We start from the raw sequence: 115,343 nt of genomic DNA, 5'->3' as shown, positions 1-115,343 counted from the left end.
CTTTTTGTTGCGGCGGTGCTGTGGCTTGCACTGTTCCTTGCCTACCGATCGCGTCCGGTGTTCGTGCCGACAGCCGGTCCCGGTGATCCGATCGCGCGGTATCGCACGACGGTCATGACCCGGATGCGCGCCTTCGGGCTCGGTATTCCGATCGGCATCGGCGTGTTGTCCGGCCTCATCGCCCAGTCGAGCTGGGTGACGGTCCAGATGTTCTTCAACGGGGGATCGTTCGGCACCACCGACCCCCAGTTCGGCTTGGACGTCGGGTTCTACGCGTTCGACCTGCCGTTCTTCCGTTTCGTCCTCAACTGGTTGTTCGTCGCGATCATCCTGTCGTTCTTCGCGAGTCTGGTCACCCACTACATCTTCGGCGGAATCCGCCTCGCGGGGCGGGGCGGTAGTGGTGGCCACATCTCCAATGCAGCTCGGATTCAGCTGGCAGTCCTTGCAGGCCTGTTCGTCGCTTTCAAAGCGGTGGCCTACTGGTTGGACCGGTACGAACTGCTGTGGAGCGGCCGGAAGGAACCCACGTTCAGCGGCGCAGGTTTCACCGACATCAATGCAGTTCTGCCCGGCAAGCTGATCCTGATGGCGATCGCCATCATCTGTGCGATCGCGTTCTTCGCGGCGATCGTGTTCCGCGATCTGCGGATCCCCGCTCTTGCAACGGCGCTTCTGGTGCTGTCGTCGATTCTCGTCGGCGCGATCTACCCGCTCATGGTCGAGCAGTTCTCCGTCCGGCCGAACGCCGCCGACAAGGAACGCGAGTACATCGAACGGAACATCGCGGCCACGCGTGAGGCATACGGGATCACCGACGACAAGGTCACGTATGAGGACTATCCCGGGGTAGGCACCGTCTCTCCCGAAGAGGTTCCCGCCGACATCACGACGATCGCGAACACCCGACTACTCGACCCGAATGTGCTCCCACGTACGTTTACTCAGCAGACTCAGCTCAAGAACTTCTACGGCTACCCCGAGTCTCTCGATATCGACCGTTACGAGGTCGACGGTCGTGTCGAGGACTACATCGTCGCCGCACGTGAGTTGTCTCCGACAAGCCTGACCGGGAACCAGACCGACTGGATCAACCGCCACACCGTGTACACCCACGGCAACGGTCTGGTCGCCGCTCCTGCGAATCGGGTCAACGCCGCCGCCAGTACCTCGGCGGAAGAAGCTGCGAACAGCAACAGCGGCTACCCGGTCTATATGATCAGCGACCTCGCCTCGCAGGCGGCAGGCAACCAGGTCATCCCCGTCGAACAGCCGCGCATCTACTTCGGTGAGGTGATCGCCGAGGCCGATCCCGATTACGCGATCGTCGGTGGTAGTGAGGGCGCAGCACCGCGCGAGTACGACACCGACACCGAGACCTACACCTACACCGGTGAGGGCGGCGTCGATATCGGCAACTGGATCAACCGGTTCGCATTCGCCGCGACATATGCCGAGCGCAATATCCTCTTCTCCAGCGCGATCGGTGGCGACTCGAAGATTCTGTACAACCGCGACCCCCGCGACCGCGTAACCAAGGTTGCGCCGTGGCTCACCGCCGACGGCGACGCCTACCCGGCAGCAGTGGATGGCCGCATCGTGTGGATCGTCGACGCGTACACCACGCTCGACAACTATCCGTATGCCCAGCGCAGCTCGCTCGAAGGTCTCCTCGAGGACAGCATCGATCAGAACACCGGACGTCTGCTGCCTCGCAAGGAAGTCTCGTACATTCGCAATTCGGTGAAAGCGACCGTCGACGCGTACGACGGCACGGTCACGCTCTACCAGGTCGACGAGCAGGATCCCGTTCTCAATGCCTGGATGGGGGTCTTCCCGGATGCAGTGACTGCGCAGGATCAGATCTCCGACGAGCTCCGCTCGCACTTCCGCTACCCGGAGGATCTGTTCAAGGTTCAGCGGGAGATGCTCGCCAAGTACCACGTCGACGAGCCGCTCGAGTTCTTCACCAACAACGCGTTCTGGTCGGTCCCGGCAGACCCGACGGTGGACACCACCGCCAATCAGCCGCCGTACTACCTGTTGATGGGTGATGAGGAGACCGCCGACGCCAGATTCCGGTTGACGTCCGCGATGGTGGGCTACAACCGTCAGTTCCTGTCTGCGTACATCTCGGTGGAGGCAGATCCGGAGAACTACGGGCAGTTCACGATCCTGCAACTACCGACCGATACGCAGACCTTCGGTCCGGAGCAGACACAGAACGCGATGATCTCCGACACTCGTGTCGCCTCCGAGCGGACGCTGCTCGAAAGATCCAACCGGATCCAGTACGGCAACCTGCTCACGTTGCCGATTGCCGAGGGCGGCATCCTGTACGTCCAGCCGATGTACACCGAGCGCAACCCGACAGCGGGCAGTACATCGACGTTCCCGCAGCTCTCGCGTGTGCTGGTCAGCTACCGTGAGCCGGGTTCGGGCGGCGGCGTGCGGATCGGTTACGCACCGACCCTGGCTGCGGCCTTGGATCAGGTGTTCGGTCCAGGTGTAGGCGACGTCGCGACGGCTCCCGGTGGGTCAGCGGTGTCGAGCGCTGAGGTCGAGGACGATACTCGCTCCGAGACGGTCGAGGGTGCGGTGCCCGACGAAGGTCAGCAACCGGAACCGGGATCGCCCCCGGTGGCGGTGCCACCGGCAAGCCGTGAGGCTGCGGTGACCGAACTGGATTCGGCGCTCGATGAGCTCGCGAACGCGCAGCGCAGTGGCGACTTCGACGCCTACGGCAATGCCCTCGCGCGGGTGCAGCGTGCGGTCGAGAGCTACCAGTCGAGTGGCGGCTGATCACCGGCTCTGACGCACCGTGGCGCAAGGCCACATGCCTCGACGAGGTCCCGCCCATGGGCGGGACCTCGTCGTTGATCGGGCAGTGTCGTCGATCGGCAGTGTCAGAGTCCGGCGATGCTGACGAGCTGTGAGAACTGTGCGTCGAAGCCCTGCTGCGCGGCGAGATCGCCCGCAGCGTCGATGGCCTGCTGGACCTCGACCGGGAGAGCCGGCACCTCGGCGATGGGGGCATCGGGTAGGACCGGGGCGCCAGGCGCCTCCGGTGCGGGTGCCGCCGGTGCGCTCTCAGTGGTCAGGTACTGGCCGCAGGTGGGCCACGCACCTGGGCCCTGGGTCTGCAGCGTGTTCTCGGCGACCCGGATCTGCTCCGCCTTCGAGGCGTGGGCCGCGTTCCCGGTACCGCCGTTGGCCTCCCAGGTGCTCTGTGAGAACTGCAGGCCGCCGTAGTACCCGTTTCCGGTGTTGATCGCCCAGTTGCCACCGCTTTCGCACTGCGCGACACCGTCCCAGTTGTGGGGTGCAGCAGACGCCGTCCCGGCGGCGAGGCCGAGCGGAACGGCGGCGAGTGCGCCGGTCACGACGACGGTACGAAGGGCGCGCTTGGTCAACGGTGTGGTCATGCTGTGGGTCCTCTCCCGCTCGCGGCACCAGCACTTCCTCGACACTTCGTGTCGTGATGGGGTGTGCGGTGCTTCTACCCCTCCGAAGATCTTCGTAGGCACCGGTTCCCGCGGGGCAGACTCAGCGGCGGCGGTCCGGTGGTGGTTCGGTGGATTCGAACCGGGACCGACCGTACAAGGGGAGCGGGGGAGGCGTCATCCGGCAGATTTCCTCGACTCATGTCCAGAATGTGAGATAGTCCGGCGTGTTCCCGCAGGTCATGAGCAAAAATTACACTCTCGTCACAAAGATGTTATTCATCCGTTATGTGTTGGGGATCATGAGCAAAAAGTGACCGGGGTCACCAGATTGGACTTCAAAACCTCGGTGGCTCAGGCGATTTGCCTTTCGTTTCCCCGCTCGTGTAACTTTGTTCTTGCAACGCGGGGTGGAGCAGCTCGGTAGCTCGCTGGGCTCATAACCCAGAGGTCGCAGGTTCAAATCCTGTCCCCGCTACCACGAAGATCGAGGTCGGACATTGTCCGGCCTCGATCTTTTTTGGCTGTTGACCCCCGGCGATTGGGTCAGCGATAGAAGAGCTCGAGGATTGGGGTCGTGCGCGACTACGGCAGAGCCCGAGTGTCGACTCCAGCTGCCGACGCCACTCCTGCAGCTCGAACCATGCCTGACGCGACGACCCGATGAAGATGAAGACGGAGCCGACGAGCAGCCAGACGACGGGATTCATGGTGTGATCAGCCTATTGTGAGCGCGCGTCCATTTCTTCGAGTACTCGACGGAGGAGCTTGCCGGTCGCATTGCGGGGGAGTCGGTCGACGAACACCACGTCGCGCGGCACTTTGTAGCGGGCGAGATTGGACCTGACGAATGTCTTGATCTCGTCGGCGGTGGGCTGGGAATCGGGGTCCGGCACCACGAAGGCCCGCAGCCGGTGACCGAAATCGGGATCGGGAACACCGACGACAGCCACATCGAGTACATCCTCGCGTTCGGCCAGCACGTTCTCCACCTCGAGCGGGTACACGTTCTCTCCGCCGGAGACGATCATGTCGTCGTCGCGGCCGTCGACGAACAGATAGCCCTGCTCGTCCCAGTGCCCGACGTCGCCGGTGGAGAGCAGGCCGCCGATGCGTTCCTTGTCGCGGCCGTCGGTGTAGCCCGCGAAGCTCAGTCCGCTCTTGACGAAGATCCTGCCGACCTCGCCCGGTGCGGTGATGCGGCCACCGTCGTCGTCGAACAGTTCGACGTGGCAGGTCACCGGTGCACGACCCGCGGTCCCCGGTGCGCGACGAAGGTCCTCGGGCGTTGCGACGGTCACGACCGCGCATTCGGTCGAGCCGTACAGGTTGTGGAGGACGTCGCCGAACGACTCTCGGGTGCGGCGACAGATGTCGGGAGACAGTGCCGCGCCGGCCGAAAAGATGATGCGCAGGCTCGACGTGTCGAACTCGGCGATCGTCGCCGCGCCCAGCGCAAGTATGCGCTGGAGCATGGTGGGTACGACGACCAGGACGTTCCCGCGGTGGGCCTCGATCGCGCGCAGGGTATCGATCGGGGAGAATCGGCGCACCATCACGACCGTCTGCCCGAGTGCCAGCGCGAGCGCCAGCTGCGAGACACCGGTTCCGTGGAAGGCCGGTGCCGCCATCACCATCGTCTGTCCTTCACGCAACGGGACACGGTCGACGAACTGCGCAGAGGCCAGTGGTGACGTGCGGGCGCGGGGGGCGCCCTTGGGCGTACCGGTGGTGCCGCTCGTGAGCAGGACGAAGCCGCCGAAGCTCTCGGGCGGAGGAACGGCGGAGCGGTCGAAACCCGCGGCGGCGGAGTCGAGCGTGGGAATCCCCTGAACGGGATTGTCCTGCCACGAGAGATATCTTCGGACATCGGCGGGAAGCGCTGCGGCGACGGCCGCGAACTCCGAATCGAACACGAAGGCCGACACCTTCTCTCGGACCGCGACCTCGACGAGTTGCCGCGGCGCGAACCCGGTGTTCATCATCACAAGTCGCGCGCCCAGTTTTGCGGCAGCGACCATCGTCAGCACCAGACCCCGGTGGTTGCGGGCCATCACGCCCACAATGGATCCGGGTGTCAACCCGTCGGACTTCCATGCGCGGACCAGCGCGTTCGAAGCCGCGTCGAGTTCTATGTACGTGACATCGCCGCGTTCGTCGGAGATCGCCGTGGCGTCGAGGCCTCGGCTGGCGTGTGAATGTACCGCGCCGGCGAAGGGGCCGTACTTCCTGGCGGCGGCCATTGTCGCGAGGCTTCGGTCGATGCGCGGGAAATGCAACAGGCCGCTGCGTCGCATGACCGCGAGAGCGCCGAGACTGTCGGTGATCTGCCGCATGCTCGTGCGACCCCCGGTGAGTCGTTCCAGAACGTCCTGCTCGGACAAGGGGCCCCCTCCGCTGCGGTGAATTTCACCACACGGTAGCGGCGCCGGGGTCCCTCGTGAGGGGAAATGTCGGGATCTCGAGAGCCCCGACAAGGCGAAACCCTCGCCTCACTCGAGTGCGGCGAGGGTCTCCCTGCCTCCCCTGAAGAGAACTCCGAGCAGCTGTAGCAGGGTCTACGGCAGCGCGGTCACTTCAGCTCGGAAGACGACTTTCCGAGCACACGACGGGCCACGATCAGCTGCTGGATCTGCTGCGTGCCTTCGAAGATGTCGAGGATCTTGCTGTCGCGGGCCCACTTCTCGAGCAGCGGGCGCTGCGAGTACCCGTAGGTGCCGGCGAGTTCGACGGCCTTGAGCGAGACCGCGGTACCCGTACGACCGGCCTTCGCCTTCGAAATCGACGCCTCGAGCGAGTTGGGCTTCTTGTTGTCGGCCATCCACGTCGCCCGCAGGGCGAGCAGATACGCGGCTTCCCAGTCGGCTTCGAGTGCGAGGAACTCGGCGGCAGCGGCGTGCTGATTGTTCGCCGGAGTGTCGTAACTGACCTCCACCCCGGCCTCCGACAGAATGCTCCTCAGTTCCTCGAGTGCTGCGCGACCGAGACCGATCGCCATGCCTGCGACGATCGGGCGGGTGTTGTCGAAGGTCTGCATGACCCCGGCGAAGCCCTGCTCGACGTTGACCTCGGGCGAACCGAGGATGTTGTCCTTGGGAATGCGGCAGTCCTGCAGCAGTAGTACCGCAGTATCGGAGGCCTTGATGCCGAGCTTGTGCTCGAGCCGCGCGACGCTCAATCCGGGCGCATCGCGGGGCACGACGAACGACTTGATCGCCGCCCGGCCCTTCGACTTGTCCACCGATGCCCAGACGACGACGTGTGAAGAGCGCTCGCCGGAAGTGACGAAGATCTTCTCGCCGTTGAGGACCCACTCGTCGCCGTCGAGAACGGCAGTGGTGGTGACCGCGGCCGAGTCGGATCCGAAGCTGGGTTCGGTGATCGCCATCGAGGCCCACACCTTGCCGAATCGTTCGAGTTGCTCGTCGGTCGCCACCGCGGCGATAGCCGAGTTGCCGAGGCCCTGGTAGGGGATGGACAACGTCAATCCAACGTCGCCCCAACAGGTTTCGATGACATTGAGAAGGCCGGCCATGTTTCCGCCGTTGGCGTTGTCGTCATCGGACTCCTTCGCCTTGCCTTCGCGGCCGAGCGTCGCGCCCGCTGCGCCCTGGCCGGAATCGTTGAGTGCCTCGACCATTGCCGCCATAGTGTCGAGCTCGACGGGATACTCGTGTTCCGCGAGGTCGTACTTGCGAGAGACGGGTCGGAAGATCTGGGCGGCGACCTGGTGGGCCTGATTCGCGGAAGCCTTGAGCTTCTTGGGAAGTTCGAGATTGATCATCACAGGTTCCTTGTGTATGTCAGGGCCGCTCAGACGAGGACGATGCCCTCGGCGACGCCGATGGCGCGCAGGTCGCGGTACCAACGCTCGACGGGATGTTCCTTGGTGAAGCCGTGGCCGCCGAGTAGCTGGACGCCGTCGAGACCGATCTGCATTCCCTTGTCCGTCGCCAGCTTGCGGGCGAGCGCTGCCTCACGAGCGAACGACAGACCCTGCTCGGCGCGGGCTGCGCCGCGGAGGGTGACGAGACGGAGGCCGTCGAGTTCGATCTTGATGTTCGCGACCATGAACGCGACCGCCTGGCGGTGGCTGATCGGCTCACCGAATGCCTCGCGCTCGTTGACGTACGGCACCACGTAGTCGAGTACGGCCTGCCCGGTGCCGATGGCGAGCGACGCCCAGCCGAGGCGCGACAACCGGACCGCGTCGGCGTACTGCTCCGCACGAACGTCCGGGTTCTCGTCGCCGAGTAGCGCGGACTGCGGCACGGCGACATCCTCGAGCAGGAGGCGGCCGAGGCCGGCGGCGCGCAGGCCCATGCTGGGATCGGCCTCGATGACGACACCCTTGCTTTTGGCCTCGACAATGAAGAACGAGGGCTTGCCGTCGAGTTCCGCTGCCACGATGAACAGTTCAGCGCTACCGGCCGCCGGGACGAGGGCCTTGACCCCGTTGAGCCGGTACCCGCTCGGGGATCGCGTGGCCTTCGTGTGCAGCGCGAACGGATCGAACAGTGCGCGGGGCTCTGCGATGACGACGGATGCCTGCGGAACGTCCTCGCCGGCGAATGCGGGCAGGTAGGTCTTCTGCTGGTCGTCGGTGCCCCACTCGGTCAGTGCTACGGCGACGCCGCTCGGCGCGAGGATCGGCAGCGCCAGGCCCATATCGCCATGGGCGAGGGCTTCGGCGACGAGGCTGTTGGTGACCACTCCACGCTCGGCGGCGGCGCCGTCGAACGCTTCGGGCACGTTGACGAGCGTGATGCCGAGCTCGGCGGCGCGGGCGAGCAGGTCGGCGGGTGCGGCTGCAGCTTCGTCGGCGTCGTGCGCCGCCGGACGCAGAATCTCGGCGGCGAAGTCGCGCACAGTTTCCGAGATCATCTGTTGATCGTCGGTAGGGGTGAGGTCGAAGTAGTCGGCGTTCTTCGCGGCGGCGAGACGCTCGGGGCCGTTGCCGCCGGACACCTTCTTGAACGTGCGGGTCGCGGCGCCGAGGGTCTTGAATCCGGTCTTGGTGGACTCGTACGTGACCCGGTCGATCGTCTGCCGGAAGTTGTAGCGGTCGGCGAGTTCGGACCCGGTGATCCGCGTGAGCACGCGCATCGCTGCTCCCATGGCGTCCCGCTTGATCGGGTTGAGGCCGACTGCGGACGTGTCTCGGGGGGTGTTCCGGGCCACACTGTCTTGCTTGCTCATGATCACCAGAAGTTTCTTGTATCGGAGCGGACAGAGATCAATCTTACTCCTGAGTAAGGTATGTGTCTACTCTCGAGTAAGTTCCCGGCTGTCCGGGCAGGACGACACTGCCCGCGCCGCAGGTGAAATGCAGCGCGGGCAGTGTCGGGTGGGCATCAGGACTTCAGTCGGCTCAGGACCTCGTCGTGGAGTGCACCGTTCGTCGCGATCGCACTTCCCCCGTGTGGTCCTGCCCTGCCGTCGAGATTCGTGAACACCCCGCCCGCTTCGCGGACGAGCACATCGAGCGCTGCCAGATCCCAGAGCGACACCTCGGGTTCGAGCGCGATCTCGAGCGCGCCCTCCGCCAAGAGGCAGTAGGAGAAGAAGTCGCCGTAGGCGCGCACGCGCCACACCTCGTCCGTCAGATCGACGAACCGCTCACGAATGTTGCGGTCGTTCCAGCCGGAGAGGCTCGAAAAGCTCAGCGACGCCGACGCGAGCGATCCGACCTCGGACACCGCGATGGCACGTGGTTCACCGCCGTCGTGCGAGGACCACGCGCCGGCCCCCGAACAGGCCCACCACCGGCGGTGCAGTGCCGGAGCGCTGACCACGCCGACAACCGGGACACCGTCGACGATCAGGGAGATGAGGCTCGCCCACACCGGCACACCCCGCACGAAGTTCTTGGTGCCGTCGATCGGATCGATCACCCATTGGCGGCCTTCGAAGACCGGATCGCCACCGAATTCCTCCCCGAGAATCGCGTCGCCGGGCCGCTCGGAGGAGAGTGTCTCCCGCACCAGGCGTTCCACCGCGAGATCGGCGTCGGAGACCGGTGTCAGGTCGGGTTTGTCGTCGACTTTCAGGTCCAGCGCGCGGAAACGGTCGCGGGTGAGGGCGTCTGCGGCGTCGGCGAGACGTAGTGCGAGTTCGAGATCGGCGGTGTAGTCGGTGGCCATGCGTCAGACGCTAGCCCCTAGCCGGTAGCCTAGAGAATCGTGCATCCCGATGTTTCCGCAGACCTGGCCGAGCTCGCGACGACCCTCCGGACGGTGGAGTCGGTTCTCGATGTGGAAGAGCTGCGCCGCCGTATCGACGAGCTCGAACATCAGGCGGCCGATCCCGACCTGTGGAACGACCAGGAGCATGCCCAGCAGGTCACCAGTCAGCTTTCCCATGCGCAGAGCGAACTGCGCCGCGTCGAAGAGCTACGCCAGCGACTGGAGGACCTCCCCGTGCTCTATGAGCTCGCCGAGGACGAAGAAGGCGAAGCGCAGGCAGCTGCGCTGGCCGACGCCGACTCCGAGCGCGAGACCCTGCGCGCCGACATCGAGGCGATGGAAGTGCGGACATTGCTGTCGGGCGAGTACGACCAACGTGATGCCCTCGTCAACATCCGTTCCGGTGCCGGCGGCGTCGACGCCGCGGACTGGGCCGAGATGCTCATGCGCATGTACATCCGGTGGGCCGACAAGCACGGCTACGGCGTCGAAGTGTACGACACCTCCTACGCCGAAGAAGCAGGCATCAAGTCGGCGACCTTCGCGATCAAGGCCCCTTACACCTACGGCACTCTGTCCGTCGAGATGGGCACGCACCGCCTCGTTCGAATCAGTCCGTTCGACAACCAGGGCCGACGCCAGACCTCGTTCGCCGAGGTCGAGGTGCTGCCGGTGGTCGAGACCACCGACCACATCGATATCGATGAGAACGACGTCCGCGTCGACGTCTACCGGTCGTCCGGCCCCGGCGGACAGTCGGTCAACACCACCGACTCCGCAGTCCGCCTCACACACGTGCCTACCGGCATCGTCGTCACCTGTCAGAACGAGAAGTCGCAGCTGCAGAACAAGGTGTCTGCGATGCGCGTCCTCCAGGCCAAACTCCTCGAGCGGAAGCGTCAGGAAGAGCGCGCCGAGATGGATGCCCTCAAGGGCGACGGCGGCAGCTCGTGGGGAAACCAGATGCGCTCCTATGTGCTGCACCCGTACCAGATGGTCAAGGACCTGCGCACCGAGTACGAAGTCAACAACCCGTCCTCGGTTCTCGATGGCGACATCGACGGCTTCCTCGAAGCCGGCATCCGCTGGCGGATGGGCGAGGAACAGAACGCGTGAGCCGGTAGGTCCGTGGCGGGCAGGATCCCGGCCCGGGTCCCTCTTCGAAGGAAAGAACGCTGTTTCCCACCGATGTCCTGCTGAACTGGGTCACCACCCGCGGACTGCTGATCGCTCTGACGATCCTCGGTGCCGTCATCATCGCCCGGTTCGTTTCGTGGACCGGCAGCCGGGTGACCCGGCGGATCGACGATCGCTACCGGCAGTCCGACGACCTCGTGCGCTCGGAGGCGACCAAGCATCGCCATTCGGTGGCACAGGTCGTGACGTGGATGGTGATCGCGTTCGTCTACATCGTTGCCGCGCTCAAGATTTTCGACTATCTCAGCCTGCCGATCGGTTCGCTCGTGGCACCGGCAACCGTTGTGGGTGCTGCTGTCGGTTTCGGCGCGCAGCGCATCGTGCAGGACATTCTCGCCGGCTTCTTCATCATCACCGAACGTCAGTACGGATTCGGTGACACCGTGCAGATCTCGGTCACAGGGTCGTCGGAGGACGCTGTAGGCACCGTGGAGGACGTCACCCTCAGGGTGACTCGGGTCCGCAGCGCTGCCGGCGAAGTGATCACAGTGCCGAACGGCCAGATCAACAAGGCCATCAACCTGTCGAAGGACTGGGCGCGCGCCGTAATCGACGTCCCGATTCCGGTCAGTGCCGATATCGGTGCGGTCAGTGACATCCTCCGTGATGTGGGCGTCGCCGCGTACAAGGAGCCGCGCGTGCGAGAACTCCTGCTCGACGAGCCGAGCGTGATGGGCGTCGAGAGCCTCGAGGTCGACCAGGTCAGCATGCGGATCGTCGCCCGAACTCTGCCGGGGAAGCAGTTCCAGGTTGGTCGTCTGCTCCGCGCCCGTATCGCCGGTGCCCTTCGTGCCAAGGGAATCACAGTGAGTCCGCAACTCGACACTGCAAGCGTCGTCGAACGATCGGGGGAACCGTGACCGACGACCAGCGATCGCACCGCATCCGGATCCCGGCTCATCTGCTCCACGGGCGCGTACGCACCAGCACCCTCGCGCTGTGCATTGTGTGGCTCGTCCTGTGGGCGGCATATCTGACTCTCAATCAGGACAAGAGCCAGGCCGACGGAACGGGAACTCCGCCCACCGGAGCAGTCATCATCTCCGAGACACCTTTCGTGCCGTACGTTCCACCCGCGTCGAGCACTGAACAGGCGCCTCCGACCACCACCACCGACGTTGCGCCCTCGTCCGAACCGACGACTGCCACGACGGCACCGGGCGACACGCCCGCCCCGACAACCGGTACGCGGCCACCCGAGACCACTACGACCGATGCGAATCCCTTCCGATTGCCGCAGATCCCGGGACTCCCAGGATTCGACGGGGAGTCGGGCACAGAACCGACCGGCGAGCCGGGGCAATAGGTCACCATCCGGTAACGGCTAGCATGGCGTCGTGATCCGCCTGGAAAATGTGTCCAAGTCCTACAAGACGTCGACCAGACCCGCATTGGACGGCGTGTCCGTCGAGGTGGACAAAGGCGAGTTCGTCTTCCTCATCGGCCCGTCCGGCTCCGGAAAGTCGACCTTCATGCGCCTCCTGCTGCGCGAGGACACGCCCACGAGTGGTGAGATCCATGTAGCGGATTTCCACGTCAACAAGTTGTCGGCGCGGCGGGTCCCGAAACTGCGCCAGAATCTCGGCTGCGTCTTCCAGGACTTCCGTCTGTTGCAGCGCAAGACCGTGGCGGAGAACATCTCGTTTGCGCTCGAGGTCATCGGCAAGCCCCGTTCCGTGATCGAACGGACCGTGCCCGAAGTCCTCGACCTCGTCGGATTGTCCGGCAAGGCGGGGCGCCTTCCCACCGAACTGTCCGGTGGTGAGCAGCAGCGTGTCGCGATCGCGCGCGCGTTCGTGAACCGGCCGCTGGTTCTGCTGGCGGACGAGCCCACCGGCAATCTCGATCCCGAGACCAGCCAGGACATCATGCTTCTGCTCGAACGGATCAATCGCACCGGCACCACGGTGCTCATGGCCACCCACGATCACCACATCGTGGACGCAATGCGTCGCCGCGTCGTCGAACTCGACCTGGGCCGGGTGGTCCGCGACGAAGCACGTGGTGTGTACGGCGTGGGTCGCTGACCCGGTCGCCCGTTCCGAGACCAGTCCATCCGGCAACCGAAGGACCTTGACTCCCATGCGCGTCAGCTTCCTGTTCAGCGAGGTCACCACCGGCCTGCGCCGCAACCTCACCATGACCGTTGCGATGATTCTCACCACCGCCATCTCGCTTGCGCTGTTCGGTGCGGGTCTGCTCGTCGTCCAGATGGCCGACAAGACGCAGAAGATCTTCCTCGACCGAGTAGAGATCCAAGTGTTCCTCACCGAGGACATTTCGTCGCTCGACCCGGAATGTGAACAGGAACTCTGCAGCACCCTGCGCACCGACCTCGAGAACACCGACGACGTGGTGTCCGTCCAGTACCTCAGTCGCGACGATGCGGTGGCAGACGCCACCGAGCGTGTCTTCGCGGACCAACCCGAATTGGCCGAGCTCGTCAGTCCCGAGAGTTTTCCCGCATCGTTCAAGGTGAAGATGTCGGATCCGTCGAGCTTCGCGATCATTCAGACCGATTTCGCGGAGCGGCCGGGTGTGGACAGCATCCTCAACCAGCAAGACCTGGTCGAGCGGTTGTTCGGTGTGCTCGGAGGCATCCGTAACGCGGCCTTCGCGATCGCGACCATCCAGGCCGTCGCGGCGATCCTGCTCATCGCCAACACCGTGCAGATTGCCGCTTTCACTCGCCGCACCGAGGTCGGCATCATGCGCCTGGTCGGTGCAACCCGCTGGTACACCCAGCTGCCGTTCCTCCTCGAAGCCGTCGTGGCCGCGATCGTCGGTGCAGCCCTTGCCATCGGCGGATTGTTCGCTGCCAAGTCGCTGTTCGTCGACGACATGCTCGCCGAGGTCTACGGCGCGAACATCGTTGCGAGAATCACCGACAGCGACATCCTGCTCGTCGCTCCCTTCCTCGTACTCGTCGGCGTGGGCATGGCGGCGATCACCGCGTACGCGACGTTGCGCTTGTACGTGCGTGAATAACGATTTGTGCGGGTTCCTATGCTGGACTGTGTTCCACTTCGCCCGATTTGAACCTGAAAGGCCTGCACGTGAAGGAAAAGGGCCGGAAGGTCATCGCCACGAACCGTAAGGCGCGGCACAACTACGCCATCCTCGATACGTACGAGGCGGGCATCGCGCTTGTCGGTACCGAGGTGAAGGCCCTACGGGAAGGGAAGGCGTCTCTCGTCGACGCGTTCGCGACGGTCGACGACGGGGAGGTATGGCTGCGCGGGTTGCACATCCCGGAGTACGGGCACGGCACCTGGACCAACCATGCTCCGCGTCGCACCCGCAAGCTGCTGCTGCACCGGCGGGAGATCGACGCGCTGGTCGGCAAGACCCGTGAGGGCAACCAGACGTTGGTTCCGCTCTCGATGTACTTCTCGGACGGCAAGGTCAAGGTCGAGTTGGCACTCGCCAAGGGCAAGCAGGACTACGACAAGCGGCAGGATCTTGCCCGTCGTACCGCCGAACGCGAGGTGACCCGCGAACTCGGCAGGCGGGTGAAAGGTATGCGCTGACCGCGGTCCTGTTGGCTCTCGTGGCCGCGGTCGGCTACGGAGTCAGCGATTTTCTCGGTGGTGTCGCTTCTCGGCGGGCCACCGCACTGTCGTTCGTCGTTGCCTCGTATCCGCTGTCGCTGGTGATCGTCCTTGTGATCGCACCGTTCGCGGGCGGTGACGTGACGGCGGAATCTCTGGTCTGGGGTGCCGCGTCGGGCCTGTTCGGTGGCTTCGCGGTGTGGTGGTTCTACCGTGCCCTCGCATCCGGCCCGATGTCGGTGGTATCGCCGGTGACTGCGCTGCTCGTAGCTGGAATCCCCGTTCTCGCGGGCCTCGTCACAGGGGAGCGTCCCGGGCCGCTCGCGGGGATCGGAATCGTCGTCGCGCTCGTGGCGGTCGTGCTCGTCAGCAGGGAGTCGCACGAGACCGTCGGTGGCGACAACCATCCGGCCTTCACCATTCGTGTCGCGGGACTCACCGCAGCGGGTGGTGTGGCGTTCGCACTCACGTTCATCTCGCTCGACCAGGTCCCCGATGGAACCGGTCTGTGGCCGCTGGTGTTCCAACGTCTCTCCGCGACCGCCGTCGTGTGGGCTGTTGCCGTGGCCGTGCGGCAGTTCACCGGTCCGCCACGGATGTTGTACCCGCATGTCGTCGCCGTCGCACTGCTCGACGTGGTGTCGAACGCCGCGATGATGTTCGCATTCCAGGGTGGGATGCTCTCGCTGGTGAGTGTCGTCGGAGCTCTGTATCCCGCGGCCACGGTGCTGCTGGCGCTCGTCGTGTTGGGAGAGCGACTCGGTCGCGGCCAGTACACAGGCATGGCGCTCGCGTGTGTGTCGGTCGCGATGATCACCTCCGCGACTTGAGCGCTCGACTCGGTCATCAGGGGTTGTGAGCGGCGTCATCCGGACAATCCTGGAAAAGGGAATGACATCGGGTGCGGGTGACGTTAATGTAGGTAGTCCTGCGAACGTCGCAGGCGCGTACGGGGCTGAACGGTTTCGACTACGTACGTTGAGTCAAGGGAAGCGTGTCGGTGCAGGCAAGAGACCACCGTAAGCGTCGCTGCAACCAATTAAGCGCCGATTCCAATCAGCGCGACTACGCTCTCGCTGCCTAAGTAGCGAAGCGTGTCTGTCAGTCCGATCTCGCCCTCGGGTCGGGTACTGGCATCAGCTAGAGGGCTCTACCTACCGGCTCGGTCACGGAGTCGGATGGGACATCAAACAGTGACTGGGATCGTCATCACGGCTTGTTCGCGAGACCGGGAGATCCAAGTAGAGGCATAGCGGACTGCACACGGAGAAGCCTTGGCAAGGCGGCGGAGGACCCGGGTTCGATTCCCGGCAGCTCCACCAACACGCACGAAGGCCCCGGACCGAATCACAGATTCGGTCCGGGGCCTTCGTCGTGTTCGCGGTCGGGTGCCGCCCGTCGCGGGCAAGATGGTCACCACACGCGTTCGACGAGGAGGACCCATGGCGCATGAACGAGCGGGGCGACCGGCAGCACCCGAGGATCTGGTCGACCTCGCGCATCTGGTGACTGCCTATTACACGGTCCGTCCGGACCCCGAGAACCCACTTCAGCAGGTGGCGTTCGGCACTTCAGGGCACCGTGGGTCGAGCCTCGACGCCGCCTTCAACGAGCAGCACATCCTCGCCACCACCCAGGCCATCGTCGAGTACCGCGCAGCACAGGGAACGACCGGGCCGCTGTTCCTCGGCCGCGACACGCACGCGTTGTCCGAGCCCGCGTGGACCACCGCGCTCGAGGTTCTGATCGCCAATGACGTCGACGTCGTGATCGATTCGCGTGATCGGTACACACCGACCCCGGCGGTCAGCCACGCGATCCTGCGCCACAACTCCGGCGCCGGTGTAGCTGCGGACGGAATCGTCGTGACCCCGTCACACAATCCGCCCCGCGACGGGGGTTTCAAATACAACCCGCCGCATGGCGGACCAGCCGACTCCGAGGCCACCTCTGCCGTCGCAGCCCGCGCCAACGAACTCCTCGCGGCGGGCCTCGCGGGCGTCAAGCGCGTACCGGCGGTCGCCGCACTTGCGGCGGCCGGCCGCTACGACTTCCTCGCCACCTACATCGACGATCTCCCGAACATCGTGGATCTCGACGCGATCCGGGGTGCGGGGGTGCGCATCGGAGCAGATCCGCTCGGTGGTGCGTCCGTCGACTACTGGGGCGAAATCGCCGACCGGCACCGCCTCGACCTCACCGTCGTCAACCCCCTCGTCGACGCCACATGGCGATTCATGACACTCGACACCGACGGCAAGATCCGGATGGACTGCTCGTCACCGAACGCGATGGCGTCGCTCATCGGTGCACGCCACAAATACGACCTTGCCACCGGCAACGACGCGGATGCGGACCGCCACGGCATCGTCACCCCCGACGGTGGTCTGCTCAACCCCAACCACTATCTGGCGGTGGCCATCGACTATCTCTTCCGGAACAGGCCGGGCTGGTCGGATGCAAGCAAGGTCGGCAAGACGCTCGTGAGCTCGTCGATGATCGATCGCGTCGCGGCCGGGCTGGGACGTGAGCTGCTCGAAGTGCCAGTGGGCTTCAAATGGTTCGTGCCGGGTCTGCTCGACGGGAGCCTCGGATTCGGGGGAGAAGAAAGCGCGGGTGCCTCCTTCCTGCGTCGCGACGGGTCGGTGTGGTCCACCGACAAGGACGGCATCGTGCTCGCGTTGCTGGCCGCCGAGATCACCGCGGTGACCGGTGCGACGCCCTCGCAGCGTTACACCCAGCTCGCCGGCCGGTACGGAGATCCGGCCTACGCGCGGGTCGACGCGCCGGCGACGCGAGAGCAGAAGGCGATCCTCGCGAAGCTGTCGTCCGAGCAGGTAAGCGCCACCGAGCTTGCGGGCGAGACGATCACCGCGACGCTCACCGAGGCACCAGGCAACGGCGCGGCGATAGGTGGGCTGAAGGTGACCACCGAGAACGCGTGGTTCGCGGCGCGTCCATCGGGCACCGAGGACGTGTACAAGATCTACGCCGAATCGTTCAACGGCCCCGAACATCTCGCTCAGGTCCAGGACGCGGCACGCGAACTGGTGTCGTCGGTATTGGGCTGACACACGGCGCACGTCGGGCTCGCACCGAGCACGGTCGTGCGCATCGCTAACATTGCCGCATCATGCGTACACGTGACGTGGCTCTGCCGCGGGAAATCTGGGTACTCGTCGCGGCGAGCTTCGTCATCGCCCTCGGCTTCGGTCTCGTCGCTCCCGCGTTGCCGCAATTCGCACGGAGCTTCGACGTCGGAATCACTGCGGCGACGGTGGTCATCTCGGCGTTCGCGTTCATGCGACTCGCATTTGCTCCGGCCAGCGGATTGCTCGTCCAGAAGCTCGGCGAGCGGCCGATCTACATCACCGGTGTTCTCATCGTCGCGGTCTCCACGGGCGCGGTCGCTTTCGCCCAGACCTATTGGCAGCTCCTGGTCTTCCGGGGGCTCGGCGGTATCGGCTCGACGATGTTCACCGTGGCTGCGCTGGGGCTGCTCGTGCGCATCGCTCCGCCCGATGCGCGTGGACGCGTGTCCGCGCTGTACGCGACGAGCTTTCTGCTCGGCAACATTGCAGGGCCGCTGCTCGGCGGGGCTCTCGTCGGCCTCGGCCTGCGAGCGCCTTTCCTCATCTACGCGGTCGCGCTGCTCGTGGCGGCCTCAGTGGTCTGGATCAGTCTTCGCAAGTCTCACCTCGCGCAACCGGCCTCGGCTGATGGCGCTCCCGTGATGAGGCTGCGCACCGCGCTCCTGTCGTCGACCTATCGCGCGGCGCTCACCTCGAACTTCGCCAACGGATGGGTGGTGTTCGGTGTCCGGGTGGCCATGGTCCCGCTGTTCGTCGTCGAAGCCCTGAACCAGAGCGAAGGCATCGCGGGCGTCGCACTGACCGCGTTCGCGGTGGGTAACGCGCTCGTGCTGGTCAAGTCCGGTGCATGGTCCGATAGATACGGACGGCGTCCGTTCGTGCTCACCGGGCTCGTCGTCTGCGGTGTGAGCACCGTCGTGATGGGCTTGTCCTCAGACCTCACGGTGTTCCTGATCACGTCTGCCGTGGCCGGCGTGGGATCCGGCCTGATCAACCCGTCGCAGCAGGCTGCGATCGCCGATGTGGTGGGCAGTAAAGCGCGCGGGGGACCAGTGCTCGCCACGTTCCAGATGACCTCGGACATCGGGGCAGTGGTCGGCCCGATCGCTGCAGGCATGATCGCTGAGCGCTGGTCCTATTCGGTGGCGTTCGGTGTGACGGGGGCGATCATGCTGGCGGCGGTGATTCCGTGGGCCTTTGCGCGGGCACCGCGTCAGGATGCGCCGGCGACCGAACCGGTCGTACAGAAGCCTGTGACCGGCGATACGGATCGCTGACCGGTGGGTCTGTAGTGTCGTGCCCGTGTGGATTCGTATCGTCTCCGCAGCGGCACGGCTCGGCCTCGCCGCGGTGTGGCTGATCTCCGGGTGGATCAAATTCGCCGATCCGACGCAGACCGTTGTCGCGGTGCGCGCATATCAACTTCTTCCTACCGACCTGGTGAGACCTGCGGCCGCGGCGCTTCCGATGGTCGAACTCGTCCTCGGGCTCCTGTTGCTGGTAGGGCTCGCGGTGCGGCCGGCGGCGGTGCTGTCCGGGGTGACGCTGGTTGTGCTCATCGGTGCGATCGTGTCGGCCTGGAGCCGAGGTCTGTCGATCGACTGCGGATGCTTCGGAGGTGGCGGCGTGGTGGAAGGGATCGACAGCGGAGACTATGCCCGCGAGATCGCCCGCGATGTCGGCTTCCTCGCGTTGTCGGTGTGGCTGGCCGTCTTTCCGCGCACGCCCCTTGCGCTCGGTCCGCATTCCAGGGTGGCTCTCAGGATGAACTCAGACCCCGGTGGCAAAGTGGAGCCGGACAATTCACCGATGAACGAAGGACAGCATTCGTGAGTGCGAAGAAGGTCAAGCCGGTCAAGTATTCGCCGGAGCCTACATCGAACACATCCACCTACATCCTCGGTGGTATCGCGGTCGTGATCATTGCGGTCCTCGTTATCGGAGGAGTGCTGTGGCAGTCGGGAAGCACCGACTCCCGCAATGACGGGTACGGCGCTGTCAGCAACGCTGCGGTCGACGTCACCCTCGACGACGACGGCACGATCCTGCTCGGCGTGCCGGACGCTGCTACCACCATCGACATCTTCGAAGACCCGATGTGCCCGTACTGCGCCGAACTCGAGCACAAGCACGGACAGGAACTGGCACAGGCGATCGACGAAGGCACTGTCGCGGTGCGGTACCACATCCTCGCGTTCCTCGACCGGCTGTCGAGCAGTGGCGATTACTCGACCCGAGCGGTCGCTGCGAACCAGTGTGTCGCGGAGACCGGTGACGCGATCGCATTCTCGGCCTTCCATGCCGCCCTGTTCTCTCCCGACAATCAGCCCGGGGAAGGCGGCGACAGCGATCACAGCAACGAGCAGCTCGCGCAGATGGCACGAGACGCCGGAGCCTCGGACGACGCAGTGTCCTGCATCGCGGACGGAGCCCGCGTCGAGCAGGCAACGGTGTCTGCGGAGGCCGGTCGGCAGCTTCTTGCCACCACAGGTGCAGCAGGAACCCCTGCCGTAATCCGCAGCGGAACCGTCATCGATGCGCTCGGCAACGACAATTGGGTGTCCGAACTCGCAGGCTGAAGGCGTCGGGCGGCGACGAGCGCTCGTGCTTGTCGCCGCCCTGACCAGGCGATTTGTTGGCTCAGAGAGCGATGGTGTAGTTTTTCTTTCAGCGCAAGGGGTCACCCCGGTGCGAAAAAGAATATGGGGCTATGGCGCAGCTGGTAGCGCACCACACTGGCAGTGTGGGGGTCAGGGGTTCGAGTCCCCTTAGCTCCACCGAGTGAATCCCCTCCGACATCATCGGAGGGGATTTCGCGCGCTCCGGGAACTACGAGGTCGCTGCGGCGGGCGTCATGATTCGGTACCGCACGGCTTCAGAGAAGGGCAACAACCCGTTTGGCGGTTGCTTTGGCCGATCCGGGGTTCTGCCCGGTCACAAGGTTGCCGTCGATGGCGGTGTAGGAGACGAAGGGCAGCTTGGCCTTCTCGTAGAGCGCGCCGCGTTCTTTGGCTCGTTCCTCGGCGTTGTAAGGGACAAGCTTGTCGACGCGAGCGAGGACTTCTTCGATCCAGGCGAAGCCGGTCATCTTCTTGCCTGCGATGAGGTAGGACCCGTCGGTGAGCCGGATGTTGAGCAGTCCGCAGTAGCCGTGGCAGACGGAGGAGACGATGCCGTCGCGCTCGTAGATCCCGCGGGCGATGCGTTGCAGTCCTTCGCTGTCGGGGAAGTCGTACATGACGGCGTGGCCACCGGTGAAGTAGATGGCGTCGTAGTCGGCGGAATCGACCTGGTCGGGGCGGAGTGTCTTCTCGAGCAGCGCCATTTTGGAGGGGGCGTTGCGCCAGGCCTTTGCGGTCTTGTCGTAGTTGGGGAACTTCAGGGAGCGCGGTTCGAGCGGTACGGCCCCACCGGCCGGGCTGACCAGGGTCTGCTCGAACCCTGCTTCGTCGAAGACGTGCCAGGCGTGGGTGAGCTCGGAGAGCCACAGTCCGGTCGGATGGTCGGCGTCGTCGTAGTGGCCTACGTTGGTGACGACGTTGAGGATGCGCTTGGGCATGGGCTGGTCCTTCGGGCGGAGGTGATGTCCGCTGGCTCTGGGTGATGCCAGGGCCGGAGGGCTTGTTCGGTGCGGGTGCTACTGCAGGGCCGTCTCGAGTGCGTCGATCGCTAGGTGCCGGGCGACGTTGGCGGCCTTGGTGTCGCGCAGACTGTCGAGGAGCAGGAAGTCGTGGACCATGCCTTGCACCCGCACCGAGGTGACGTCGACACCGGCCGCGCGCAGCTTGTTGGCGTACGACTCGCCCTCGTCGCGCAGCACGTCGGCCTCGTCGGTGATCACCAGCGTGGTCGGCAGGCCCTTCAAGTCCTCGAGCGTCGCCTGCAGCGGGGCGGCGTACTTCTCGGCCCGCTGAGCGGGGTCGGTGGTGTAGGCGTCCCAGAACCACTTCATCCCGTCGCGGGTGAGGTAGTAGCCCTCGGCGAACTGCAGGTAGGAGGGCGTATCGAAGTCGGCGTTGGTGACCGGGTAGAGGAGGACCTGGGCTTTGAGATCGATGCCGCCGCGGTCCTTGTTCATGAGGGCGAAGACCGTCGACATGCAGCCCCCGACCGACTCGCCGGTGACGGCGATGCGGGAGGAGTCCAGGCCGTGGTCGGCTCCGTGCGCAAGGACCCACAGGCCGACGGCGTAGTTCTGCTCGACCGGGGTGGGGTAGCCCTTCTCGGGTGCGCGATCGTAGACCGGGAACACTCCCGCTGCGCCGGCGCCGACGGCGAGTTCGCGAAATAGTCGATCGTGGGTGTACTCGTCGCCGAAAACCCAACCGGCGCCGTGGATGTAGAAGACCACCGGCAGCGATGCCACCACCGCAGCCGTCGAGGGCAGTGACATCGCCTACCTGACCGTCGGCCTGCCGATCGACTCCGAGCTGTGGGAGCAGCAATTCCCGGCGATGATGGCCAACACCATCGCCGCCTGCCGGAAGCACGGCACCAAGCTGGTGTTCTTCGACAACACCTACATGTACCCGCGCACCCACACGCCGCAGATCGAGGACACCGCATTTCAGCCGATCGGCCGCAAGGCGACCGTGCGGGCCAGGATCGCGAACATGCTTCTCGACGAGATGCGCGCCGGCACCATCGAGGCCGTCATCTGCCGCGCGCCGGAGTTCTACGGACCGGGCAAGACCAAGAGCCTCACCAACACGGCCATCTTCGAGCGGATCAAGCAGGGCAAGCGGCCCGTTGTCCCGATCAACGCCCACGCCCGGCGGAGCATCATCTGGACCCCGGACGCCAGCCGCGGGATGGGCCTGATCGGTAATACTCCCGACGCCTACGGCCAGACCTGGCACCTCCCGATCGACCCCGACCGCCTCACCTATTCGGAGATGATCGAGATCGCGTCCGACGTGATCGGCAGGAATATCCCCTACCACACCGTCCCGGAGGCGGCCTTCAAAGTTCTCGGCCTGTTCAACGCCTCGGTCAAGGAGGCGAACGAGCTGATGCCTCGCTATCGCCAGGACAACCTCTTCGACTCCTCGAAATTCGCAGCCCGTTTTCCCGGCTTCGACGTCACGACCTACCGCGATGGGATCGCCCGGATCCTCAACGGATAGCAGTTCGAGCCGGAGCTGCCTGACTACCTCGCCTCGGCTGCGCCCGCTACGCGCTCTCCCCGGTACATGATTGACCCCGCGTTGAGAGCCAGTAGGTCGAGGGGAGTGTTGCTGAGGTGTTCCCGGGGCAGGTCGGCGAAGGTGCGGACAGAATTGAGGCACGCCAGATCAACCGGAATGAAGTCCGGCGACACCGTACGCGCACCGACGAGCAGATCCATGCCCGCCTGGCAGGCCAGCTGTGCGGCGACTTCTCCGAATCCTGAACTGCCGACGGTCATCACGATGGTGTTCATGAGGTTCCTCCCGTTCGATCGGTCGTAGTGTCGTGTCCAGTCAACGACGCTGCCGAGAGTGATCCATCCTTGCGACTCTCGTACAGATGGGGCGCGCGTACACCGAACCGGCGAACTCACCGATCTAAGCTGGTCACATCGACCTTCTGACCGATCTTCTCGATGGGGTCCGATCCCGCGGTGCGGTGCTCGATCGGGCCGGGATGGCCCGTGGCTGGTCGATTCGTATCGCTGATGGCGCACCGTTGATGCTCGTCATGGTTATCGACGGTCACACGTGGGTGCTCCCCGACGAGGCCGAGTCGGTCCGGGCCGGGCAGGGTGACGTCCTGATCGTCAGCGGGCAGTCGCCGTACACGGTGGCCGATCAGTCGGGAATCGCGCCTCAACTCGTCACTCGGACCGCTGGTGTCCAGCCCTCGGACTACCGAAACGCGTATCGGACCTACCAGAGCACCGAGTCATGAGCCGAACGCGTGTCGCAGATGGGTGAGCAGGGCTCCCAGCGCAGGACTTGCCGGGGCCGACCAGATCAGCGACAACGTCGCTGAGACGTCGATGTCGTCGATGACGGTGATCGAAAGCCCTGCCCGCTGCGACACCATCGATTCGCTCAGGATCGCAACGCCGAGGCCTCGCACGGCGAGATCGATCACCGCGTCGGGCGCACTCGCCTGCATTGCCATGGCCGGTTCGATACCGCGAGTACGGCATGCAATGTCGAGGACCGATCGGATGCCGGTACCGGTGGGCAGGCACACCAGCGGGTGGGACGTGACCTCGGCGAGCCCGACTCGAGGCCGCCGCGCCAGCGGATGTTCGTCGGGTGCCACCGCGACGAGCCGGTCGCGGATCAGGAGGATCGACTCCACACCGTCGGGAGGGCCGTACGCCGTGCCGACGAGCGCAACATCCATCTCACGTGACCGTACTCGCTCGACCAGGCGATCGGACGCGTCCTCCAGCAGTGCGATCTCGACGCCGGGATGAGCGTGATGGAACAGCGACAATGCGTCGAACAGGGGAGTTACCGTGCACGCGGTGACCATTCCGACAGTCAGCTCGCCTCGGATCACCGCCCCGACCTCATCGACCGCGATTCGCATCGCCCTGGCGGAATCCAGTGCTGCCCTGGCGTGTTCGAGGGCGGCTTTGCCTGCGGTAGTGAGTCCGGCGGTACGCGACGAACGCTCGAACAGCCGGGCGCCGAGTTCGCGTTCGAGCTGCCGGATCTGCGCGCTCACACCCGACTGACTGATGTGCACGCGCTCGGCGGCACGAGTGAAATTGCGTTCCTCGGCGACCGCTACGAAGTACTCGAGTTGCCTCAGTTCCATAACCAGAGATTCTAGTTCTGGCAAGAACAATCTGTTGGACTTCTCAACCGAGGTACTCGACGCTGGAGGCATGACACACGAGATGCAGTACGAGAAGGCCTACCGCCCAGAGGACCTCACAAGGATGTTCGTCGAACGGTCCAACGCGGGCGATGCGGACGGTGTGGCAGCACTCTACGAGGAGAGCGCGGTGATGGCGTACCCGCCGGGGCAGACAACCGTCGGACGGGCTGCGATCCGGGAACTGTGGGCTGCGGTCCTCGCCACCCGGCCACGATTCGAGCTGGAAGCGCCGCTGCCGACATTGGTCAGCGGCGACATAGCGCTGACGAGCACGCCTCCCGGTGACGGTGCCGGGGCGCGAGTGCAGGTCGTGCGCCGGCAGTCGGACGGCAGCTGGCTACGCCTGCTCGATCAACCGGAATTCCGGAGCTGACCATGCTCGTACAGGCCGGAAGCGACTGCCGCGTATCGTGCGAGCACCCGGTCGCGGATCGGTCTACCGGCCTCGTTCCGGTCGTGCGTGTCCAACGGTGTGCGGATCACCGCGAACCGGCGGACCTTCTCCCAACGGTTCAGGGTTGCATTCAACCGGTCGAGGGCGGCATCGACCGCCGGATCGGGGAGTGCGGTGAACACGAGTCCCACACAGTATGGGCGTAATTCGCCGTCGACGACGAGTTCGGCACCTGGCAGCACTGCACGAAACCGTTCGGAGATCGCCTCTGGGCATACGTACTTACCGGTGCTGGTCTTGAAGACTTCCTTCTTGCGTCCGGTGACCGTGACGAACCCGTCAGCATCGATTCGAGCGAGATCGCCCGTGTGGAACCAGTATTCTGAGTCGAGCGCTGCGGCTGTCTCCGCTGGGTCGTGGTCGTATCCCGTCATCACCCCGGGGCTGCGGATGAGGAGTTCACCGGAGGTGCTGATGCGAATCCGTGTGCCGGGCAAGGGAACACCGACCGTACCTATGCGCCGCATCCCGGGAAGGTTCGCGCATGCGGGTCCGGCAGTCTCGGTGATCCCGTAGCACTCTAGGACGGGTACTCCGCGACGCTCGAAGCGCTCGAGCACCTCGGTGCTCAACCGTGCAGAACCCGAGATCGTGAAACGCAATCGACCACCGAGATCCCCACTGTCGAGGTTGCAGACCTTCGTGAGCACGTGCGGAACCGATCCGAGAAACGTCGGCCGGGTGGCCCGCAGGTTGTCTGCTACGCGGTCTGCGCGACCGTCCACTGCGGTGGGGAAGCCGACCTGTATCCCCATCAGCAGCAATGTACGACCGAACACGTGCGCGAGGGGAAGCCACAGCAGCTGACGGTCTGCTGGGGAGACGATGCCGGTCTGTGCCACCGCGCCGGCGCCGTAGGTCGCGGCGCGCTGGGTCAGGCACGCGCCTTTGGTCCGGCCGTCGTCGCACGCCGTATAGATGAGCCACGCCGGATCGTCCGCGGTCAGTGCCGCGATCCGGCGGGGCACCGCTTCGGGGTCGGAGGACAGCAGCGCGCGGCCTTCCGCGGCGAGATCGTCGAGCCGATCGAGTCGTTGAACGGGACTGCTGAGAACCGGCCGGTCGGCGAAGGTGAGCACAGCGCGGGCCCGATGGATCTGCGTACGGGTTTCGTCGTCCCGCGTAGCCGGATAGATCGGGACCGTGACGGCGCCGGCACACGCGATGGCGAGATCGGCGAGGATCGCGGAGAAGCTCGTGGCGGCGCATATCGCGACCCTCGTACCGGCGACGACCCCGCGGGCGATCAACCCCGCTGCCAGCGGCACGACCGCGGCATGCACATCTGCCCATGTGGCGGAGCGCCAGTCGTCACCGTCCGGGTACGTGTAGGCCTCCGCGTCGGGGGTGCGGCGTACCCGGTCGAGGAGCAGGTGCGGCACGGTGCCGGGCCTGTTGTCGGTGCTCGGAGTGATCCCAGCGCCCATACCCGAACACCTCCTACCCGCGACATGGGATGAATCGGATGATACCGGCCGATATCGTGGGTCCGTGAGTACTGCACCGCCTCGTCCCGACATCCTGATCACCGACATGAGGGACGTACTGGTGGGCCCGCTGACAGAGATCGGCCAGCGCTTCTCGGTGTTGATCGATACCCTCGTTCCGCACAGCGCACTCGTGGTGTTCACACGTGAATGCACCGGACGGCCGCGCAAGGTCGCGGGCGATCCCACAATCGTCGAGCGGGTCACGATTGCGGAGCTCGACCGCATCCGTACCGAATTGACGGCGGGGGAGATCCGCCGCAGTCCGGCGCGCGTTGCGGGGCGAGACCGGGACGTGTGCGTGATACTGGATCGCACCGAGACCCTTCTCGTCCTGGTACCACGCGGAGCGCGGACCTCCGCTGCTTCTCTCGAGCTCGTGCGGTCGCTGTTCACGATCGTCGCGACCGGGATCCAGCTACAGGTACACAGCGCGAGCCCCGCCTATCTCGCGGAATCGAGGGCAGCGTCGGCAGAGCGTGCGCGTACCGTCGCCGAACTCACGGAAGCGCACGCGGTCACCCTGGAAACGATCCTGGCGACCCTGCGTTCGAAGGATCTCGACGACAGCCGTGCCCGCACCACGGCACGCGAAACCGCGACGGGAGCATTGATCGCACTGCGCTCGGCCGTCGACGCGCACCGCGAGCTGGCCGAAGAGGCGGTAACGACAGCGTTCGCCCGGATGCACGGTGAATTGCGCTCTCTCGTCCGTCACCGCGACCTCGAATTGGAAATGGTGAGTCCACCCGTCCACGGACGAGCGCTGCCCGGAGAGGTCGCGCACGCTGCCCGCGCGTTGGCTCGCGGAGCGGTCCTCGCCATGTCGGCGCAGAGCGAGGTCAGGCGTATCAGGGTTGCGTGGAGCTGCGACGGCGCGCAACTCGGCATCGATATCCGTGACGACGGGCGAGGCGAGGTCGACGCGGCCGAACTCGAACGTCAGCTACGCGACCGGGTCGAAACCATGGGCGGCACGATCGAATCCGAGTCGACCGACGGGTGGGGCTGTCGCGTGAGTGCGACGTTGCCCCTGGACCTTCCGATACCGACACCCGGTGGAGCCGCGACCGATGCTCTGGCAGGACTCGGCGCTCGCGAGATCGAGGTTCTCGAGCACCTCGTCGCGGGCCGACGCAACCGGGTGATCGCAGAGCGGTTGGGAGTCAGCGAGTCCACGGTCAAGTTCCACGTCGCGAGCCTCATGAGAAAACTCGACGTCAGTACCCGCGGTGAGGCAGCGGCACTCGGTGCGGAAGCCGGTGTCAAAGCCGCGGGCTGACGTCGAGTTCGTGACTCGGACTCTGATTCCCGGGTCGTAGGTCAGGCTGCTGCGGGTTCCCGCACCGACGTGGTGGTGGTGGTCGGCTGCGGTGCCTTCGTTGTTGCAGTGGATCCCGAGACCTGCTGCTCGGGTGAGGTCACGCTGCCGTCACCCGCAGGCGGTGCGGGTGTGGCCGCTGTGGGTGACGGGGTCAGCCCGGGTGCCGGGATGTCGAGCCCCCCGGCCGGTGGGGTCGCGCCGGGAGCGGGTACGGCGAGCGGATCCACCGGTGCGGTGCCGCCGGCAGGCGCGGTGCCCTGGACCGGTGCGGGGACCACTGCCCCCGGCGCCGGCGCGGTGCCGTCGGTCGGGACGGTGCCGTCGGTCGGGACGGTGCTGTCGGTTGCAGGAACCGCGGTCGACGATGTGGTGGGCGTGGTCGAGGTGGCCTCGACCGCAAGAACCTCATCGCTCGCGATACCGAGCTTCGCGGTGTTCGGGTCGACATCTGTCTTCACCGACTCGCCGTTCTTCGCCTGCTCGGCGAGGTGGGTCAGCCATGCAGCCGCGTACTCGGCGGAGGTCATCGGCTTGCCTTCGCCGTTGTCGCGCCAGTAGTCGAAGTGGTGCCCGGTGCCGGGGCCGAGGGTCTGCTGGTACGGATCGCTCAGCGCCACCTGGAGAGTGTTCTGGTTGTCCTCGATGAAACCGACGACCTCCTTGAACAGTTTCTCCGGGAGGTACGCAAGGTTCGCGAGACGGTCGGCCGGGATCGGCCCCTCGGTACCATCGGCGCCGCTGGCCGAAACATTCTTCACCGCAGGATCGTTCGGAACATAGGCCGGGTCCGACACCTTGATCAGCACATCGAGGAAGGTCTCGTCCGATTGCATCCACTCGTCGTTCGCAGAAATGTCGGCGAGGGCAGCCAGTGCCACGCCGCTGAGAACCTGGGCGACGTTCATACCAGTTTCCGGAGTGAGCCCGTCACGCTGCAACGCATCGATGTTGAGCTGCCTGCCGACGTTGATCGCGAGCTGCAGGAGCGCGATGTTCTCGGGCGCCGAGCACGTCAGGTCGCCTTCGGAGCAGAACGACGCGACCTTGCCGTCGAGCGCACCGAATCCGCCGCCGGTATCCGGCAGTGCGCCGCTTCCGGAGGCGCTGTGCTGCCCGTCCTGGTACTTGCGGTCGAATCCGTCGGGATTACTGTACTCGTTCTCCGCCCCCGGGAACGGCCCCTCACCTGCGCCGCGCCCGGCATCGGCGAGGATCACCACGCCGACGACCGAATCGGGATCGATGATGTCGTACGACCCGTCCTCGTTCGGCTTCTGGTTGCCGATCTCCTGGGCGGCCCGACGCGCGACATCAGCGCCCTGGCTGTACCCGACGATCGCGAACTTCGTGTCGGGGCACGAAACCTGGATGGCCTGGATGATCGTCTTCGTGTTCTCCACGCCGCCGTTGACGGCCTCCTCATATGAGTCCATATGAGCCGGGTAGTCGACATAGACGGCTGCGTAGGACTCGTCGCCCACCGTGTTCCGCGGTGCGTTGACGACCGGGTCCACCCAATGGCTGTGGTAATCGTCCGACAGCGCTGCGGGCAGCGTGGTCCCGTCCGGCGTGACCAGCATCTTGCTCTGGTCACGCGGCGCGTCGCCTCTGCCGCCGAGCGAGATGGTCACCATGTCGTAGCAGTCCTGTGTCGACACGACGAGTGCCGGGTCTGCGGTGGTGGGCACGTTCGGCTGTGCCACTGCGATCGCGACGATGGCCGCGACGCCGAGCGTGACAGGAGCCATGACGCCGGCGAGAATCCGGCGTCGGGACGACGAGTTATGAGTTGCCATGGGCAATTACCATTCCGATCTCACCATTCGGAAGAATCCGGGCGGGAATTACGAGCGGGTCACCACACACGTCGCGGAAACTTACTGCCGCGTTACATATCGACGAATCTTCGCCGATAGCAGCGGCTGGTCGTTCGGACAGGTGGGTCCCGTCCTTCGATCAGGTTCGGAGAGCCGGGTGGGTCGATAGGGTCGTGGCGGAGGCCGATCAGGCTCCGTACACCGTCACGAAGGAGACACCACCATGTCGCAGACAGTCCGGGGAGTTGTTGCACGTGCGAAGGGTGCGCCCGTCGAGGTCGTGCCCATCGTCATTCCGGATCCGGGACCGGGTGAGGTTGTTGTCGCGATCGCCGCGTGCGGCGTGTGCCACACCGACCTGCACTACCGTGAAGGCGGCATCAACGACGAGTTCCCGTTCCTGCTCGGTCACGAGGCGGCGGGTGTCGTCGAATCGGTCGGTGACGGCGTCGACTCGGTGGAGGTGGGCGATTTTGTCGTACTGAACTGGCGCGCCGTGTGCGGTCGGTGTCGCGCGTGCAAACGAGGCCAACCCCAGTACTGCTTCGATACCTTCAACGCCACTCAGAAGATGACCCTCGAAGACGGAACCGAACTGAGCCCCGCCCTCGGTATCGGCGCGTTCGCCGACAAGACCTTGGTACACGCAGGCCAGTGCACCAAGGTCGACCCGACTGCCGATCCCGCCGTCGTCGGGCTGCTCGGCTGTGGCGTGATGGCGGGCTTGGGTGCTGCCGTCAACACCGGCGGCGTCACCCGAGGCCAGTCCGTCGCCGTCATCGGCTGCGGCGGTGTCGGCGACGCCGCAATCATGGGGGCACGTCTCGCAGGCGCAGGCACGATCATCGCCGTCGATCGCGACGACAAGAAGCTCGAGTGGGCCACCGACCTCGGCGCCACCCACGTGATCAACTCGACGAACGTCGACGCGGTCGAACGCATCCAGGAGATCACCGGAGGATTCGGCGCCGATGTGGTCATCGACGCGGTCGGCCGTCCCGAGACATACAAACAGGCGTTCTACGCCCGCGACCTGGCAGGCACGGTCGTCCTGGTCGGTGTACCGACCCCCGACATGACCCTCGAGATGCCGCTGATCGACTTCTTCTCGCACGGCGGGTCGCTCAAGAGCTCGTGGTACGGCGACTGCCTGCCCGAGCGCGACTTCCCGACCTACGTCGACCTCTACCAGCAGGGGCGGCTTCCGCTCGAGAAGTTCGTCACCGAGCGCATCGGCATCGACGACGTCGAAAAGGCGTTCGACACGATGCACCGCGGTGAAGTCCTGCGTTCGGTGGTGGTGTTGTGAGCGCGACGAGCCCCATCAGAATCGACCGGGTCGTCACATCGGGTGTGTTCGCGCTCGACGGCGGTGAATGGGAGGTCGACAACAACATCTGGCTCGTCGGCAACGACGACGAGGTGGTGGTGATCGATGCTGCGCACAGCGCACAGCCCATCATCGACGCCGTCGATGGTCGCAAGGTCGTGGCGATCGTGTGCACGCACGCGCACAACGACCACATCACCGTTGCGCCGGAACTCTCGGAGCGCCTCGACGCGCCGATCCTGCTGAACCCGGCCGACAACATGCTGTGGGAGATGTCCCATCCGGGGGTCGCGCACGGGACGCTCGAGGACGGCCAGCGGATCGCTGTTGCGGGTACCGATATCCAGGCGATCGCGACGCCGGGCCATTCACCGGGCTCGACCTGCCTGTACGTGCCGGAGGCCGGGGAACTGTTCACCGGCGACACCCTGTTCTCGGGTGGCCCCGGCGCGACCGGACGCTCCTTCTCGGACTTCCCGACGATCATCGGCTCGATCCGCGACAAGCTGTTCGCTCTGCCTGCCGAGACGACAGTGCACACCGGGCACGGCGACGGCACCACCATCGGTACCGAATCGCCGCATCTCGAGGAGTGGATCAAGCGAGGCAGCTGACACCACCCGTGCACGGTTCCGGTAGCGCCTGCTACCGGAACCGCGCACGGCACGTCGAGGGTGGGTGACTCGGCCGACGGCGGCACGTCCTAGCATGGGTTGCCCGGGCGAACGACGGTCGAGGAGGAACACATGGCGAAACGGAAGATTCCGGTCGTCGTTGTCGCCGGTTTCCTCGGGTCGGGTAAGACCACATTGCTCAACCATCTGCTGCGCAATACGCGGGGCGCCCGAATCGGGGTGATAGTCAACGACTTCGGTTCGGTCAACATCGACTCGATGATGGTTGCCGGTCAGGTCGACTCGATGGTGTCGCTCAGCAACGGATGTCTGTGTTGCGCGGTCGATGTCAGCGACATGGACGCGATGCTCGACAAACTTGCGCACCCGAAATCCGATCTCGACGTCATCGTCGTCGAGGCGAGTGGGCTGGCGGAACCGCGCAATATGATCCGGCTCATCGTGAGCTCGGAGAACGAGCACATCACCTACGGGGGACTGGTGCTCGTCGTCGACGCATACGAGTTCGACACCACGCGGGAGCGGCATCCCGAACTAGACCAGCACGTTGCGATGGCCGACCTGATTCTGCTCAACAAGACCGATCGCGTCGACACCGACACCCACGACGATCTGCTCGGTCGCCTGTGTGGACTCAATGCACGCGCGGCGGTGGTCTCGACCGAGCGCGGTCGGATCGACCCGGGTCTGCTGTTCGATTTCTCCGAACGCGCCGAACCGCGAGCCGGCGAACAGCTCACCCTCGACGACCTTCTGCGCGAACACGATGAGCACGACCATCGGCACCTGCACGACGGATACGATTCCATCACCTTCGAAAGCGACGCGCCCTTGCATCCGCGCGCACTCGTAGATCTCCTGGAGAATCAGCCCGCCGGAGTATTCCGGATCAAGGGGTACGTGACGGTCACCGCGGGACTGCGCTCGACCCGATATCTGTTGCAGACGGTCGGCGACCATATCCGATTCGAGCCACCCGGTCGCGGCGACGACGCCCGGGGAGCCACCCGGCTCGTCGTCATCGGGGCCGATCTGGATGCTGACGCCGTTCGCGAGCAGCTGGATCGATGTGTGGCGGGCGAACCGGTGTCGGCGGACGCGATGTACGCCGTCCACCGGTTCACGCCACGCTGAAGCACCTTCCCGCGAGGGTCTTTCATCGTGCAGCTGCGCTGCGGTGCCTAACGTGCAGCTGCGCTGCGGCGTGGTGCCCGACGCTGGCCGCTCCCTGCGCCGCCACCCTGACCGGCCGCTGTACGACGGCCACCCGTGCTGCCCTGGCGTGCAGCGGAGCCAGTGCGTGCACCCGAGCCCTGCCGGCCCGAACCGCCCTGGCGTGCCCCACCTTCGCGTACACCGGCGCCCTGCCGGGACCCGCCGGCGCGGCGTGCACCGCCGGATCGCGCCGGTCGGTTGGAACCGGACGTCGCGGCCTGCTTCGGAGCCGGCGGCACGTGCGGCGCGATCTCGCCGACAAGCGCGAGGACGTGCTCGGAACTGGCGGTGGACTTCACCGGAGTGACGTTGATCGACGCCTTGCGCATGATGGTCGCGAGGTCCTTGCGCTGATCCGGTAGCACGAGGGTCACCACATCGCCTGCGCTGCCTGCACGCGCGGTCCGTCCGGACCGGTGCAGGTAGGCCTTGTGCTCGGCAGGGGGATCCACGTGCACGACCAGTTGTACGTCGTCGACGTGCACGCCGCGCGCCGCGACGTCCGTTGCGACCAGGACACGCGCCTCACCCGACGAGAATGCAGCCAGGTTGCGGTCGCGCGCGTTCTGCGACAGGTTGCCGTGCAGGTCCACCGCGGGGATACCGGAGTCGGTGAGCTGCTTGGCGAGCTTGCGAGCCTGATGTTTGGTGCGCATGAACAGGATTCGGCGTCCCGTCCCCGACGCGAGGGTGCGCACGAGGTCCTTCTTCGCATCGACGCCTGCGACGTCGAACACATGGTGGGTCATCGCGGCGACGGGAGAGTTGGCCTCGTCGACGGAATGGAGGATCGGGTTGCTCAGGAACTTCTTGACGAGCTTGTCGACACCATTGTCCAGCGTCGCCGAGAACAGCAGTCGCTGTCCGTCTTTTGCGGTGGCGTTCAGGATACGGGTGACGCCGGGCAGGAATCCGAGGTCGGCCATGTGATCCGCCTCGTCGAGGACGGTGAGCTCGACCGCATCGAGGCTCACGAAGCCCTGACGCATCAGGTCCTCGAGGCGGCCCGGGCAGGCGATGACGATGTCGACGCCGCGTCGGAGGGCTTCGACCTGACGGTTCTGGGACACGCCACCGAAGATCGTGGTGACCCGCAGGCCGGCGGTGTGGGCGAGAGGCTCGACCACAGCGGCGATCTGGGTTGCGAGTTCGCGGGTGGGGGCGAGCACCAGGCCGCGGGGGCGTCCGGCAGCGCGCGTCGAACCTCCGGAGAGGCGAGCAGTCAGTGGGATGGAGAAGGCGAGGGTCTTGCCGCTGCCCGTGCGGCCGCGGCCGAGGACGTCGCGACCCGCGAGCGAATCGGGAAGGGTATCCGCCTGGATAGGGAACGGACTGGTGATGCCCGAGTCGCTCAGTGCGGCGACGAGAGGACGGGGAACCCCGAGATCGGAAAAGGATGTGGTCATAGAACAGCGCTGCCTTTCACTGCGGCGTGTGTGCACGCATACGGGACCGGTCCCGAGATGGTGCGGTGTGATCGCCGCGAGGAAGGCCGATGAAGTGCGCTTGCGGGCCGGGCACGATCCCGGGCCGCCGGTATCCCACGACGGTGGATGTCGTCGTGACACCCGAACTGGGTCAGCCTACCCCACCGGTTGCCGAGCCACGTCCGCGCAGTGGAGCGGACGGTGTCTTTGCTCGACTCGGGAGGGCGGAGGTGCCGTTCGCGCGGGGAGAGGAGGCGGTCAGCAGACGCCGACCCACTCGGATACTCCGTCGGCGAATTGCTGCCTTTTCCAAATGGGCACTTGATGTTTGATGCGTTCGACGAGTTCGGCGCACGTTGCGAAAGCCTCCTTGCGGTGTGGCGAAGCCACTGCCGCGACGAGCGCGAGATCGCCGATGGTGAGTTCGCCCACTCGATGGACCGCAGCTACCGGAAGACCGGACTCCGCCGCCATCTCGTCGCAGACCCGGCGCAGGAATGCCTCGGCATCGGGGTGCGACATGTACTCGAGGGCCGCCACTGCCTGGCCACCGTCGTGGTTGCGCACCACACCGGTGAACACCACCACCGCGCCGTACTCGGGTCCGGCGACTGCGGCCTCCACCGCAGCGGGATCCAACGGCTCCGAGGAAATTCGTGCCAACATCTCACTCATGGGCTCCGCCTCCGGATACTTGCGCCAACAGATGATCGAGGATCGGGTCGAGTGCGGCGAGCCCGTCCTTCACTCCGCCCGGCGAGCCGGGCAGATTCACCACGACCGTGTGTCCGGCAAGCCCGGCGACGCCGCGGGAGAGGACCGCGTGCGGAGTGACGTCGAGCCCGCGGCGACGGATCGAATCGGCGACACCGGGCAGCTCGCGGTCGAGTACCGCGAGGGTCGCCTCGGGTGTCCTGTCGGTGGGGGATGCTCCGGTGCCGCCGGTGGTGATGACCAGCGCGGGACTGCCGGTGAGGGCGTCGGCGAGGCCCGAGGAGATCTGCGCGTCGGCGTAGATCAGTGGTCCTCGTACGGAGAACCCGCGTGCGGTGAGCCACTGTTCGATGGTCGGACCGGTCTTGTCGTCGCGCGTGCCCGCGGCGACACCGGTCGAGGACACTACGACGACAGCGGAACGCGCTGATGCCGATTCGGTCGCGGGCACTGATGCGTCGTTCTGGTCAGGAGCATCGTCACGAACCCATCGTCCACGCTTGCCGCCCTCCTTCGACACCAGACGTACCCCGTTGAGTACCGCTGCGGGGTCGACCGCTTTGACCATGTCGTGCAGGGTTAGTCCGGCGACGGCCACAGCGGTGAGTGCCTCCATTTCGACCCCGGTCGGGCCGGTGGTCTTTGCGACCGCCTCGATCGTGATTGTCGTGTCGGTGAAACCGAACGTCACTTTCACCGTCGACAGGGCAAGCTGGTGGCACAGGGGAATCAGTTCCCACGTGCGCTTGGCGGCGCCGATGCCTGCGAGGCGGGCGGTGGCCAGTACGTCTGCCTTCGGCATGTCGTCGGCGCGGACGAGCGCGATCACCTCGGCGGTGGTCGCCAACTCGCCTGCAGCGACGGCGACTCGATGCGTATCGCTCTTCGTCGAGACGTCGACCATGCGCGCGCGGCCTTGATCGTCGAGGTGGCTCAATTCGCTCACAGGGGAAGCACTTTCACGAGATCTCCGGATACGAGGGTGGTGGTGTCGGGGTCGATGTCGATGAGCGCATCGGCGCTGGCCAGTCCGGCAACCAGGTGAGAACCGTGTCCGGGTAGCGGCACCACATTGTCGCCATCGAGACGGGCGCGCAGGAACTGACGACGGCCCGGGATGGACTCGAGTCCGCTCACGAGCGGCCGTGTGCCGGACGCGATTGCAGGCAGCCCCGCGATGTCGCGCAGGAGCGGACGGGCGAAGATCTCGAACGAGACCAGTGCGCTCACAGGGTTACCGGGGAACGTCAGGATCGGTACGCCATCGACGACGGCGGTGCCCTGCGGTCCGCCGGGTTGCATTGCCACCGACACGAAGGTGCCGCCGCGAGGCTCGAGGGTGTCCTTGACGACCTCGAAATCGCCCTTCGAGACGCCGCCGGAGGTGAAGACGACATCGGCGACGGCCACTGCGTGGGCGATCATGGCAGCGAACTCCTCGGGATCGTCCTCGCAGTGCGCGATCGAGGCGACCTCGGCGCCGTTCGCGGCGGCGCTCGCCGCGAGAGCGGGACCGTTCGAGTTGTAGATCTTCCCGGGCCCGAGTGCTTCGCCAGGGGTGACGAGCTCACTGCCGGTGGAGATCACCGCGACACGGGGACGGCCCCGAACAGGCACGTCGGTCAGGCCGACTGCGGCGAGGACCGAGATGTGCCGGGCCGCGAGAACCGTGCCTGCGGGGAGCAGAAGCTCCCCGGCGTGCACATCGCTGCCGGTCTCGCGCACGTACGTGCCGGGGGCGGCAGTGCGATGCACGGTGACGGTACCCGCCGCGTCGTCCGTCTCGGTGTCCTCGACCGGAACGACCGCATCGGCACACTCGGGGATCGGAGCACCGGTCATGATCTTGAGTGCGGCGCCTCCGGCCAGGGTGGAGACCGCGTCTCCGGCGGCGACGACGGCCTGCACGGTCAGAGTGACGGGCACGGAGGCGACCGACGCCGCGTCGACGGCGTAACCATCCATCTGAGAGTTCCGGAACGGAGGAAGCGAGATCGGTGCATGGACCGGTTCGGCCAGTGTCCGGCCCAGCGACCGTGCAAGGGGCACCTGGACAGAAGGTATCGACCGGAGCGGTTCGAGAAGCTCCGCTACGTGCTGTGCATGTTCCTCCACGGACCGCCTGCCGCCTGCCATGGCGACTACCGTACCGGTGCCGTTCGTGGCATTCATTCCGCCGGGCGCGTTCGATAGGCATACTGGCGGCATGAGGCCGGTGATTCTGTGACAGCAGTGGATGTGGGAATGCCGTCCGTGCGCGCCGCGACGGACCACGTATCCGATCGCCCCGACGTACCCGAACTCCTCGACCGCTTCGGGCGTGTCGCACGAGACCTCCGTGTCTCCCTCACCGAAAAATGTTCCCTGCGCTGCACCTACTGCATGCCCGAAGAAGGCCTTCCCCCGATCCCCCGTGAGCAACTGCTCACCGCCGACGAAATCGTGCGCCTCGTCGACATCGCCACCGGCCACCTCGGCGTACGCGAAGTACGGTTCACCGGCGGCGAACCCCTCATGCGCCGCGACCTCGAAGACATCATCGCCGGCTGCCGCCGCGTCGCCCCCCACGTACCACTGGCCCTGACCAGCAACGCCGTCGGACTCGCCCACCGCGCCCGAGGCCTGCGCGACGCCGGACTGTCCCGCATCAACATCTCCCTCGACACCATCGACCGCGATCACTTCGCCCGGCTGACCCGACGCGACCGCCTCGATTCGGTCCTCGCGGGCATCCGCGCGGCCGCGCAGGTGGGTTTGGCCAGGGTCAAGGTCAACGCGGTCCTGATGCCCGAGACCCTCGACGGCGCCGCCGACCTGCTGCGCTGGTGCCTCGACGAGGGCGTCGAACTGCGGTTCATCGAGGAGATGCCCCTCGACGCCGACCACGAATGGGCGCGGACGAACATGATCACCGCTGCGCGTCTGCTCGAGGTACTCGGTGCCCGGTTCACCCTCACCGAGACTGCGCGAGAGGACCCGTCGGCTCCCGCGGAACGCTGGTTCGTCGACGGTGGACCGGCGACGGTGGGGATCATCGCGTCGGTCACCCGGTCGTTCTGTTCGGACTGCGACCGCACCCGTCTGACGGCCGAGGGCACCGTCCGGTCGTGTCTGTTCAGCGATCGGGAGACCGATCTGCGGGCGGCGATCCGTGGTGGTGCGACCGACGACGAGCTTGCCGCGTTGTGGCGCGGCGCGATGTGGAACAAGTGGGCCGGACACGGCATCGACGCGGCGGGTTTCGTTCCGCCGGAACGCAGTATGGGAGCTATCGGTGGCTGATCAGACGACCGGGATCGAGGTGCGGTACTTCGCGGCAGCAGCGGACGCTGCGGGACGGGAGAAGGAGACGGTCGACCTCGCCGTCGGGTCCGACCTGGCGGCGCTGCGTGCGGCACTGATCGCACGCCACGGCGCCGACATGGAACGGGTCCTGTCGGTTGCTGCCTACCTGGTCGAGCCGGAAGCAGGTGGTGGCGAACTCACCCGCGATCTGAGCTTCCCCGCGGGAGCGAAGGTGGACGTGCTGCCACCCTTCGCCGGCGGGTAGCGCTCAGCGCCACCAGGTGTCGAGCGGAGCGACCGGTACGGTGCGCTTGTGCCTCGTCGCAAGGAACACACGCTCGACTTTCTCCGCTAGTTCCGCCGTGACGTCCTTGCCTTCGAGGTAGTCGTCGATCTCGGCGTAGGTCATACCGAGCGCGACCTCGTCGGGTAGGGCGGGCTTGTCGTCTTCGAGATCCGCGGTCGGAACCTTCTGCCACGTGCTGTCCGGCGCTCCGAGCTCACGCAGGAGCGCCGCGCCCTGCCTCTTCGTCAGGCCCGTGAGCGGTGTGACGTCCGCACCGCCGTCCCCGAACTTCGTGAAGAAACCGGTGACGGCTTCCGCCGCGTGGTCGGTACCGATCACCAGGTGCCCGAGCTCGCCCGCGATAGCGTACTGCAGAATCATTCGCTCGCGGGCCTTGATATTGCCGCGGACGAAGTCGCGGAGGGTGGCGGTGTCTCCGAGGAGTTCGCGAATGCCCTGTGCTGCTTCTGCGGCACTCGCGTCCGCTCCGGGTTTGACGTTGATGCGGAAATCGCGGTCGGGCTCGATGAAATCGAGCGCGATCCGCGCATCGTGTTCGTCGGCCTGCTCACCGTAGGGGAGGCGAACTGCGACGAACTCGGCTTCGTGCCCGTCTGCACGCAATGCCTCGACTGCGAGCTGCGCAAGGCGGCCCGCCAACGTGCTGTCCTGCCCTCCGCTGACTCCGAGCACAAGGCCTCTCGCCGGAGTGCTGCGCAGATAGTCTGCGAGAAACCGCACACGCGTGTCGATTTCGGCCTTCGGGTCGATGGTGGGCCGGACTCCGAGTTCATCGATAATGCGATCGCGAAGATTCTCCATGCGGGAACTCTAGCGGGCATGTCGCCGCCGTGCGATGCGCCGCGATACGGTGCGGCAAACTGGTTGTTGCTGCACCGGGTGGTGCGCGCGCAACGGATCGGACCGGGAAGGGCAGCGTATGAAGGGGATTCTCGTCGTGTCCGCGACGAAGGCCGAAGCGGCGCATGTGGCCGACCGATACGACGTCCTCATCACCGGCATCGGGAAGGTCACCGCGGCAGTTGCGGTCACTGCGGCGCTTGCGCGCTACCCCGAAGGCGCACGGCCACTCGTCGTCAACATCGGCACGGCGGGTGCACTGCACGGTCATCACGGCGGACTCTACGTGCCGTCGACAGTGATCAATCACGACATCAGCAGCAAGGTACTGCGCAGTCTCGGGCATCCGGTCGCGGATGCCCTCTCGGTCGATGAGGGTGACGGTACCGTCCTCGCGACGGGCGACACTTTCGTCTCCGACGCAGAGGTTCGTGACGCGTTGGCAGCGCGTGCTGATCTCGTCGACATGGAAGGGTTCGCGGTCGCGTCCGCTGCGTGCCATATGGGGGCGCGAGCGCGGTTGGTGAAGTACGTCAGCGACCACGCCGACGACTCGGCAATGGACTGGCCGAACCAGATCGACGTCGCCGGACGGGCCCTCGCGCAGTGGCTCGAGGAGCGGTTCTGACGACTCGGCGGCCTAGCGGGCGCGGTAGCCCAGCCCATCGACACCATTCGACGCGGTGAGCGTCATCTCCGCCCCGTCGATCACATAGGTCGTTTCACCCGAGAGGACCGCGAGGACGTGGTTCTCGATCTCGGTGAGCGCCGCGTCGGTGCAGGCGGCGCGAGTGGTCGCCAGCGGACCGAACACGAGGGTGCCATCGCCGACTTCGGCGGTTCCGGTGAAGCGGTTGCATCCGGTGCTGCCCGAGACCTGTCCGTCCTCGGTGACCACCAGTTCGGGGGCGGTCTCATCCAGCGCCGCCGACGACATGACCGCGTCGGAGGTGCGCATGGTTGTGACGAACCATTCGGTTCCGCTGATCGGCCGGTCGGGGTCGACGACCTTCTTGTCGGTGAGAAAGACCGTCGTCCCGTCGCCGGTGAGGGTGAGCGCATCGCCGTCGAGGCTCCACCGCGGAGACGCGGCGACGAGGGAACTCAGCCATCCGTCGGCTCCGTCGCGAGGGGGCGGGCACGCCATCATCGTGCTCGCAAGATCAGGCGCACGCAGGGTGCTGTCCGCGAGATCGGCCGCACCGGCGAAGCGGTTGCACCCTGCGGTCGCGGCGAGTCGGCCGGGTTCCGGGAATTCCACGACGAGTGGCCCACCGCCGGGAATCGGGCTGCCGTTCACCTCGGTCGAGATGAACGTGCGACCGGTGAGATCGTCGGCAGAACCGGATCCGGAGGGATCGGATGCGCCGGTGCTGCAGGCGGAGACAGCGACTGCCACGGAACAGAGTGTGAGGACGCCGAGGACTCGATTCATCCCCTCACGCTACTCATTTCCCCACGCTGCAGGGACCGCGTCCAGCTGGAGCGGCGGAAACCATCCGAACCCGATGGCGCTCATCCGGGGAGCTCTGTACCCGCAATGCCGTCGCCGGTGACGACCCTGTGCGCGAGGTCGGCCCAGTTGTCGGCGAGCTGTCCCAGTGGATAGCCGAGTTCGTGCCACTGGTACAGGATCAGGCCGGGGTCCAGTGCTGCCAGCAGTGAGTGGGCGAGCAAGCGGGAGCGGCTGCCCATCCCGATCGTGCGCAGCAGCATCTCGATGTGGATGAGCGAAACCTGCCGGGGGGCGTTGCCGTGACGGGTCTCGGTCGAACTCTCCGCTGCGCGGAGCAGTTCTCCCTGGACTTCGACGAGTTCGATGCGTGCTCGCCCGAATGCGATCAGTCGCGCAATCGGCTCGGCGTCGGGCCCGAGTGGGGGAGGACCGTGCATGCAGGCGTGCTGGAATGCGGATTCGCTGTGGTCGAGGAGTGCGGCCATGAGGCCCGCGCGTGAGCCGAACCGACGGAACACCGTGCCCTTGCCGACGCCGGCGCGAGCTGCAACAGCATCCATGGTCACCGCGTCGGGTCCACGCTCGGCGACGAGCAGCGCTGCGGCGTCGAGGAGCCGTTGCCGGTTGCGCGCGGCGTCACATCGCTCGATGCTCTCGTCGGCGAGAGGGACCGGAATGTTCACAAGGTCACACTTTAGCGGATGGGGAAGATAAGTGGACCGCGGTCCGTTTATGCTCGTGTAGTTGCCTCGCCCCGGACGTCCGTCCCAGAACCCAAGGATTTCGAACATGGCCCAGACCCGAGTTCTCGCCCTCGTCGGCAGCCTGCGTACCGCAGCTGTCACCCGCCAGCTTGCGGAGACCGCCGTCGCAGTTTCCCCCGACGAAGTCGAGGTCACCGTGTACGAGGGCCTCGCAGACGTCCCCTTCTACAACGAAGATCTCGACGGTGACACCGTTCCGGCTGCTGCTGTTGCGCTGCGCGATGCTGCCGCGGACGCGGACGCGTTCCTGCTCGTCACGCCCGAGTACAACGGCACCATCTCCGCCGTTCTCAAGAACGCCATCGATTGGCTCTCCCGGCCGTACGGTGTGGGTGCGATGACAGGTAAGCCGGTCGCGGTTGTGAGCCAGTCACCGAGCCAGAATGCAGGCAAATGGGCTCTCGAAGACACGACGAAGGCTGCCGGCATCGCCGGTGGCAAGGTCATCGAGGGTGGATCGCTCACGATCGGAGAGACGTTCGGTAAGTTCGGCGAGGCGCATGCCAAGGAGCACGCCCAGACCGCCGATCAGATTTCTGCCGTGGTGGTCGCACTCGCCGATGCGAAGGCAGCTCTCGCCAGCGCCTGATCACGACTGTCGCATGGGCACGGGCCGGAAACCTCAGAGGTTTCCGGCCCGTTTCCATGTCGATATCGGAGCGCGTCGACGCCGGGGTGCTCACAGTCAGCCGAGCGCGTCGACGATGCGATCGATGACGTTGGTGGCGCTGTAGTAGTCGAGGCGGAAGCTGTCGTAGCCGAGGGCGTGCACCGAGTCGTTCCGGACCGACTTCGTCTCGGCCAGAGTGGGATCGGCCTTCAAGCGATCGGCGTCCTCCGGTAGGGCGTTGATGATGAACGTGTTCCCTCCGGTCAGCGCCAGCGACAGGTTCTCGGTCGCCACGGCGATGATGTCCGAGCGTCCCGCAGCGGCTGCTCCTGCCGTCTCGGGAACGGACGCGATCTCGAAACCCAGCCGGGTGGCGAGGCGGCCCTGAGCGGACTCGCCGGTGAAGACCCGGGAATCCTCTGGGGAGTTGTAGGTGAGGATGCTCACCGTGTTCTCTTCGGCGATTGCGGGTGCGATCGCGGTCTTCGCTTCGTCGACCTTGGTGTCGAACTCGTCAAGAAGCTCGTCAGCCCGCTCCTCTGCGCCGACGGCCTCGGCCATCTGCATGGTCAGGTCCTGCCACGACTTGTCCGAGTAGTCGTAGACGAGAGTCGGTGCAATCCGGGAGAGAAGTTCGACCTGATCGAGTGTGGAATCGGCACCGCTGGACGAGACGACGATGAGATCCGGTGCCGCTGCGGTGATCGCCTCGATATTGGGCTCGCCCTGGTAGAGGGTCTCGACGTCGCGGTCGGCTGCGATATCGGCCCATTGTGTGAACAGGCCGTTCTCGTCGGTCACTGTGCTCGGCGGCTGCGCGGCGGTGCCGTACAGCGGTGCATCGAGGGCGAGCAGGGTGCCGGTCAGGGTCACGCTCGTCGACACGATCCGCTCGGGTTGGGTGTCGAGGGTGACGGGACCCTCGGCGGTCTCCACGGTGCGCGGCCATTCCCCGCTCGATTGGGTGGCAGGCGTCGAAGCGTCCTCATTCGACTCGGGAGCGGACGAGCACGCCGTCATGGTGACTCCGAGAGCCAGGGCGCCGGCGGCTGCCACCAGACGGGCGCCGCGACTACTGCGGCGGTGCAATGTTGTGGACAAGATCTTCCTCCTGCGTGCTGATGCCGAGACCGGCATTGCAATCCTACGGTTAGGGCAGCGTTACCTAAGTCGAGGGGTTGCCATGGCTCGATATCCACGATTCCGCCAGCGAACGATTGGATCGAGTCGCCGACGGGAATGCCCAGTGCACAGCCCACGGTTCGGAAGGTTCGCTCATGGCAACGGAAAACGTATCGGCCTCTGCCTCGAACGGTTACGAGCGCGACATAACGCTCCACGTCGACGGCGCAGAACGGCTCGTCAGGGTCGATGTACGTACCACTGTTCTCGACGCGCTTCGCGATCGCCTCGACGTCATCTCTGCGAAGAAAGGGTGCGATCACGGTCAGTGCGGGTCGTGCACTGTACTGCTCGACGGCCGCCGTGCCGTGACATGTCTCGCGCTCGCGGTCTCCCACGAGGGGGCGCATATCGTCACCGCCTCCGGACTGTCCTCTGACGGCGAGTTGCATCCACTTCAGCAGCGGTTCATCGACGACGATGCGTTCCAGTGCGGGTACTGCACGCCCGGCCAGATCTGTTCTGCAGTCGGGATGCTCGACGAGGCTGCGCACGGAGATCCCAGCTACATCACCGAGGATCTCGCCTCGACTGTCGCTCTCGACGGCAACGAGATCCGCGAGCGAATGAGCGGAAACCTGTGCCGGTGCGGGGCGTATCCGAACATCGTTGCTGCGATCGCCGAAGTCGCGGGCGAAAGACCGGGCGTATCGACCGGAGGGCGCGAGTGATGAAGCTGCTGCGCTACGAACGGGCTGCGGACCCCGCCGGTGCGGTCGCGCTCGTCCACGACAACCCCGATGCCACATTTCTTGCAGGAGGGACCAATCTCGTCGACAACCTGAAACTCGGAGTCGAGACACCCGGCCTACTGGTCGATATCTCGCGACTGCCGCTCGACGACATCGTCGAGGCTGCGGATGGTGGTGTCCGCATCGGCGCCAACGTGCGGAACAGCGATCTCGCCGCGCATCCGGTGGTGCGGCAGCGCTATCCGATGCTGGCCCGTGCGTTGCTCTCGGGCGCTTCGCCGCAGCTGAGGAATTCGGCGACCACGGGAGGCAACCTTCTGCAGCGCACCCGGTGTGTGTACTTCCGCGACCTGTCGACGCCGTGTAACAAGCGCGAACCCGGCAGCGGATGTTCGGCCCTCGGCGGCTACACGCGGTATCACGCGCTGTTCGGGGCGTCCGATCGATGCGTCGCGACCCACCCGTCCGACATGGCGGTGGCGATGCTCGCTCTCGACGCCGAAGCCGTCGTCCTCGGTCCGGAAGGTGAACGGGCCGTCCCGATCGAAGAGTTGTACCGACTGCCCGGGGACGCACCCGAACTGGACACCACTCTCGCCCGCGACGACCTCGTCGTGGGCGTCCATATTCCCGCACCGCAGGGTAGCGCCTCTGCCTACCGCAAAGTGCGAGATCGCGCAGCGTTTGCGTTCGCCCTGGTGTCGGTCGCGGCCGAACTGACCGTGAGCGACGGTGCGATCAGTGGCTGCCGACTCGCGTTCGGTGGAGTGTCGCACAGGCCATGGCGTGCACACCGTGCCGAGGAGACGCTGCTCGGGCAGTCCCCCAGTGACGAGGCGTTCACCGCGGCAGCAGACGCCGAACTCGCCGCCGCCCGGCCGGTCGACGGGAACGCCTTCAAGGTGACGTTGCTGCGGCGCACCGTTGTCGCTGTCCTGCGCGACCTCGCCCACCGCATCTCTGGGGAGGAGTCCGCATGAGTCGCCTCGAAAACCGTGCCATCGGCACGTCGACTGCACGGGTGGACGGATCGAGAAAGGTGACGGGAACCGCGCCGTACGCATACGAGCATCACGTTTCCGATCCCGCGTATCTCGTACCTGCGACCGCGACGATCGCCCGCGGCCGTGTGCGGAGCATCGACACGGCAGCGGCACGGGCGGTTCCCGGGGTGCTGGCCGTGCTCACTCCTTTCGATGCCCCGCGTCTGACAGCCGAAGCAGAAGGCGAGTACGTCGTCCTTCAGAGCCCGGATGTCCTGTATCGGGGGCAGATGGTTGCGGCTGTGATCGCGGAGACACCCGAAGTGGCCAGGCAGGCGTGCGATCTGTTGAGCATCGACTACGCGCCGCAGCCGCATGACGTGGGATTCCGGCACGATCATCCCGCGATGTATGCGCCGGAGAAAGCCAATGGCGGTTATCCCGCAGACAGCGAACGCGGCGACGTCGGCGCTGCGTTCGGTGCTGCCGACATCGTTGTCGACCAGTGGTATTCGACCCCCGAGGAACACAACAATCCGCTCGAACCACACACGGTGGTGGCGTTGTGGGAACACGACGAATTGACGCTCTACGATTCGACTCAGCACCCGCATGGAGTGGTGGACGCACTCGCGCCCGTTCTGGGAATCGACCCCGCGAAGATCCGCGTGATCTGCCCGTACATCGGTGGGGGATTCGGATCGAAGGGCGCGCCCCATGCGCACGACGTGCTCGCTGCCATGGCCGCACGCGCGCTGCCGGGACGCGCGGTGAAGTTCGCGGTCTCACGGCAGGACATGTTCGGCTACGTCGGCTATCGAGCCCCGACGTCGTCACATGTGCGTATCGCGGCCGATCGCGACGGCAGGATCGAGGGAATGGTCCACGAGGCATACACGCAGTCGTCGCACGTCGCGGAGTTCGTCGAGCAGGCCGCGGTGTCGGCCAGGAGCCTGTACCGGGTACCGAACCTGAGGACCACCCACCGGGCGGTGGCGTTGGACGTGCCCGCGCCGTTCTGGATGCGGGCTCCCGGTGAGGCGCCCGGTATGTACGCCGGGGAAGTTGCGATGGACGAACTCGCGACCGCGTGCGGAATCGACCCGATCGACCTGCGGATTCGCAACGAACCCGAGGTGGACCCGGAGACCGGGAAGCCGTGGTCGTCGCGGAGGCTGGTCGAGTGCCTCCAGGAGGGTGCACGACGGTTCGGATGGGATCCGGACGATCGCGAACCGGGGCTTCGGCGTCACGGGCCGTGGCTCACCGGCACGGGTGTCGCGGTCGCCACATATCCGCACATGGTGAATCCCGGCTCGGAAGCAACGATCCATCACGAAGGCGACGACCGGTTCGTTGTGCGGATCGCTGCAGCGGACCTGGGGACAGGTGCGTGGACGGCCTTGACCCTCATTGCCGCGGACGCGCTCGGCTGCGACGTGGAGAACGTGCGCGTCGAGATCGGCGACAGCGCGTTGCCCAACGCGACCGTCGCCGGAGGTTCGTCGGGTACCTCGTCGTGGGGCACCGCGATCGTCACGGCTGCCGAGGAATTCCGGAAACGATTCGGAGACCGACCTGAAGCCGGCGCCGAAGTGACAGCGACCGCAGGCGAGAATCGAGAACTCGAGCATCACCGAGCTCAGTCGTTCGGCGCACATTTCGTGGAGGTCCACGTCGATTCCGACACCGGTGAGATCAGGGTGCCGAGAATGCTGGGAATGTTCTCCGTGGGGCGGGTGATCAATCCACGTACGGCCCGCTCGCAGTTCATCGGGGGAATGTGCTTCGGCATCTCGATGGCGCTTTTCGAGGAAAGCGTTCGTGACGATCGTTTCGGGCACGTCGTGAATCATGATCTGGCGGAGTATCACGTGCCCACGCACGCCGACATCGGCAACATCGACGCCGGGTGGCTCGATGAGGACGATATGCGAGCCACACCAACGGGGTCGCGAGGTGTCGGGGAGATCGGCATCGTCGGGAGTGCAGCTGCTGTCGTCAACGCGTTGTGGCACGCGACGGGAGTTCGGGTGAGAGATCTGCCCGCACGTCTCGAGGACGTGTTCGAGGCGCTGCCCTGATCGCAATGGTGACGCGACCCACCGCACTTGTCGGTGGGTCGCGTCACACTGTGCGGAAACGCCCGTGAAAGGCGGGTGCCGACACGCCGCCCGAGCACCTGATCCGGAGGCGAGAAAGTCAGGCGACCTGCGAATATCAAGAATGTAACTCACAACATCCTGGGTTCTATGTATCCGTCGGGCACAAGGTGTAGTGTCTAGACCGTTGGAGGCCCACAACGTGATCGATCTCTCGGGGAAGTGGGATCGAGTCGGTTCGATGGGCGTTCCTCCGTCGCGCAGCAGTCAGTCGTCCGGCCGGTCAGGGCCGTGTGAAAGAGGGGTTTTCATGAGCATCACCGTCTACACCAAGCCTGCTTGCGTCCAGTGCAATGCCACCTATCGCGCCCTCGACAAGGCCGGTATCGACTACTCGGTCGTCGACATCTCCGAGGACCCCGAAGCCCGCGATTATGTGATGGCGCTGGGCTACCTCCAGGCGCCTGTCGTGGTGGCCGGCGAGGATCACTGGTCCGGGTTCCGTCCGGATCGCATCAAGGCTCTCGCGGTCGCAGCCTGATTCCACTCGGATCGCTGCAGCAGTGCGGCATCGTATGCCGAGCCGGACTTCGTAATCGACCGAAAAGTTGGTGAGTACCGATGACCTCGCAGGGGTCTACCCCGCGGACGTCTCTGGTGTACTTCTCGAGCGCATCCGAGAACACCCACAGGTTCGTGCAGAAACTCGGGATTCCGGCCGTCCGGATCCCGCTGCATGACCGTGAAGGCACGTTCGAGGTCCGAGATCCGTACGTGTTGATCCTGCCCACTTACGGAGGCGGCACCACCGTCACCGGCCGCGACACGAATTTCGTGCCGAAACAGGTGATCCGCTTCTTGAACCACGAGCACAACCGGAGTCTTATTCGCGGTGTGATCGCGGCGGGGAACACCAACTTCGGCGAATCATTCTGTTTCGCGGGCGACATCGTTTCGCGAAAGTGCAAGGTGCCGTATCTGTATCGGTTCGAACTGATGGGCACAGCCGACGACGTGGAGCGTGTCCGTGATGGTCTCGCGCAATTCTGGGGTCAGAGCCTTCAGACCGCATAACGCTACAGGCGGGTCTCGACCCGCAGTTCTCGAGGACCGCGCGCCCGCCGGCGGCGCGGCTGATTTTCATACCTTCCGATATGTAGGGGCAGCACTGTGACCATTACCGATCCCGCTCGGACCACGAGCTCCGCGGCAGACGAGTCGCTCGACTACCACGCACTCAACGCGATGTTGAACCTGTACGGTCCGAACGGCGAGATCCAGTTCGACAAGGACGTGGCCGCTGCGCGCCAGTACTTCCTGCAGCACGTCAATCAGAACACCGTGTTCTTCCACAACATCGACGAGAAGCTCGACTATCTCGTCGAGGAGAAGTACTACGAGCCGGAGGTTCTGGACAAGTACTCGCGCGACTTCGTCAAATCACTGTTCCAGCAGGCATACTCGAAGAAGTTCCGTTTCCCGACGTTCCTCGGTGCGTTCAAGTACTACACCTCGTACACGCTCAAGACCTTCGACGGCAAGCGCTACCTCGAGCGGTTCGAGGACCGCGTCTGCATGGTTGCGCTGACCCTCGCCGACGGCGACGAGATCCTTGCCCGTCACCTCGTCGACGAGATCATCTCCGGTCGATTCCAGCCGGCGACCCCCACGTTCCTCAACTCCGGAAAGAAGCAGCGCGGCGAGCCGGTGAGTTGCTTCCTCCTTCGTATCGAGGACAACATGGAGTCGATCGGTCGCTCGATCAACTCGGCACTGCAGCTGTCGAAGCGCGGTGGTGGAGTTGCATTGCTGCTCACCAATATTCGTGAGCACGGCGCGCCGATCAAGAAGATCGAGAACCAGTCCTCGGGCGTCATCCCGATCATGAAGCTGCTCGAGGATTCGTTCTCGTACGCCAATCAGCTCGGCGCACGTCAGGGTGCCGGTGCGGTGTATCTGCACGCCCATCACCCCGACATCTACCGCTTCCTCGACACCAAGCGTGAGAACGCCGACGAGAAGATCCGCATCAAGACGCTGTCGCTCGGCGTCGTGATCCCCGACATCACCTTCGAACTGGCGAAGCGGAACGAGGACATGTACCTGTTCTCGCCGTACGACGTCGAGCGGGTCTACGGCAAGCCGTTCGCCGATATCGACGTAACTGAGAAGTACTACGAGATGGTCGACGACAAGCGCATCCGCAAGTCGAAGATCAAGGCCCGCGAGTTCTTCCAGACGGTCGCAGAACTGCAGTTCGAATCCGGCTACCCGTATGTGATGTTCGAGGACACCGTCAACCGGGCGAATCCCATCGCGGGCAAGATCACCCACTCGAATCTGTGCTCCGAGATCCTTCAGGTCTCGACGCCGTCGGAGTTCAACGACGACCTGTCCTACAGCCATGTGGGCAAGGACATCTCTTGCAACCTCGGCTCGCTCAACATCGCGAAGACCATGGACTCGCCCGACTTCTCGCAGACCATCGAGGTCGCGATCCGCGGCCTGACGGCGGTCTCCGATCAGACGAGCATCGCGTCGGTGCCGTCGATCGAGAAGGGCAACAACGAGTCCCACGCCATCGGCCTCGGCCAGATGAACCTGCACGGCTACCTGGCGCGCGAGCGCATCTACTACGGTTCGGCCGAGGGTATCGACTTCACGAACATCTACTTCTATACGGTGCTGTTCCACGCGCTGCGCGCATCGAACCGGATCGCCATCGAACGCGGCACCCATTTCAAGGGGTTCCCGGAGTCGAAGTACGCGTCGGGTGAGTTCTTCGACAAGTACACCGAGCAGGCCTGGGAGCCGGAGACGGATCGCGTGCGCGCCCTGTTCGCCGACGCAGGCGTGACCATCCCCACCCAGAGCGACTGGCGCGAGCTGAAGGCGTCGGTACAGGAGCACGGCATCTACAACCAGAATCTGCAGGCCGTCCCGCCGACCGGATCGATCTCGTACATCAACAACTCCACCAGCTCTATCCACCCGGTGGCGTCGAAGGTCGAGATCCGCAAGGAAGGCAAGATCGGTCGCGTCTACTATCCCGCGCCGTACCTGACCAACGACAACCTGGACTACTACCAGGACGCGTACGAGATCGGGTACGAGAAGATCATCGACACCTACGCGGCGGCCACACAGCACGTCGATCAAGGTCTGTCGCTGACACTGTTCTTCAAGGACACCGTCACCACACGAGACGTGAACAAGGCTCAGATCTACGCGTGGCGCAAGGGAATCAAGACGTTGTACTACATCCGGCTTCGTCAGATGGCGCTCGAAGGGACCGAGGTGGAGAACTGCGTGTCCTGCATGTTGTGACCTCTGTCGAGACAGTCCTTGCACCAGCACACAATTCAGGTAGGTAACCGATGACTACAGCAGCGCACACGCCGGCCGACGGCACACGCGTCAAGCTGATCGATCGCGTCTCCGCGATCAACTGGAACCGCGTCCCCGACGAGAAGGACTCCGAGGTGTGGGATCGCCTCACCGGCAACTTCTGGCTGCCCGAGAAGGTGCCGGTGTCCAACGACATTCCGTCGTGGGGCACGCTCACCGAATACGAGCAGCAGCTCACCATGCGGGTGTTCACCGGCCTGACCCTGCTCGACACGATCCAGGGCACCGTCGGTGCCGTGTCGCTGATCCCCGACGCGGTCACGCCGCATGAGGAGGCGGTGCTGACCAACATCGCTTTCATGGAGTCCGTGCACGCCAAGAGCTACTCGCAGATCTTCTCCACGCTGTGCTCGACCCGTCAAATCGATGATGCGTTCCGGTGGTCGGAGGAGAACGAGCACCTGCAGCGCAAGGCCCAGATCATCCTCGATTACTACCAGGGGGACGATCCGCTCAAGCGGAAGGCGGCCTCGACGCTGCTCGAGTCGTTCCTGTTCTACTCGGGTTTCTATCTTCCGATGTACTGGTCATCGCGCGCGAAGCTCACCAACACCGCCGACGTGATCCGTCTGATCATCCGCGATGAGGCCGTGCACGGCTACTACATCGGTTACAAGTACCAGAAGGGCCTCGAACAGGTTTCGCAGGCCGAGCGTGACGAACTCAAGGACTGGGTCTTCGACCTGTTGCTCGAGCTGTACGACAACGAGACCCACTACACCTCGGATCTGTACGACGAGGTCGGTCTCACCGAGGACGTCAAGAAGTTCCTGCGCTACAACGCCAACAAGGCGCTGATGAACCTCGGCTACGAGGCGTTGTTCCCGAAGGACGAGGCCGACGTCAACCCGGCGATTCTGTCGGCACTGTCCCCGAACGCCGACGAGAACCACGACTTCTTCTCGGGGTCGGGAAGCTCGTATGTGATCGGCAAGGCCGTCGTCACGGAGGACGACGACTGGGACTTCTGATCCGGCTGCCACATCCGGTTCGACCGTATGACTGCGGCCGAATGTCGTTCTTTTCGGACGGCGTTCGGCCGCAGCGATGTTCGGGGCGGGTCAGGGGCTCCGGAACCAGGCCTCGGGACGGCCGGCGAGCGCCCTCTCCAACCGTAGCGCCGACGTGGTCGTGAGCGGTGTGGGCAGCTCGTCGGGTGCGAACCACGCCACCTCGAGATTCTCGTCGTCGGCGACCCGGGCCGCTCCGCCGGTCGCGCGCATCACGAACGACACGTCCAGATATTGCGCGACGTCCCCGTTGGGATAGGTGATCGGCTCGGTGACGTCGACGCTCGTGAGCCGGAGCACCTCGGCGTCGACCCCCGTTTCCTCCGCCACTTCGCGGACTGCCGCCGCGGCCGGTTCCTCACCGGGCTCGAGGGTGCCCGACACCACCGCCCACTTGCCGTTGTCGGCGCGGCGGGTGAGCAGGACACGGCCGTCGTCGCCGAGCACAATTGCGCTCACCCCGGACAACCACAGCGGATCATGGCCGACGTGAGTGCGGAGGGCAGCGACGAAATCAGGGATGGGCATGAGTCCGTCCCAGCACGTCAGAAGTGGAACGACACAGGGGACGCGGTCTGCCCCGAGTAGGGCAGCAGGACGGTCGGCTGCAGGGGCACCGTGAACCGGGCGGGCACATTGCTCCACTGGGTGCGTCCGCCCTCGGCGGGTGTATCGAGGCGGGCCAGTGTGATGCGGCTCATCGAGTCGCTGCCGACCTGATCGCCGGTCGATGATTCCGCGGTCAGGTAGGTGCCGTCGGCAGTGAACTCGATCCAAGGATTCGCGAGGGCGATCTCGAGCAGATGGAAGCGCGTGAACGACACGACCGTGCCGCGGTACTCGATGCGTCCGAGGCCGGTGTTCTTGTCCATCCGCGCCTCGGAGAGCTCGAAGGTCATCGTTCCGTCGTCTCGAACCGAGGCGCCGTCGCGGCCCACGACCGAGCCCTGGGTGGTTCCCGTGACGAGATCGTTGTAGCCGGGGGCGAATCCCCACACGAGGTCCTGGGATGGCGCAACCGGAGCGTTCGGGCCGGGGGAGGGGTCGAAGTTCACCGGGACCGACAACTCCTGCTCGGCGTTGACCGCATCGGCCGCGCCGAAGGTGTAGATGCCGTACCGGGCATCGTCGGGAACGGTCTCGGGCGCGTCGATGGTGATCGTGGCCGTGAACGATCCGTCGTCGGCGAGCGGAACCCACTGCTGCCGCACCGTGCGGCGCATGTCGAACGGTCGATCCGGAACCTGGTTCAATGCACGTTCCGACAACACCCACGCGTTGGTGGAGCGCACCGTGGCGCGACTCTCGGTGGGGGCGTCCTCGGACGGGCGCCAGTGCTCGGAGAAACCGCCGAACGAGACGAAGGTGCCGTGCGGAACACCGGGCGGCACCGGTAGCGGCAGCCCGCCGGTGCGGTTGGCCTCGGGGTCGAACCCGGTACCGCGGACGACCACCGTGTCGCCTTCGTGGACGGGAGCGTCGCCGAGAGGAGTCGTACCGTCGGCGGCGAATACCTCGATGTCCGGCCGGTCGGCAGGCTGGGCGGCTACCGGCGCGACAGCCAGTGTGCCCAGTGTGAGTGCGCCCGCGAGAGTGATGCCGATCCGGCGGACACCTGCAGTGTTGTCAGTTCGAATAGCCATTGAGTGTGTGCCTCAGATCTGTCAGTACTGCGTGGGCCGCGACCGGGCCGGGCGTGGACCACACCTCGTCCGAGACGGAGAACAGCCGGTTGTCGGTGACGGCACCGAGATCGAGCCACTCGTCCCGCTTCATGTACTCCGTACCCCGATCGAGGCCGTTCTGTCCGGCGAATCGGACGAAAATCACATCTCCGTCAGCGGGCGATGGGTCCTCTGTGTCGAGTTGTCGGAAGGCGCGGCCGTCCTCGACCCCGAACCGCTGCGGTGCAGGCCTCTCTGCCCCGAGGTCGGCGAGGACCTGACCGGCGAACGACGCGGTGCCGTCGATGGTGGGTTCGTCGCCGGTGAAGCGCACGAGAGACGCTTGTGTCTGCGACGAGGTGAGTTCGCGTCCGAGTTCGGTCGCTGCGACGGAGTACTCCTCGAGCACCCTGCGTGCCGCTTCGGAACGGCCCAGCGACTCGCCGACGCGCTCGAACTGCTGCCGCCAGAACACCTGGTCGGATCCGACGACGACGGTCGGTGCGACGGACGACAACGAGTCGTAGAGTCCCGTGTCGGCCGCTGCGCCGATGATGAGATCCGGTCGGGCCTGCTCGATCGCAGCGAGATCGGGGGAGCCGGCCGAACCGATCGCGGGAATCTCCGAGACACCCGTGCCGAGGTATTCGGGACGTTCGTCCGCGGCGATGCTCACACCGACGACGCGTTCCCACAGTCCCAGTGCACACACGGCGTCGAGTGACGCTGTGTCGAGGACCACGATCCGCTGCGGATCGTTCGGGACCTCGGATACGCCGGCGGTGTGGATGACTCCGTGCGTGCCGCCGGCGGGTAGGCCCGGGTCGGTGGGGCTCGGCAGCGCGCACGCCGTCGTCGTGTCGCGTTCGATACCCACCACGGCGGCGCCGGCGATGCGGGTGGTGGTGCGCACGATCTCGGAGGCCGGGTCGTCGGCCGGAGCCGAACAGCCGACGACCGTGAGCGCGGCCGTGGCGGCGGCGAGAGCGACGATGCGGACACGGTGCGCGGGCAATTCCACCACTTCCTCTAGAGGGGACGAATCAGGTTATCGCTTGTGCAGATCGGCCCCGGCGATCCTGCCACAGTGGGCCGCGTCGAGAACGGTGCTCTACGCGGGCGCTTCTCCGCTAAGTGATGTGCGTCACTCGGGGTGTGTGACGTGCTGGACGCGGCGATTCGCTCGTGTGCGAATCGCGGGTTCAGCGGTAGTGTGGCGGCCGAGTACGACAGCGAGTAGGACCCGGTTAACGAGTGGTGCGCGCACGGTCTACGATTCGATGAGCGCAAGCCAGAGAGACCGTTCGCCTCCAGCCCGAGTCGAGCGCGCATTCAGGAGGATTAGTGACTGCCGTAGCGCCCCAGCCAGTCCCAGAGATAGCTGCAGCAAGGCCATACCCGCCGCGGCAGGGACCAAAGGGTTCGTTCATCTACAAGATGATCACCACCACAGATCCCAAGGATCTGGGGATCATGTACTTGATCACCTCGGTTTCGTTCTTCCTCATCGGTGGCCTCATGGCCCTCCTGATGCGCACCGAACTCGCGGTTCCGGGCCTGCAGTTCCTGTCGAACGAGCAGTTCAACCAGCTGTTCACCATGCACGGCACGATCATGCTGCTCATGTACGCGACGCCGGTCGTGTTCGCGTTCGCGAACTACATCCTGCCGCTGCAGATCGGTGCGCCCGACGTGGCGTTCCCGCGTCTGAACGCGTTCAGCTACTGGCTGTACCTGTTCGGCGCGACGATCGTGATGCTCGGTTTCGTGACCCCCGGCGGCGCTGCCGACTTCGGCTGGACGGCATACACGCCGCTCACCAGTGAGCTGCACTCCCCGGGTGTCGGCGCGGACTTCTGGATCCTCGGCCTCGGTGTCATGGGCCTGGGCACCATCCTCGGTGGCGTCAACTTCATCACCACCGTCGTGTGCCTCCGTGCTCCCGGTATGACGATGTTCCGGATGCCGATCTTCACCTGGAACATCCTGATCACCAGCATCCTGATCCTGCTGGTCTTCCCGCTGCTGACCGCCGCTTTCATGGGCCTGTTCGTCGACCGTCACCTCGGTGGTCACATCTACGACCCGGCCACCGGTGGTGTCCTCTTGTGGCAGCACCTGTTCTGGTTCTTCGGCCACCCCGAGGTCTACGTCATCGCGCTGCCGTTCTTCGGCATCGTCTCCGAGATCTTCCCGGTCTTCAGCCGCAAGCCGATCTTCGGTTACACCGGCCTCGTCTACGCGACGATCGGCATCGCTGCGCTCTCCATCGCCGTGTGGGCTCACCACATGTACGCAACCGGCGCGGTGCTGCTCCCGTACTTCTCGTTCATGACGTTCCTGATCGCTGTGCCGACGGGCGTGAAGTTCTTCAACTGGATCGGCACCATGTGGCGAGGTCAGATGACGTTCGAGACACCGATGTTGTTCTCGGTCGGCTTCCTGATCACCTTCCTCTTCGGCGGTCTGTCCGGCGTCATCCTCGCGAGCCCTCCGCTGGACTTCCACCTGCACGACACCTACTTCGTCGTCGCGCACTTCCACTACGTCGTGTTCGGTACCGTCGTGTTCGCCACCTACGCAGGCATCTACTTCTGGTTCCCGAAGATGACCGGCCGGATGATGGACGAGCGTCTCGGAAAGTGGCATTTCTGGCTTACCTTCGTCGGCTTCCACCTGACATTCCTGGTGCAGCACTGGCTCGGCAACGAGGGCATGCCCCGTCGCTACGCGGACTACCTCCCGACCGACGGTTTCACCAATCTGAACATCGTGTCGACGATCGGTGCCTTCGTCCTCGGTGCCTCGACACTGCCGTTCATGTGGAACGTCTTCAAGAGCTACCGCTACGGCCAGGTCGTCACGGTCGACGATCCGTGGGGCTACGGCAACTCGCTCGAGTGGGCCACCACCTGCCCGCCGCCGCGCCACAACTTCACGGAGCTGCCGCGCATTCGCTCGGAGCGTCCCGCATTCGAACTGCACTACCCGCACATGGTGGAGCGGATGCGCGCCGAAGCGCATGTCGGACCGGGTAGCCACAAGCACAACGTGAACGTGCTCGAGGGTGCGGACCGCACTCCCGGCGACCACCCGCGTGCCGGCGAAGACTAGACGCGCCATCCCTGAAAGAGCTTTGACGAAGACCCCGCCCCCCACGGGCGGGGTCTTCGCCTTCTGTGGCCCGAGGCGATTCGCAGGGGCCCAACCCCCGCACGTCAGGGACACACGCGACTGCAACAATGGACGCGCACGTGTTTCGGCCGTGCACGATTCGACTGACGAAGATCGGAGACGTAGTGGCGTCTGAGACCACTGTGCTCGTGACGGTGACGGGCCCGGACCATCCCGGTGTGACCTCGGTGCTGTTCGCCGCGTTGAGCCGCCACGACGTGGACCTGCTCGATGTCGAGCAGGTTGTCATCAAGGGGCGGCTCACGCTCGGCGTCGTAGTGGTGTGCCCCGGTGATCCCGAGGCCCTGCAGGACGAGGTCGAGGCCGCCATGGCCACCATCGGTATGAACGCCGATGTCGAGGTCGGCGCCCGGCCGGTGAACGGCCGCGCTGTCTCCACCCATGCGGTTGTCGTGCTCGGTAGCCCCGTCAGCGCCCGCGCCATGCGCTCCGTCGGTCGTACGCTCGCCTCCCTCGGAGCGAACATCGACTCGATCCGCGGCATCGCCGATTACCCGCTCACCGGCCTCGAGTTGATGGTCACCGCCACCGACCAGGGCGCCGTCGCCGACGAAGCCCTGCGCAAGGCACTGGCGGAACTCGCGGCGGGTCTGGACGTCGATATCGCCGTGGAGCGTGGTGGGCTCGCCCGCCGATCGAAGCGCCTGATCGTGTTCGATGTCGATTCGACGCTCGTCCAAGGTGAGGTCATCGAGATGCTCGCCGCACATGCCGGTGTCGAGGACAAGGTCCGTGCCGTCACCGAGGCCGCGATGCGTGGGGAACTCGATTTCACCGAATCGCTCGAGCAGCGAGTGGCCACCCTCGCGGGCTTGCCCGCCAGCGTGATCGACGAGGTGGCCGAGCAGATCGAACTGACGCCCGGTGCACGCACTACCATCCGGACGCTGCGTCGTCTCGGATTCCGCTGCGGAGTCGTCTCGGGTGGCTTCCGTCAGGTCATCGAAGGCCTCGCGCACGACCTCGAACTCGACTTCGTGCGGGCCAACACACTGGAGATCGTCGACGGAAAGCTCACCGGCAGGGTCATCGGCGACGTCGTGGACCGGGCGGCGAAAGCACGCGCGCTCCGGGAGTTCGCCGACGACGCCGGCGTCCCGATCGAGCAGACCGTGGCGGTGGGCGACGGCGCGAACGACATCGACATGCTCAGCGCAGCCGGTCTCGGTATCGCCTTCAACGCGAAGCCCGCGCTGCGTGAGGTCGCCGACACCGCGCTGTCCTACCCGTATCTCGACGCGGTCCTGTTCGTCCTCGGCGTGACGCGGGAGGAGATCGAGGCAGCAGACCGCGGCGACGGAACGCTCCGGCGCGTCCCACTCGAGCACGGTGCCTGAGCCGCACCCGGTTTTCGCCGATCCCGGATTCCGATCCAGGCACGGGGTACTCGCGGGCGGCTACGGACACCGCGACGACCCGGACGATCCGTCTGCAGTGCTCGCGATGCCCCTCGTCCTGCACATCCCGAAAGCCGAGCCTCCTGCCCGCAGCGCATTGCTCGAGGCCGCGGCCGTCGCGACAGTGGCGCTGTGCCTGGACCCTCGGGTCGGCGCCGGAGAAGACGGTGGACCGGGCGAGTGGCAGGAGGCGTTCCTTTCGTGGAACGATGCCCGGATTCGCAAGGTGAGCCGTCGCGCCCGCGGAGTGCACTGGCGTGCCGTGCAGGAGATCGATGGGGTGACCGTCGACCGTGGTGGAGCGCAGGCCCGCGCGCTCGTCCCCGGCCCGGTGGGCGACCTCGATCCTCGTATCGCGCGACTGCAGATCGGTGGTACGGATCTGCCTCACGACGATCCCGTCGATGCTCCCGCGGGGGTGCCTGTGCTGTGGGTGAACGCGGCACTCGGAATGACGGTCGGAAAAGCCGCGGCTCAGGTCGGCCATGCCTCGATGCTGCTGGCCGGGGCCCTCGACGTCGACTCGGCGCGCGCATGGGCGGCGACCGGCTTTCGGTGTGCGGTTCGTGACGCCGACCCGGGCCGGTGGGGTGAGCTCGCAGTCGGAGTCGAGGAAGGGGCAGGCGTCGCGGTGCGCGACGCCGGCTTCACCGAGGTCGAACCGGGCTCGATGACCGTGATCGCCACCGTGTCCTGACGGGTCAGCGTCCTGACGCGAAACACTCGCCGCCGCGCTGGTCAGTTCGCGGCCCGGAACACCAGTACGGTCGGTCCTGTCAGCGAGAACGACGACCCCACGCGGTACGCGGCCGAATCGATCGGACGGCCATCGGCCGCGGAAGAATCGAACACACACCGGATGTCGCCGTGGTACCACTCGGGGCTCGCCAACGTCACCGCCATCGAGTCGCCGGCGTGCAGGACGAACAGGCCGCTGGTGTCCGGAAGAGGTCTGCCCGTCGACGTCACCGTTGCCAGCCCCGATCCGTCCAGCCACGCCTGCACTGTGTGACGGTCGTCGTCGTGCCAGTCGGCATCCTGCAGTTCGTTGCCATCGCCCCCGAACCACACGAGATCGGGATAACCGACCGTGCGGGCACGGCCTTCGAAGAATCGACGTTGCCGGAGCACGGGCACTCTGCGCCGCAGTTCCAACAGGAAACGGACGAACTCGATGCGTGCGTGGTCGGCGCGTTCCCAGTCGAGCGGCCACGCCTCGGATACCGGCGTCCCGGCGGGGACACAGTACGCGTTGTTGTTGCCGCGCTGGGTGTGGCCGAACTCGTCGCCCGCGAGGAGCAGGGGAGTGCCCGCCGAAAGCAGCAATGTGGCGAGCAAGGCGCGGACGTGTCGAGCGCGCGCGGTGAGGATCGCGAGATTGTCGGTCGGCCCTTCGATGCCGTGGTTCACCGACTCGTTGTGGTCGGAACCGTCCCGGCCGTCCTCACCGTTCGCGGCATTGTGTTTGCGTGTGAACGAGACTGCGTCGGCGACAGTGAACCCGTCGTGCGCGGTGACGAAATTGATCGACGCCGACGGCCGGCGGCCGGAGCGCCGATACAGTTCCTCCGACCCCGTCAGGCGAGAAGCGATCTCACGCACTCCGGAACGTCGCGCCCAGAAGCGTCGGGTAGCGTCGCGGTAGCGGTCGTTCCACTCGGACCATTGGACACCGAACCGGCCGAGTTGATAACCCTCGGACGTCGCGTCCCACGGTTCCGCGATGAGTTTGCATTCGGTGAGCACTGGGTCGGTGGTGATGGCGGTGAACAAAGCTGCGCGAGCGTCGAACGCGCCGCCGAGTCGGCGGCCCAGGGCACTCGCGAGATCGAACCGGAAACCGTCCACGCCCATGTCCGTTGCCCAATAGCGCAGGCTGTCGCAGATCATCCGCACCGTGATCGGCGACGTGCCATCGACGGTGTTGCCGCAGCCGGTCAGATCGATATCGTGGCCGTTGTCGTTCAGAAGGTAGTACCCGGGAGCATCGAGCCCGCGCCACGACAGGCTCGGTCCCGCGACCGACCACTCGCACGTGTGGTTGAAGACGACGTCGAGGATCACCTCGATCCCGGCGTCGTGCAGCGCCGTGACCATCGTGCGGAACTCTGCGATCTCGTTGCCGGGTACCGCGGCATAACCGGGGTGTGGTGCGAAGAACGACGCGGTCGAATACCCCCAGTGATTGCGCATTCCCCTGGCCCGCACCGGAGGTTCGGTGACGAATGCATGCACTGGCAGGAGTTCGACCGCGGTGACACCCAGGTGTACGAGGTGGCCGATCACCGCCGGGTCCGCCAATCCGAGATAGGTACCTCGAAGCGCGTTCGGTACGCCGGGATGCGCGGCCGTATACGAACCGACGTGCAATTCGTAGATGACGGTATCCTCCCACGGGATGGACGGTCGGCGATGCTGTGCCGTCTCGGACGAGGCAGCCGGGGTGACGACGGACAGGGGCGTGTGCCCGAGCGAATCGACACAGGACATCGAGCCGAACGGCTCGTCGTCGTACGCGAGCAATCGCGCGGTGTCGCCGACATCGCTTCCGGTGACCTGTCGGCCCCACGGGTCGAGCAGGATCTTGTGCGGATTGGTTCGCAGGCCGTCGCGGGGGTTCCAGGGCCCGTGCGCGCGATAGCCGTACCTACAGCCGGCACCGACATCGGGGATCGTGCCGTGCCAGATACCGAATGTGCGGTCGGGCAGGTCGACGCGGCGTTCCCGATCGTCGTCGTCGATCAGGCAGACCTGCAGGCGGTCGCAATGCGGAGCGTGGACAGCGAAGTGAGTACCCCTGTCGCCCGGTGTTGCGCCGAGGGGAAACGGTGATCGATCGGCCTCGGCCGTGCGATCGGCGGAGGCATGCACACGAGTGGATGACGACACGAAGGAGATCCTGCCGTGTCCCGAGTAGGGACGTGAGCGAAGATGGACGGCGTGGCACAACCTGATCCCGATCTGCTCATCGAATTCGAAGATGTTTTGGTGCGGCGAGGAGGAAATGTCCTCGTCGGCCCCGTGACCTGGAAGGTGGAACTCGACGAGCGTTGGGTGGTGCTCGGTCCGAACGGCGCGGGTAAGACGTCGTTGCTGCGTGTCGCGGCTGCCGAGGACTTCCCGACGTCCGGTACCGCGCACGTGCTGGCCGAGACGTTCGGCCGCACCGACCTCTCGGAACTTCGGCCTCGCATCGGACTGTCGTCGTCCGCGCTCGCCAATCGCGTCCCTCGTGATGAGTTGGTGGTCGATCTGGTGATCTCCGCCGGATACGGTGTGCTCGGCCGGTGGCGGGAGAAGTACGACGACGTCGACCACACCCGCGCGGTCGAGATGCTCGAGAGCCTCGGCGCCGAACACTTGGCGCAGCGCACCTACGGAACCCTCTCCGAGGGGGAGCGCAAGCGGGTGCTGATCGCCAGGGCGCTCATGACCGACCCGGAACTGCTACTGCTCGACGAACCTGCTGCGGGCCTGGACCTCGGCGGCCGTGAGGAACTGGTGGCGCGGCTCGCGACACTCGCCGCCGACCCGGACGCGCCTGCGACGGTCCTGATCACCCACCATGTCGAGGAGATCCCGCCGGGATTCACCCACGCGATGCTGCTCAAGGAGGGCGGTGTGGTCGCGCAGGGCCTGATCGACGATGTGATCACCGCGGAGAATCTGAGCGCTGCCTTCAGCCAGTCGATCACTTTGGACAAGGCCGACGACCGCTTCTTTGCTCGCCGCACGAGCGAGCCGGGGAGACACCGGCGGGGCTGAGACCGGGACGGGTCGAGCCGGACTGATCGATTAGGCTCCGAGAATGGCTAACGAACGCTCGGCAAGCGTCTTCGATCCCACCTCCGTGCCGGTCAAGGACGCCTCCACCGTCATGCTCGTCCGGGACTCGGCACGGGGCATCGAGGTCTTCCTCCTGCAGCGTGTCGTAGGGATGGATTTCGCAGGCGGTATGACCGTCTTTCCCGGCGGCGGCGTCGACCGCAGTGACAGCGAGGTGTCGCTGCGGTGGACAGGGCCCGATGTCGACTGGTGGGCGCGACGCTTCGACGTCACGCAGTCGAGGGCGCAGGCACTTGTGCTCGCCGCGGTTCGTGAGACCTTCGAAGAGTGCGGTGTGCTCCTGGCGGGCAAGGACCCCGATTCGGTGATTGCCGACACCGCCTCTCACGCGCAGGCACGCGCGCAACTCGAAACACGCGAACTGTCGTTCGGTGATTTCCTCACCCGGGAAGGGCTTGTCCTGCGCGCAGACCTGCTGCGCCCGTGGGCGCGCTGGGTCACCCCGTTGGGGGAGCGTCGGCGTTACGACACGCATTTCTTCGTGGCTGCCGCGCCGGACGGGCAGAACGCCGACGGTGAGACCAGCGAGGCGGAGCGAGTGCTCTGGCAGACTCCCGCAGAGGCGCTCGAGCACTGGAAATCCGGGCGGTCGGTGCTGCTTCCCCCCACCTGGTCTCAGCTCATCGGACTGTCGAAGTACGCGACGGTCGCCGAGATCCTGGCGGCCGAGCCGGAAATTCCCACGATCCTGCCTGTCATGAGCCGGACCGACGCCGGAATCCATATCGCGTTCGACGGCGATGAGGGCTACTACGAGGGAGGCGGCCCGCACCCCTGGGCAAATCGCAGTGACATCTGACTCGGCTCGCCGAGGACGACATCTGCCTCGGCTCATCGGGACGCCTCCTGCGACGACCTCTAGGCTGGGGCGCATGGCTGAATTCGTGACACTCGAGGTTTCCGACGGCATCGGCACGATCCGACTGGACCGCCCCCCGATGAATGCCCTGAACCGGCAGGTCCAGGAGGAAATCCGGGACGCCGCGCGCGAAGCCACCGTGCGCGACGACGTCAAGGCCGTGATCGTGTACGGCGGCGAGAAGGTCTTCGCCGCCGGTGCCGACATCAAGGAAATGGCCGACCTGAGTTACGTGCAGATGAGCAAGATCGTCGAGGATCTGCAGTCCGCTCTTGGTTCTGTCGCCGACATCCCGAAGCCGACGGTCGCGGCGCTCACCGGGTACGCACTCGGCGGCGGACTCGAACTCGCACTCGGCGCGGATCGCCGTATCGCCGGCGACAACGTCAAGGTCGGCACCCCCGAGGTGCTGCTCGGAATCATCCCGGGCGGCGGTGGAACCCAGCGACTGGCGCGTCTCGTCGGACCCTCGAAGGCCAAGGACATCGTCTTCACCGGTCGCTTCGTCGGCGCCGACGAGGCCCTGTCGATCGGGCTCGTCGACGAGGTGGTCGCACCCGACGCCGTGTACGACGCCGCACGCACATGGGCCTCGCAGTTCACCACGGGCGCGAGCCGTGCACTCGCAGCCGCGAAGGCCGCGATCGACCAGGGACTGGATACCGATCTCGACACCGGCCTGAAGATCGAGCAGCATGTTTTCGCGGGCCTGTTCGCCACCGAGGACCGTACGATCGGCATGCAGTCGTTCATCGAGAACGGGCCGGGCAAGGCCGAATTCCTGGGCAAATAGTCGTCGGGACGGGACACTTGTCGAGTGCTTACTGCCGGGTAGGATCTGCGTCATGACTGCAAGCAGGACCGACGGGACCGATCCCGCGCCGAACCCGCACGCCACCGCCGAACAGGTCGCGGCTGCTCTCGAGGACTCCAAGCTCGCTCAGGTGCTCTATCACGACTGGGAAGCCGAGACCTACGACGAGAAGTGGTCGATCTCCTACGACGAACGGTGCATCGACTACGCTCGCGGTCGCTTCGATCTCGCGGCCGGTGAGCAGCAGCTGCCGTACGAGCGCGCCCTGGAACTCGGGTGCGGCACCGGCTTCTTCCTGCTCAATCTCATGCAGGGCGGGGTCGCGAAGAGCGGGTCTGTGACCGACCTGTCGCCCGGCATGGTCAAGGTCGCGCTGCGCAACGCGGAGAACCTGGGCCTCGACGTCGACGGCCGGGTTGCCGATGCCGAAACCATTCCCTACGAGGACGACACCTTCGATCTCGTCGTCGGCCACGCGGTCCTGCATCACATCCCCGACGTCGAACAGTCGCTGCGTGAGGTGCTGCGTGTGCTCAAGCCGGGCGGACGTTTCGTCTTCGCGGGCGAGCCCAGCACCGTCGGCAACTTCTACGCGCGGTGGCTCGGTCGCATCACCTGGGAGGCGACCACCACCATCACGAAGCTGCCGTTCCTGAGCGACTGGCGCCGCCCGCAGACCGAACTCGACGAGTCCTCGCGTGCCGCGGCGCTCGAAGCGGTCGTCGACCTGCACACGTTCGACCCCGCGGATCTCGAGAAGCTCGCCACTTCGGCGGGTGCGGTCGAGGTCGCAGCTTCGAGCGAAGAATTCGCGGCTGCACTGCTCGGTTGGCCGGTTCGCACGTTCGAAGCGGCGGTCCCCGAGGAGAAGCTCGGCTGGAACTGGGCCAAGTTCGCATTCGGTGGCTGGAAGACCCTCAGCTGGGTCGACGAGAACGTGCTCAAACATGTGGTGCCACGCAACTTCTTCTACAACGTGATGATCACCGGCGTGAAGCCCGGCAAGTAGTTGGGCTACGAGTTCACGCTCACCGACGTCGAGTATCTGACGTCGGATCACGGCGTTGCAGCACTGTCCGATGTCGACGCCCGGGAGCTGTCGACGCGTACGCGTCTGTCGGATATCGACTGGGTTCGTACGCGTTTCGGTGACCGCGCGGCGCCTCTGGTCGAGACGGTGATGGCGCGTCGCAAGGCCGCAACCAAGCTGCGAGGCGCGCAGGGGTGGTTACTTACCGATGACGCGGTGCAACAGGCGACCCCGTCGCCGGTCGCAGCGCACCGAGCGCGTCGCCTCGCAGGTCGGCAGGTTCACGACGTGACCTGTTCGGTGGGGGCAGAACTGGCCGCGTTGGTCGGTGTGGCCGACACCGTTGTCGGGAGCGATCTCGACGGGGTGCGTCTCGCGATGGCGGTCCACAATGTTCCCGGCGCCCATGTGGTTCGGGCCGATGCGTTGCGACCGGTGACACGCGGAACCACGGTGATCGCCGATCCGGCGCGCAGGTCCGGTGGCAAGCGTACCCACGATCCGGCCGCGCTGCAGCCTCCGCTTCCGGACCTGCTCGACGTCTACTCCGGTCGCGATCTCGCCGTGAAGTGCGCTCCCGGACTCGATTTCGACAAACTTGCATGGGACGGCGAGGTCGAGGTCGTCTCGCTCGACTCGGGTGTCCGTGAGGCCTGCCTCTACTCGCCAGGCCTGACCGAGACGGGAATCCGTCGTCGCGCCACCGTTCTGAGGTCGGACGGGGCGGATGTCGAGATCACCGATGCGATGGACGACGAGATCCCCGCGCAGGCTCCCGGCGAATGGATCATCGACCCGGACGGCGCGATCGTGCGTGCAGGCCTCGTGCGGCATTACGCCGCGAGACACGGTCTGTGGCAACTAGACCCGCGCATCGCCTATCTCACCGGTGATGTGCTTCCTGACGGTGTGCGCGGTTTCCGGGTACTCGAGCAGCTGAAGTACTCCGAGAAGAACCTGCGGCAGGCACTCGCTCGACTCGACTGTGGTTCGGCCGAGATCCTGGTGCGCGGGGTCGACGTCGACCCCGCCCAGCTGCGCCCGCGACTGAAGCTACGAGGCACCGACGCCCTGAGCATTGTGCTCACCCGGGTGGGCCGGACGCCTGTGGCTTTCGTGTGCCGCGCGAGCCGCTGACACCCTGCTGTCCGCAGGGTGCGGCTCAGTCCTCGGAGCCGTCCAGCACGTACAACTCACCGTTCACGGTCGCGGCGACGAGCTGACCGTCCGGACCGACAGCCGTCCCCACAGAGAACCCGGTCGTCTCGGGGAGTATCTCCTCGTCGAGAGTCCGTCCGTCGGTCACGTCGAACACGAGCGCCGTGAGGCCGTCGTCGCCCGAAATGATCGTGTAGCCGCGACCGTTCGCTGTGAGTGCCGGGACACCGGCCTGCCGGACGTCGTCGCGCTCCCAGGCGGCCTCCGCGCCGTCGCCGGTGTCGCGCAGGGCGGTGAGCGCGCCGGGGCCACCGGCCGACAGCACGAGCAGGCCGTCATCGGTGACGGCAGGACCGGTCGCCGGCGTGTATCCGAGGTCGTGACTCCATCGAGCCTGTCCGGTCTCGGCGTCGATCGCCCACAATGCACCTTCGCCGTCGTGGACGTACACCGTGGTGCCATCGGCCGAGAGCGCCGGACTTGTCGTGGCGCCGCCAGGAAGATCGACGTTCGACCATTCCTCGGTGACGATGGGGGCCTCGCCCCCCGGGTACCGCAGAGCGACCAGCGCGGCCCGGTCGGCGCCGGGACGCCACACCGTCGTGAAGATGCGGCCGGTGTCCCGGTCGACGGCGGGGGTGGTCGCGACGGGGCAATCCGGGGAGCCACCGAAGCATCCGGCCAATCCGTGGTCGGGTTCCCGGCGCGGGATATTGCTACCGTCCTCGACCCCGGGGATCGGGACCAGATCGAACAGCGGTGCACGGAGCATTCCGGTCTGCGGATCGACGATGTTGACCTGACCGAAATGTGTGATCACGACCAGACTTCCGTCACCGGCGAACTGCACGGCGCGGGGAGTGCCGCTCACCGGGATCCGCCAGCGGCGCTGGCCGTTCTCGGTGAACGAGAGCAGGCCACCGGCCTCACCGACATACACGTTGGCGACATCGTCAGCGACCGGGCTGATGTCCGCCACTCCTGGACCGAGGCGTGTACACCAGCGTTTGCGGCCGTTGTCCATCTGGTACGAGAAGATGTTGCATCCTGCGTCTGTAGCCGACGTGATGGTGACCTGGCCGTTCGGTGCCACCGTCGCCGGTGAGCCGACAGCGCCACCGGTCGCCCGCGACCACGACGACGTGACGTCGTCGAGCCCCTCGCTGACGGTCGTGTTGCTGTTGCGCCCATCCGAATGGCGTCCGGGCCACGCGCCGGCCGAATATGGTCCATCGGAATCGCCGCCACCGCACCCGCTCAACGCAAGTGCTGCCGTCGCCGTCAGCACCGCAGCTCGCCGGGCACCCCGCATCGCTCAACTCCTTCACGACTTTCGGATTCGAGACGCCAGCGTATCGGGCCGGGTGTTACACGCTCCGGGCGAGGCAGACCGTAGGCTGTGTGTCTCGACGCCGTAGGCTTCGTGCCATGACGAGCATGTGGGGTGCACCGTTGAGCACCAGGTGGCGTGGTTCGCGGCGTCGTGATCCGGAACAGGCCCGATTCCTGACACCGGCATCGCTGCGGTGGGTGTTGAACAACAAGGCGTACACCCCGTGGTACCTGGTGCGGTACTACCGATTGGCGAAGTTCAAGCTTTCGAACCCGCACGTGGTGCTGCGCGGCATGGTCTTCCTGGGAAAGAATGTAGAGATCCACGCGACACCGGAACTGGCGCGGCTCGAGATCGGCAAGTGGGTCCACATCGGCGACGGCAACGCCATTCGGTGCCACGAAGGATCACTGCGGATCGGCGACAAGGTCGTGTTCGGCAAGGACAATGTGGTGAACACCTACCTCGATATCGAGATCGGCGCATCGACCCTGGTCGCCGATTGGTGCTACATCTGCGACTTCGATCACCGCACCGAGGACATCACCTATCCGATCAAGGACCAGGGCATCGTGAAGAGCCCCGTCCGGATCGGTCCTGACACCTGGATCGCTGCGAAGGTCTCGGTGCTGCGCGGCACCCGGGTCGGGCGCGGGTGCGTCCTGGGAGCACACGCTGTCGTCAAGGGGGACATCCCCGATTACGGCATTGCCGTGGGGTCCCCGGCCAAGGTCGTGAAGAACCGGAAGGACGCATGGGAAGCCGGTGCAGCCGATCGTGCGGCCTATGTCGCCGCACTGGAGGACATCGCGCGCAAGAAGGCGGGTGACCCGCCCGTCGACGCGAACTCTGCGTCCTGACAGGGCTCGCAGGAAGGGACGACCGTGGACTATGCCGAGTATCGCCGTTACGACGCGGTGGGCCTCGCGGGACTTGTGGCCCGAGGTGAGGTATCGAAGATCGAGCTGCTCGATACGGCGCTCGCACGCCTCGACGCTGTCGATCCGACGTTGAACACGGTCGTGCAACGGCTCGACGAGCGCGCCCGCGTGCGGGCCGACGGACCCTTGTCCGGGCCATTCGCAGGTGTTCCGTTCCTGGTCAAGGACCTGATGCAGGATGTCATCGGGACTCCCGACGGGAGCGGCTCCCGAGCGCTCACCGAGATGCCGGCGGCGGAGAACTCCGTGGTGGTGGATCGCTGGATCGGTGCCGGTCTGGTGATCTTCGGCAAGACCAATACACCGGAGTTCGGTGCGAAGGGCATCACCGAACCCGAGGTGAACGGGGCGACCCGCAATCCGTGGAACCCTGAGCTCACCCCCGGCGGTTCCTCGGGTGGCTCCGCAGCGGCGGTGGCAGCAGGTGTGGTGCCGGTGGCGGGTGCCAACGACGGCGGCGGCTCGATCCGTATCCCAGCGGCCTGCTGTGGTCTCGTCGGTCTCAAACCTGGCCGGGGCGTGGTACCCACGGGACCGGTCGGGGGTGAACCATTGCACGGCGCCGTGTCGAACGGTGTGATCAGCCGAACGGTCCGCGACTCGGCCGCGATGCTCGACGTGATGGCCGGGGCATACCCGGCGGCACCGTATGCCACCGCTGGTATTCCCGGTTCCTATGCGGCAGCGTTGGAGACGCCACCCCGGCGTCTACGGATCGGTTACGCGACCGACTCTCCGATCGGTACCGGCGTCCATACCGAGGCCGTCGCTGCAGTCGATCGCGCGGTGGTGCTGCTCGACGAACTCGGACACCGCGTGGAACCTGCAGAGACCGGAATCGACGAGCGCCGCCTTGCCGCCGACTTCCTGACCATGTGGTTCGCGTCGCTCGCGCTCGAGGTCGACGAGGCCAGGCGCCGCACCGGGTGTGGGCCGGACGGGTTCGAGTTCGACACCCGATTTCTCGCCGAACTCGGCCGATCGGTGTCGGCGCCGGATTATCTTGCCGCACATGCCCGCTGGGCGGGCTACATTCGCGACCTCTCCGCGTTCCACGAACGCTACGACCTGCTGCTCACACCGACACTGGCGTATCCGCCTGCTCGGGTCGGCGAACTGGCAACGCCGAGGTGGATGCGAACACTCGGCTCGGCCCTCATGGCGACCCGGATGGGACGACTCGCGCGCTGGAGTGGGTTGATCGACAAGGTGATCGACGACAACCTCGGCCGCACCCCCTATACACAGCTGGCCAACATCACCGGCCGTCCGGCCATCTCCGTGCCGCTGCACTGGACGAGTGACGGAGTGCCGCTGGGGGTGCAGTTCGTCGGCCCGCTCGGCGGCGAGGCACTGTTGCTCGCACTCGCCGGTGAACTCGAGCAGGCCGACCCGTGGTTCGACAGGCAACCTCCGTTGCTGCCCGCATCGGATGTGTCCCCGAAATAGTCCGAACCTACCGCAAGGGCCTGCACGTCGACGAGGACGGCCGGTAGCTCAGCCGCGATCGGGCAGGGGACGCTGTGGGATCGTCGGCCGCGCCATCGGATGCCGGACCCGGCGTTTCGCGGCGGCGTAGACCTCGACGGTCTCCTCGGCGACCACGCCCCAGTCGAAGTCGTCGGTGAGTCGTTCACGTGCTGCACATGCCCGCTCCTGCGCTGCGACCGGATCGTCGAGAGTCTCGCGGACCGCGGACACCAGACCTGCGACATCGCCGGGCTGGAACGACAACCCCGTCGCGCCGTTGACCACCGCTTCACCGAGACCGCCTGCGGTGGACGCGACGAGCGGAGTGCCCGCTGCTGCTGCTTCGAGGGCGATGATGCCGAACGGCTCGTAGCGGCTCGGCAGGACGATGGCGTCGGCGCCGTGCAGCCAGCCGAGCAGTTCGGTGTGGTCGAGGTTGCCGACGAAGGTCACCGACCGTGCCACCCGGTGCAGGCGCGCCTGTTCACGCAGCCACTCGAACTGGGTCCCCTCACCGGCGACGACGAGCGTGGTGCCCGGATGGGAGCGCCGGATCTTCGGCAACGCCGCGATCGCGTCCTGCACACCTTTCTCGTATTCGAGCCGGCCGACGTACAACAGTTGTGCCGGCACGGTCCGGGGTTGCCGTTCCCGGTAGGACCACGTGGTGATATCGATACCGTTGCGGATCACCGAGATCTTGGGCAGCGAGGGCCCGTACAGCTCGGTGACTTCGTCGCGCATCGATGCCGAACACGTGATGAGCGCATCCGATTCGTTGGCCAGCCACCATTCCACCGAGTGGACTTGCCGGTTGATGCGACCCGACAGCCATCCGCTGTGCCGGCCTGCTTCGGTGGCGTGGAGGGTGGAAACCAATGGAACGTCGAAGTATTCGGCAAGGGCGATTGCAGGGTGCGCGACGAGCCAGTCGTGCGCGTGCACGACGTCGGGTTGCCAGCCGTCGCCGATGCCGCCGCGGCTGAGCCCGACTCCTGCGCGGACCATCGCGTGGCCCATCGCGAGTGTCCAGGCGAGCATGTCGGTGCCGAACTCGAAGTGCGGCACGTCCTCGGCCACGGCGACGACGAGCACGCCCTCGGAGATGTGCGTGATCGTCGGATGGGTCGATGCGTCGGTGCCCGTGGGACGGCGTGACAGCACCACCACCTCGTGTCCGGCTGCGGCGAGTTCGGTCGCCAGATGATGCACGTGCCTGCCGAGTCCGCCCACCACGACCGGGGGGTACTCCCATGACACAAGGAGGATCTTGAGCCGGCGGGCGATCGTCGTTGTCACAGGGGACCTCCGTGTCGTCCGGGAAGGCGCCGCGCGTCGAGTCCGGGAAACAGATCGTCTGCTCTGTTCCATGCGTCGGCGAGCCGGGTCGCGGCGGCAGCACGGCCTTCTGCGACCGCGGCCGCGATCTCACGTGTGGCATGGGCGTGCTTGTGGGCGCGGTCGCGCGCGTAGCCGGCAGCGGTGTCCTTGCTGACCATGAATGCCCAGTCGCTCGAAACGGTCATCAGTGCTTCACGCAGAATCTGGTCGTGCACGCGGTTCCGCAAGGCCGGGGCATTCGATCCGAGTGCGTCGCGAGACTTGTCGATGGTGTCGAGTGCAGTGGCGACGACCTCGTCGTTGAGTTGGACGAGATCGGAGACCTGATCCCCGGCCCACACCCGCCAGTCCTTTCCCGATCCCCATGACGAGTCCTCTAGATCGACCGGTCCGCCGACGTATCCGCGGTCGCGTGCGTCGCAGAGGGTGCCGACCTCGATCCCGGCTTCCGGCAGGGCGCGCAGCAGTCGTTCCAGAAAGATCGGTCCTTCGTACCACCAGTGCCCGAACAGTTCGGTGTCGAACGCGGCGACGACGAGGGCGTCGCGGCCGATTCGGGCAGATTCGCTGCGCAGGCGCTTCCGGATGGTGTCGACGAAATCCGTGACGTGCCGATCGAGGGCCGCCGATGCGAGGTCGGGGTCGTAGGGGGCTTTGTCCTCCGATGCGACAGAACGTCCGGTCACGCGTGAGGGCTTGAGACCCGTGTCGTGGCAGTAGGTGTGGAAGTCGCGGTATGCCGAATGCCCGGGGTATCCGGACTTCGGAGACCACACCCGGTAGGAGACCTGCAGATCACGGCCGAAGCACACGACCTCGGAGTCGCGGACGGTCCGTCCGAGTGCGGTGTCGCCGTGCAGCGCGGGCCCGTCGACCATGAAGTGCTCGACACCGGCTGCGGCGTAACCTTTTTCCATACCGGGGGTGAATCCGCATTCGGGTCCCCAGATTCCGCGTGGGGTGTGTTGCCACCGCTGGCGTGCGTCCTCCAGCCCTTCGGACAACGAGAACGCCCGGAGCCGGGGATCGAGCAGCGGCTGGAACGGATGTGCGAGCGGTCCGCCGAGAAGTTCGATGGTGTCGGCGTCGATGAGGCTGCGGATGACGGGCGATCCGCCGTGGCGCCACTGGGTTTCGAAGGTCTCGAGTGCCCGGTCGGCGGCGCGATGCTCACGGGCGCCGAGTGCGCGATAGGACGGTTCGGCCATTCCGGCCGCTTCGTGTGCGCGCAGCTTCCAGTTGCCGAGCCAGTGGTGCATTCCGGTGAGGCTGTGCGGATCGTCGAGTTGTGCGGCCAGCACGGGCGTGATGCCGAGGGTAAGTAGCCGTGAACGTCCCTCGTCGGCGAGGCGGCGCAGGACGTCGACAACGGGAAGGTAGGTCGCGGCCCACGACTGGTACAGCCATTCTTCGCCGACCGGCCACCGTCCGTGGTGCGCGAGCCAGGGGAGATGCGAGTGGAGGACCAGGGCGAACATCCCCGGTTCGCGTGCGGTTTCGGATCTCATGGAGCGGGATCCTTCACCGCGATCGCGACCAGGTCGAGGCTGTCGTCGATGTTCTCGGAGAAGAGCGCGAAGTCGTCGGAGGTGATGGCCGCGACGTCGGTGGTGAGTTCGTCGGGCCACGGCTCACCGGCAAGGGCACGCTCGATCTGCGCATCGATGAACGAGCCTCCGTATTTGGCATCGAGTGCGCGCAGAGTACTGCCGTGGTGGACGCCGGTGACGAGTTCGACGCGGAAACCCGCGTCCACGAGGAGTTCGGTGAGCTCGGTGGCATCGAGTTCGCGGGTGTGGAAGGGATTGAGCGGGGTGTCGCGCCCGGGGGAGAAGGTGATGCGGTTGGGGGTGCTGATGAGCAGCTCGCCTCCGGGTGCCAGGACGCGGTGGCATTCGCGGAGGAATTGATCCTGGTCCCAAAGATGCTCGATGACTTGGAAATTCACGATCGTGTCGACGGAGGCGTCGTCGAGGGGGAGCTCTGCGAGGTTGCCCTGACGGATGTCGACGCGCGGGTAGCGGGCGCGGATGTGCGCGACAGCGCTCTCGTCGTAGTCGAGCCCGATGACATGCGTGGCGACGTCGGCGATCATGTCGGCTCCGTAACCCTCGCCCGCACCGGCTTCGAGGACGGTGCGGCCGGCGCATCGCGGCAGCAGGTCGCGGTAGACCACTTCGTGGCGGCGGAACCAATAGTTCTCTTCGGCGATGCCGGGGACGGTCCGTTCGCCGGTCAGTGGCAGCTGTTGCGCGCCGTCGGCGCGGACGGTGGAGTCGCTCACCGCCCCGAGAGTAGACCCACCGTGTGTGGCGTCGGACTCGGTGGTCCAGATCACAGCCATCTCGCTCCTCGTCTGCAGTTATGGTGAACCGTGAATTCCGCTAAGTTACCACCCGGTAACTTAGCGTTTGGTAACCTGACGCACGCAGCGTGCGAAAGGCACGAGTAGTCGGTTCAGGCATCGCCTCTCCGATCCGAAGCAGCTACACACAGGAGGTCGACGTAGACCCATGACGAACATCGTCGTTTTGATCAAGCAGGTCCCCGACACGTGGTCCGAGCGCAAGCTCACCGACGGCGACTTCACCCTCGACCGTGAAGCAGCCGATGCCGTGCTCGACGAGATCAACGAGCGGGCCGTCGAAGAAGCCCTGCTCATCAAGGAGCGCGACGGCGGCGAGGTGACCGTCCTCACGGCCGGACCCGACCGCGCCACCGATGCGATCCGCAAGGCGCTGTCGATGGGTGCTGACAAGGCCATCCACCTCAACGATCCCGCTCTCCACGGATCGGACGCCATCCAGACGTCGTACGCGCTTGCTGCTGCGCTCGGTCAGATCGAGGGCGTCGAGCTGGTCATCGCAGGTAACGAAGCCACTGACGGTCGGGCGGGTGCTGTGCCGGCGATCATCGCCGAGTACCTGGGCCTGCCCCACCTCACCCACCTGCGCAAGCTGACCGTCGCCGACGGCAAGGCTTCCGGCGAGCGCGAGACCGACGAGGGCCTCTTCGGCATCGAGGCTCCGCTGCCCGCGATCATCTCGGTCACCGAGAAGATCAACGAGCCGCGATTCCCGTCCTTCAAGGGCATCATGGCCGCGAAGAAGAAGGAAGTGCAGACCCTCACGCTCGCCGAGATCGGTCTCGACCCGGAGATCTTCGGTGTCGCCAACGCTGCCACCACCGTCACCGGTGTCACGCCGAAGCCCCCGCGCACCGCGGGTGAGCGCGTCGCGGACGAGGGCGAGGGCGGCAACCAGATCGCCACGTACCTGGTCGGCCAGAAGATCATCTGATCGCGCCCCACGGCACACAGCAGACATATCTAGGGAGAGAAGCAAGCAATGGCAGAAGTACTCGTGCTCGTCGAGCACGCCGAGGGTGCACTGAAGAAGGTCAGCGTCGAGCTCATCACCGCCGCACGTGCACTCGGTGAGCCGTCCGCCGTCGTCGCAGGCCCCGCGGGCACCGCAGACAAGTTGCAGGAAGCGCTCGCCGCGGCCGGTGCCGCCAAGGTCTACGCCGCCGAGTCAGACCTCGTCGACGGCTACCTGGTGACCCCGAAGGTCGACGTTCTCGCCGCCCTCGTCGAGTCCACCAGCCCCGCAGCCGTCCTCACCGCAGCATCGGTCGAGGGCAAGGAGGTGTCCGGCCGTCTCGCCGCTCGTATCGGCTCGGGCCTGCTCGTCGATGTCGTCGACGTCAAGGGCGACGGTTCGGCAGTCCACTCGATCTTCGGTGGCGCGTACACCGTGGACGCCAAGGCGAACGGCGAGGTTCCGGTCATCTCGGTTCGCCCGGGTGCCATCGAGTCCGCTCCGCAGGCCGGTGCGGCAGAGCGCGTCGACGTCGAGGTTCCGGCGCAGGAAGAGAACGCTGTCAAGGTCACCTCGCGTGAGCCTGTCGTCGGTGGCGACCGCCCCGAGCTCACCGAGGCGTCGATCGTCGTCTCCGGTGGCCGCGGCGTCGGCAGTGCCGACAAGTTCTCGGTCGTCGAGGAGCTCGCCGATTCGCTCGGTGCCGCAGTCGGTGCCTCGCGCGCCGCTGTCGACTCCGGCTACTACCCGGGCCAGTTCCAGGTCGGCCAGACAGGCAAGACCGTCTCGCCGCAGCTGTACGTGGCGCTCGGCATCTCCGGTGCCATCCAGCACCGCGCAGGCATGCAGACCTCGAAGACCATCGTCGCGGTCAACAAGGACGAAGAGGCCCCGATCTTCGAGATCGCGGACTACGGCGTCGTGGGCGACCTGTTCAACGTCGCACCGCAGCTGACCGAGGCAATCAAGAAGCACAAGGGCTGAGAAGGTCCTTCGCGTAGTACTCCGCGCGGCCCCATCCCGGACTCCCGGGGTGGGGCCGCGCGGTTGTTCCACCCTGTTCACGAACGAGACACCGCACCGCTGCCGACGTGCCGCACCGCCGCGCTACACCTGCACCATGACCACATCAGCGGTGCTGTCACACACGCGAGAATCCACGGTTCCGGTGCTGTCCGGTCCGCGATACTCCCTGAGCATTTCCACCGAGGCACACCACCGGGAAGCCGCGCAGCGACTACGGCGCCGAGTGTTCGCCGCCGAACCCGGCTTCGCACTACCCGCGGACGGCAGCGACCTCGACGCCGACCCGTTCGACGACTTCTGCGACCACCTCCTCGCGCACGAGAGCCGCACCGGCGAACTCGTCGGTTGCTACCGGATGCTGCCGCCGCGCGCGGCGTTCGAGGCAGGCGGCTACTACACCGCCACCGAATTCGACCTCACCGCCCTCGACCCCTACGGTCTGCGTGCCGTCGAGATGGGTCGCGCGTGCGTCGATGCAGCCCACCGTTCCGGATCCGTCCTGACGCTCATGTGGGCCGGGATTCTTCGCTACCTGGAGCTGACGGGCCACGATCGGGTCATCGGTTGCGTCTCGGTGCCGATGCAGCTCCATCCCGGCGAGGCTGTGGGAGCAAACGTCCGGGGTGTGCGCGACATGGTGCTCGAACGCCACGGCATCGAGCCGGAACGACGGGTCCGTCCCTTGAACCCGGTGGCCGTCGACGGTCGATGCCTCGACGAAGTCGACGAGCCCGCGCGAGTGACCGTTCCGCCGCTCATGCGCGGATATCTACGACTCGGTGCCCGGATCTGCGGTGAACCCGCACACGATCCCGGCTTCGGCGTAGCGGACTTCGTCGCAATGCTGAGCCTGCACGACGCGAACATCCGCTATCTCGACAGACTTCGGAGCGCCGCGGAAAGCAGCGAAGCATGACCGCACGCGCGCACGCGTGGATGCCGGCGAGCCCCTGCGGCGAGGGTTGTCTCCCCTCGGCGTCACGTCGCGTCGCGTGGCCGACCGTCGTCATGCGTGCCTTCAGCGTCGTGGTGCTCCTCGCCTGTGCCCCGATTCTCGCAGCGACCCGGCTTGCCCCGGCCTCTGCGCGAGAGGCGGTCCTGCGCGCGGGCGCCCGCGGTCTGCTGCGGTGCGTGGGAATGCGCGTGACCGTCACGGACCTTCGTGACAGGCGCGGGTACGAGGGGGGACTCCTCGTCGTGGCCCCTCACGTGTCGTGGGTCGACGTGCTGGTGATCATGACCGTCTCTCCAGCGGGGTTCGTGGCTCGCGCCGACCTGCTGGACTGGGGCACCCTCGGGTCGCTGGCGCGGCGAATGCGCGTGATTCCCATCGAACGCGAACGCCTGCGTGCTCTGCCCGGTGTCGTCGACACCGTCCGCACGCGATTGGAAGCCGGTGAGCGTGTCGCGGTCTTCCCCGAGGGGACGACCTGGTGTGGTCGCGCCTACGGGGGGTTTCGATCGGCGCTGTTCGAGGCCGCCATCGATGCGGAGTGCCCGGTGCAGCCGATCGGGTTCGCTTACCTGGACCACACCGGCGTGCGGACCGCCGCGCCTGCGTTTGTGGGTGAGGAGACGATCGGAGCCTCGATCGCCCGGCTCGTGCGCTCACGCGGGTTGGTCGCGTCGGTGACGGTTGCACCGCTCGAGTGGCCGGGCTTCGATCGTCGCGACCTCGCTGCCCGGTGTGAACGGGCGGTACGGTCGTCCGGACGGGACGGCGCCCCGCACCTGGTCCGGACAGCAGTGCCCGAGCAGACGCCGACCGCGGACACGGAGGTGAGCGCACCGTCACCCAGGTGACCGCAACAGTCGCCCGATCCACCGGCTATCCTGGATCGGTCATGACCTTGCCCGCCGCCGGTCCGTCCGGCACCTCGAAGACCACCGTCTATCTCGACCACGCCGCGACCACGCCCATGCTGCCCGCGGCGATCGAGGCGATGACGGAAGTGTTCGCGACGGTCGGAAACGCATCGTCCCTGCACGGTTCCGGCCGTGCGGCCAGGCGTCGTATCGAGGAGGCCCGCGAGTCGATCGCGGCGGATCTCGGTGCGCGTCCGTCGGAGGTGATCTTCGTCTCGGGCGGCACCGAGGGCGACAATCTCGCAGTCAAGGGCATCTACTGGGGCCGGCGCGCGCAGGACGCGCGGCGCCGCCGCATCATCGCGAGCGCCGTGGAGCACCACGCCGTGCTCGACGCCGTCGAATGGCTCGTCGAACACGAGGGCGCGGACGTGACCTGGCTGCCCGTCGACGAAGTCGGGCGCGTGGATCCACGCACATTACGAGACGAGCTCGAGGCCCACGCGGACGAGGTCGCACTCGTCACCGTCATGTGGGCGAACAACGAGGTCGGCACCGTGATGCCGATCGCCGGGCTCGCTGCGGTGGCCTCAGATTTCGGTATCCCGATCCACAGCGATGCGGTCCAGGCGGTGGCGCACCTGCCTGTCGACTTCGCGGGGAGCGGGCTGTCGGCCCTGACGGTGGCTGCGCACAAGTTCGGCGGTCCTCAGGGCGTCGGCGCGCTGCTGCTCGGCAGGCAAGTGCCGTGTGTGCCGCTTGCGCACGGTGGCGGCCACGAACGAGATGTGCGGTCCGGGACGCAGGACGCCGCGTCGATCGTGGGCATGGCCACCGCGCTTCGTCACGCCACTGCCGAATTGCCTTCGCGCACCGCAGAACTCGAATCCCTACGCGGCGCGCTCATCTCCGGTGTCGAACGGGTCGTTCCGGACGCGGCGCTCAACGGGCCTGTCGGCGCCGATCGGTTGGCGGGTAATGCGCATTTCACCTTCCCCGGGTGCGAAGGCGATTCGCTGTTGATGTTGCTCGACGCCGCCGGGATCGAATGTTCGACGGGTTCGGCATGCACTGCTGGTGTGGCGCGGGCGAGTCACGTGCTGGTAGCGATGGGGTGCGACCCTGCAGTATCGCGCGGATCCTTACGTTTCTCGTTGGGACACACTACAACCCAAGATGATATCGATGCTCTGCTCGCGGTGCTGCCGCAGGTGGTGGAGCGGGCGCGCGCCGCCGGGATGGCGAGCGTCGGCGGACGAGGAGGTGACCGAGAATGAGGATTCTTGCGGCAATGAGCGGCGGTGTGGATTCGGCGGTTGCCGCGGCCCGTGCTGTCGATGCCGGACACGAGGTGGTCGGCGTGCATCTGGCGCTGTCCGCGGCGCCGGGCACGCTGCGTACCGGCTCGCGCGGGTGCTGCTCGAAGGAAGACGCGGGGGATGCACGCCGCGCCGCTGATGTGCTCGGGATCCCGTTCTATGTATGGGATTTCGCCGACCGCTTCAAAGAAGACGTGATCGACGATTTCGTTGCCGCCTACGCGGCAGGTCAGACTCCCAATCCGTGCCTGCGCTGCAACGAGAAGATCAAATTCTCGGCCTTGGCGGATCGTGCTGTCGCCCTGGGCTTCGATGCGGTCGCGACCGGTCACTACGCGCAACTCGCCGACGGTGTCCTGCGTCGCGCAGTCGACACAGACAAGGACCAGTCGTATGTACTGGCAGTGCTGACCGCCGGACAGCTCTCGCGTGCGATGTTCCCCGTTGGAGACACCCCGAAGGAGCAGATCCGTGCAGAGGCCGCGGAGCGTGGCCTGGCGGTGGCGAACAAGCCGGACAGCCACGACATCTGCTTCATTCCGTCCGGCGACACCCGTGCCTTCCTCGGGGCGCGGATCGGTGTCCGACCGGGTGCTGTGGTCGACGCAGACTCGGGTGACGTTCTCGCAGAACACGAAGGGGTGCACGGCTTCACGATCGGCCAGCGTAAGGGGCTCGGGATCGCGGGCCCCGGTGCCGACGGCCGCCCTCGCTACGTCACCGAGATCGAACCCGAGACCGGCACCGTGAAGGTGGGAAGTGCCGAACGCCTGCAGGTGTCGTCGATCCGGGCCGAACGGGCAGTGTGGACATCGGGTTCCGCGCCGGCCGGACCGATCGAATGCGTCGTGCAGGTCCGTGCGCACGGCGGTCTCGCGGCAGCGGTCGCCGAAGACGTCGCCGGCGGCATCGACATTTCGCTTCGCGAACCCCTGACCGGTGTCGCGGCAGGCCAGGCTGCAGTTCTCTATCGACCGGACCCGGCCGGCGACATGGTCCTCGGGAGCGGCACCATCGCAGCGACCCGAGCGACCGGAGACCAGTGACGGCAGCGCGGGAACACGTGAACCCCTGGGCAGGCCTGGCCACCGGAATCGGCTCATGGCCGGGCACCGACGCTCGTGAGGCCGCCGCGGTGATCGTCGGGGAACTCCCTGCACTGCCGCACCTCGTGGAACTGCCTGCGCGGGGACTCGGTGCCGACATGATCGGTCGTGCGAGTGCTCTGCTCGTCGACATGCACCTCGACACCACCACCACCGGCTACCGCCTGCGCGCCGGGCGTGGTGCAGTCGCACGTATCGCCGAAGACCTGATGAAGCAGGATCTCGACGCATTCGAGGAAGCGTGGGAGCTTGCGGGCGCCGGCGCCGATCGCACCGTCAAGGTGCAGTCGATCGGCCCGTGGACTCTTGCCGCGCATGCCGAGCTCGCGACAGGTAGACGTGCTCTCGTCGACCGCGGGGCGGTTCGCGACCTGTCGGAGTCCTTGGCCGAAGGTGTATCGCGGCACTCGGCGGAGCTCCACCGGCGTCTGGGCGTCTCCGTCGTCGTTCAGATCGATGAGCCTGCCCTGCCCGCGGTACTCGCGGGCACGCTGCAGGGGCGCACCATGCTCGAAACCGTACCTGCCGTGCCGGAACCAGAGATTCAGCACGTTCTCGATACGACGCTCGGCGGCCTCGGCTCCCCGGCGGCGGTGCATTGCTGCTCGGGCAGGCTTCCCGCAGACCTGCTCCGGCGCAGCGACGCAGCAGCCGTTTCGTTCGACCTCGCGCAGCTCACACGCGCAGAGCTCGACCCAGTGGGAGAACTGCTCGACTCGGGCACCATTTTGTTGATGGGCCTCGTTCCGACGGTCGCCCCGGAGAAGACTCCGACCTGGAGGGAACTGGCCGAGCCCGCCGTCGCGTTGATCGACCGGCTGGGATTCCCGCGCACGACGCTACGGTCGGTGTCGGCGTCGCCGGCGTGCGGTCTCGCCGGCGCCGACCCCGTCTGGGCCCGCACGGCGCTCCGGTTGGCGAGCGACATCTCCGCAGCATTCTTAGAAGACCCCGAATCGCTCTGACAGGTTCGTCGGTCCCCTCGACTACGCTTGCAAGCTGTGAGTGAACCGACGGACGTGGCCCACACAGCTCCACCCGAAGTGCGCGAGCGCTGGCAGCAGCTCGCAGAGGAAGTGCGGGAGCACCAGTTCCGCTACTACGTGCGCGACGCCCCGATCATCTCCGACGGTGCGTTCGATCAGCTGCTCGGGCAACTCAACGCGCTCGAAGACGAGTACTCCGACCTTCGCACCCCTGATTCGCCCACCCAACTGGTCGGTGGCGGTTTCGCCACCGATTTCACGGCGGTCGATCACCTCGAACGCATGCTCAGCCTCGACAACGTCTTCGACGAGGACGAACTGCGCGCCTGGCTTTCCCGCGTCGAATCCGAGGCGGGATCGAACCTGCACTACCTGTGCGAGGTCAAGATCGACGGCGTCGCACTGAACCTCGTCTACGAGGACGGACGGCTCGTTCGTGCAGCCACGCGTGGAGATGGACGCACCGGCGAACTGGTCACGCTCAACGCCATGACGATCGACTCCATCCCGGAACGACTCACCGGCACAGACGAATATCCGATTCCGTCGGTCCTCGAGGTGCGCGGAGAGGTGTTCTTCCGGCTCGAAGATTTCCAGGCCCTCAACGCCAGCCTCGTCGCGGAGGGAAAGCCGCCGTTCGCCAACCCCCGGAACTCGGCTGCGGGGTCGTTGCGACAGAAGAACCCGGCGGTGACGGCGAAGCGCCGACTCGGCATGATCTGCCACGGCCTCGGCCGGATCGAAGGGTTCCGTCCTGAGTCCCAATCCGATGCCTACGATGCGCTCGCGGCCTGGGGGCTGCCCGTCTCGTCGCATACCTTGCGGGTGACCGGCGCCGACGCGGTGATCGAACGGATGAAGTACTGGGGCGAGCACCGCCACGACGTCGAACATGAGATCGACGGTCTCGTCGTGAAGATCGACGAGATGGCACTGCACCGTCGCTTCGGGTCGACATCACGTGCTCCACGCTGGGCGATCGCCTACAAGTATCCGCCCGAGGAGGTCACCACCAAGTTGCTCGACGTCCGGGTCAGTGTCGGGCGCACCGGGCGCGTGACGCCTTTCGCGTATATGGAGCCGGTCACTGTCGCCGGGTCCACGGTGTCGCTCGCGACTCTGCACAATGCGTCCGAAGTCCGACGCAAAGGTGTCCTGATCGGCGACACCGTCGTGCTGCGCAAGGCCGGGGATGTGATCCCGGAGGTGCTCGGGCCTGTGGTCGACCTTCGCGACGGCAGCGAACGCCCATTCGTGATGCCCAGTGAGTGCCCCGAATGCTCGACCCCCCTGGCCCCGGCAAAGGAGGGCGACGTCGACCTCCGCTGCCCGAACCAGCAGTATTGCCCGGCCCAGCTGCGCGAGCGAGTCTTCCATGTGGCAGGCCGGGGTGCCTTCGACATCGAAGCTCTCGGGTACGAGGCGGCGACGGCCTTGCTCGAATCCGAGGCGATCGGAGACGAAGGCGACCTGTTCTCGCTCACCGCCGACGATCTGATGCGCACATCGATCTTCAAGACCGGCAAGGGTGTGTTGTCCAAGAATGGCGAGCGTCTGCTGCAGAACCTCGCCAAAGCGAAGGTGAAACCGCTCTGGCGCGTCCTCGTCGCACTGTCGATCCGGCATGTGGGGCCCACCGCGGCCCGAGCCCTGGCCACCGAGTTCGGGAGCCTCGACCGAATCCGGTCGGCATCCCTCGACGAACTCGCCGCGGTCGAAGGTGTCGGCGGAACCATTGCCGCTGCCGTCGTCGAATGGTTCTCCGTCGACTGGCACGTGGCGATCGTCGACAAATGGGCTGACGCCGGCGTCAGCATGGAGGACGAGCGCGACGAATCGATCGAGCGCACCCTGGAGGGAATGTCGATCGTGGTAACCGGCACTCTCGCGGGGCTATCACGCGACGAGGCAAAGGAAGCGATTCTCGCGCGGGGCGGGAAGGCGGCGGGCTCGGTATCGAAGAAGACCGCCTTCGTCGTGGTCGGTGATAATCCGGGATCCAAAGCCGACAAGGCGTCGGATCTGGGCATCCCGATTCTGGAGGAGGACGCATTCCGTGTCCTTCTCGAGCAAGGGCCCGGGGCTGTCCTCGGTTCGCCCGACGACGCCGCAACCTGATCCCGGCGGCCGACGGGTCGTCACGTGGCCACTGATCGCGTCGGCTCGGGTGCGTCCTGCCTGCCGAGGAAGACGGCCGACGCAACAAGGAAACACAGCGCACCGACGAAGGTTCCGATATTGGCGAGGCTCGGGTCGAGGGTGTTGCCGGTATCGAGGACGAACGACCCGGCCGCGGACACACCGAAGGCGATGGACCCGAGCATATTGAGCCATACGCTCTGCCAGTTCTTCGACCGCGGTGACCAGTAGGATTTCGCACGCCACAGGATCAGCACGGCGAGCGCGCTCGAGACGAGAAAGCACAGCGACCCTTCGAGATTCGGGTTCCACACCAGATGCTCTTCGCCCTTGACGGTGTGCGCGTGCAGAGCTGCTCCGGTGCTCACATTGAACAGAAGAGTCCCGAGGAACTGGACCAGCGCCGAGAGCCATTCGGCACGAATTCCGATGCCCTGCTTGTCCGACACGGTCGCGGCGCCGCTGAGCATCAGCTGGACGAACGCTGCGCCTGTGAAGAACCACGAGCCGACGAAGAACGAAGTATTTGCACCCGCGGTTCCCAGCGCACTCGAAATTCCCGGCGCGGAACCGAGCGCGAACAGAAATGCGCCGGCAACGAATCCCCAGGACTGCACGCGCAAGGTCGGGCGGATCAGCATGGCGGCAGTGTAGAACACTGCGCTGTACGACACGCGGAGTATCAGGAGTCCTGACTGGGGCCGAAAGTCCCTGTTCGGGAAAGGTTCTCCGCGGAGAGTGGGTTGAGGGTGAAGTGGAGGGGTGAATTCCTCGTGTGGCCGGGTGGATCGGCCGCACGCCGGGGATGTGCGGATTAGCGTCCGGCTCATGACGGCAACCCCGGATTCCGATAAACGTCTGCTATTCCGCAATGTTCGCGTGTTCGACGGTCACTCCGGTGACTTGCTCGGTGGCGATGTGCTGATCGACGGAGACGTCATCAGCGCGGTGTCCGAGTCGCCGATCGGCGATGAACCGGGTCGCGATACCGTCGTCGTCGACGGGGCGAATCGAGTGCTGATGCCGGGGATGAGCGATGCTCATGTCCACCTCGTCGGCAACGCCAATTCGTACGTCGACATGGTGATGGGGTCCGAGGCTCATATCGCCTTGAACGGGCTCGCGGAGGCGAAGAACATGTTGCACCGAGGTTTCACCGCGGTGCGGGACATGGCGGGTGATACCGCGAGCATCAAGTCGGTGATCGACCGCGGTCTGTTCGAAGGGCCGAGGATCTACCCTTCCCAAGCGGCGCTTTCGCAGACCAGCGGGCACGGTGACTTCGGGTTTGTCTACCAATGTCCGACAGTGTTCGGTGGTGATCAGAGCCGCGCGGAGCAGATCGGGTTCATGCGGGTCGCGGACGGAGAGGATCAGGTTCTCGCCGGCGTGCGAGAACAACTCAAGAAGGGCGCATCCCAGATCAAACTGATGGTCGGTGGTGGGGCGGCCTCGATGTACGACCCCCTGTACACGGTTCAGTTCATCGACAAGGAACTTCGGGCCGCGGTGAATGCGGCGACCGACTACGGCACATATGTAGCGACGCACGTATACAACGTCACCGGGATCCGGCGGGCGCTCGCGGCGGGCGTCCGGTCCATCGAGCACGGCCATCTCGCGGACGAAGAGACCATCGCGCTCATCGCGGAAAAGGAGGTGTGGTTGTCGATGCAGCCGTTTGCGCTGGGCGACCACCACTATCCCGACCCCGATCGCGCGGAGAAGGACCGGGAGATCTGCACCGGTGTGGACCATGTCTACGAGTGGGCGAAGAAGCACGGTGTCAAGACGGCGTGGGGCACCGACCTCCTGCTCGAGCCGCAGATCGCTCCTCGGCAGAGCGAGATGGCAGCCCGGCTCGGTGACCACTACACCAACCTCGAATCCCTGAGAATGCTGACGTCGGGGAACGCGGAACTGTTCCGCCTCGCCGGTGAGAGGGACCCGTACCGGCGGGCCCCGTTCGGGGTGATCCGCAAGGGTGCGTGGGCCGACGTTCTGCTCGTGGACGGAAATCCTCTCGATGACCTGACTCTGCTGGCAGACCCCGAGAAGAATCTGTCCGTGATCGTCAAGAACGGCCGGATCGTCAAAAGCCTGCTCTGAAGCCGGGGGCTCGGTACGTGGCGTCGTTCGCGATGGCACGGTCGGGCAGGTCCGGATATCGATCAACATTATGCGGAATGTGGGATGAGCTTTGGCCGAAACGAATCTCGAAGAATCCGGAGCCGAGGAGTACGACGATCCCGGTGCGTTCGACGTGGACCGGTCCGAATGGACGCACATTCCGGGCAGTCTCGTGTCCGCGCGAGCCATCGAACTCCACGGTCCGTGGGGGCACGTGTTCGGCCCCCTCGACCTGGATATCGATCAGGGTGGTGTGACGGTGGTGGCGGGGCAGGCCGGCGCCGCGCGCACGGCGCTGCTCATGGCATTGTGCGGGAGGATGCGGCTGACGCGGGGATCTCTTACCGTCCTCGGTTTCGAGAACAAGCCGACGAAGGTGTTCGCCCGTTCTGCCATCGCCTGCATGAACGAACTCGACGAAGTCCAGCCGTCCGTCACCGTGCGTGATCTCGTGACCGAGCAGAAACGCTGGAACTCACCGTGGTACAAGTTCGTTCCGCGCGTGGACGAGAAGGGCGTCGCTGACATGTGCTCGGAAGTTTTCGGTGATGTGCCGATTCCACCGCTCAACGCGTTCGTCGACGATCTGCCCGAGATTGCGCAGCTGCTGCTGCGCATCGCGGTCGCCAATACCCATCGACCGCCCCTTCTGGTGGTGGGGCGGATCGACAAGGTCGCCGATGATGCAGAGCGCGAGACCTTGCTGGAGCGACTCGTCGCGCTCGGAGAGCGACAATCGGTGATCACCGCCGATGTGAACCCGCAGAAGCCGGATTCGGGGGTGCGGGCTGTGGTCGACCTGCACGGACTCCTCGGCCCAGGCGACATCGGCGTCATGACCGAAGGCAGGTGACCGATGCTCGCAGGTATTTCCCTCGGTAGTGATTCGAAACGGTATTTCCGCGGCACGATGCCGCGTATCGCAATTGCGACGATCATCCTCATGCCGCTCCTCTACGGCGCCATGTATCTGTGGGCCTTCTGGAACCCGTTCGGTGCGGTCGACAAGATTCCGGCCGCGATCGTCAACAACGACACCGGACTATCCGCAACGGGCGAGCAGATCGACGCGGGTGATCAGGTAGTCAAGTCGCTCATCGCGTCCGGGCAGCTCGATTTGAACGAGGTGTCGGAGAGCGACGCGGCCGATGGTCTGGCGAGCGGAAAGTACTACTACACGATCACCATTCCCGAGAACTTCACCGCGGCAGTGGAGTCGCCGAACGGCAGCAGTCCCGAAAAGGCCAATCTGACCTTCACTTTCAACGATGCGAACAACTACCTGGCCACGATCATCGGACAGGATGCGTCGGAGCAGGTGATCGGCCAGGTCAACTCGACGATCGGCGCACAGGGCGTCGGGCAGGTGCTCACGGGGCTGGAGACTGCAGGCTCGGGCCTGAAGCAGGCCGCCACCGGCGCAGGCACACTCGCATCCGGGATCGACACCGCGAAGGAGGGAGCAGACCAGCTCGATGCGGGCGCCACCGAGCTCGCTGACAACATGGTGACCGCGCGCGATGGCTCCGCACAACTGGCTGCCGGGGCGAACCAGCTTGCGACTGCGATCGACGGGGTCACCGATCCCCTTCTGAGCACTCTCGACAGTGGTGCGTTGGTGAACGTCGGTAGTCAGGCATCCGACCTTCGGGCATCGATCGTCGCGCTGGAGGACCGGATACCCCGGCCGGCGCAGGCAACCGCGGGGGCCGCGGTTCAACAGATCATCGACATCCTCGGACAGAGTTCGGACCCGATCGTTGCGCAGGCCATCGCCGCGTTGACGCCGATGACTGCGCAACAGGCCGTGGACGACACCGAGGCGTTACGTGCCGAGATCGTGCGGCTGCAAGGCGACGCCGTCGCCCTCGAGTACCAGCTGAACGATCCGAGCAGCCCGCTGCGCAGCGGCCTGGCGCTTCTTCAAGACGGTGGTCTCGCATCCGACGTGCGTCAGTTGCAGAATGGTGTCAACGAGTTGAATTCGGGTGCAGCAACGCTGCATTCGGGATTGATTCAGCTGACCGACGGAAGTGTCCAACTGTCGGGCGGTGCCGGTCAGCTCTCCTCCGGAATGGTAGAACTGCAGTCCGGCTCGCATGAACTTGCGGATGCGCTCGCCCAGGGGGCGCAGCAGGTACCGAGCTGGACCGATCAACAACGCACTGCGACGGCCGACACATTGTCGACGCCTGTCGCGCTGCAGCAGAACACGACCAACGAAGCATCGACGTTCGGCACCGGATTTGCTCCGTTTTTCCTCTCGCTGGCTCTGTTCGTCGGCGGTATCATCACATGGATGCTGCTGACTCCGCTGCAGTCCAGGCCGACAGTCGCCGGTGTCGGGCTGTACCGGACGGTGCTGGCGTCGTACTGGCCCGCGCTGCTTGTCGGCGTGCTCCAGGTGGTGGTCATGTACACGGTGGTGCATTTCGGTGTCGGGCTCGATGTGAAGCACGTTGTGGGAACGGTGCTGTTCTTGATGCTGGTGTCGGCGACCTATTTGGCGATGATCCAGGCGTTCAATGCGGTATTCGGAGTTGCGGTCGGACGTGTCGTCACCCTGGCATTCCTGATGCTGCAACTTGTGTCCGCCGGTGGCATCTATCCCGTGCCGACCACGGCGACACCGTTCCAGTACATCCATCCGTTCGATCCGATGACCTACACGGTCAACGGGTTGCGCCAGCTCACGGTGGCCGACCAGATCGATTCTCGCTTGTGGATCGCGACTGCCGTCCTCACAGGGATCCTGCTCGTGTCCTTGTCAGCGAGTGCGCTGTCCGTTCGACGTAATCGTCGCTACACGATGGAAAGGCTCTACCCGCCGATCGAGGTCTGATCGGAAAGTGACCGGTTCAGACGAAATCCAGTTCACAACAGGCATCGAATCGCACAGATCTTCGATGCCGAGTATCGGAGGAAGAGATGTCAGATCACATTGCTGCCCCGTCGGAGACGCTTGCGCCCGCATACACAGGTCGTCTCGGAACCGACCCGATTCCGGCGCTACGGCTCCCGAAGACGGAGACCGAGCCCGAGGCGGCCTACCGGTTCATCCACGACGAATTGATGCTCGACGGAAGCTCGCGCCTGAACCTGGCGACATTCGTGACCACGTGGATGGACCCACAGGCCGACCGTCTCATGGCGGAAACCTTCGACAAGAACATGATCGACAAGGACGAGTACCCTGCTACGGCAGAGATCGAGACCCGCTGTGTGAATATGGTGGCGGCACTCTTCCATGCCGAGGGTCTGTCCCCGACGGATCCGACGTCGGCGACCGGCGTCTCGACCGTGGGATCGTCCGAAGCCGTGATGCTGGCAGGCCTTGCGCTCAAATGGCGGTGGAGGCAGGCACGAGACGCGGCGGGCAAGGACTCCACCAAGCCCAATCTGATCATGGGCAGCAACGTTCAGGTCGTCTGGGAGAAATTCTGCAGGTACTTCGACGTCGAACCCAAATACCTGCCCATGGAGGCGGGTCGGTACGTCATCACTCCGAAGCAGGTTCGCGATGCCGTCGACGAGAACACCATCGGTGTGGTGGCCATTCTCGGGACGACGTTCACCGGCGAACTCGAGCCGGTCGCGGATATCGCTGCAACGCTCGATGAGATCGCTGCGGACGGCGGACCGGATGTCCCGTTGCATGTCGATGCGGCAAGTGGAGGCTTTGTGGTCCCGTTCCTGCATCCGGAGCTGGAGTGGGACTTCCGCCTTTCCCGTGTCGTCTCGATCAATGTCAGCGGCCACAAGTACGGAATGACCTATCCGGGAATCGGATTCGTGGTCTGGCGGTCGAAGGAGCATCTACCGGAGGATCTCGTGTTCCGGGTCAATTACCTCGGCGGGGACATGCCGACATTCACACTCAATTTCTCCCGCTCCGGTAACCAGGTGGTCGGCCAGTACTACAACTTCATCCGCCTGGGGGTCGCCGGCTACACCCAGATCATGGAATCGCTGCGGGACACCGCATTGATGCTGTCACGCGAAATCTCGGGAATCGACGACATGGAGATCATCACGGATGGGTCGGCGATACCCGTCCTCTCATTCCGACTGGTGGGTGATCCGGGATTCACGGTCTTCGACATCTCTCACGAACTGCGTGCCCGTGGTTTTCAGGTTCCCGCATACACCATGCCCGCCGATGCTGAGGAAATTGCTGTGTTGAGGGTGGTCTTGCGGGAGGGTTTCAGCCGCGACCTCGCATACAAGCTTGCCGTGTCGATCAAGGATGTGGTCGAGCATCTGCGTGCCGGGGTGGGTACGGGACACACCGCAACGGGTTTCGCGCACTGATCGTCGGCGCGGGGAGGTCATTCGCATTGTTGCCTTCCCGCGCGTCGGTATCCGCTGTGAGGAATCCGGTGTATCAGCCGGGTGAATACGTTCGATATCGGCCGCGAGCAACCGGATTTCCACATTCGCCCCGTATCACAGCAATTCTTTGTTATTGTTGTTACGCTTTACATAAGCTCGGTTACGGAATTGAAGATGCGGGCCTGTGGTGGTGTTACGCACCTTCTGATCAGGAGGTTTTCGCATAGGTGCCTCACATACTGCCACTGTTTCGCAGCCGATTGTTCTCGCTGTTGTCGAGTTCGGCGACCTTGATCGTGATTCACGGCAACCGATTCGCCGGTAAGACCACATTGGTTCGAACATGGCTCATGGCGGATCCCGTTTCCGCTGCTGTTCCGGTCTTCGTGGAGGCGCCACCGACCGATGTGACGAAGGACGACTACTGGTCCGCCGTCCTACGCGCCGTGTGCGCGTACCTCGGTAGCGCCCCGCCGGACCACTGCGGTGACGGTTTCGAGGAGGTGCGTTCGTTTCTCGTCGCGCAGCACCGCCCAATTGTGCTGATTCTCGACGGAATCGGTGCGGTCGAGTCGGCGGAGGAACATGTCGGTGATCTGCTCGCCCGGTGCCCACGCTTGAGAGTCGTTGTCACAACACGAGTTGCGGGACAATGGTGTCGTTACGTCGACAGCGTTCCCGGCCGGTTGATGCTCACCTCGGATGCACTTGCCTTCACGGATGGGGAGGTCCGCGCTTTTCTGCGCGCATCCGCGGTGCCGCACGGTTCTCGCGTGGTTCGACGAATCGTGCGACGCACGGGAGGGGCACCGGCGCTCATCGCAGCCGTATGCGAGGTGTTGAAAGCGGACAGTGCGCAGGTGCCGGACGGCGAGGATCGTATCGATCACCTCGTAGACACGGCTGTCGACACTGCGATTCTGCGAGCCATTGCCGTCGACCCCGTAGTTGCGTCGAGGTTTCGTTCCGTTCTGATGTCGGCCGCCATCGCGACTCCGCTCGCTTTGTCCGCGGGAGTACTGCCTTCGGTGGTGGACCCCGTGGAATTCGTCGACGCACTCGAGTCTGCCGGAATGGTCGAATCGGAACCGGGAACCGACCTGTCGATGCGGACGTACCCCGACGCCGTTCGAGAATCGCTCTTACGCTCGGCCGAAGCCGAATGCTCCGACGAACTCCGGGACGCCCGGACCGCCCTGATCCGATTCTGGCTGGAGCACTCGAACGCACACAATGCCCTCGTGCACGCGGTGGAAAGCGGCAATTGGGAATGTGCGGTGACGATCGTAGAGGAACATTGGGCCACTCTGTACTCGGGTGGATTCCTTCTCACCCTCAGCGAGGCCCTGGTGAACAGGATTCCTGTCGGAGTCGCCGAGAGAAATCCGACGGTGGCAGCGATCCGGCGGCTGCATCGCCGGCTCACCGAACCCCGCGACATTCCTGTGTCGATCGGCGAACGTGAGCATCCCCCCGCCTTCTTGCCGGAGCCTGCCGCAACGCTCATGCGAGCGATCGATCTGCGCCTCGGAGGTCACTTCGCCGAGGCGGCCGCGGCATGTGAGGATTTTGCCGGCGAGCTTGTGCGGGCGTCCGACGACCCGGACGTCGCCAGGCGGAACGCCAGCGCCCTCGATCACCTGCACGTCGGGTTCACCTATCTGCTCGCGGGCCGCATCGATGACGCGCCGGTACTGTTCCGGCTCGCTCATCGTCTCGGAGGCGACACCTTCGTCGAGCGAACCGCAGCAGGTGTGCTCGCGCTGACCCACGCGCTGCGTGGTTCGATCACCGAGGCTCGACTCTGGATCGACGAGGAGCATCGGCACGGTCCGCTACCTGCCGACGAGGAGATGATCGTGAGGCCACCCGGCCTGGTCGCGTCGGCACTCGTCGCCCTGGACCGACTCGATCCGGATGGCGCGTTCGACATCCTCACGGAGCTGGGATCACCCGATGACAACGAGGAGTGCTGGGCATTCACTCTGTATGCGAACGGGCAGCATGCACTTCTCGCCGGACTGCCCGCCGACGGCCTGCAGTACATCGAGTCCGAGATTCAGCGTTTCTCCCGGCTGTACGGCGGGATGTCCGGCCACTTGCTCGATGCGGTCCGCGCTGACCTCAATCTGGCGATCGGTCGCCCGGACGAGGCTCGGCGGGTGGTGGCGCGATCAACCGACACGCTCACGGCAGCTGCGCGCGCACGGATCTGCCTGTTCACCGGCGATCCCGTAGGCGCAGAGGCCATCGGGCACCACTATCGCGACGACCCGAGTTGCCCACCGCGGGTGTCGATGGAGCTGGCCGTTGTCGGCGCAGCAGCAGCATGCTCGCTGGGCAGGCGAAACGATGCTCGCCGCTGCATGTTCCGCGCCGTCGCGCTGTCCCGACAGACCGGGATGCTGAGGCCGTTCACCGGCCTTGCTCCGTCGATGGTTCGGAACATCACAGATCTCGGTGTCGACCTCCCGGTCGATCTGGAACAGATCGCGCTCGACTTCGGCACTTTTCGCACGACACAGCCGATGGTGCGGCTGACCCCGCGGGAAGCGGCAGTTCTCGAAGCGCTGGTCGCGGGTGGCAACGCTGGAACGATCGCTGAGGCACAGTTCGTCAGCCTCAACACCGTCAAGACCCAGTTGCGGTCGCTCTACCGCAAACTGGGCGTGCATTCCCGTCGGGACGCGATCGCCGTTGCTCGCCGGTTGGTTCTCGACTGAAAATCAGCCGAGCACCGTGCCGATGATTCCCGCAAGGTAGCCCATCCTCGCAACCTCCGACGGCCGGAATTCGGGTCCACCCGGCCTTCCCAGCATGAGAACTCGATCCGATCTGCCAAGGGGCGCCGCCGCGAGCATCGTGTCCATGTCCCGCCACAATCGAGGCACCCACTCGGCTTCATGATCGAGGAGTGCCGGCTTCTCGAGAGGCATCCACGGTGTGTCGGCGGGCCGTGTTTCCGGAGCTCCGGGACTTCCGACGATGCGGTACGCGCCGTGCGCCCCGATTCCGAGGACGGTGGCCCAACTCACCCGCAGTACACGAGGCGCGCCATCCACGAGAACCTGCAGGCGATCGTCGCGTGCCGCCGAAACCTGATCGATGAGCTCGAGCTCGCGGTGGGTGTCGAGGATGCCCGCGTAGGGGCGGATCGAGTCGACAGTGACTCCGTCCAGAGCCTCCGCGGCAGTGATCAAAGTGTCGGGCAGCTTGCCCGGTTCTACGTCGACCACGAGGTCGTCGATGGCGAAGCCGGCACCACGATCGACCACGTCGAGTGACAGGATGTCTGCGCCGACCGACCCCAGAGCCAACGCGAGCGCGCCGAGGCTACCGGGACGGTCGGGAAGCTGGACACGTAGCAGGTACGACACGTGCGTCCTTTCCCACATTCTTCGCCGACGCGTGAACACGCCGGCCCAGGGGCGCAGGTCGCACAACCATCACAGCAGTCAGAACCCCCGGCGTCGTCCATCTTTTCACTCACGCAGCGCGCGTAGGAACGCTCGCCGGGGGAATCGTGACGTGGCGATGGAAAATGCCCGGTCATAGGTGGCGGCGTCACATGAACGCAACAAAGGTTTCCCCCATGCGCAATGCGGCGGGCCGATTCGGGTGGCGCCCGAACCGAGTACACGGCCGCCACGGTGGGGCATTACCCTGGACAGGACGTTCGAACGCCAGATGATCCATCACCACTGGAAAGGGGCCACCTACGGTGCCTGCCATTTCCCGTGACGAGGTTGCGCACCTCGCCCGGTTGTCCCGCCTTGCGCTGACCGATGCGGAACTCGACGAGTTCTCCGGCCAGCTCGATTCCATCCTCAGCCACGTCAAGGCGGTGTCCGAGGTGGCCGCGGACGACGTGGCGCCCATGGCGAATCCGAATGCTGTCACCAACGTGACCCGTCCAGACGTCGTGCTGCCCGGCCTCACTCCCGGGGAAGCCCTCTCCGGTGCGCCCGCTGTCGAAGAAGGACGCTTCGCTGTCCCGCAGATCCTGGGGGAGGGCGAATGAGCACCGATCTCACGAAGCTCGATGCAGTGACACTCGCAACCCGTATCCACGCCGGTGAGGTCTCTGCAGTGGAGGTCACACGGGCCCACCTCGACCGAATCGCCGAGGTCGACGGCGAGTACAACGCATTTCTGCACGTCGGTTCCGAGCAGGCGCTCGGTGCTGCGGCCGAGGTCGATCGTGCTGTGGCCGCAGGCGAGAAGCCGGCGTCGCCGCTGGCGGGCGTCCCGATCGCGCTCAAGGACGTCTTCACCACCACCGACATGCCCACCACGTGTGGCTCGAAGATCCTGGAGAACTGGGTCTCGCCCTACGACGCGACACTGACGACGAAGCTCCGTCAGGCCGGTATCCCGATTCTCGGCAAGACCAACATGGACGAGTTCGCGATGGGGTCGTCTACGGAGAACTCCGCGTACGGACCCACCCGCAACCCGTGGGACACCACCCGGATCCCCGGCGGATCGGGTGGCGGATCCGCGGCCGCTCTCGCGTCGTATCAGGCGCCGCTCGCCATCGGCACCGACACCGGCGGCTCGATCCGTCAGCCCGCGGCCGTCACTGCGACGGTCGGGACGAAACCCACGTACGGCACGGTGTCGCGCTTCGGTCTCGTCGCGTGCGCATCGTCACTCGATCAGGGTGGTCCGTGCGGACGCACCGTTCTCGACACTGCATTGCTGCACGAGGTGATCGCCGGACACGATCCCCGCGACAGCACCTCCGTCGACGCAGCGGTTCGTCCCGTGGTCGAGGCCGCCCGACAGGGCGCAGCAGGCGACCTGTCGGGCATGAAGATCGGCGTCGTCAAGGAACTGCATTCCGACAGCTACCAGCCCGGTGTGATTTCGTCGTTCGATGCTGCCGTGGAGACCCTCACGAAGCTCGGTGCCGAGGTCGTCGAGGTGTCGTGCCCGCACTTCGAGTACGCACTCGCGTCCTACTATCTGATCCTGCCTTCGGAGGTGTCATCCAACCTCGCTCGTTTCGACGCGATGCGATACGGCATGCGTGTCGACGATGGTTCGATGAGCGCCGAGCAGGTCATGGCCGCGACGCGTGCCGCCGGTTTCGGCAAGGAAGTCAAGCGTCGCATCATGATCGGGACCTACGCGCTCTCGTCCGGTTACTACGACGCCTACTACGGTCAGGCGCTGAAGGTGCGTTCGCTCATCGCGCAGGATTTCGACAAGGCCTACGAGCAGGTCGACGTCCTGGTCTCGCCCACGAGCCCGTTCACTCCGTGGAAGCTCGGCGAGAAGGTCGACGATCCGCTGGCGATGTACCTGTCCGACCTGTGCACCCTGCCGACCAACCTGGCGGGTCACTGCGCGATGTCGGTGCCGTCGGGCCTGTCGGCGGACGACGGACTGCCCGTCGGGCTGCAGATCATGGCTCCCGCGCTTGCCGATGAGCGGCTCTACCGTGTCGGAGCGGCATTCGAAGCTGCCCGCGGGCCGATCGTCGCCTGACTGTTTCCGATCGACCGACCGGCGGTGCCGTGGGCCTGTGCCTACGACACCGCCGGTTCGCATTGCGCCTGTTCGGTTCCGTACCGATGCCCGTGCCCCGGAGCCGAGTCGAGTGAGGTGAACAGGTCGACGGTGGTCTGCAAGAACCCCACCACAGGCAACCACGGGGGCATCGGAGCGTCTTGCTCCGCACGAGAGAGATCCGGCGGTGACCACAGCAGAGAAGGTTGCCACCGCACAACCGGATCCGATGTGTTCGCCAGCACCGTCGCTCCGTCGGTTCGCACCGAGCCGGCCGGAGGCCCCGCCCACAGGGCCTCACACGGTCCCGGATTCCTTTCATCGAACACAGCACTGCCACCGATCGCCCCGAGGCTCTGCCCGTACACATGCAGGTCGGGTCGCCGGTCGGGTGGCATCGTGGCGATATGCCCGCGTACGGCCGCGACGAGTGCCCGAGCCGACCGGGAAGCTGCGTCGCGGTCGAAGACGAACGTGACCCAGCTCGGTGTGTCCGAATATTGTTGCGCGACGAGAGCGACGTCGTCGCCCCATCGGTCTTCGAATCCCTGCACGGCATTCGCGTCGACCCACCCGGACCCCGTAGGAATCGCAACGACGAGGTGATCCCGCTCGAATCCTCCGGCGCGTTCGAGTTCGCGGACCGCAAGCGCCGCGCGTGACTGATCGTCCGCGGCTGCCGCCAACCCGATGTAGACCCGCACGGGCGATCCCGAGGGCTCGATCGAGACGAAACGCCGGCCGTGCGTGCCGAGGCTGTTCCAGTTCACCAGCGAGAGTGGCGAGCCGGACATCCCGGGATCTAGCGCGACCGCTGGCGCCGATGCCGACGCCGTATCCGGCGATGGAGAGGCAATCGAGGTGATTCCCGACCCCAGCAGGATCGCGGCCACCGCCAGTGCCGCAACCGAGCGGGCGCGACCCGCCATCCGGGTCAGCGCACGGATGCCCGCCGCGCCTCCCACGAGAACGGTTGCCGTGACGACAGTTCCAGCGAGTACCTCGGGCCAGTAACGGAATCCGATCGGCGGCACATCCATCGCGGCGCGAAGTGCGTTCTGCCAGTGATGTGCCCATGTCACACTCACTGCAACCATTGCGGCCCCGACCGCTACCGCAAGACCGCGTGCCTCGGCCTCGTGCGGCCCGGACAGTGCTCGAAGCCGATGCGGCACTGCGCGTCGGAACAGTGCGGTCAGTGCCAGGCAGAATGCGACGAGAACTCCTGAGAGAATCCCCTGGGTCAGAGAGGCTCGCGGTAGCAGCGAGGGTACGAGCGAAACCACAACCGCCACCGTCGTGGCCGCAGTGGACCCGAGACAAGGGCCGAAAAAACTGTGCGGGAGTGGAATCCGCGGACTCTTCTCGCGGGTTCCTGGCGTCGGTGCTGGGGCGGCCAGGTCGATCGTCATCAGTTCGATCTCCTCAGGAAAGCGCTGCCCGCGAGGACCGCAGCGCCGGACACAGCGAGGTAGGCGATGGGTGATTCGGATTCGGGAAGCCGGTAGCCCTGGCGCCACGAGTTGATCTGCACCGCTGCGGATGCGATTCCCGCCATCACGTCGCATCCCGGTTCCACGCCGGTCTCGGTCGTGCACGCGGCATTGAGGTTCCGTTGCAGGTGCGTATCGAGGTCACGCCGTGCCTGTGGTCCGAGTTCGCCACCGATGTCCCGTGCGTACCTGAGCAGGTCGTACCCGAGATCGTGCATACGGCAAGCGGGCTCGAACGCCGAGGGCAGAGCCACAGGTGACGAGCAGTCACCGTCCGGATCGGTGAGTACTCCCTCGGTCGTGTCGCCCGGTTCGATCGACGGGTGGTATCCCATGACCTCGGCGAAGCCGTCCGGGAACGCAGCGAGCGCACCGACGGTATCGTCTGCGACGAGTGCGGTGACGGTAGCCGCAACTGCCGGATCCGCCGTCGTAGCGGTACTCGCGGGGGATGCGGCACCGACGCAGAGGGCGGCCCCGGCACCGAGGAGTACGGTGGCCGCCGTGCGGCGTGTCGCGGTTCGGTTGATCATGATTCAGACGGTATGAACGACTTCCACCGCGCAGGATCACGCGCGGGAGTGGTTCCGGGAAGCCATCCTCATACCGCAGGGTTGCTGCGAACTCACTCTCAGGTATGAGGACAGGCGAGACACGGACTCCTAGCGTGGAGGTCGTGAAAACGATGATGCGTACCGGAGCGACCTCCGCAGTGAAGACCACTGCGAAACTGGGACGCGGCCGCTGGCCGACAGTCATCGCAGTCGTCGTCACGCTGATCCTGTATTCGGTTGCGTGGCCGACACTGCAACTCACGCACGATACGACGCCGCCGCTGATGCCGCTCGTCGCCGGTTTTGCAGTGTTCCCATTCGTGTTCGTGTTCAGCCGACCGGCGTTGGGCTGGGCGGTCACCGCACTCGCCGCATTGGTGATCCCGCTGGCGTTCGAGAGGGTCGGGAACTACACCTACCCGTGGCAGGTAGTGCACATCATCGTGCTCCTCGCGCTCGTCCTCGCCGTGTCAATTCTGGAAGAGATCCGCGTCGTGCTTGTGGTGTGGATCGCGACGGTGCTGCTGTTCTTCCTGTACATGCCGGGGGACGACGGATGGGGCTGGATGGTGGGGCTCACCGCCCTCGTCGTGTTCGGTCTACTGGTGCGCTGGTTGGTGATCTCGAGGCGGCAATTGGCCCACGAGGAGGAGGTCAGCGAACTCGAGCGTGCCCGCCGTGCGGTACTCGAGGAGAAAGCGCGCATCGCTCGGGACCTTCACGACATCGTTGCCCATCACATGTCGATGGTCGTCGTGCAGGCGCAGAGCGCCCCCTACCGGCTGACCGATGTCACCGACGAGGTTCGAGCCGAATTCGATTCCCTCGGCGCGACCGCCCGCGAAGCACTCAACGAGGTGCGCAGCCTTCTCGGTGTACTGCGCAGCGACGGCTACACCCCGGAGAACGAACCACAACCCGGCGTCGAGCGAATCGGTGAACTACTTGCCGCATCGCAACGTGCCGGTGTTCTACTGAACACCGAGATCACCGGTGATCCGGTGGGCGTCAGCGACGGGGTGGGTCTGGCGGTCTACCGGATCCTGCAGGAATCGCTCACGAACAGTGCCCGGCACGCGCCCGGTGCGGCGGTCGACGTCCGCATCGAATTCGGTCTCGGCACAGTCGAAATGGACGTGAGCAACGGCCGGGGAGCCGAGGGTGCGCGCACGATGGTGCCGTCGGATCGGGGCGGCGGCAGCGGCATCAGGGGAATGGGCGAGCGCGCGGCAGCTGTCGGTGGGCGGCTCGTCGCGCATCCGCGACCCGACGGCGGATTCGAGGTACACGCGGTGCTGCCGGCGGTCGCCGCCGTCTGACCCCGATCGATGGTCGGACCTGCTAGCGGTCGCAGCATTCGGCATCCGCGCGGCAGCAACACGAGGTGTAGCGCACTTCCGAGTTGGGTATCTGCTCCACGTGTGCAACGTTGTCGAGTTCCGGCGGCGGCGTGTGCAACCGTTGGGAGTGGGAGGCGCGATGTCCACCACGGACGAGCTGTGCACGGTCGGGGTCGAGGAGGAGTTCCTGCTCGTCGACGCCGACACCGGGGTACCGACGGTCAACAGTGCCGTCGTGGTCGCGGAAGCCGCGAAACACGGACTGGAGTTGCAGTACGAACTCGATCGTTGCCAAGTCGAAACGACCTCGGCGGTCTGCTCCGACGCAGACCGGCTCCGCGTCGACCTGGCCACCACGCGATCGATCGCTGCCGGTGCTGCTCGCAGGCACGGCTCGCGGTTGCTTGCCGTCGGAGTCCCGGTCCTGGGCTGGCGGGAACTGCAGGTCACGGCGAAACCCCGGTACCTGCGGATGGAACGCGAGTTCGGGCTCATCGCGCGCGAGCAGGGCATCTGTGGATGCCATGTCCATGTCGGTGTGCCCGACCGGGAGACCGCGATCCAGGTGGGTAATCACCTGCGTCCGTGGCTTCCCACTCTGCTTGCATTGTCGGCGAACTCGCCGATCCATCGCGATGTGGACACCGGATACGCGAGCTGGCGAACACTCCTCTGGTCCCGATGGCCCAGTGCCGGACCGCCCCCGTACTTCGAGTCGGTCGAGGACTTCGACCGACTCGTCGAGGCCATGCAGGACACGGGCAGCATCCTCGACGACGGCATGGTCTATTGGGACGTACGTCCCTCGGCGACGTTCCCGACGGTGGAGGTGCGCGTATGCGACGTCCCCGCCACCGTCGCCGAATCGGTGCTGCTCGCGAGCCTCATCCGGGGTCTTGTACTCACTGCGCTGCGTGATCTGGACCGTGGCCACACAGCACTCCGGGTGGTACCCGAACTTCTGCGGGCTGCGTACTGGCGGGCCGCACACGACGGTCTCGATGGCGACGGGATCGCCTTGCCGGAGTCTGTGCGTCAACCCATGGCTCACCGGCTCGAATCATTGGTGCAGCATGTGCGCCCGGCGCTCGAGGACCTCGGATCCGACCGACTGGTACTCGACGGGATCCGGTCGGTGGTGCGCACCGGCAACGGGGCGATGCGTCAGCGCGCAGTCCTCGCTGCGGGCGGTGACGCCCAGGACGTCGTCACCGAGATCGCCGCCTCGACCGTGTCCGGATGCCGGACAGGGCAGCACCCAGGCGATGCAGGCCCGCGGTGAAGCCGACACGATCCGGTCCGAGTACGTGACCGGCACCGTCCCATCATCTCGTTCCCGCCGACCCCGTCGGCGGTTTACGCTCAGTGGGTGCCGGGTCACAGCCCTCGGAAGGTTCGGGTCGAGGAGGAGTTCCACCTCGTCGATCTGAAAACCCGGCGCCTGACTGCCCGCGCGCCGGAGCTGTTGACGCGGTTGCCCGCCGAGACCTATGTCGGTGAGCTGCAGCGATGCATGGTCGAGGTGAACAGCGGCGGCTATACCGACCTTGCCGAACTGCGCTCCGATATGGATCGACACCGGAAGCTGCTCGCTGCCGCAGGCAGGGCGCTCGGTGTAGGTGTGGTGGCCGCGGGAGCAGTACCCCTTGCGTTGCCCACCGAAATGCAGGTGGCAGGCTCGCCTCGCTATCAACGCATGCTCGCCAACTATCAACAGCTCGCGCGGGACCAATTGGTCTGCGGTATGCAGGTGCACGTCGACCTCGAGGATCGGGACTACGCCGTGCGGGTCGCAGCGCGCATCGCGCCGGACCTGCCGGTGTTACTGGCTCTCAGTGCGAGTTCGCCGTTCAGCGCTGACGGTGCGGACAGCGGCTACGCAAGTGTCCGGTCGCTGCTGTGGCTGCGCTGGCCTTGCAATGGCCCGGCAGCACCTGTCTCATCGTCAGCCGAGTACGACTCGTTGGTCGACGGTCTGGTATCGAGCGGAGTGATCGGCGATCCCGGGATGGCCTACTTCGACGTGCGCCCGTCGGCAAAGCTGCCGACCCTGGAACTGCGCGTGTGTGACAGCTGTCCGCAACTCGACACCGTGCTCCTCGTCGCTGCTCTTTTCCGTGCACTCGTCGAACGAGAAGTGACGGCTCTGCGTGCCGGCGCCGAGGACGTTCACATCGCGCCGACGTTGACCCGCGCTGCTCTGTGGCGGGCCGCCAGGTCGGGGCTCGAAGCCGAGCTGGTCGACGTGACGGTCCTCGAACCTCGCCCGGCTGCGGACATCGTCGATCACCTCGTACGCTCGCTGCGTCCCCAACTCGAGGACTCGGGTGATTGGGCTCTCGTTTCGGAACTCGGCGCACACGCGATTGCGCTAGGCAGCTCAGCGGCGAGGCAGCGCAGTGCACTGGACCGTCGAGGACGCCTGCCCGATGTGGTCGACCTGCTGCTCGCAGAGACCGCCGGCCACGAAACGCGTCTACCGGAGGCCGAGAACACGATTCGGCCGGGCGGACAGCGCCGCACCGGGCCGCAGCGCCGGATTCGCCACGGGCTGCCGCAATATCCGATCGGCCAGAGTTCGATCGACGAGCAGCAGCTGATGGCCTGGCGCCGAGATCTTCATGCGAATCCGGAATTGTCCTTCGAAGAGCATCGCACCACCGACCTTGTGCGGCGTCATCTGCTCGGCCTCGGGCTGGCACCGGTAATGCTGACCGGTGGTACCGGTCTGTGGTGCGACGTCGGCCCGCCGACCGACGAGGTTGTGGCGTTGCGTGCGGACCTCGACGCACTTCCGGTCGCCGAGACCACCGGCCTGCCCTACGCCTCCACGACCCCCGGGGTTTCCCACGCCTGCGGTCACGATGCACACACCACGATGCTCATGGGGGCGGCAACGGTCCTCGCGGCAACTCCACCACCGCGCCGGGTGCGACTGATCTTCCAACCCGGCGAGGAGACCAGCCCGGGCGGCTCCCTCAAAGTTATCGAGGCCGGCGCCCTGGAGGGGGTGTCGAAGATCTTCGCTCTGCACTGCGATCCTCAGCTCGAAGTGGGTTCACTTGCCACCCGCACGGGGCCGATCACGTCCTCGAGTGCATCGGTGACCGTGCGCCTGTGGTCGGCGGGCGGCCACACCGCGCGACCGCACCTGACCGGCGATCTGATCCACGCAACAGCAGTATTGGTCACCGGTTTGGCCTCGGTGCTGGACCGGCGCATCGATGCCCGTACCGCGACCGTGCTGACCTGGGGGAAGGTGGAGGCAGGGAAGGTCGGCAACTCGGTTCCGGAGGCGGGCGAACTGGTGGGCACTCTGCGTAGCGCCTCCCGCGAGGCATGGGCCACCCTCGAGCCTCTGGTGGAGCGTACGATCGGGGAACTACTCGCCCCGTACGACGTGCGTTACGAACTGTCCTACCTGCAAGGTGTTCCGCCCGTAGTCAATGATCCGGATTGTTCGGCGGAGCTGCGGGACGCCATTGCATCGGTCGTAGGCCTCCAGAACCTCGCCGAAGCCCAACAGTCCAGTGGCGGCGAAGATTTCGCGTGGTACCTCGAGGAGGTACCGGGAGCGCTCGGACGCCTCGGCGTGTGGGACGGCACGAACACGCGACATGAGCTGCACCAGCCGGATTTCGATCTCGACGAGCGCGCACTCATGCACGGCGTTCGCACCTTCGTTGCGCTCGCCCGCGGGAACGGGCATGTGTGAGCGTCGGTCGGCTCCCGCTCCTCACATTCGCTGGGGCCGGGGAGGACGTCGATCGCGCCTGCGGTATTAGGCTGTGGCCGTGACCGAGCCGACCACCCTCACCCCCGGGTCCACGCCCACCACTGTGTTCATCGCCGACGACCAGGCCATGGTGCGGCAGGGTTTCGGCGCATTGCTTGCGGCGCAGCATGACATCAGCGTCGTCGGCGATGCGCCCGACGGGCGCACCGCGGTGTCCGAAGTGGCGAGGTTGCGCCCCGACGTCGTGCTGATGGACGTGCGGATGCCCGAAATGAACGGTCTCGACGCGGCACGTCGGATCCTCGCCGACACACGCGAACCGAAGACTCGCGTGCTCATGCTCACGACCTTCGACCTCGACGAGTACGTGTACGAGGCACTCGGAATGGGTGCGAGCGGGTTCATGCTCAAGGATGCGCCGGCCGACGAACTCGTCCGCGCCGTCCGCGTGGTGGCAGAAGGGCAGGCGCTGCTCGCTCCGACGGTCACCCGCAGGCTGATCGCCGACGTCACCAGCCGACGTACGCCCGCACGCGGTCGCGCCCGTGCGCTCGATGTCCTGACGCCGCGCGAGCTCGAGGTTCTCGAACTGATCGCACAGGGACTGTCGAATCAGGAGATCGCCGCGAAACTCTTCGTCGCCGAGCAGACGGTGAAAACCCATGTGGGGAAGGTGCTGGGCAAGCTGCACCTCCGCGACAGGGCACAGGCCGTGGTACTCGCGTACGAATCCGGTGTTGTCACCCCCGGTTGAGAATTCCCGCGCGGTCGTCAGCTTCCCGGCAGCGCGCGAAGACCGGTGTCGTGCTCGATCGGCATGCCGCCTGCGCCTGATGCGGGCAGGATGGCGATACGGCACGAAGGCACACACCATCGGAAGGTTGCGGATGACGCGGATCGGCATTCTCACCAGCGGCGGCGACTGTCCCGGACTCAATGCGGTGATCCGCGGGGCGGTCCTCAAGGGAACCGAGGTACACGCCCAGGAGTTCGTCGGCTTCCTCGACGGCTGGCGGGGACTCGTCGACGGTGATGCGATCCCCTTGGACCGCAGCCGGGTCCGGGGCCTTGCCCAGCAGGGTGGCACCATCTTGGGTACGAGCAGATTCGGCCCGTATCAGGGACCGAACGGGGGAGCGCAGAACATTCAGGCCACACTCGACCGGCTCGGTATCGACGCGGTCGTCGCCATCGGTGGCGAGGGCACCGCGTCCGCATCGAAACGTCTGTTCGAGGAAGGCATCCGGATCGTGGGGGTCCCCAAGACGATCGACAACGATCTCAGCCGCACCGACTACACATTCGGCTTCGACACGGCAGTCGAGATCGCCACCGTCGCGATCGACAGACTTCGGACCACCGGGAACTCCCACAAGCGCTGCATGGTGCTCGAGGTGATGGGGCGGCACGCCGGCTGGATCGCATTGCACTCGGGCACGGCAGGAGGAGCACATGCCATCCTCATTCCCGAACACCCCGAAAGTCTCGAGCAGATCTGCGAATGGGTCACCAGTGTGCGCGACCGAGGTCGCGCACCGATGGTCGTCGTCGCGGAAGGCTTCACCCTGCCCGAAATGGCGCAGGCCCATTCCACCAAGGGACTCGACGGATTCGACCGGCCCCGCCTCGGTGGCATCGCCGAGGTACTCGCACCGCTCATCGAAGAACACACCGGGATCGAGACGCGTGCGACGGTGCTCGGGCACATCCAGCGCGGTGGCGTCCCGACCGCGTTCGATCGCGTTCTCGCCACGCGGCTCGGGATGGCCGTCACCGACCTGGTGGCAGACGAAGAATGGGGACATATGGTCGCCCTGCACGGAACGGACATCGCCCGAGTCGGATTCGAGGAGGCGCTCGCCGATCCCAAGTACGTCCCGGACGAGCGCTACCAGGAGATGCGGGTCATCTTCGGCTGACACCGGTGGCCGTCTAAAATCGTGAGCATGACTGCCTCCGTGTCTGCTGACCTGCTCGCCTACGACGACGTGCTCGCGAAGTTCGAGCCCGTGATGGGCATGGAGGTGCACGTCGAGCTGCACACCGCCACCAAGATGTTCTGCCCGTGCCCGACCGCGTTCGGTGCCGAGCCGAATACGCAGGTATGCCCGGTCTGTCTCGGCCTTCCAGGTGCCCTGCCGGTGGTCAACCAGCAGGCGGTCGAATCCGCAATCCGAATCGGCCTCGCACTGAACTGCTCGATCACCCCGTGGGGGCGGTTCGCGCGGAAGAACTACTTCTACCCGGACCAGCCGAAGAACTACCAGATCTCGCAGTACGACGAACCGATCGCCACCGACGGTCACCTCGACGTGGTTCTCGACGACGGCACCACCTGGCGAGTCGACATCGAGCGTGCCCACATGGAAGAGGACACCGGCAAGTCGCTGCACGTCGGCGGCGCGACCGGACGTATCCACGGCGCCAGCCATTCGCTGCTCGACTACAACCGCGCCGGTGTTCCCCTCGTCGAGATCGTCACCAAGCCGATCACCGGCGCCGGGGAACGTGCCCCCGAGGTCGCCCGAGCGTACGTCACCGCGCTGCGCGACCTCCTCAAGGCGCTCGACGTCTCCGACGTGCGCATGGATCAGGGTTCGATGCGCTGCGACGCCAACATCTCGCTCATGCCGATCGGCGCGAAGGAGTTCGGCACCCGCACCGAGACGAAGAACGTCAACTCGCTCAAGTCCGTCGAGGTCGCTGTCCGCTACGAGATGCGTCGCCAGGCCGCCGTGTTGACCAGTGGCGGCGAGGTCATTCAAGAGACCCGACACTTCCAGGAGTCCGACGGCACGACGTCTCCCGGTCGCCGTAAGGAAACCGCCGAAGACTACCGGTACTTCCCGGAACCCGACCTCGAGCCGGTCGCGCCGGACGCCACATGGATCGAGGAGCTGCGCGCGACCCTGCCCGAACTGCCGTGGCTGCGCCGCGCGCGCATCCAGGCCGACTGGGGTGTCTCCGACGAGGAGATGCGTGATCTCGTCAACGCGGGCGCGCTCGAACTGGTCATCGCGACCACCGAGGCCGGAGCGCCCGCGTCCGAAGCACGGTCGTGGTGGGTTGCCTACCTCGCTCAGCAGGCGAACACCCGCGGCGTCGAACTCGTCGAGCTGCCCATCACCCCGGCGCAACTCGCACACGTCATCGCGCTGGTCGCCGAGGGCAAGCTGACGAACAAGCTCGCGCGCAAGGTCGTCGACTACGTTCTCGAAGGTGAAGGCGAGCCCGCACAGATCCTCGAGGCTCACCCCGAGCTCGTCGTCGTGCGTGACGACAGCAAGCTTCAGGCCGCCGTCGACGAGGCGCTCGCCGCGAACCCTGACATCGCCGACAAGATCCGCTCGGGCAAGGTTGCGGCCGCAGGCAAGATCGTGGGTGACGTCATGAAGGCGACCCGCGGGCAGGCCGATCCCGCCCGCGTCAAGGAACTCGTGATCGCCGCGTGCAGCTGATCAGCTGTCGCTAATGTAGCGATGCATGGACGCTGCCGTCGCCACCTCGCTCCTCTGGATCACGGTGGCGGCGGTCCTCGCGCCGCTCGTGGCCGGCGTGATTCCGCGGCGACTCGTACCCGAGGTGGTGCTGCTGCTCGTCGCCGGTGTGGTGATCGGTCCGTATGCGCTCGGGACAGCTACGGTCGACAGCGAGATCGAGATGTTGCGCGAACTCGGGCTGGGACTGCTGTTCCTGCTCGCGGGGTACGAGATCGACCCGAAGGAACTCACAGGGCGAGGTGGACGCCGCGCGCTCGTCACCTGGATGGTGTGTTTCGGGCTCGCTGTCGGCGCGGTGGCTGTGCTGGCGACGCTGGATGTCGTACACGCCGGGGTCGCTGTGGCGATCGCGCTCACGTCGACGGCGCTCGGCACCCTGCTGCCGATCCTCGCCGACCGCGGTCTTGTCGCGACGCCGCTCGGTCGCTCGGTGCTCAACCACGGCGCGGTCGGCGAACTACTGCCGGTGATCGCCATGGCAGTGCTGCTGGGGACGCGCGGAGCCGTCGGATCCCTGATCGTGCTGGGGCTGTTCGCCGTCGTCGCAATGGTTGTCGCGTTGGTGCCGCGGTGGGCCCTGCGGGAAGGGTCGCGGTTCCTGCGGTTCGTCCGCAGCACGTCGGACACCACTGCGCAGACGCCGGTGCGGCTGGTGATGCTGTTGCTGGTCGGCCTGATCGCGGTGGCGGCGGTATTCGATCTCGATGTGATCCTCGGGGCGTTCGCGGCCGGTTTCGTTCTGCGACGGGCCGTTCCGGGAGGCGATGAGCAGCTCGAGTCGAAACTGGACGGACTCGCGTACGGGTTCATGATCCCGATCTTCTTCGTCACGTCGGGAATGGCGATCGATGTGCACGCCGTCGTGGATGCGCCCGGCGTCCTGATCGCGTTCCTCGTGCTCCTGGTGCTCGTGCGCGGGGTGCCGGTGTTCGTCGCGTCGCGATTCGATCGGGGTGAGAACGGAACTCGGTTCGACACGTCCGAGCAGCTGCAAATCGCGTTGTACTCCACGACCGGCCTGCCGCTCATCGTCGCGGTCACGGGCGTCGCGGTGTCGGCGGGGCACATGTCCACTGCCAGCGCATCGATCCTGGTCGCGGCAGGTGCGATCACGGTGCTGGTCATGCCGACGCTGGCCGGTCTGCTGCCGAGTAGGAATCGGGCAGATTCGACGAAGGTGCAGCGAAGCGAGTCGGAACGATGATTTGCCCATCGTCAACAGAGCCTGGTCTGCCGCAGAGTACGAGAGTTGCTGGACGCGGCGCCGGTCAGTCCGCGAGACCGAGGAATACGATCAAGGCACGGTCGAGGCGGACCAAGTCGTCGTCAGGGAGACGGCCGAGACGGTCGCGCAGGTTTGCACGCGGCATCGTGGTGACCTTGTCGACCATGATGTGACTCGGCTGGTCGACGCCGGTCACAGGAGTCGCGTCGACGGTGATACGAAGGAGTGGCGCGTCGACGGGGTGGGTGGTCATCGGGCAGATTGTGACGGATGCGGTGGCGTCGAAGCGGTCGTCCTGGATGATCACGATCGGTCGGGGTTTGCCGGTGTAGGCACCGCGGGCTGCTGCAACGTAGATGTCCCCGCGTCTCACTCCGTCGGCTCCGCGGACGCTGGTTCGTCGCCCCAGTCGTCGGAGATCGCGTCGACGAATGCCTGGTCGTCGGTCTCATGCTCGCCGACGGCGACGGCGGCCGACTGACGGTGCGCTTCGGCGGCAAATTCTGCTGCGCGCACGTCGGGCACCCAGATCTGCACCGGGCGTAGTCCCTGGGCCCGCAGTCGCCGGCGGTGTTCGGCCACTCGATCGCGTGTGCTCGCCATGACCAGATGTTACATGTAACGGCCGGTGGGGGCGAGTCGGATATCAGCCCCGGTCGAGTCGTTCGATCAGGCAAGCGACTGCAGACCCAAGCGACTGCAGACCGATGAGCAGCGAGACGGCAGCGTCGTATTCGCTGGGCTTTCGGATCGCGACTATTGGAGTGGCGCGCTCATCCAACGTCGAGCGTGATCGCCCACCGTGCAGTGCGGTGAGGATTGCTCACAGGCGCGTACGCGGATCACTCCCTAGGTGGCTGCCGTCATCGTTGTGGTTCGTCCGGGCGTTGGGAGGATTTCGCGGGTCTGCCGGTCCTTGTACTGCGGGTCGTCGGTGACTGGTAGTCGGGAGGTCGCTTCCATCACCACTCACCCGATGCCGAGGTCGATCGGGTGAGTGGTGAGCTCGGGGGTATCGCGCCGTCGACGGGCGGCCACGCGCCCGGATCTCGCGGGCTCGGAGAGCGTCGTGGTAGGCATCAACTCCCGGTGAGGCGTTCGTCGAGCAGAACGCCCACTGATGACACGCATCGACCAGGTGCTTGACTCAACTGCCATCGAGTGAGGATCGCACGCGTGATCGGTAGCTGGTGGTGCGCGATCGACCTCGTAGGTTGGTGATCGGGTCGCTTCGCGAGAGGACGGGCGGGTCGTCGAGGTGTGCCGTAGCCTGCCTGGCCACCTCCCCGTCAGTCGAAACCTCCACCACCGGCCGGGAACTGGATGCGGACGACGCGGTCGTCGTTGGGTCCGGGCTCGTCGCCCGACTTGTTGACGGTCGAAACCCACAGCAGGCCATCGGGTCCGGCGGACGCACCGCGTAGCATGCCGTAGCGATCTTCGAGCGTCACGGTCGGCGCGGCCGTCACAGCACCCGTTCCGGGATCGATCGGCAGTACTGCCACGGCCTTCCCTCTCGTGAGTGACACGGCGAGACCTTCGGGGGACGCGGCACATCCTGCGACTCCGGGCTTCTCCGGCCAGGTCCACGCGGGCCCGGCTGCTACCGCGCCGTCCATGCTCACCCGCTGCAACCGGTCCTCGAGCACGGTGCGGTCGGTGATCCACAGGTTGCCGCTCGGGTCCCGGCACACGTCTCCCGCTTCCCCCAGCCCCGACAGTGTCACCGTCGGGGCTGCCGACGCGCCGGGTGTGGGCAGTGGAAGCGACAGCAGCTTGCCGGACAGCGACGAAGCATTGTCTGCTGCGGCCGGATCTCCCGCATTGCCGGTGAGTACCGCGAGTTCGGTCGGCGAGACGAATTCGAGCGCACCTGCGTTCCCGGTGGTGCCGCGCGGGATTCCGGTCAGGATGTCCTTGGGTACATCGCCTGCCGCGATCCGCACCACCCGATTGTCGGATGGCGTGGTGATGTAGGCGTAGAGCAGGCGGTCCTCGTTGAAAGTGGGCGACAGAACGACGTCGTGCAGCCCGCCGTCTCCCGAGCCGTCGACGGGCACGGTCGCCACTTCGACGGGTTCCTCACCGACGGTGACCCGCAGAATACGGCCCGTGCGACGTTCGGTCACGAGCGCGGAATTGCCGTCGGGGAGGGCGATCAGACCGCCGGTGGTATCGAGGCAGGTCGCGATCACTGCGGGATCGGGATCGACACACGGTCCAGGAGGGACCGGCGGTGTGCTCGGTGTGGTGGTCGTGCTCGGCGATTGCTCCGGCGCTACGCCCCCCGCGTCGAACGACGGCGCGGATGTGAACGGGGTGGTGGCTGCGTCGTCGAATCGTGCGCATGACGGAACGAGAAGCACCCCGATCGCCAGGGCCACCGCACTCGTACGCATCTTCCACGAACCTGCCGACCGCGCGCCCCTCGTCATGCAGCAGACGTTACCGGGACGACGCGCGGCGGCGCGTATGCCGGGTGGGAGGGGCACCGGGGACCTACGCTGGAGAGGTGACCCGCAATCCTTCGGCGCAAGTCCTGTCGTTCGCGGCCGGGACAGCCGATCTGTCTTTCTGGTGGTGTCGGTGGGTGCCTGTACGTTACGAACATGCAGCTCAGATACCGGTACCGGGTCTATCCGACGCCTGGCCAGCGGGACATGCTGGCCCGGTCGTTCGGGTGTGCACGGGTGGTGTTCAACGATGCGCTGCGCGCGCGGCAGGACGCGTGTGCGTCCGGGGTGAGCCTCTCGGACACCGACGTGCAGAAACAGGTGGTTACCGCAGCGAAGAAGACCCCGCAGCGGGCATGGCTTGCCGAGGTGGCGTCGGTTGCGTTGGTGTAGGCCTGCCAGGACGCGCGTCGCGCCTACCGGAACTGGTTCGACTCGATATCCGGCACACGCAAGGGCCGCAAGGTCGGTCCGCCTCGTTTCCGGTCCCGCAAGGACAACAGGAAGGCAATCCGGCTGACCCGCAACGGGTTCTCGCTGCGTTCGAACGGGAAGCTGTATGTGGCGAAGGTCGGCGAGCTGAAGGTCGCGTGGTCGCGGGACCTGCCGTCGGAGCCGTCGAGCGTGTCGATCATCAAGGACGCTGCGGGACGGTACTTCGCGTCGTTCGTGGTGGAGACGTCCGATGTACTACTGCCGGAGTGCGATGCGGAGGTGGGGATCGATTTGGGTTTGACGACGTTCGCCGTGCTCTCGGACGGGAAGGTCATCGAGTCCCCGAAATTCTTCCGCCGCGCCGAACGCAAGCTCCGCAAGGCGCAACAGAGCTTGTCGCGCAAACAGAAGGGCAGCAGGAATCGGGCCAAGGCCCGCCTCGAGGTCGCCAAAGCTCACGCGAAGGTGGCCGATGCCCGCGCCGAGTGGGCGCACAAGCAGTCCACGATGATCATCCGCGAGAACCAAGCGGTGTTCGTCGAGGATTTGTGTGTCGCGGGGTTGGCGCGGACTCGGTTGGCGAAGTCAGTGCACGATGCGGGGTGGGGCTTGTTCACCCGCTTGTTGGAGGAGAAGGCCGCTCGGTTCGGGCGGGTGTTTGTGAAGGTGGACCGATTTTATCCGTCGAGTCAGCTCTGCTCCGCGTGCGGGGTGCGCGACGGTCCGAAGCCGCTCTCTGTTCGCCGGTGGCAGTGCGCGGCGTGCGGGGTGGTGCACGACCGCGATCTGAATGCTGCCAAGAATGTCCACGCCGCGGGACGTGCGGAGTGGTTAAACGCTTGTGGAGGGGCGGTAAGTCCTTCCGTCTGATGGGAGGCGAGTCCCTGTGAATCAGGAACCCACCGGAGCGGCGCGTAGCGCTGCAGGAGGAATCCCGGATGTTCACGGCCGGGAGGACGTCAACGACAAGGAGACCGGCCGCACGCCGGACACAGGCTCGAGTCCCTTCGATGAACCGACGCTGCAGATGCGTCGGGAGCGTCCGTCGATGCTCGAATCCGAGGACGATCTCGGGTTCGACAATTCTGCGCTCACCCCTGGATTCGACAGTTCTGCATACGACAGTTCTGTGTACGGGGGCGCGGCGTACGCCGCACCCACCGAGCAGATCTATCGGCCCGATCAATCGGGAACTGCGCCCGCGGAGACCGCACCGGTCGTCGAAGCGCGTCGCGGAACCCTCGACCTGGGGCTTCTCGTCCTGCGGCTCGCGGTCGGCGGAATCCTCATCGTCCACGGGCTGCAGAAGCTGGTGGGACTGTGGGGAGGTCCCGGCTTGGACGGGTACGAGGAGTTGCTCCGAGAGGCGGGCTACCAGCAACCGGGCATCCTTGCGATCGTCGGTGCGGCCGGTGAGCTCGCGGCCGGAGCATTCCTCGTTCTCGGTCTGCTCACGCCGCTCGCCGCGGCGGCGATCGTGGCAATCATGATCAACGCAGTGTTGTTCAAACACGAGCTCGAACCCGGTGTCCAGTTCTTCGCGAGCGAACAGTCGGGGTTCGAATTCGAGGTGCTACTCGCGGCAGCCGCGGTGTCGCTCACACTCACCGGCCCGGGCCGGATCGCCGTGGACGGCCCGCGTAAGTGGGCGACCCGGCCGTTCGTCGGGTCGTTCGTCGCGCTGCTTCTCGGTGTCGCGGCGGGCGTGTGTCTGTGGATCTTCGGTCGCTGACACCGGCCGGACGAGACAGGCCGCCGCAATCGGATGATCGCGGCGGCCTGTTCTTCTGCGGAGTGGCCTACGGCACCTGTCGGACGGCGCCCTTGTCTGCGGACGTGGCCAGCGCCGCGTAGGCGCGAAGTGCCTTGGATACCGTGCGCTCGCGATTCACGGGCTGCCACGGACGCTCGGAGGCCTCCATCTTCGCGCGCCGCTCGGCGAGCACATCGTCGTCGACGAGCACCTCGAGGGCTCGGGTCGCCACATCGATGCGGATCCGGTCGCCGTTCTCGATCAGGCCGATGACACCGCCCGACGCTGCCTCGGGGGAGACGTGACCGATCGACAGTCCCGACGTACCGCCGGAGAAGCGTCCGTCGGTGATCAGAGCGCACACCTTGCCGAGCCCGACACCCTTGAGGAACGACGTGGGGTGCAGCATCTCCTGCATGCCCGGGCCGCCGGCCGGTCCCTCGTAGCGCACGACGACGACGTCGCCGGGCTTGATCTTCTTACCCAGAATCACCGAAACCGCTTCTTCCTGGGATTCGACGACGAAGGCGGGACCCTCGAAGTGGAAGAGGTCTTCGTCGATGCCCGCGGTCTTGAGGATCGCGCCGTCCGGGGCGATGTTGCCGCGCAGCACGACGAGTCCGCCCTCGACGGTGTAGGCGTGTTCGATGTCGTGAATGCAACCGCCGACGGCGTCGGTGTCGAGCGACGACCAGCGGTTGTCGGTCGAGAACGGTTCGGTGGTGCGCACTCCGCCGGGGGCGGCGTGGAAGAGTTCGAGTGCTTCATCCGTCGCCTTGCCGGAGCGGATGTCCCAGTCGTCGAGCCACTGATCGAAGCTCTCGGTGTGGACGGTGTGCACGTCGGTCTCGAGCAGTCCGCCGCGGCGGAGTTCGCCGAGGATCGCGGGGATTCCGCCGGCCCGGTGCACATCCTCCATGTGATAATCGGAGTTCGGCGACACCTTCGCCAGGCACGGCACCTTGCGGCTGATCGCATCGATCGTGGAGAGATCGAAGTCGACCTCACCTTCCTGCGCTGCGGCGAGGGTGTGCAGCACCGTATTGGTCGAACCGCCCATGGCGACGTCGAGGGCCATCGCGTTGCGGAACGCAGCGGGCGTAGCGACGTTGCGGGGCAGGACCGATTCGTCCTCGTCGCGGTAGTAGCGCAGCGCCGCCTCGACGACGGTGGTGCCCGCGCGCTCGAACAGTGCGCGGCGCGCCTCGTGGGTCGCGAGAGTCGATCCGTTGCCCGGCAATGCGAGACCGAGTGCCTCGGTAAGGCAGTTCATCGAGTTCGCGGTGAACATCCCCGAGCACGAACCGCACGTCGGGCACGCACTGCGCTCGACCTCGTCGAGACCGGCATCGTCGACAGCCTCACTCGCGGACGCGGAGATCGCGGTGATCAGGTCGGTGGGTGCCTGCGCCACACCGTTCACGACAACGGCCTTGCCTGCCTCCATCGGCCCGCCGGAGACGAACACCGTCGGGATGTTCAGGCGCATGGCCGCGTTGAGCATTCCGGGTGTGATCTTGTCGCAGTTCGAGATACACACGAGTGCGTCGGCGGTGTGTGCGTTGACCATGTATTCGACGGAGTCGGCGATGATCTCGCGGCTCGGAAGCGAGTACAGCATTCCGCCGTGGCCCATGGCGATGCCGTCGTCGACGGCGATCGTGTGGAACTCGCGCGCGACGCCGCCCGCTGCCCGTATGGCGTCGGCGACGATCTCGCCGACGTCCTTGAGGTGGACGTGGCCGGGAACGAACTGGGTGTACGAGTTCGCGATGGCGACGATCGGCTTGCCGAAATCGGAATCGGTCAGGCCGGTGGCGCGCCACAGGGAGCGCGCGCCGGCTGCATTACGTCCGACGGTGGTGGTGCGTGACCTCAACGGGGGCATGGGCTGACTTCCTTGACGGGGCTTGTGGTGCGGCGCATTGACCTGGTGCGCCCCGATTGCCGGGCTGTGACGGGGCCGGGGCGCGACGAATTCGAATCTACTCTCGTGCTATTTGCTACCCGGATCCGACTCGGGCTCGGCCGGTGTATCGGATATCACGTCGTCGTCCTCCGGTTCCTTGCCCGCTTCTTCCTTGTCCGCTTCGGCGAGCTGAGCCGCCCGGGCCGCCGCGTACGGGTCGGTGATCCGTCCGCCGCTGGCCTCGGCGAGTTGAGGCAGGCGCCCGAAAGTGACCACGGGAAGCGCTACCTCGGTGTCGTCGGTGAGGGTCGCACGCGCCCAGCCGCGTTTGGGGAATCGGATGCCTTTCAGCGAATCCCAGCCGATTTTCGTCGTCGAGAACGTCGCGCGCGCGACGATGCCGTCGGGGCCGATGACGGTGCGTACCCGCAGTACCCATGCGACGACGAGGAGTGGGATCACCAGCATCCACGAGAAGGCGGCGGGCCACGCCATTGCAGGGGACAGCACCGCGAGGAACAGGAGACCGCACGCGAGGAATGAAAGCCGCGAGATCTGGATGACCTGCGTCGTCGGTTCGGTCGTGGGCTCGGGAGTGTGGGAGGATGGGCTCGGTGGCACGGGCTGCTGTGGAGATGACACCTCACCATCTTCTCACCGCAGCCATGGCATCTCACATTCTGGGACAGTGACCGAACCAAGTTGACTGTTCTACTCCACGCGCCTACCGTCGACCGCGTGAATCAGAATGGGTTGCTCGTAATCGGCCGGCGCGTCGTCGCCTGAGCCGCTTATAGCAACTCGCCCACGACGCGCCACCCTCGTACAGCACCATGCTGACGAGGGTTTTTTGTTGCCCGGAGCCAGAATCAGAGGAATTCGTAGTGAGCGCACCAACCGCACGTCCTCAACCCTCGCCGCGGAAGCCGGGGTCTGCAAGCCCGACTTCCGCAGCGGCCGCGACGCAGCCCGCCGGCCGACGCTCGGTAGCCCCCGAGCGGGTCACCGGCGCCCAGGCCGTAGTCCGGGCTCTCGAAGAGCTCGAGGTCGACACGGTATTCGGTATTCCCGGCGGTGCGATCCTTCCCGTCTACGACCCGCTCTTCGACTCGAAGGGCGTGCGCCATGTGCTCGTCCGTCACGAGCAGGGTGCAGGCCACGCCGCGACCGGATACGCGCAGGCAACCGGCAAGGTCGGTGTGTGTATGGCGACGTCCGGCCCGGGCGCGACCAACCTGGTCACCCCGCTCGCCGACGCCCAGATGGACTCGGTCCCGGTCGTTGCGATCACCGGCCAGGTCGGGCGTCCGCTGATCGGTACCGATGCGTTCCAAGAGGCCGACATCTCGGGCATCACGATGCCCATCACCAAGCACAACTTCCTCGTCACCGAAGGCACCGACATCCCCCGCATCCTCGCGGAGGCGTTCTACCTGGCGTCCTCGGGCCGACCGGGCGCGGTGCTCGTCGATATCCCGAAGGACATCCTGCAGGCGCAGACCACGTTCAGCTGGCCGCCGGAGATGCACCTGCCCGGTTACCGCCCCGTCACCAAGCCGCACGGCAAACAGGTCCGCGAGGCCGCGCGCCTGATCGCCGATTCCAAGAACCCCGTCCTGTACGTCGGCGGCGGCGTGATCAAGGCCGACGCCTCCGCGGAGCTGCTCGAGCTCGCTGAGCTGACCCGGATCCCCGTGGTCACCACACTCATGGCGCGTGGTGCATTCCCCGACAGTCACGAATTGCACTGCGGCATGCCCGGCATGCACGGCAACGTCGCAGCCGTGGCGGCGCTCCAGAAGAGCGACCTGCTCATCACTCTCGGTGCCCGGTTCGACGACCGCGTCACCGGTCAGCTCGACACGTTCGCTCCCGACGCAAAGGTCATCCACGCCGACATCGATCCGGCGGAAATCGGCAAGAACCGGCACGCCGACGTGCCGATCGTCGGCGACTGCAAGGAAGTCATCGTCGAGCTGCTCGAAGCGGTCCGTGCCGACCTCGCGACAGGCACGAGGCTCGAATACGAGCAGTGGTGGGCCTACCTCGACGACCTCCGCAGCACCTACCCGCTGTCCTACGACCGGCACACCGACGGCACTCTGTCGCCGCAGTACGTGATCCAGGCCGTCGGCAAGCTCGCCGGACCCGACGCGATCTACTGCGCCGGCGTCGGTCAGCATCAGATGTGGGCTGCGCAGTTCGTCGACTACGAGAAGCCGCGTACCTGGCTGAACTCCGGTGGCCTCGGCACGATGGGCTACGCGGTGCCCGCTGCGATGGGCGCCAAGATGGGCAAGCCGGAAGCCGAGGTCTGGGCGATCGACGGCGACGGCTGCTTCCAGATGACCAACCAGGAGCTCGCAACCTGCGCGGTCGAAGGTGTGCCGATCAAGGTCGCGTTGATCAACAACGGCAACCTCGGAATGGTGCGTCAGTGGCAGACGCTGTTCTACGAGAAGCGGTATTCGAACACCGATCTGTCCACGCACAGCCTGCGTATCCCCGATTTCGTGAAGCTGGCCGAGGCTCTCGGCTGCGTCGGCATCCGTGTCGAGCGCGAGGAGGACGTCGAGGACGCGATCCGTCAGGCCCAGGCCATCGACGATCGTCCCGTCGTCATCGACTTCATCGTCGGCAAGGACGCCCAGGTGTGGCCGATGGTGGCTGCGGGCACCAGCAACGACGAGATCATGGCCGCCCGCGACATCCGTCCGTTGTTCGACGACGACTCCGCCGACGACCCCACTGTGATCCACGAGACCATCGAGCGCGACCGCGCGCGCAGCGAGCAGGCTGCCGCCGAGGAGGAAACCAAGTGAGCACGAGCCACACCCTCAGTGTTCTCGTCGAGGACAAGCCGGGCGTGCTGGCCCGAGTCGCATCA

Annotated in this window: 101 protein-coding genes, 2 tRNA genes, 1 other RNA gene and 2 pseudogenes (1 of these 106 running past the window's edge); 70 read left to right on the top strand and 36 right to left on the bottom strand. The window is 65.8% G+C overall.

Annotated features, from left to right (window positions below):
• Positions 1-2,802 carry the 3' portion of a UPF0182 family protein gene (locus ACTDXD_RS00530; protein ID WP_440125287.1) on the top strand. The gene continues 210 nt to the left of window position 1, outside the view, so the window shows 2,802 of its 3,012 coding nt (coding positions 211-3,012); its start codon lies off the left edge, out of view; it ends in the stop codon at positions 2,800-2,802.
• Between the two features lie 104 nt (positions 2,803-2,906).
• Here ACTDXD_RS00530 and ACTDXD_RS00525 read toward each other — a convergent pair whose 3' ends face one another.
• Complete coding sequence (locus tag ACTDXD_RS00525; protein WP_440125286.1) at positions 2,907-3,425, bottom strand: transglycosylase family protein; 519 nt, start codon at positions 3,423-3,425, stop codon at positions 2,907-2,909.
• A gap of 422 nt (positions 3,426-3,847) precedes the next feature.
• Here ACTDXD_RS00525 and ACTDXD_RS00520 point away from each other — a divergent pair.
• Positions 3,848-3,924: transfer RNA gene (locus ACTDXD_RS00520), tRNA-Met, on the top strand.
• 241 nt (positions 3,925-4,165) lie between these two features.
• Here the strand turns inward: ACTDXD_RS00520 and ACTDXD_RS00515 are convergent.
• The 4 genes from ACTDXD_RS00515 to hisN form a co-directional block, all read right to left on the bottom strand.
• Positions 4,166-5,779 carry an acyl-CoA synthetase gene (locus ACTDXD_RS00515; RefSeq protein WP_440127479.1) on the bottom strand — a complete coding sequence of 538 codons (1,614 nt, stop codon included), beginning with the start codon at positions 5,777-5,779 and terminating at the stop codon, positions 4,166-4,168.
• 236 nt (positions 5,780-6,015) lie between these two features.
• A complete protein-coding gene (locus ACTDXD_RS00510; RefSeq protein WP_440125285.1) occupies positions 6,016-7,227 on the bottom strand; it encodes an acyl-CoA dehydrogenase family protein in 1,212 nt (403 codons plus the stop codon).
• A gap of 29 nt (positions 7,228-7,256) precedes the next feature.
• Positions 7,257-8,648, bottom strand: a complete 1,392-nt coding sequence (locus ACTDXD_RS00505) for an acyl-CoA dehydrogenase family protein (protein ID WP_440125284.1) — start codon at positions 8,646-8,648, stop codon at positions 7,257-7,259.
• Between the two features lie 149 nt (positions 8,649-8,797).
• On the bottom strand, positions 8,798-9,586 hold the full coding sequence (hisN, locus tag ACTDXD_RS00500) for a histidinol-phosphatase (RefSeq protein ID WP_440125283.1): 789 nt from the start codon (positions 9,584-9,586) through the stop codon (positions 8,798-8,800).
• Between the two features lie 39 nt (positions 9,587-9,625).
• On the opposite strand from hisN, the gene prfB reads away from it, so the two are divergent.
• From prfB to ACTDXD_RS00435, 13 genes are all read left to right on the top strand, one after another.
• Entirely contained in the window at positions 9,626-10,744 is a 1,119-nt protein-coding gene (gene prfB / locus ACTDXD_RS00495) for a peptide chain release factor 2 (RefSeq protein WP_169685957.1), read from the top strand.
• Positions 10,745-10,848: 104 nt separating this feature from the next.
• On the top strand, positions 10,849-11,685 hold the full coding sequence (locus ACTDXD_RS00490; protein ID WP_440127478.1) for a mechanosensitive ion channel family protein: 837 nt from the start codon (positions 10,849-10,851) through the stop codon (positions 11,683-11,685).
• Complete coding sequence (locus ACTDXD_RS00485) at positions 11,682-12,131, top strand: hypothetical protein (protein WP_440125282.1); 450 nt, start codon at positions 11,682-11,684, stop codon at positions 12,129-12,131. Before ACTDXD_RS00490 ends, ACTDXD_RS00485 begins: the two co-directional genes overlap by 4 nt.
• Before the next feature lie 31 nt (positions 12,132-12,162).
• Positions 12,163-12,852: a cell division ATP-binding protein FtsE gene (gene ftsE / locus ACTDXD_RS00480; RefSeq protein ID WP_169685961.1), complete on the top strand. Its 690-nt coding sequence runs from the start codon at positions 12,163-12,165 to the stop codon at positions 12,850-12,852.
• A gap of 55 nt (positions 12,853-12,907) precedes the next feature.
• Entirely contained in the window at positions 12,908-13,813 is a 906-nt protein-coding gene (gene ftsX, locus ACTDXD_RS00475) for a permease-like cell division protein FtsX (protein ID WP_440125281.1), read from the top strand.
• A gap of 68 nt (positions 13,814-13,881) precedes the next feature.
• Complete coding sequence (smpB, locus tag ACTDXD_RS00470) at positions 13,882-14,355, top strand: SsrA-binding protein SmpB (RefSeq protein ID WP_169685965.1); 474 nt, start codon at positions 13,882-13,884, stop codon at positions 14,353-14,355.
• A gap of 8 nt (positions 14,356-14,363) precedes the next feature.
• The gene (locus tag ACTDXD_RS00465) at positions 14,364-15,206 is read left to right on the top strand and encodes an EamA family transporter (protein ID WP_440127477.1); all 843 of its coding nucleotides are present in this window, start codon (positions 14,364-14,366) and stop codon (positions 15,204-15,206) included.
• Between the two features lie 121 nt (positions 15,207-15,327).
• Positions 15,328-15,698: a transfer-messenger RNA gene (gene ssrA, locus ACTDXD_RS00460) on the top strand.
• 120 nt (positions 15,699-15,818) lie between these two features.
• On the top strand, positions 15,819-17,447 hold the full coding sequence (pgm, locus tag ACTDXD_RS00455) for a phosphoglucomutase (alpha-D-glucose-1,6-bisphosphate-dependent) (protein WP_440125280.1): 1,629 nt from the start codon (positions 15,819-15,821) through the stop codon (positions 17,445-17,447).
• A 62-nt stretch (positions 17,448-17,509) separates the two neighbouring features.
• Positions 17,510-18,745, top strand: coding sequence for an MFS transporter (locus tag ACTDXD_RS00450; RefSeq protein ID WP_440125279.1), 1,236 nt, complete (start codon positions 17,510-17,512; stop codon positions 18,743-18,745).
• A gap of 25 nt (positions 18,746-18,770) precedes the next feature.
• A complete protein-coding gene (locus ACTDXD_RS00445; protein WP_440125278.1) occupies positions 18,771-19,301 on the top strand; it encodes a MauE/DoxX family redox-associated membrane protein in 531 nt (176 codons plus the stop codon).
• A complete protein-coding gene (locus tag ACTDXD_RS00440; protein WP_440125277.1) occupies positions 19,298-20,047 on the top strand; it encodes a DsbA family protein in 750 nt (249 codons plus the stop codon). The genes ACTDXD_RS00445 and ACTDXD_RS00440 overlap by 4 nt, the downstream gene beginning before the upstream one ends.
• Positions 20,048-20,172: 125 nt before the next feature.
• Positions 20,173-20,245 (top strand) — tRNA-Ala (locus tag ACTDXD_RS00435).
• A gap of 98 nt (positions 20,246-20,343) precedes the next feature.
• Here the strand turns inward: ACTDXD_RS00435 and ACTDXD_RS00430 are convergent.
• Both ACTDXD_RS00430 and ACTDXD_RS00425 read right to left on the bottom strand, forming a co-directional pair.
• A complete protein-coding gene (locus ACTDXD_RS00430; RefSeq protein WP_440125276.1) occupies positions 20,344-21,027 on the bottom strand; it encodes a type 1 glutamine amidotransferase domain-containing protein in 684 nt (227 codons plus the stop codon).
• 78 nt (positions 21,028-21,105) lie between these two features.
• A complete protein-coding gene (locus ACTDXD_RS00425) occupies positions 21,106-21,861 on the bottom strand; it encodes an alpha/beta hydrolase (protein WP_440125275.1) in 756 nt (251 codons plus the stop codon).
• Positions 21,862-21,922: 61 nt separating this feature from the next.
• Between ACTDXD_RS00425 and ACTDXD_RS00420 the strand changes: the two genes are divergently transcribed.
• The gene (locus tag ACTDXD_RS00420; protein ID WP_440125274.1) at positions 21,923-22,594 is read left to right on the top strand and encodes an NAD-dependent epimerase/dehydratase family protein; all 672 of its coding nucleotides are present in this window, start codon (positions 21,923-21,925) and stop codon (positions 22,592-22,594) included.
• Positions 22,595-22,617: 23 nt separating this feature from the next.
• On the opposite strand, the gene ACTDXD_RS00415 is transcribed toward ACTDXD_RS00420, so the two are convergent.
• Positions 22,618-22,890 (bottom strand): hypothetical protein, encoded by a 273-nt coding sequence (locus ACTDXD_RS00415; protein WP_440125273.1) that lies wholly within the window; start codon positions 22,888-22,890, stop codon positions 22,618-22,620.
• A gap of 137 nt (positions 22,891-23,027) precedes the next feature.
• Between ACTDXD_RS00415 and ACTDXD_RS00410 the strand changes: the two genes are divergently transcribed.
• On the top strand, positions 23,028-23,357 hold the full coding sequence (locus ACTDXD_RS00410) for a cupin domain-containing protein (RefSeq protein ID WP_440127829.1): 330 nt from the start codon (positions 23,028-23,030) through the stop codon (positions 23,355-23,357).
• On the opposite strand, the gene ACTDXD_RS00405 is transcribed toward ACTDXD_RS00410, so the two are convergent.
• Positions 23,352-24,227 (bottom strand): LysR family transcriptional regulator, encoded by an 876-nt coding sequence (locus tag ACTDXD_RS00405; RefSeq protein WP_440125272.1) that lies wholly within the window; start codon positions 24,225-24,227, stop codon positions 23,352-23,354. The genes ACTDXD_RS00410 and ACTDXD_RS00405 overlap by 6 nt on opposite strands.
• 70 nt (positions 24,228-24,297) lie before the next feature.
• On the opposite strand from ACTDXD_RS00405, the gene ACTDXD_RS00400 reads away from it, so the two are divergent.
• Positions 24,298-24,663 (top strand): YybH family protein, encoded by a 366-nt coding sequence (locus tag ACTDXD_RS00400; protein WP_440125271.1) that lies wholly within the window; start codon positions 24,298-24,300, stop codon positions 24,661-24,663.
• Here the strand turns inward: ACTDXD_RS00400 and ACTDXD_RS00395 are convergent.
• Entirely contained in the window at positions 24,642-26,171 is a 1,530-nt protein-coding gene (locus ACTDXD_RS00395) for an AMP-dependent synthetase/ligase (protein WP_440125270.1), read from the bottom strand. The genes ACTDXD_RS00400 and ACTDXD_RS00395 overlap by 22 nt on opposite strands.
• A 64-nt stretch (positions 26,172-26,235) precedes the next feature.
• Between ACTDXD_RS00395 and ACTDXD_RS00390 the strand changes: the two genes are divergently transcribed.
• A complete protein-coding gene (locus tag ACTDXD_RS00390; protein WP_440125269.1) occupies positions 26,236-27,513 on the top strand; it encodes a LuxR C-terminal-related transcriptional regulator in 1,278 nt (425 codons plus the stop codon).
• A 41-nt stretch (positions 27,514-27,554) separates the two neighbouring features.
• Here the strand turns inward: ACTDXD_RS00390 and ACTDXD_RS00385 are convergent, their stop codons facing one another.
• Entirely contained in the window at positions 27,555-29,351 is a 1,797-nt protein-coding gene (locus ACTDXD_RS00385; RefSeq protein ID WP_440125268.1) for a cutinase family protein, read from the bottom strand.
• A 244-nt stretch (positions 29,352-29,595) separates the two neighbouring features.
• On the opposite strand from ACTDXD_RS00385, the gene ACTDXD_RS00380 reads away from it, so the two are divergent.
• The 3 genes from ACTDXD_RS00380 (at position 29,596) to ACTDXD_RS00370 (ending at position 32,471) form a co-directional block, all read left to right on the top strand.
• On the top strand, positions 29,596-30,681 hold the full coding sequence (locus ACTDXD_RS00380; RefSeq protein ID WP_440125267.1) for an S-(hydroxymethyl)mycothiol dehydrogenase: 1,086 nt from the start codon (positions 29,596-29,598) through the stop codon (positions 30,679-30,681).
• On the top strand, positions 30,678-31,316 hold the full coding sequence (locus ACTDXD_RS00375; protein WP_440125266.1) for an MBL fold metallo-hydrolase: 639 nt from the start codon (positions 30,678-30,680) through the stop codon (positions 31,314-31,316). Before ACTDXD_RS00380 ends, ACTDXD_RS00375 begins: the two co-directional genes overlap by 4 nt.
• Positions 31,317-31,448: 132 nt before the next feature.
• Positions 31,449-32,471, top strand: a complete 1,023-nt coding sequence (locus tag ACTDXD_RS00370) for a CobW family GTP-binding protein (RefSeq protein WP_440125265.1) — start codon at positions 31,449-31,451, stop codon at positions 32,469-32,471.
• Between the two features lie 47 nt (positions 32,472-32,518).
• On the opposite strand, the gene ACTDXD_RS00365 is transcribed toward ACTDXD_RS00370, so the two are convergent.
• From ACTDXD_RS00365 to ACTDXD_RS00350, 4 genes are all read right to left on the bottom strand, one after another.
• Positions 32,519-33,958, bottom strand: a complete 1,440-nt coding sequence (locus tag ACTDXD_RS00365) for a DEAD/DEAH box helicase (RefSeq protein ID WP_440125264.1) — start codon at positions 33,956-33,958, stop codon at positions 32,519-32,521.
• Between the two features lie 279 nt (positions 33,959-34,237).
• Positions 34,238-34,654 (bottom strand): molybdenum cofactor biosynthesis protein MoaE, encoded by a 417-nt coding sequence (locus tag ACTDXD_RS00360; RefSeq protein WP_440125263.1) that lies wholly within the window; start codon positions 34,652-34,654, stop codon positions 34,238-34,240.
• Positions 34,647-35,639: a bifunctional molybdenum cofactor biosynthesis protein MoaC/MoaB gene (gene moaCB, locus ACTDXD_RS00355; protein ID WP_440125262.1), complete on the bottom strand. Its 993-nt coding sequence runs from the start codon at positions 35,637-35,639 to the stop codon at positions 34,647-34,649. The genes ACTDXD_RS00360 and moaCB overlap by 8 nt, the downstream gene beginning before the upstream one ends.
• The gene (locus tag ACTDXD_RS00350) at positions 35,636-36,829 is read right to left on the bottom strand and encodes a molybdopterin molybdotransferase MoeA (protein WP_440125261.1); all 1,194 of its coding nucleotides are present in this window, start codon (positions 36,827-36,829) and stop codon (positions 35,636-35,638) included. Before ACTDXD_RS00350 ends, moaCB begins: the two co-directional genes overlap by 4 nt.
• 87 nt (positions 36,830-36,916) lie before the next feature.
• Here ACTDXD_RS00350 and moaA point away from each other — a divergent pair, with 87 nt between their 5' ends.
• Complete coding sequence (moaA, locus tag ACTDXD_RS00345) at positions 36,917-37,975, top strand: GTP 3',8-cyclase MoaA (protein WP_440125260.1); 1,059 nt, start codon at positions 36,917-36,919, stop codon at positions 37,973-37,975.
• A complete protein-coding gene (locus ACTDXD_RS00340; RefSeq protein ID WP_440125259.1) occupies positions 37,968-38,243 on the top strand; it encodes a MoaD/ThiS family protein in 276 nt (91 codons plus the stop codon). The genes moaA and ACTDXD_RS00340 overlap by 8 nt, the downstream gene beginning before the upstream one ends.
• Positions 38,244-38,246: 3 nt before the next feature.
• On the opposite strand, the gene nadE is transcribed toward ACTDXD_RS00340, so the two are convergent.
• Positions 38,247-39,086 carry an ammonia-dependent NAD(+) synthetase gene (nadE, locus tag ACTDXD_RS00335; protein WP_440125258.1) on the bottom strand — a complete coding sequence of 280 codons (840 nt, stop codon included), beginning with the start codon at positions 39,084-39,086 and terminating at the stop codon, positions 38,247-38,249.
• 118 nt (positions 39,087-39,204) lie between these two features.
• Between nadE and ACTDXD_RS00330 the strand changes: the two genes are divergently transcribed.
• Positions 39,205-39,753 (top strand): nucleosidase, encoded by a 549-nt coding sequence (locus ACTDXD_RS00330; RefSeq protein ID WP_440125257.1) that lies wholly within the window; start codon positions 39,205-39,207, stop codon positions 39,751-39,753.
• A 12-nt stretch (positions 39,754-39,765) separates the two neighbouring features.
• Here ACTDXD_RS00330 and ACTDXD_RS00325 read toward each other — a convergent pair whose 3' ends face one another.
• Together ACTDXD_RS00325 and ACTDXD_RS00320 are read right to left on the bottom strand one after the other, a co-directional pair.
• Positions 39,766-40,524 carry an META domain-containing protein gene (locus ACTDXD_RS00325; RefSeq protein ID WP_440125256.1) on the bottom strand — a complete coding sequence of 253 codons (759 nt, stop codon included), beginning with the start codon at positions 40,522-40,524 and terminating at the stop codon, positions 39,766-39,768.
• Positions 40,525-40,640: 116 nt separating this feature from the next.
• Positions 40,641-41,264 (bottom strand): TetR/AcrR family transcriptional regulator, encoded by a 624-nt coding sequence (locus tag ACTDXD_RS00320; protein WP_440125255.1) that lies wholly within the window; start codon positions 41,262-41,264, stop codon positions 40,641-40,643.
• Between the two features lie 106 nt (positions 41,265-41,370).
• Between ACTDXD_RS00320 and ACTDXD_RS00315 the strand changes: the two genes are divergently transcribed.
• The gene (locus ACTDXD_RS00315) at positions 41,371-41,934 is read left to right on the top strand and encodes an NAD(P)H-dependent oxidoreductase (RefSeq protein ID WP_440125254.1); all 564 of its coding nucleotides are present in this window, start codon (positions 41,371-41,373) and stop codon (positions 41,932-41,934) included.
• 96 nt (positions 41,935-42,030) lie between these two features.
• Here the strand turns inward: ACTDXD_RS00315 and fepB are convergent, their stop codons facing one another.
• Positions 42,031-43,056 (bottom strand): Fe2+-enterobactin ABC transporter substrate-binding protein, encoded by a 1,026-nt coding sequence (fepB, locus tag ACTDXD_RS00310; protein WP_440125253.1) that lies wholly within the window; start codon positions 43,054-43,056, stop codon positions 42,031-42,033.
• Positions 43,057-43,232: 176 nt separating this feature from the next.
• Here fepB and ACTDXD_RS00305 point away from each other — a divergent pair, with 176 nt between their 5' ends.
• The 7 genes from ACTDXD_RS00305 (at position 43,233) to nrdF (ending at position 51,293) form a co-directional block, all read left to right on the top strand.
• Entirely contained in the window at positions 43,233-43,808 is a 576-nt protein-coding gene (locus tag ACTDXD_RS00305; RefSeq protein ID WP_440125252.1) for a 2Fe-2S iron-sulfur cluster-binding protein, read from the top strand.
• On the top strand, positions 43,808-44,809 hold the full coding sequence (locus ACTDXD_RS00300; RefSeq protein WP_440127828.1) for an FAD binding domain-containing protein: 1,002 nt from the start codon (positions 43,808-43,810) through the stop codon (positions 44,807-44,809). Before ACTDXD_RS00305 ends, ACTDXD_RS00300 begins: the two co-directional genes overlap by 1 nt.
• Entirely contained in the window at positions 44,806-46,896 is a 2,091-nt protein-coding gene (locus ACTDXD_RS00295) for a xanthine dehydrogenase family protein molybdopterin-binding subunit (RefSeq protein ID WP_440125251.1), read from the top strand. The genes ACTDXD_RS00300 and ACTDXD_RS00295 overlap by 4 nt, the downstream gene beginning before the upstream one ends.
• Positions 46,897-47,224: 328 nt before the next feature.
• Positions 47,225-47,455 (top strand): redoxin NrdH, encoded by a 231-nt coding sequence (locus ACTDXD_RS00290; protein WP_169686011.1) that lies wholly within the window; start codon positions 47,225-47,227, stop codon positions 47,453-47,455.
• An 80-nt stretch (positions 47,456-47,535) separates the two neighbouring features.
• Positions 47,536-47,988 (top strand): class Ib ribonucleoside-diphosphate reductase assembly flavoprotein NrdI, encoded by a 453-nt coding sequence (gene nrdI, locus ACTDXD_RS00285; protein ID WP_440125250.1) that lies wholly within the window; start codon positions 47,536-47,538, stop codon positions 47,986-47,988.
• Positions 47,989-48,159: 171 nt separating this feature from the next.
• A complete protein-coding gene (nrdE, locus tag ACTDXD_RS00280; RefSeq protein WP_440127827.1) occupies positions 48,160-50,241 on the top strand; it encodes a class 1b ribonucleoside-diphosphate reductase subunit alpha in 2,082 nt (693 codons plus the stop codon).
• 50 nt (positions 50,242-50,291) lie between these two features.
• Positions 50,292-51,293, top strand: a complete 1,002-nt coding sequence (gene nrdF / locus ACTDXD_RS00275; protein WP_440125249.1) for a class 1b ribonucleoside-diphosphate reductase subunit beta — start codon at positions 50,292-50,294, stop codon at positions 51,291-51,293.
• Between the two features lie 90 nt (positions 51,294-51,383).
• Here nrdF and ACTDXD_RS00270 read toward each other — a convergent pair whose 3' ends face one another.
• From ACTDXD_RS00270 to ACTDXD_RS00260, 3 genes are read right to left on the bottom strand one after another with little or no spacing between them, the layout of a single operon-like run.
• Positions 51,384-51,860: an NUDIX hydrolase gene (locus tag ACTDXD_RS00270; RefSeq protein WP_440125248.1), complete on the bottom strand. Its 477-nt coding sequence runs from the start codon at positions 51,858-51,860 to the stop codon at positions 51,384-51,386.
• 17 nt (positions 51,861-51,877) lie between these two features.
• Entirely contained in the window at positions 51,878-52,975 is a 1,098-nt protein-coding gene (locus tag ACTDXD_RS00265) for an HtaA domain-containing protein (protein ID WP_440125246.1), read from the bottom strand.
• Positions 52,959-54,017, bottom strand: coding sequence for an iron-siderophore ABC transporter substrate-binding protein (locus ACTDXD_RS00260; RefSeq protein ID WP_440125245.1), 1,059 nt, complete (start codon positions 54,015-54,017; stop codon positions 52,959-52,961). Before ACTDXD_RS00260 ends, ACTDXD_RS00265 begins: the two co-directional genes overlap by 17 nt.
• A gap of 323 nt (positions 54,018-54,340) precedes the next feature.
• On the opposite strand from ACTDXD_RS00260, the gene ctaD reads away from it, so the two are divergent.
• The 3 genes from ctaD (at position 54,341) to ACTDXD_RS00245 (ending at position 58,285) form a co-directional block, all read left to right on the top strand.
• A complete protein-coding gene (gene ctaD / locus ACTDXD_RS00255; protein WP_440125244.1) occupies positions 54,341-56,110 on the top strand; it encodes an aa3-type cytochrome oxidase subunit I in 1,770 nt (589 codons plus the stop codon).
• Positions 56,111-56,238: 128 nt separating this feature from the next.
• The gene (serB, locus tag ACTDXD_RS00250) at positions 56,239-57,528 is read left to right on the top strand and encodes a phosphoserine phosphatase SerB (protein ID WP_440125243.1); all 1,290 of its coding nucleotides are present in this window, start codon (positions 56,239-56,241) and stop codon (positions 57,526-57,528) included.
• Positions 57,521-58,285, top strand: a complete 765-nt coding sequence (locus ACTDXD_RS00245; RefSeq protein WP_440125242.1) for a peptidyl-tRNA hydrolase — start codon at positions 57,521-57,523, stop codon at positions 58,283-58,285. The genes serB and ACTDXD_RS00245 overlap by 8 nt, the downstream gene beginning before the upstream one ends.
• Positions 58,286-58,326: 41 nt before the next feature.
• On the opposite strand, the gene glgX is transcribed toward ACTDXD_RS00245, so the two are convergent.
• On the bottom strand, positions 58,327-60,477 hold the full coding sequence (gene glgX / locus ACTDXD_RS00240; protein ID WP_440125241.1) for a glycogen debranching protein GlgX: 2,151 nt from the start codon (positions 60,475-60,477) through the stop codon (positions 58,327-58,329).
• 42 nt (positions 60,478-60,519) lie between these two features.
• Between glgX and ACTDXD_RS00235 the strand changes: the two genes are divergently transcribed.
• The 5 genes from ACTDXD_RS00235 (at position 60,520) to ACTDXD_RS00215 (ending at position 65,274) form a co-directional block, all read left to right on the top strand.
• On the top strand, positions 60,520-61,353 hold the full coding sequence (locus ACTDXD_RS00235) for an ABC transporter ATP-binding protein (protein ID WP_440125240.1): 834 nt from the start codon (positions 60,520-60,522) through the stop codon (positions 61,351-61,353).
• Positions 61,354-61,396: 43 nt separating this feature from the next.
• A complete protein-coding gene (locus ACTDXD_RS00230; protein WP_440125239.1) occupies positions 61,397-62,233 on the top strand; it encodes an NUDIX hydrolase in 837 nt (278 codons plus the stop codon).
• Positions 62,234-62,306: 73 nt separating this feature from the next.
• On the top strand, positions 62,307-63,086 hold the full coding sequence (locus ACTDXD_RS00225; protein WP_440125238.1) for an enoyl-CoA hydratase-related protein: 780 nt from the start codon (positions 62,307-62,309) through the stop codon (positions 63,084-63,086).
• A 52-nt stretch (positions 63,087-63,138) separates the two neighbouring features.
• Complete coding sequence (locus ACTDXD_RS00220) at positions 63,139-64,116, top strand: class I SAM-dependent methyltransferase (RefSeq protein ID WP_440125237.1); 978 nt, start codon at positions 63,139-63,141, stop codon at positions 64,114-64,116.
• The gene (locus ACTDXD_RS00215; RefSeq protein ID WP_440125236.1) at positions 64,117-65,274 is read left to right on the top strand and encodes a THUMP-like domain-containing protein; all 1,158 of its coding nucleotides are present in this window, start codon (positions 64,117-64,119) and stop codon (positions 65,272-65,274) included.
• A 25-nt stretch (positions 65,275-65,299) separates the two neighbouring features.
• On the opposite strand, the gene ACTDXD_RS00210 is transcribed toward ACTDXD_RS00215, so the two are convergent.
• Entirely contained in the window at positions 65,300-66,607 is a 1,308-nt protein-coding gene (locus tag ACTDXD_RS00210) for an outer membrane protein assembly factor BamB family protein (protein ID WP_440125235.1), read from the bottom strand.
• A 116-nt stretch (positions 66,608-66,723) separates the two neighbouring features.
• Between ACTDXD_RS00210 and ACTDXD_RS00205 the strand changes: the two genes are divergently transcribed.
• Positions 66,724-67,488 carry an acyltransferase gene (locus ACTDXD_RS00205; protein WP_440125234.1) on the top strand — a complete coding sequence of 255 codons (765 nt, stop codon included), beginning with the start codon at positions 66,724-66,726 and terminating at the stop codon, positions 67,486-67,488.
• 24 nt (positions 67,489-67,512) lie between these two features.
• Positions 67,513-69,018 carry an amidase gene (locus ACTDXD_RS00200; protein ID WP_440125233.1) on the top strand — a complete coding sequence of 502 codons (1,506 nt, stop codon included), beginning with the start codon at positions 67,513-67,515 and terminating at the stop codon, positions 69,016-69,018.
• 48 nt (positions 69,019-69,066) lie between these two features.
• On the opposite strand, the gene ACTDXD_RS00195 is transcribed toward ACTDXD_RS00200, so the two are convergent.
• Genes ACTDXD_RS00195 through ACTDXD_RS00185 form a run of 3 tightly spaced genes read right to left on the bottom strand, consistent with a single transcriptional unit; the run spans position 69,067 to position 72,718 of the window.
• A complete protein-coding gene (locus ACTDXD_RS00195; RefSeq protein WP_440125232.1) occupies positions 69,067-70,338 on the bottom strand; it encodes a glycosyltransferase family 4 protein in 1,272 nt (423 codons plus the stop codon).
• Positions 70,335-71,888: a 1,4-alpha-glucan branching protein domain-containing protein gene (locus tag ACTDXD_RS00190; RefSeq protein WP_440125231.1), complete on the bottom strand. Its 1,554-nt coding sequence runs from the start codon at positions 71,886-71,888 to the stop codon at positions 70,335-70,337. Before ACTDXD_RS00190 ends, ACTDXD_RS00195 begins: the two co-directional genes overlap by 4 nt.
• On the bottom strand, positions 71,885-72,718 hold the full coding sequence (locus ACTDXD_RS00185) for a class I SAM-dependent methyltransferase (protein ID WP_440127826.1): 834 nt from the start codon (positions 72,716-72,718) through the stop codon (positions 71,885-71,887). Before ACTDXD_RS00185 ends, ACTDXD_RS00190 begins: the two co-directional genes overlap by 4 nt.
• Before the next feature lie 175 nt (positions 72,719-72,893).
• Between ACTDXD_RS00185 and ACTDXD_RS00180 the strand changes: the two genes are divergently transcribed.
• The 8 genes from ACTDXD_RS00180 (at position 72,894) to ligA (ending at position 82,061) form a co-directional block, all read left to right on the top strand.
• The gene (locus ACTDXD_RS00180) at positions 72,894-73,679 is read left to right on the top strand and encodes an electron transfer flavoprotein subunit beta/FixA family protein (RefSeq protein ID WP_440125230.1); all 786 of its coding nucleotides are present in this window, start codon (positions 72,894-72,896) and stop codon (positions 73,677-73,679) included.
• A gap of 48 nt (positions 73,680-73,727) precedes the next feature.
• Positions 73,728-74,684 (top strand): electron transfer flavoprotein subunit alpha/FixB family protein, encoded by a 957-nt coding sequence (locus tag ACTDXD_RS00175; protein ID WP_440125229.1) that lies wholly within the window; start codon positions 73,728-73,730, stop codon positions 74,682-74,684.
• 136 nt (positions 74,685-74,820) lie between these two features.
• Positions 74,821-75,642, top strand: coding sequence for a GNAT family N-acetyltransferase (locus ACTDXD_RS00170; RefSeq protein WP_440125228.1), 822 nt, complete (start codon positions 74,821-74,823; stop codon positions 75,640-75,642).
• A complete protein-coding gene (locus tag ACTDXD_RS00165) occupies positions 75,639-76,529 on the top strand; it encodes a lysophospholipid acyltransferase family protein (protein WP_440125227.1) in 891 nt (296 codons plus the stop codon). Before ACTDXD_RS00170 ends, ACTDXD_RS00165 begins: the two co-directional genes overlap by 4 nt.
• 41 nt (positions 76,530-76,570) lie before the next feature.
• A complete protein-coding gene (locus ACTDXD_RS00160; RefSeq protein WP_440127825.1) occupies positions 76,571-77,809 on the top strand; it encodes a cysteine desulfurase family protein in 1,239 nt (412 codons plus the stop codon).
• The gene (mnmA, locus tag ACTDXD_RS00155) at positions 77,806-78,897 is read left to right on the top strand and encodes a tRNA 2-thiouridine(34) synthase MnmA (protein WP_440125226.1); all 1,092 of its coding nucleotides are present in this window, start codon (positions 77,806-77,808) and stop codon (positions 78,895-78,897) included. The genes ACTDXD_RS00160 and mnmA overlap by 4 nt, the downstream gene beginning before the upstream one ends.
• Positions 78,894-79,922, top strand: coding sequence for a methionine synthase (locus ACTDXD_RS00150; RefSeq protein WP_440125225.1), 1,029 nt, complete (start codon positions 78,894-78,896; stop codon positions 79,920-79,922). Before mnmA ends, ACTDXD_RS00150 begins: the two co-directional genes overlap by 4 nt.
• 36 nt (positions 79,923-79,958) lie before the next feature.
• Positions 79,959-82,061 (top strand): NAD-dependent DNA ligase LigA, encoded by a 2,103-nt coding sequence (gene ligA / locus ACTDXD_RS00145; RefSeq protein ID WP_440125224.1) that lies wholly within the window; start codon positions 79,959-79,961, stop codon positions 82,059-82,061.
• Between the two features lie 20 nt (positions 82,062-82,081).
• Here ligA and ACTDXD_RS00140 read toward each other — a convergent pair whose 3' ends face one another.
• Positions 82,082-82,723 (bottom strand): hypothetical protein, encoded by a 642-nt coding sequence (locus tag ACTDXD_RS00140; protein WP_440125223.1) that lies wholly within the window; start codon positions 82,721-82,723, stop codon positions 82,082-82,084.
• A 187-nt stretch (positions 82,724-82,910) separates the two neighbouring features.
• Between ACTDXD_RS00140 and ACTDXD_RS00135 the strand changes: the two genes are divergently transcribed.
• The 5 genes from ACTDXD_RS00135 (at position 82,911) to ACTDXD_RS00115 (ending at position 91,267) form a co-directional block, all read left to right on the top strand.
• Positions 82,911-84,191 (top strand): amidohydrolase family protein, encoded by a 1,281-nt coding sequence (locus tag ACTDXD_RS00135; protein ID WP_440125222.1) that lies wholly within the window; start codon positions 82,911-82,913, stop codon positions 84,189-84,191.
• A gap of 91 nt (positions 84,192-84,282) precedes the next feature.
• Positions 84,283-85,065, top strand: coding sequence for an ATP-binding cassette domain-containing protein (locus ACTDXD_RS00130; RefSeq protein WP_440125221.1), 783 nt, complete (start codon positions 84,283-84,285; stop codon positions 85,063-85,065).
• Between the two features lie 3 nt (positions 85,066-85,068).
• Positions 85,069-87,054, top strand: coding sequence for a YhgE/Pip family protein (locus ACTDXD_RS00125; RefSeq protein ID WP_440125220.1), 1,986 nt, complete (start codon positions 85,069-85,071; stop codon positions 87,052-87,054).
• Positions 87,055-87,140: 86 nt separating this feature from the next.
• Positions 87,141-88,523 (top strand): glutamate decarboxylase, encoded by a 1,383-nt coding sequence (locus ACTDXD_RS00120; RefSeq protein WP_440125219.1) that lies wholly within the window; start codon positions 87,141-87,143, stop codon positions 88,521-88,523.
• Positions 88,524-88,771: 248 nt separating this feature from the next.
• Positions 88,772-91,267 carry a LuxR C-terminal-related transcriptional regulator gene (locus ACTDXD_RS00115; protein WP_440125218.1) on the top strand — a complete coding sequence of 832 codons (2,496 nt, stop codon included), beginning with the start codon at positions 88,772-88,774 and terminating at the stop codon, positions 91,265-91,267.
• Positions 91,268-91,270: 3 nt separating this feature from the next.
• Here the strand turns inward: ACTDXD_RS00115 and ACTDXD_RS00110 are convergent, their stop codons facing one another.
• Complete coding sequence (locus tag ACTDXD_RS00110) at positions 91,271-91,921, bottom strand: amino acid-binding protein (RefSeq protein ID WP_440125217.1); 651 nt, start codon at positions 91,919-91,921, stop codon at positions 91,271-91,273.
• A 344-nt stretch (positions 91,922-92,265) separates the two neighbouring features.
• On the opposite strand from ACTDXD_RS00110, the gene gatC reads away from it, so the two are divergent.
• Together gatC and gatA are read left to right on the top strand one after the other, a co-directional pair.
• A complete protein-coding gene (gene gatC, locus ACTDXD_RS00105; protein ID WP_440125216.1) occupies positions 92,266-92,565 on the top strand; it encodes an Asp-tRNA(Asn)/Glu-tRNA(Gln) amidotransferase subunit GatC in 300 nt (99 codons plus the stop codon).
• Complete coding sequence (gene gatA, locus ACTDXD_RS00100; protein ID WP_440125215.1) at positions 92,562-94,037, top strand: Asp-tRNA(Asn)/Glu-tRNA(Gln) amidotransferase subunit GatA; 1,476 nt, start codon at positions 92,562-92,564, stop codon at positions 94,035-94,037. The genes gatC and gatA overlap by 4 nt, the downstream gene beginning before the upstream one ends.
• 41 nt (positions 94,038-94,078) lie before the next feature.
• Here gatA and ACTDXD_RS00095 read toward each other — a convergent pair whose 3' ends face one another.
• Positions 94,079-95,470, bottom strand: coding sequence for an alpha/beta-hydrolase family protein (locus ACTDXD_RS00095; RefSeq protein ID WP_440125214.1), 1,392 nt, complete (start codon positions 95,468-95,470; stop codon positions 94,079-94,081).
• Entirely contained in the window at positions 95,470-96,084 is a 615-nt protein-coding gene (locus tag ACTDXD_RS00090) for a hypothetical protein (protein WP_440125213.1), read from the bottom strand. Before ACTDXD_RS00090 ends, ACTDXD_RS00095 begins: the two co-directional genes overlap by 1 nt.
• Positions 96,085-96,236: 152 nt before the next feature.
• On the opposite strand from ACTDXD_RS00090, the gene ACTDXD_RS00085 reads away from it, so the two are divergent.
• The 7 genes from ACTDXD_RS00085 to ACTDXD_RS00055 all read left to right on the top strand — a co-directional run bounded on the left by ACTDXD_RS00085 (position 96,237) and on the right by ACTDXD_RS00055 (position 105,885).
• Entirely contained in the window at positions 96,237-97,424 is a 1,188-nt protein-coding gene (locus tag ACTDXD_RS00085) for a sensor histidine kinase (RefSeq protein WP_440127824.1), read from the top strand.
• A gap of 160 nt (positions 97,425-97,584) precedes the next feature.
• A complete protein-coding gene (locus tag ACTDXD_RS00080; protein ID WP_440125212.1) occupies positions 97,585-98,727 on the top strand; it encodes a carboxylate-amine ligase in 1,143 nt (380 codons plus the stop codon).
• Between the two features lie 87 nt (positions 98,728-98,814).
• Positions 98,815-101,160 (top strand): amidohydrolase, encoded by a 2,346-nt coding sequence (locus ACTDXD_RS00075; protein ID WP_440125211.1) that lies wholly within the window; start codon positions 98,815-98,817, stop codon positions 101,158-101,160.
• 79 nt (positions 101,161-101,239) lie between these two features.
• Positions 101,240-101,935, top strand: coding sequence for a response regulator (locus ACTDXD_RS00070; protein WP_440125210.1), 696 nt, complete (start codon positions 101,240-101,242; stop codon positions 101,933-101,935).
• A 133-nt stretch (positions 101,936-102,068) separates the two neighbouring features.
• The gene (locus ACTDXD_RS00065; protein WP_440125209.1) at positions 102,069-103,100 is read left to right on the top strand and encodes a 6-phosphofructokinase; all 1,032 of its coding nucleotides are present in this window, start codon (positions 102,069-102,071) and stop codon (positions 103,098-103,100) included.
• A 27-nt stretch (positions 103,101-103,127) separates the two neighbouring features.
• A complete protein-coding gene (gene gatB, locus ACTDXD_RS00060; RefSeq protein WP_440125208.1) occupies positions 103,128-104,639 on the top strand; it encodes an Asp-tRNA(Asn)/Glu-tRNA(Gln) amidotransferase subunit GatB in 1,512 nt (503 codons plus the stop codon).
• A 25-nt stretch (positions 104,640-104,664) separates the two neighbouring features.
• Complete coding sequence (locus tag ACTDXD_RS00055; RefSeq protein WP_440125207.1) at positions 104,665-105,885, top strand: cation:proton antiporter; 1,221 nt, start codon at positions 104,665-104,667, stop codon at positions 105,883-105,885.
• Between the two features lie 64 nt (positions 105,886-105,949).
• Here the strand turns inward: ACTDXD_RS00055 and ACTDXD_RS00050 are convergent, their stop codons facing one another.
• The 3 genes from ACTDXD_RS00050 to ACTDXD_RS00040 all read right to left on the bottom strand — a co-directional run bounded on the left by ACTDXD_RS00050 (position 105,950) and on the right by ACTDXD_RS00040 (position 108,341).
• Positions 105,950-106,279, bottom strand: coding sequence for a type II toxin-antitoxin system PemK/MazF family toxin (locus ACTDXD_RS00050; RefSeq protein WP_440125206.1), 330 nt, complete (start codon positions 106,277-106,279; stop codon positions 105,950-105,952).
• Positions 106,276-106,509: an antitoxin MazE family protein gene (locus ACTDXD_RS00045; protein WP_440125205.1), complete on the bottom strand. Its 234-nt coding sequence runs from the start codon at positions 106,507-106,509 to the stop codon at positions 106,276-106,278. The genes ACTDXD_RS00050 and ACTDXD_RS00045 overlap by 4 nt, the downstream gene beginning before the upstream one ends.
• A gap of 686 nt (positions 106,510-107,195) precedes the next feature.
• Positions 107,196-108,341: a PQQ-dependent sugar dehydrogenase gene (locus ACTDXD_RS00040; protein WP_440125204.1), complete on the bottom strand. Its 1,146-nt coding sequence runs from the start codon at positions 108,339-108,341 to the stop codon at positions 107,196-107,198.
• 174 nt (positions 108,342-108,515) lie between these two features.
• On the opposite strand from ACTDXD_RS00040, the gene ACTDXD_RS00035 reads away from it, so the two are divergent.
• The 3 genes and pseudogenes from ACTDXD_RS00035 (at position 108,516) to ACTDXD_RS00025 (ending at position 110,526) form a co-directional block, all read left to right on the top strand.
• Positions 108,516-108,752, top strand: coding sequence for a helix-turn-helix domain-containing protein (locus tag ACTDXD_RS00035; RefSeq protein ID WP_440125203.1), 237 nt, complete (start codon positions 108,516-108,518; stop codon positions 108,750-108,752).
• Between the two features lie 12 nt (positions 108,753-108,764).
• A pseudogene (locus ACTDXD_RS00030) lies at positions 108,765-109,664 on the top strand (RNA-guided endonuclease InsQ/TnpB family protein); the annotation flags it as partial.
• A gap of 157 nt (positions 109,665-109,821) precedes the next feature.
• Positions 109,822-110,526, top strand: coding sequence for a DoxX family protein (locus ACTDXD_RS00025; RefSeq protein ID WP_440127823.1), 705 nt, complete (start codon positions 109,822-109,824; stop codon positions 110,524-110,526).
• 67 nt (positions 110,527-110,593) lie between these two features.
• Here ACTDXD_RS00025 and ilvD read toward each other — a convergent pair whose 3' ends face one another.
• Both ilvD and ACTDXD_RS00015 read right to left on the bottom strand, forming a co-directional pair.
• Positions 110,594-112,435 (bottom strand): dihydroxy-acid dehydratase, encoded by a 1,842-nt coding sequence (gene ilvD / locus ACTDXD_RS00020; protein WP_440125202.1) that lies wholly within the window; start codon positions 112,433-112,435, stop codon positions 110,594-110,596.
• A gap of 108 nt (positions 112,436-112,543) precedes the next feature.
• On the bottom strand, positions 112,544-113,077 hold the full coding sequence (locus tag ACTDXD_RS00015; RefSeq protein ID WP_440127822.1) for a PH domain-containing protein: 534 nt from the start codon (positions 113,075-113,077) through the stop codon (positions 112,544-112,546).
• Between the two features lie 263 nt (positions 113,078-113,340).
• On the opposite strand from ACTDXD_RS00015, the gene ACTDXD_RS00010 reads away from it, so the two are divergent.
• Both ACTDXD_RS00010 and ACTDXD_RS00005 read left to right on the top strand, forming a co-directional pair.
• Positions 113,341-115,278 (top strand): acetolactate synthase large subunit, encoded by a 1,938-nt coding sequence (locus tag ACTDXD_RS00010; RefSeq protein WP_440125201.1) that lies wholly within the window; start codon positions 113,341-113,343, stop codon positions 115,276-115,278.
• Positions 115,275-115,343, top strand: a pseudogene (locus ACTDXD_RS00005) (acetolactate synthase small subunit); the annotation flags it as partial. The gene ACTDXD_RS00010 and the pseudogene ACTDXD_RS00005, both read left to right, overlap by 4 nt.

It is taken from the genome of Rhodococcus sp. SJ-3, assembly GCF_051918125.1.
Lineage (GTDB): Bacteria > Actinomycetota > Actinomycetes > Mycobacteriales > Mycobacteriaceae > Rhodococcus.
The sequence above is the reverse complement of the archived record's forward strand: the minus strand, read 5'-3'. Positions and strand labels throughout refer to the sequence as shown.

Excerpts from the sequence above, each read along its gene's own strand:
- ACTDXD_RS00525 (WP_440125286.1), bottom strand. The coding sequence starts at position 3,425 with ATGACCACACCGTTGACCAAGCGCGCCCTTCGTACCGTCGTCGTGACC.
- ACTDXD_RS00515 (WP_440127479.1), bottom strand. The coding sequence starts at position 5,779 with ATGCGGCAGATCACCGACAGTCTCGGCGCTCTCGCGGTCATGCGACGC.
- ACTDXD_RS00510 (WP_440125285.1), bottom strand. The coding sequence starts at position 7,227 with ATGATCAATCTCGAACTTCCCAAGAAGCTCAAGGCTTCCGCGAATCAG.
- hisN (WP_440125283.1), bottom strand. The coding sequence starts at position 9,586 with ATGGCCACCGACTACACCGCCGATCTCGAACTCGCACTACGTCTCGCC.
- ftsX (WP_440125281.1), top strand. The coding sequence starts at position 12,908 with ATGCGCGTCAGCTTCCTGTTCAGCGAGGTCACCACCGGCCTGCGCCGC.
- pgm (WP_440125280.1), top strand. The coding sequence starts at position 15,819 with ATGGCGCATGAACGAGCGGGGCGACCGGCAGCACCCGAGGATCTGGTC.
- ACTDXD_RS00450 (WP_440125279.1), top strand. The coding sequence starts at position 17,510 with ATGCGTACACGTGACGTGGCTCTGCCGCGGGAAATCTGGGTACTCGTC.
- ACTDXD_RS00430 (WP_440125276.1), bottom strand. The coding sequence starts at position 21,027 with ATGCCCAAGCGCATCCTCAACGTCGTCACCAACGTAGGCCACTACGAC.
- ACTDXD_RS00425 (WP_440125275.1), bottom strand. The coding sequence starts at position 21,861 with ATGTCACTGCCCTCGACGGCTGCGGTGGTGGCATCGCTGCCGGTGGTC.
- ACTDXD_RS00420 (WP_440125274.1), top strand. The coding sequence starts at position 21,923 with ATGATGGCCAACACCATCGCCGCCTGCCGGAAGCACGGCACCAAGCTG.
- ACTDXD_RS00415 (WP_440125273.1), bottom strand. The coding sequence starts at position 22,890 with ATGAACACCATCGTGATGACCGTCGGCAGTTCAGGATTCGGAGAAGTC.
- ACTDXD_RS00405 (WP_440125272.1), bottom strand. The coding sequence starts at position 24,227 with ATGGAACTGAGGCAACTCGAGTACTTCGTAGCGGTCGCCGAGGAACGC.
- ACTDXD_RS00400 (WP_440125271.1), top strand. The coding sequence starts at position 24,298 with ATGACACACGAGATGCAGTACGAGAAGGCCTACCGCCCAGAGGACCTC.
- ACTDXD_RS00395 (WP_440125270.1), bottom strand. The coding sequence starts at position 26,171 with ATGGGCGCTGGGATCACTCCGAGCACCGACAACAGGCCCGGCACCGTG.
- ACTDXD_RS00385 (WP_440125268.1), bottom strand. The coding sequence starts at position 29,351 with ATGGCAACTCATAACTCGTCGTCCCGACGCCGGATTCTCGCCGGCGTC.
- ACTDXD_RS00380 (WP_440125267.1), top strand. The coding sequence starts at position 29,596 with ATGTCGCAGACAGTCCGGGGAGTTGTTGCACGTGCGAAGGGTGCGCCC.
- ACTDXD_RS00370 (WP_440125265.1), top strand. The coding sequence starts at position 31,449 with ATGGCGAAACGGAAGATTCCGGTCGTCGTTGTCGCCGGTTTCCTCGGG.
- ACTDXD_RS00365 (WP_440125264.1), bottom strand. The coding sequence starts at position 33,958 with ATGACCACATCCTTTTCCGATCTCGGGGTTCCCCGTCCTCTCGTCGCC.
- ACTDXD_RS00360 (WP_440125263.1), bottom strand. The coding sequence starts at position 34,654 with ATGAGTGAGATGTTGGCACGAATTTCCTCGGAGCCGTTGGATCCCGCT.
- ACTDXD_RS00350 (WP_440125261.1), bottom strand. The coding sequence starts at position 36,829 with ATGGCAGGCGGCAGGCGGTCCGTGGAGGAACATGCACAGCACGTAGCG.
- nadE (WP_440125258.1), bottom strand. The coding sequence starts at position 39,086 with ATGGAGAATCTTCGCGATCGCATTATCGATGAACTCGGAGTCCGGCCC.
- ACTDXD_RS00330 (WP_440125257.1), top strand. The coding sequence starts at position 39,205 with ATGAAGGGGATTCTCGTCGTGTCCGCGACGAAGGCCGAAGCGGCGCAT.
- ACTDXD_RS00315 (WP_440125254.1), top strand. The coding sequence starts at position 41,371 with ATGGCCCAGACCCGAGTTCTCGCCCTCGTCGGCAGCCTGCGTACCGCA.
- ACTDXD_RS00305 (WP_440125252.1), top strand. The coding sequence starts at position 43,233 with ATGGCAACGGAAAACGTATCGGCCTCTGCCTCGAACGGTTACGAGCGC.
- ACTDXD_RS00300 (WP_440127828.1), top strand. The coding sequence starts at position 43,808 with ATGAAGCTGCTGCGCTACGAACGGGCTGCGGACCCCGCCGGTGCGGTC.
- ACTDXD_RS00295 (WP_440125251.1), top strand. The coding sequence starts at position 44,806 with ATGAGTCGCCTCGAAAACCGTGCCATCGGCACGTCGACTGCACGGGTG.
- ACTDXD_RS00290 (WP_169686011.1), top strand. The coding sequence starts at position 47,225 with ATGAGCATCACCGTCTACACCAAGCCTGCTTGCGTCCAGTGCAATGCC.
- nrdI (WP_440125250.1), top strand. The coding sequence starts at position 47,536 with ATGACCTCGCAGGGGTCTACCCCGCGGACGTCTCTGGTGTACTTCTCG.
- nrdE (WP_440127827.1), top strand. The coding sequence starts at position 48,160 with ATGTTGAACCTGTACGGTCCGAACGGCGAGATCCAGTTCGACAAGGAC.
- nrdF (WP_440125249.1), top strand. The coding sequence starts at position 50,292 with ATGACTACAGCAGCGCACACGCCGGCCGACGGCACACGCGTCAAGCTG.
- ACTDXD_RS00270 (WP_440125248.1), bottom strand. The coding sequence starts at position 51,860 with ATGCCCATCCCTGATTTCGTCGCTGCCCTCCGCACTCACGTCGGCCAT.
- ACTDXD_RS00265 (WP_440125246.1), bottom strand. The coding sequence starts at position 52,975 with ATGGCTATTCGAACTGACAACACTGCAGGTGTCCGCCGGATCGGCATC.
- serB (WP_440125243.1), top strand. The coding sequence starts at position 56,239 with ATGGACGCGCACGTGTTTCGGCCGTGCACGATTCGACTGACGAAGATC.
- ACTDXD_RS00235 (WP_440125240.1), top strand. The coding sequence starts at position 60,520 with ATGGACGGCGTGGCACAACCTGATCCCGATCTGCTCATCGAATTCGAA.
- ACTDXD_RS00230 (WP_440125239.1), top strand. The coding sequence starts at position 61,397 with ATGGCTAACGAACGCTCGGCAAGCGTCTTCGATCCCACCTCCGTGCCG.
- ACTDXD_RS00225 (WP_440125238.1), top strand. The coding sequence starts at position 62,307 with ATGGCTGAATTCGTGACACTCGAGGTTTCCGACGGCATCGGCACGATC.
- ACTDXD_RS00220 (WP_440125237.1), top strand. The coding sequence starts at position 63,139 with ATGACTGCAAGCAGGACCGACGGGACCGATCCCGCGCCGAACCCGCAC.
- ACTDXD_RS00210 (WP_440125235.1), bottom strand. The coding sequence starts at position 66,607 with ATGCGGGGTGCCCGGCGAGCTGCGGTGCTGACGGCGACGGCAGCACTT.
- ACTDXD_RS00205 (WP_440125234.1), top strand. The coding sequence starts at position 66,724 with ATGACGAGCATGTGGGGTGCACCGTTGAGCACCAGGTGGCGTGGTTCG.
- ACTDXD_RS00190 (WP_440125231.1), bottom strand. The coding sequence starts at position 71,888 with ATGAGATCCGAAACCGCACGCGAACCGGGGATGTTCGCCCTGGTCCTC.
- ACTDXD_RS00180 (WP_440125230.1), top strand. The coding sequence starts at position 72,894 with ATGACGAACATCGTCGTTTTGATCAAGCAGGTCCCCGACACGTGGTCC.
- ACTDXD_RS00175 (WP_440125229.1), top strand. The coding sequence starts at position 73,728 with ATGGCAGAAGTACTCGTGCTCGTCGAGCACGCCGAGGGTGCACTGAAG.
- ACTDXD_RS00170 (WP_440125228.1), top strand. The coding sequence starts at position 74,821 with ATGACCACATCAGCGGTGCTGTCACACACGCGAGAATCCACGGTTCCG.
- ACTDXD_RS00165 (WP_440125227.1), top strand. The coding sequence starts at position 75,639 with ATGACCGCACGCGCGCACGCGTGGATGCCGGCGAGCCCCTGCGGCGAG.
- ACTDXD_RS00160 (WP_440127825.1), top strand. The coding sequence starts at position 76,571 with ATGACCTTGCCCGCCGCCGGTCCGTCCGGCACCTCGAAGACCACCGTC.
- mnmA (WP_440125226.1), top strand. The coding sequence starts at position 77,806 with ATGAGGATTCTTGCGGCAATGAGCGGCGGTGTGGATTCGGCGGTTGCC.
- ACTDXD_RS00140 (WP_440125223.1), bottom strand. The coding sequence starts at position 82,723 with ATGCTGATCCGCCCGACCTTGCGCGTGCAGTCCTGGGGATTCGTTGCC.
- ACTDXD_RS00135 (WP_440125222.1), top strand. The coding sequence starts at position 82,911 with ATGACGGCAACCCCGGATTCCGATAAACGTCTGCTATTCCGCAATGTT.
- ACTDXD_RS00125 (WP_440125220.1), top strand. The coding sequence starts at position 85,069 with ATGCTCGCAGGTATTTCCCTCGGTAGTGATTCGAAACGGTATTTCCGC.
- ACTDXD_RS00120 (WP_440125219.1), top strand. The coding sequence starts at position 87,141 with ATGTCAGATCACATTGCTGCCCCGTCGGAGACGCTTGCGCCCGCATAC.
- gatA (WP_440125215.1), top strand. The coding sequence starts at position 92,562 with ATGAGCACCGATCTCACGAAGCTCGATGCAGTGACACTCGCAACCCGT.
- ACTDXD_RS00095 (WP_440125214.1), bottom strand. The coding sequence starts at position 95,470 with ATGACGATCGACCTGGCCGCCCCAGCACCGACGCCAGGAACCCGCGAG.
- ACTDXD_RS00090 (WP_440125213.1), bottom strand. The coding sequence starts at position 96,084 with ATGATCAACCGAACCGCGACACGCCGCACGGCGGCCACCGTACTCCTC.
- ACTDXD_RS00085 (WP_440127824.1), top strand. The coding sequence starts at position 96,237 with ATGATGCGTACCGGAGCGACCTCCGCAGTGAAGACCACTGCGAAACTG.
- ACTDXD_RS00080 (WP_440125212.1), top strand. The coding sequence starts at position 97,585 with ATGTCCACCACGGACGAGCTGTGCACGGTCGGGGTCGAGGAGGAGTTC.
- ACTDXD_RS00065 (WP_440125209.1), top strand. The coding sequence starts at position 102,069 with ATGACGCGGATCGGCATTCTCACCAGCGGCGGCGACTGTCCCGGACTC.
- gatB (WP_440125208.1), top strand. The coding sequence starts at position 103,128 with ATGACTGCCTCCGTGTCTGCTGACCTGCTCGCCTACGACGACGTGCTC.
- ACTDXD_RS00055 (WP_440125207.1), top strand. The coding sequence starts at position 104,665 with ATGGACGCTGCCGTCGCCACCTCGCTCCTCTGGATCACGGTGGCGGCG.
- ACTDXD_RS00045 (WP_440125205.1), bottom strand. The coding sequence starts at position 106,509 with ATGGCGAGCACACGCGATCGAGTGGCCGAACACCGCCGGCGACTGCGG.
- ACTDXD_RS00040 (WP_440125204.1), bottom strand. The coding sequence starts at position 108,341 with ATGACGAGGGGCGCGCGGTCGGCAGGTTCGTGGAAGATGCGTACGAGT.
- ACTDXD_RS00035 (WP_440125203.1), top strand. The coding sequence starts at position 108,516 with ATGCAGCTCAGATACCGGTACCGGGTCTATCCGACGCCTGGCCAGCGG.
- ACTDXD_RS00025 (WP_440127823.1), top strand. The coding sequence starts at position 109,822 with ATGCGTCGGGAGCGTCCGTCGATGCTCGAATCCGAGGACGATCTCGGG.
- ilvD (WP_440125202.1), bottom strand. The coding sequence starts at position 112,435 with ATGCCCCCGTTGAGGTCACGCACCACCACCGTCGGACGTAATGCAGCC.